The organism is Mesorhizobium sp. M0410, from assembly GCF_040321435.1.
Lineage (GTDB): Bacteria > Pseudomonadota > Alphaproteobacteria > Rhizobiales > Rhizobiaceae > Mesorhizobium.
Map to the genome: position 1 here is coordinate 163,962 of NZ_JAMYRN010000009.1, position 115,343 is coordinate 279,304.

Genomic DNA, 115,343 nt, shown 5'->3' on the forward strand with positions numbered 1-115,343 from the left:
GACTGCATCGGTATGGCCTTCGATCAGGAAGGTCTCGGCCGGGTTTTTCTTCAGCAGCTTCTCCATGGCGTTGGCAACACCCTCCAGCTTCTGGACCTCGGTGTCGGAAATCGAAGCCGAACCGAACTCGAAGTTGAGCGTATCGAGGTCGATCCGGCGGGCGATGTCACGCACTCGGGCCGAGCGCTTGACCTCGTCGACCGAATAGAGGCGCTGGACCCTCTCCACCGGCGGCCGTTCGAGGAAGGTGTAATAGTCGTCCGGATCCTCGACCTCTTCGGAATCCAAAATGTACTCCTCTTGCGGAATGGTAAGGCGCATCGGCGGCAGGTCGTCGCCCGGGTCGCGCCAGTCTGCATCATCGTCATAGTAGCGCTCGTCGACATAGCTCAGCACATATTCGCGCCCGTCAGGCGCGATGCGTGAACGCTGGATGACGTCGCCGTAGCGGTTGCGGATAGTGACGATCCGGACACCATTGTCACGCTCGACGATTTCCCGGGTGCGATCGCCCGACAGGTCCTCATAATAGACATTCCTGGCGCCGCGGTGCATGCGCGGGGCATCGCTGCTTTCCACGAAGGTCTGGTTGTTGAACTGCAGGATGACGCGGTCGCCGAATTCCCTGACGACGTTGGCGCCCTGCGGGCGCGGACGGCGGCGAACATCCTCGATGTCGGGCGCACGCTCGACGCGCTTGCCTTTTTCCTCGGTCACCGGAACGATCTTTTCAGGCTTGATCTCCTGCTGGGCTGCCTTGTCGTCGGTAGGTGGCGGTCCCTCCTCGATCGGAGCAGGCTTCGGGGCTTCCACCTGGTTCTCGCCCTGCTGGGCTGGCTGGTTGCCCTGCTGCTTACCGGCATTTTGGCCGCGCTCCTTGCCGCCCTTGCGCTTGCGCAAGACATCCTTCTGGCTGTCCAGTATGGGCGCCTCGTTCGGGTTGGCGGCGGCTTCGCCCTGAGCAGGGAGCCCACCCTCGGCGGGTGCTGCCTGTTCGCCCGTCGTCGTGGGCTGCTCACCGGTTGCGGGCTGCTGTTCGCCGGTCACCGGCTCTTCCACAACGGGCTTCTTGCCACGCTTTTTCGCCTGGTTCTCGGGCTGTTCGCCTTGAGCAGGAGCCGCTTGCTTCTCGGTTGGAAGTGGCTCGGCCTGTGGGAGAGGCTCACCGGCGGGGCGTTCCTTCTTGCGCGGCGCCTGTTCGGCCGGTGCCGCCTCGATCTGCTGGTCTTGCTTGTTCTTCCTCTTGCGCGGATTGACTTGCTCGTTGTTGTCGTTCGCGGGTGCAGCCTGCTCGGCCGGCTGTTCGGCAGGCGCGGCCTCCTGCTGTTGCTGGTCGCGCTTCTTTCTCCTCGGCTTGAGCTGCTGCTGATCGTCGTTCGCGGGTGCAGCTTGCTCGGCCGGCTGTTCGGCAGGCGCGGCCTCCTGCTGCTGCTGGTCGCGCTTCTTCCTGCGCGGTTTGAGTTGCTGCTGATCGTCGTTAGCAGGCGCGGCCTGCTGGTCAGCCGGAGCGGCTTCGATCTGCTGCTGGTCGCGCTTCTTCCTGCGCGGTTTGAGTTGCTGCTGATCGTCGTTAGCAGGCGCGGTCTGCTGGTCAGCCGGAGCGGCTTCGATCTGCTGCTGCCTCTTCTTCCTTCGTTGATTTCCTTGCTGCTCTTCGCCGGAAGGCGCGAGCTGTTCAGCAGGCGCGGATTCACTCTGTTTTTGCTGCTCGCGCTTGTTCCTGCGCGGCTTCTGCTCGGGCTCGCCCGATTGTTCGGCGGGCGCCGCTTCGGATTGTTTTTGCCGGTCGCGCCTCTTGCCGGGCTTCTGTTCCGGCTCCGACTTTCCGCCTTGAGCGCAGGCTTCGGCCGATTCGCCCTCGGCACAATTCGACTGCGCCGGGATAAACATTGCGCTGTTCCGGGCGGGGCCGAATGCAGCATTGCCTTGCAGCGGGAACGCGCCTAACGGCGCGGACGCCATCAACAGGCCAAGCGCCGTGCCTGCCAGAATCCGTGGTTGGCGTTTCATCATAAACACTCCTTGTGGCGTCCCATCCGTGCCCAAACTTTCAGCAACCATGTTTGGTTCCTGTTTGCAGGTCTTAGCGGTGGCACAGGGCGATTGACCGGCGTTTTGAAGGCGACTTCGTGTCATTCGTATGTTCCTGGCGTATCGTTCGGACGAGGCGCAAAGGTTGCCGTGCTTGACCTTGAGGCGTCCGAGGGCCACATGCCGACAATGGACAAGCCGTTCTGGAAGACCAAGACGCTCGAGGCGATGACCCCGGCCGAGTGGGAATCACTCTGCGACGGTTGTGGCAAGTGCTGCCTGTCCAAACTCGAAGACGAGGACACCGGAGAGATCTACTGGACCAGCGTCGGCTGCCGGTTGTTCGACGCTGGAAGCTGCCGCTGCTCCGACTATGCCAACCGGCTGGCGCGTGTTCCGGATTGTGTCGGGCTGACGCCGCAGAATGTGCGCACCATCAGCTGGCTGCCCAAGACCTGCGCTTACCGCCTGGTCGCCGAGGGCCGCGATCTCTATTGGTGGCACAGGCTGGTGTCTGGAAGCGACGAGACCGTGCACGAGGCAGGCATCTCGATGCGCGGCCGAGTCAGCGCCAGCGAGATCGACCTTGCCGAGCCGGACGACTATTTCGACCATATTCTCGCGGACGAGCCTTAGGATTTTATCGCAAAATCGAGAATCCGGAATCGACGGCAAAACGGACGTTGTCCATCCACCATGCTATCCACCCTATGTAGCACCGCCGTCCATAGCACCGCCTTCAGAAGCGAGAGACTGTTCCGGTCTGCCTCATGAACTGGAGATGAATGGCCGGTTCGCAAAAAATTCAGACAGGCGGGTGCATTCTCCTCCCATCGGTTCGACGAAACGGGTGGAAACCCTCAACAAGGAGAGAAGACAATGTTCAACACCATCAAGACGGCGGCTCTTTCGGCTCTTGTCGGCCTTGGCACGCTTGCTGCCATCCCCGCTCATGCTGACAGCATCTATCTCGGCTTCGGCAACAACCAGGACCCGCGCGTCGGCGTCTATGCCGGCGACGAAGATGATGGTTACTATCGCGAACACCGCCGTCATGGCGGCTGGCGCCGGTTCTGTTCGCCGGAGCGTGCCATCGACAAGGCCGAACGCATGGGCCTGCACCGCGCCCGCATCATCGACATCAACCGCCGCACGGTCAAGGTCGCCGGCCGCCAGTATGGCGACCGTGTCGTGATCGTATTCGCCAACGAGCGCGGCTGTCCGATCATCTATCGCTAAGGTCTTCGGGCGTGCGGCCGGTTGACTTGCAGCCGGTAGAGTAGCGGAGCCCTTTCCGCCAGGACGGAAAGCGCGGCTCAAAAACCCCGGAGGATCGATCCTCCGGGGTTTTGCATGCTGCAAGCGATGATCATTTCAATTCGAAAGTCACCGTCACCTGTGCGGTATAGGAATTCTCGCCGGCTTGCACCGGGACGGACGCGCCAGCGGCATCGAATGCCTTGGCGTTGATCGGCATCGGCGGTGGTGCGAAATTCTGGTCGGTGATTTCCAGGACCCGGCCGATGCCGACGCCGGCCGCTTCGGCCAGCGTCTTGGCCTTGGCCATGGCATTGGCGACGGCCTTCTTGCGCGCCTCGGTGACGGCTGCCGCCGGATCGTCGTTGGAGAAGGAGATGCCGCCGCCCTGGTTGACGCCGAGCGACACCGCCTTGTCGAGAATGTCGCCGGTCTTGTCGATGTCGCGGATGCGCACCGACAGCGTGTTGGTCACCTGATAGGCGACAAGCTCGGCCTCCTGGCTGCCGTCGGGCTTGTTGGTGTAGTTATAGCGCGGGTTGATCTGGATGCCCGCGGTCTGCAGGTCGCGCTCCTTGATGCCGGATGATTTCATTGCAGCGATCACCGCGGCCATGGCGTCGTTATTGGCATCGAGCGCTGCACGTGCCGTCTTGGCTTCGCGCATGACGCTGAGCGTCAGCAGAGCCAGATCGGGTGCTATCGCCGCCTCGCCTTCACCGGTGACGACGATACGCGGCGGCGGTGGTGAATCGGCGGCGGCCGCGATCGCCGGAAATGCGACTGCGGCGGCAATCGCCAGGGGCAAAATACGTCTGGTCATAAAATCTCCTCGATCTGCGATCCCAAGACAGCCGAGTAGGCGGTGTCCAATGGGCGACGTGCAATAGGTTATCAATATGGGCTGATTTGGGCGATCTCTGCCAGCTCCTTGGAACGCCTGCTCGGAAAGCCCTCGGAAAGCCTTGTGCGGTTCAGGGAAAAACACTAATCCAGCGCCGTGGGGCCTGTAGCTCAATGGTTAGAGCCGGCGGCTCATAACCGCTTGGTTGGGGGTTCGAGTCCCTCCGGGCCCACCATTGGCTATTGTGGCTGTTGATTTAATTGGATTTTTTGGCCATTTTTGTCCCACCTCTTTCAACCCCCTCAGAAAGTGGGACAATTTCGTTCTCGTTTCGAGCGAAAATCAGAAGTGTGCGGGCGGACTGCGCGACCTTCCGACGGCGCGCTTTCCGGATCTAATGGTCCGGGTGCTGGTAAGTAGTCCAGTCGTATATTGCCTTCAGCTGCTCGTGCGTCGCCGTTTTCTGCGGCAACAGTGGCGCCTGCCTTGCGGACCCCGTGGGCGCTGCAGCCCGGGAGCCCCGCTTCGTCGCACCATTGGCGCATCTTGTTACCAAGGCCGTTTTCCGAGAAAGGCCGACCATACTCGGTGACAAGGAATGTCAAGTTGCCGGCCGGGGCGAAGGAAAGCTCATCCTCGAGTTCTGGGAGCAGAGGCAGTTCGACGACAATCGCTTCCTTGCGCACCTTGCTCTTGTCGGTCTTGCCAGGCTTGATCCTGATCCACTTCTCCCATGTCCCGGTATCCTTGTTGCGAACTTGGGTAATGTGTTGTCTGCCGAAGATTGCTGCATCGGACAGTCGCAAACCTGTGAACATGAAAATCGCCAGCGCCATACGAGCCATGGTGCCGCGCGCATGCCGTTTCTCATACTGGACGATCTCCGACACTTCCCAGGTGTGGAAACCTTCGCCATTGCCCGAAGTCAGGCGCTTTATTCCGTTTGCCGGATTGACCTCGACCATCTCGGCATCCTTGGCCCAAGCGAACATTGCGCTAATGGCTTTTGTAATATTGTTGGCTGCCCCGGAGCGTCTGACCGGGTATCACGGAGCTCCTTGACGTGAGCCCGCTTCATGGCCGCGAATGGTAATGAACCCTTCGTCGAGAAGTCCGGATTGACTGGCCCGCTCAGCGGGTGAGGCAGTTTGCAAACGCCTTCGAGTATTGTTCGTCGTCGAAGCATCGTGCCTTCGCCGACTTCTGCGCCACCGCGCCGGAAATACTCCTGGCAAAGCCACATCAGACTGCCCCGCGAGGCCACTGGCCTCACTACAGGCCTGACCACATTCTGAGCCGAAGCATAAGGAACGCCATCTCGCGCGCAGCGCACTTCTTCGTGGAACTCGGCTGAACCTGGCTTTTCTCGCAGACGGATCTTTTTTCTACCCGGTGCGCGGAAGTACAGCCGGATATTGCCGTGCCGATCCCTGTCTTCGACAACGCCTTTCAGATTGAATTTCACCATGGTGCTCGCCACGTCCATCATCTGCGATCCCAAGGATTATCGCTAGAGGACACGCCGTCAAGTTTGCTGTTGCGGTGTGGTAGCCGCCCGAATGCCTCTGCCAGTTCCTCCACGTCCCAGACATAGCGCTCTTTGCTGGGCATCCGCGGTTGTGGCATACGGCCATCCGCGACCAACTGGTCGAACGTCGTTGGACTGACGCCGATAGCTACCGCTGCCTGTTCTCGATTAATGCCGAACAGCAGGAGCCCGCCAAGTGCGCGTTTCATTGCTTTTCTCGCTGCACATCGCCTCGCGGGCTGAGTTCCGCGACAGTGGAGCATTCACCTAAGAAGCAATCACGCTACCCTTTCCTTGCTATGCCTGGAATGGATCTGTCCGGCCAATGCGGCAAACGGCGGTAACGGCGTGAAAATAGGATAGCAGACCGCGGCTGCGGGGGTTCGAGTCGGGAGAGCGCTACCGCCTTTCCTCCGACTCAGCTCGACGCATTCTGCACTTCGTTGCCGCGCGTAGCACCCAATAGGTTTCAGGCAACGCTCGACATCCACGAGGTCCAGTCGGAATGTCGGACGCCGCGCACCCTGCAATCGTCGAGACGAATAGAATGGGGGCGGGGCCGACGCGCTAGGCTGTCGTGGCTCCCATGCCCCAGCTCCGCACAGGCCAAGAATCTCTTTGCTCCTCCACGGTGAAATGAAAATTCTTGAGCCGCCGCGCTTCGATGCGTGGAAGCATGTCCGAAAACTGCGCCCTGGTGACTTCGAGGGAGAGACTCAGCGACGGCAGGCGATCGGCCTGGAAGAGCGTGCCCGCGTCTGAACTCCGTCTTCATGGGCGTGGGCGCCATGATCATGACGACGCCCGGCCACCTAAACGCCGGGTCCGGCATGATGAGCGTGGCGGGGAGAATGATATAGGTGAATTCGACCGACTGGCGGGGCGGGCCTGGCTGAACCACTTGGCCGAAGTTGACGTTGGCTGAGCCTACGATTTCGCCGCGCCACTCGCCCGCCACGATCGGCGGCAACTCAAGATGGCCGCCCTTTTTGCGGACAGTCATTCCGAACGTGTGCGCCAGGAAGCGTGGCAATATCGATACCCGCTGCCTCTAGCCTGCGCCTCGCCGCCGCGACGACCTCCGCGCCAAACTGCGGCGCGTGCCGCACAACGATGGCTTCGCCGGTCAGCTCCGGCATGTTCCGCTCCAGCAGCATGACAAAGCCGTCGGTGCTTTTCGCGCTCATGGCCCAGTCTTGAAGGGTTTGGACCACTCCCGCCCTTGCGACTTTCTGCCTAGTGCGGGCGAGCCGGGTCGTCTTTCCTCGCTCTTCGGACAGGACATGCTCGAAGGCATGTATCGTCTGCCAGAAATCATGCTCCCCGGTCCGGGGTTTCTCTTTGGGTAGGACCGAAACCAGCTTGCGGAAAGCGGCGTCGGCCACGCCCGGCTCACCCTTGTCCCGGGCGTTCCTGATCCACGATTTCAGCTTTTCGGGATCGTTGCAGTTCTCGATCAGTCCCAGAACCTTCGCCACGTCGCTCATGCGGTCCTCCCTTTAGTCCCTGACCCGCAAGCCTGTCTTGCCCACCGCAGCGACTGCGAGGATTCGAGTAGCTTCCAAGACGAGGCCCAGCAAAATCAAGTGGCTCAGGTTACAATATGCGCGTTGGGCGTTCGGGCATACATGCTTACCGGAAAGCATGGGAATGCGGTATGCGGAAAGCAAGCCTAGCACTTGAAGCGTTCGTTGACGAAACGATCCAAAAAGGCCCGCGAGAAACGATACTTCCCGACAGTTTTCATAGCGATGCGTCATCAGCTATGCGTCCCCGCCATATGGTGCATAAGCCCTCGTTCTTGGCAGAACTTCGCGATCATGGTGAAGTTCCGGTCGGTGTAAAGGTCGTCGGGCAGCGCAACCTGGTGTGGTTAGTCGCAGTCGATGACCGATGGCGTTGGTGAGCCCCGACTGCGTTTGACCACTATTCGAAATGCATCGACTGGCCGCGCATCATCGCCAGGGTCAGTGCGACTGCGGGGTTTGCAGGCGGCTTCTCCATAAGCAGGGAGCCGTCGAAAATCGCGCCACGCCGCCATGCGCAATTCGTCACCGTCATCGACGGCTGCAGGGTCGAAAACGTGGGCATCGTAGGGATCCCGGTCAATCTCGATAGTCCAGTTCTTGAGCGCCTTGCGAGCCATTTCCTCCACCTGGGCAAGGTCGCTGGTGAAGAAGGGGATACGGTCGCCATCTTCCGAAAGGGGCTCAACCGCTCCAGCGTCGGCCGCTCGCACACCCAACCCAGAACGAAGGCAATATCGAAATCGATCTGGTGGTCCGGGCCAGCTGTAACCTCCAGCCGTTTGACGACGTCCGGATAGAGCTGCTTGCGCGCCGGCCACGTGTCCGGAAGCGCCTCGGCTTGCAATCTCGTTCGGGGAACGTCGATCAGTTCCATGATCTGATGGCGCGGAACTCTGTCCTCCGGCCAGCCCGCACAACATGCGGTCGTCGCAGCCTCGTCGGCCTCCATCCAAACCGAAGCAGCCCGGTCCTCGTCCTCGGTGGGCTTGTCGTCTTCCGGAAAGCCTTTGATGTCCCACCCTTCCAACGCGAACAAACCTTCCGCGCCCTGCAAAGCCGTAATGCCGGCCCGCGCGAAGACACCGCGTGCCAGTTCTTCGGGCGTTGCACCTTCAATGTTCAAGCGAAGTTCCATGGTTCGCCTCCTGTGCCAATCGCACCGACAGTGAACAAAATAAGAACATTGGAGTCAATAGGCTCTTGGCAACAGAGGAATTGGTTCCGTTTTTTCAACGGGATAGCCACCAGAGCGATGATCGGCGCTCCGTGTCGAATTCCAAGGCAACGGCTCCATTGCCGATCATGATGCGGACCGCTGCGGACGGGGACAGTCGGTCCCGCGTCCCGTCCTGCGGCCGGCGCTATGCTGACGCTCCTACGGCTGTCCTGTTAACCGTCCGCGGCGGGGGCGAATTTCCTCCGTCCCGCGCGCGACAATGTCCGCATTTGCGGACGCGCGCAGGACTGCGGCTTATGCGCCGTTTTTCCTTTGGGCGCCGGCAGTCGCCGGCGCGACGTCCAGCGGGGCATCGTGCCCTTCGACCGTATCGTCCTGTCGGCAAACGACTCTATCGGTGCCACCGAGTGAGCGGTCGCGCCAAACATTTCTTCCGCAGCGCCACCTCACCATGCCATTGACTCTTTACTAGGAAGAGAACAAATGAGGAACATACCATCAGCATTTCGCGTTCAGGGGACCAGATGAGTGCATCGGCGCCAAACGCTGCCATTTCCGATCTTCAAAATCGCATTGCGCGTCTCGAAGGCGGCAACACGCCCGAAAGAGCGGTGCTCCCTTTCGGCATTTCCTCTATCGACAGCCACCTGCCTGGGGGCGGTGTGGCACTTGGCGCGCTCCATGAAGTTGCCGGTGGTGGCAATGGAGCGATTGATGGCGCCGCCGCGTCGCTTTTTGCTGCAGGAATTGCGGCCAGGACGCAGGGCAAGGTGCTGTGGTGTGTGACGCGCCAGGATCTGTTTGCGCCGGCAATCGCCCAGGTCGGACTTCACCCGGACCGGGTGATCTATGTCGAAGCCGGTGACGACAAATCCCTGCTCGCCTGCTTCGAGGAAGGCCTGCGGCACATGGGGCTTGGGGCTGTGGTTGCCGAGGTTGCCCGGCTGTCGATGACGGCCTCGCGACGTTTGCAGCTTGCATCGGAAGGCTCCGGCGCCATGGGCATCGCCGTCCGCCGCTGGCGCCGACAGACCGAAGCCGCCGATTTTGGGCAGCCGACGGCGTCTGTCACCCGCTGGCGGGTTTCTGTGCTGCCGTCACGGCCGCTGCCTGTGCCAGGCGTTGGCCGGGCGCGATGGCAACTTGAACTGATCCGGTCTCGTGGAGGGGAAACGCTCGATATCGAAGTGGAGGCATGCGATGCCCAAGGTCGTCTCGCTCTTCCTTCCAAGCTGGTCGACCGACCGGCTCAGAAGGAAATTGGGCGACGTCTCGCCGCCACCGGATAGACCCTTGGTGCTGGTCGGGCGGCAAGGCAATCGTCGCTTGGTGATCGCGGCAGATCGCTCGGCTATGGAAGCGGGCCTACGCATCGGAATGCCGGCACGAAAGCGCAGGCCCTCATTCAGGGTCTGGTGGTTATGGACGCGGAGCCCGATGCCGACACGGAGGGATTGGAGCGGCTGGCGCTGTGGGCATTGCGGCGGTACGCGCCGATCGTAGCTGCGGATCCTCCGGACGGATTGGTCCTGGACACCACGGGCGCCGATCACCTTCATGGCGGCGAACAGATGATGCTGGTCGATATGGTCGAACGTCTCTACCAGGTCGGCTTTTCGGCGCGGGCAGCGATTGCGGATAGCTGGGGTGCCGCTCACGCCGTTGCGCGTTACATCCGGCAGACCGTCAGCGTGGTCGCTGGCAACGGAACCCTCGACGCCATTCGTCCTCTGCCCATCCCGTCTCTACGGTTGCCCGACGCAATCGTCAGCGGTTTGCGCGTTTTGGGCTTCGACAGGGTGGGGGACCTTCTGCAGCAGCCTCGCGCACCCTTGACCCTGCGCTTTGGGCCCGAATTGGGCCGCCGTCTTGACCAGGCCACTGGCCGCCTTGCCGAACCGATCGAGCCGGTGCGGCCAGTGGAGGTGGTCGAGGTAAAGCATGCCTTTGGCGAGCCCATTGGTGCGGCCGACACTATCGCGCGCTACATCGGCAAGCTTGTGCAAGCGCTATGCCTCGAGCTGGAGACCAGGGGGCTAGGCGCCCGACGGCTCGACCTGCTGCTCTACCGCGTCGACAACCGGATCGAAGCCATTCGCGTCGGCACCGCCTTGCCCATCCGCGATGTCAAGCGGCTGACGCGTCTGCTTTGCGACAAGATCGAGCGGGTCGATCCCGGTTTCGGCATCGAGCTGATGCGCTTGTCGGCGCCTCGAGCCGAACCGTTGACGCCCAGGCAGACGATCTCCTCACTCATCGAACAACAGGACGCTGACATTTCGGACCTGATCGACATACTGGGCAATCGTGCCGGCGAGGAGATGCTTTATCGGTTTGCCCCGGTGGCCAGCGACGTGCCCGAACGATCAGTTCGGCGTGTCGCCCCCGCGTCGGTGGAGACCGGCGATGCCTGGCCAGACCATTGGCCGCGTCCGGCTCGTCTGTTCGCAGTGCCTGAGCCGATCGAGGCGATAGCTCTATTGCCTAATCATCCGCCACCGAGCTTTACCTGGAGAGGCATCCGTCGAAGGGTGAAGCGGGCCGATGGCCCTGAGCGCGTTTTCGGCGAGTGGTGGAAGCGCGACGCCGAACTTGCCGCGGTGCGCGACTATTTCCAGGTCGAGGACGATGCCGGCGAGCGCTACTGGATCTATCGCGCTGGCGATGGCGAGGATGCCGCGACCGGCTCCCATCGCTGGTTCCTGCACGGCATTTTCGGATGATCGCACCGTACGTCGAACTGCAATGCACCTCGCATTTTTCCTTCTTGCGTGGCGCCAGTTCCTGCGAGGAATTGTTTGCGCAGGCCGCCATAATGGACATGCCCGCACTTGCCATCTGCGATCGCAACAGCCTGGCCGGGATCGTGCGCGCGCATGAGGCGGCAAAGGCGACCGGCGTCAGGCTGATCGTCGGCTGCCGGCTGGATCTGGCGGAAGAGATTTCCATCCTGGTCTATCCGACCGATCGCGCCGCCTACTCGCGGCTTTGCCGCTTGCTGTCTCTGGGCAAGAAGCGCGGTGGCAAGGCGAAATGCGTGCTGCATTGGGCCGACCTCGTCGGCTATGGCGACGGCCTTGTTGCGGTGTTCGTTCCCGATCAGGCCGACGACACATCCTCGATGTGGCTGCGGCGACTGTGCGAAGCGTTTGGCGACCGGGCTTACATGGCGCTGACGCTGCGCCGCCGTCCCAACGACGCTTTGCGGCTGCACGATCTTTCCAATCTTGCCGGACAGGCCGGCGTGCCAACGGTCGTTACCAACGATGTGCTCTTCCACGAGCCGTCACGGCCCATCCTGCAGGACGTCGTCACCTGCATCCGGCACAATGTCACGATCGACCACGCCGGGCTGCGGCGCGAACGACATGCCGACCGCTATCTGAAGCCGCCGATTGAGATGGCACGCCTGTTCGGCCGTTATCCCGAAGCGATCGCGCATACCCTCGAGATCGCCGAGCGCTGTCGATTCTCACTGGACGAGCTTGCCTATCAATATCCCGAGGAACGCATGGTGCCGGGTCTGACACCGCAGCAGGCGCTGGAGAAACTGGACCTGGGAAGGTGCCACGACGCGCTTTCCGGAAGGCGTGCCGGACAAGGTTGTTGGTACGCTCAAGCATGAATTGCAGCTCATCGAGAAAATGCAATACGCGCCGTATTTTCTGACCGTCAATTCGATCGTGCGCTTTGCCCGCAGTCAGGACATCCTCTGCCAAGGCAGGGGGTCTGCCGCCAACAGCGCTGTATGCTATGTCTTGGGCATCACCTCGATCGATCCCGACCGCAATGACCTGCTGTTCGAGCGCTTCGTCTCGGAAGAACGCCGCGAGCCGCCCGATATCGATGTCGATTTCGAACATGAGCGCCGAGAAATCGCCATGCAATGGATGTTCGATAACTATGGCCGTGAGCACGCAGCACTCTGCTCGACCCTCATCCGCTATCGTTCCAAAGGCGCCCTGCGTGATGTCGGCAAGGCTCTGGGTCTGCCCGAAGACCTAATCAAGATGCTGTCGTCGCAGGTGTGGGGCTGGTCGGACGAAGGCGTCCAACCAAAGCATGCGGAGGAACTGAACCTCAATCTCGGCGATCGCCGTCTGCGCCTGGCGCTTGACCTGGCCAGGCAGCTGATCGGCGCACCGCGTCATCTGTCGCAACACCCCGGTGGCTTCGTCCTGACTCGCGACAGGCTCGACGATCTGGTGCCGATCGAACCGGCCGCAATGAAGGATCGTCAGGTCATCGAATGGGACAAGGATGACATCGACGCGCTGAAGTTCATGAAGGTCGACGTGCTAGCGCTCGGCATGCTGTCCTGCATGAAGCGCGGCTTTGATCTCTTGTCACAGCACAAGGGGATCAATCTGGATCTCGCCACGATCCCGGCCGAGGATCCGCGCACCTATGCGATGATCCGCAAGGCCGATACGCTCGGCAACTTTCAGATCGAATCCCGAGCCGTGTCAATGCTGCCGCGCATCAAGCCACGGACCTTCTATGACCTGGTAATCGAGGTGGCGATCGTGCGGCCAGGACCGATCCAGGGCGACATGGTACACCCCTACCTGCGGCGGCGCGAAGGCAAGGAGGAGGTTGTCTATCCCAAGCCGGAGCTCGAAAAGGTGCTCGGAAAAACACTGGGCGTGCCGCTGTTCCAGGAACAGGCGATGCGCGTCGCGATCGAATGTGCCGGCTTCACGCCGGGCGAGGCCGATCAGCTTCGCCGCGCCATGGCAACCTTCAAGCACACTGGCGGTGTCTCCAGCTTCGGCGCCAAGCTGATCGGTGGCATGGTGAAGAACGGCTATGAGCGCGAATTCGCCGAAAAGACGTTCAAGCAATTGGAGGGCTTCGGCAGTTACGGTTTTCCCGAGAGCCATGCGGCAAGCTTTGCATTGATCGCCTACGCATCGTCTTGGCTGAAATGTCATCACCCCGATGTCTTAACAATGCCCAGCCGATGGGTTTCTACGCACCCGCGCAGATCGTTCGCGATGCCGGTGACCACGGTGTCGAGGTTCGCCCGGTGTGTGTGAACGCGTCGCGCTGGGATTGCACGCTCGAGCCCACCGAAAGTGAGGACCGGTTTGCCGTTCGGCTTGGCTTGCGGATGGTTCGTGGTCTGCAAACGCCGACGCCGCGACCATCGTCACCACACGCGCCGACCAATCCTTTGCGTCGGTTGACGACCTCTGGCATCGAGCCGGGGTTCCCGCGGCATCCTTGGTCGAGCTCGCCCAGGCCGACGCCTTTCAACCCTCATTGTCGCTGGCCAGGCGTGAGGCCCTGTGGGCGATCAAGGCGCTGCGCGACGAACCGCTGCCGCTGTTTGCCGCGGCCTCGGCTCGCGAGCAGCAAACGGTGCCGGAGATCCGCGAGCCCCTAGTCGCGCTACGCGCCATGACATCAGGCGGCGAGGTGGTCGAGGACTATGGACATGTCGGGCTGACCCTGCGCGATCATCCCGTCTCCTTCCTGCGCGCCGACCTGCGCCGCAAGCGCATCGTCTCTTGCCGCGAGGCCATGCAGGCGCGCGATGGGCAATGGCTGGAAGCAGCCGGGCTCGTTCTGGTCCGGCAACGGCCGGGCTCAGCCAAGGGCGTGATGTTCATCACGATCGAGGACGAGAGCGGCATCGCCAATCTGGTTGTATGGGTGAAGGTATTCGAAAAATTCCGCAGGGTTGTGCTTGGTGCTGGCATGATTGGCGTATACGGGCGCATCCAAAGGGAAGGCGAGGTGGTTCATCTCGTCGCGCACCGGCTGAGTGATCTCTCAGCTGAGCTGGCCAGCGTTGGCGATCGCGATGCTGCCTTCCCCCTGCCGCATGGGCGCGGCGACGAGTTTCATCACGGCAGCCCGACGCCGGACCCGCGTGGAATGCACAAAGGGCCGCGGCCGCGAGATATCATCGATCCTTATCTGCACATCGACCAGATCAAGGTGAAGACGCGGGATTTCAAATAGGTGTGCTGGAGCCCCAAGGCGGCAAATGCCATAGTGGGGCGATGCGTCACGCGGCGGTTCGGAGCGCCCCGGCTCGAGGCACCAGACAAGGATAGGTGGAGCACCATGCAGAACGCGCAGTCGCTGACGTCCGCTGAGATCGCTTCGATCAGGGAATTGCTCGATCAAGTCCCTTCGCCCTCGCGGTTGGCCAAGGTGACCGATACCGAGCTTCACGGTGCGATCAACGCGCTCGACGGCGTCGCCGATAGTCGTTGGCAGGAAGCTCCTCCCGAGATCGTCTCGCCTCGGCGCGAGGGATTTCTGGGAATGGTGCTGGCGCGCAAGCGCCGGCAACTCGCCTATTCTCTGAAGCTTTCCAACCTGGTGCGGGATCCTTTCGCTTTCATGCCGGCAATTGCACTGACCGCAACAGGGGCAAACGCTCTTCCTGCTCTGGTCGCAGCACCGCCGGCAACCTTTCCCAGCTTCCTGGTGGCCATCGCCCTTGCCTGGCTGCGAGCGTTTGCACAGCCCATCGGTTACGGTGAGGCGGCACTGCTTCACCACATGAACCAGATCGCAGCCATCAAGGGAAAAGTCTCAGACGAGGATCTTGCCGACGCAGGGCGCATCCTGGTCGACGCCTACGGCTACGTCAAAGGACAGAACAGCAACGAGGTTTCCGCGTTGCTGGCAGCGCTACTCGCCTGGAAGGCAATCGAGCATTTCGATGGGGGGTTTCGGGTCATTGAAAGTGTGCCTTTCGGTTTCGGCCCGGTGGAATACGCGCCATGAATCCTCAGAGCATGTCTACCGAGACCCAAAACGCTGTGAAGAGCTCGTCAAGCCCCCACCGCGCTTTGGCCGCCCCAGTCGCTGCGCGGCAGCGTACGTCAGCGGATGCGGGCTTGAAAAAAAGCCGGGTTGGACATCGGTCGATGCGTTCCAGAGCATCGCAAGGTAGGAGCCCTCAAGTGGCCAGATCATATGAGCTTAGCGACAGCCCGACAGAAGGTTGCGGGTATACCCGTCCAGAGCCCAATCCAGATCGATCATTGCCTCGGGTGCGAACCTTGTAAGGTCGAACTTGTCGTTCGGGAACAGATAGATCTCGCCCTCCGAGTCGAACATTGGAGGAACCACCCCTGAATAGGATTGAGCGTGCATCGGGCTAAACGACGGGTTGTTCGACCGTCCCCTCGCGACTCCGAGCCCTAGCTCAAGCATGTAGCGCTCGGCTTCGTCCCAGGGAGCTCCTTGTCCTCCGGGCTGGTGCATCGCCATCGCTTCTATCGCCTGCTCCATAATCGATCGCCGATCCGGCAGACCCGTCCGAACGAGCGCTGCATCGATCCACTTGGTCTCGTCCATACCAACTTGCCAGGGTTCGAGATTGGAACTGATCACCGCGAACGCAAACGCGCGGTCGCCCCTCTGCTTGAAGGATGGGAACAGGTTTGCCCACGGCTCCATGCTGTCGGGGAGCTGGACGCCCTCAAAATGGTCGTCGCCAAGGTTGAGACAAAGGTGCGCGATGGTGGCTGCGAGCCGATACGCCAAGGCAGCGTCCTTGATTTTCGCGTAGTGCGCAAACAGGTGGACCGGTGCGGAGTACAAGGTCAGACTCGGTGCGTACAGCCTGGCAAGACCGTCCTTCGTTATGTCGTCGGCCATTGCAGTCCGTTGGTTTTCCGGCACTTTGGCTTCGAGGTAGGTACGGACAACCGAATACTCGGACGCAACCGCCGTTGTTTCCAGGAGAGCGCCGACAGTCAGCGGCTGCCGTATGAGGCGGGCGCCGGTTTCGTGGTCTAGGAAGCGAACGAACAGGATAGGTCTGGACGGATCCAATCTGCCTGAGGGGTCGATCTCCTGGCCGGCAGAAAAGGCGATCTGCCAGGGACGCGCGGCACTGTGAGGCTCCTTGGGTTCTACTAGCGTCTGATAGTATCTCGGAAACGTCAGGCGGCGCGTCTCGTCGTAAAGGTCCACGAACCACGGGAAGTCTGCCTCCGAGGGCGGCTTGCCCGCTGTGGGAAGCAGCCTGAAGGCCTGATAGACGCGTTTCAAGTAAGCGCGTCCCCAAATTGTTCCCACGACGTCAGCCCAATGCGTGAGTTCATGACTTATGGTCGCCAGGATTTCCGCGGCCTTACCATGGTCGTTGGCCAAGAGCGCTTTGGGCAGGTCCCTCCGGCTGTATTGGTCCAAAGTAACCATCTGAGACTGAGGGGAGAAAAAGGCCATCGTCACAGTGTTGGGGAAGCGGCTTTCCCTGCGTTCGACCATCCACTCTTTCACGAAATCTGACACGCGTGCCTCCTTCCCCATACAGCACAAACCGGATACCAACCGCCTATGGTGCGGCTCGAGGGTGCTCAGTTGTGAGGCCAGCGTAGCTGATGGAAGTAGCGGCCACTAGGCAATCAGTGATCGGGAGGTGCACATGTTTCGCGTGGACGTATCGTTGCCAACCCTACGATCCCGGACGCGCCGAATTCAACCTGGCTTCCGCTATCCTCAATGCAGCTGCCAAGGTAAGGCAAACCTCGCAATAAAGGTCAGTCGCTCCCCTCCCGTACGGTTTTTACCACCAGCGACCCTGCCGGGAGTGCCTTCAACAGCTCTGCCTCGGGGTTTGTGAGATGTATCCATGCCGCCCAATCCTCCGGGCGCAGCACCACAATCTGGCGATTGTGGATAGGCGCCACATGCGGCCCGGGTTCAGTCGTCAGCATTGCGAATGTCGGCGGCTTGTTGCCTTCGCCGTCGCGCCACAGTCCGGCGATCGCCATGAAGGGGGCGCCGTTGAGGGTGAAGCGATGCTTCGCCTTTGGCGACTTCTTTCCGGTGAATTCGAAGAAAGGCGATGCCGGAATAAGGCAGCGCTTGCTGTTGGCGAAACTCCGCCCGTCCGAGCGAAAGTTGAAGATCGGCCCGCCTTTGGGGCCGGAGGGCAGAAAGGCAAAGGTCATACGCGTGAGTTCGATTGTGTCGCCGGCGGCGCGCATGATCGGGGCGGGGTCACCGATGCGGATGTCATCCGCCTGTGGCAAATCCAGTTCGGTTTGATGGGTTGGAACGTCGAGCGCCATCGATTGCATCATGCGGCAATATTCGGCCAAGCGATATGCTGCTCGTAGTCATTGCACATAGCTGCCCCACGCTTTCGGTCAGTTGCAGACTACCCGGATAGCGCGGTTTATATGCGGCGCCACCTCCCCGAAAATCTTGCTATGCCCCGAAATCTTACGCAACGCGCTCGAGCACCTTGCGCGGCTGGTCGGTGATAACATCGCAGTGGCTCACAATGATGCGCTCAAGGTCCGGTTCGTCAGACCATTTGCGGAAAGCCGCGCCCAGCGCCTTGCCGTGCTTCACAGAAAACCACCTGCCAATGCGCGGCATGCTCGACCGGTCGACACCTAAGCCAAGCACACGTGCCATGATGTGGGGACCGATCCCATGACCGATAGGGTTCTGGCAACGCAGTTATGGAAGTGGACCGCCAATTCGCTACGCTTACAACGAAACTTTGGTCGCCCAGTATGCCGTGACAACTGGTGTTGCGTCATGGAGATAGTCGCCAAGTTTGGAGGGTATCTTGGCGCCTGCGCTCTTGAGATCCCCTAACGTGAATGGGTCGACCCACTGAACCTCGAGGCCGCTGTCACCCATGAGCTGAATCTGACTTGAAACAGGCAATATCTCAGATGGCAGATAGAGAGCGTTCCCCGACCCAGTGAAGAAAAAGGCCGAGCCGGTTCGCTCGCCAGGCGCTGAATTTCGAAACGCCGTCGACCATTCCCATGAAGGCGTTGTAAAGAACACGCCGCCGCCATTCTTCAGGGCTCTATAGACTTCCGTCCAAACGGCCGAAGAATTGTAGGGGTCCCCCAGAAGCGCCACGACGAGGTCGACGCTTGACGATTCAACGGGCAGGTCACCGGCGTCACAAACGAGGAATTCTGCCCTTCCGTTGAAGGCTGACCGCGAATGATTGAGCATGTCGAGAGATATGTCGGAAATCAAAAGCTTGGCGCCGGTGGCCTTCGGCATGGCTCCCAGTAGTCCGGATCGTCCCGCGCCGATTTCGAAAATCGTTCCCTTGTCAGGAACCAATTCGAAGTGCCGCTTCATCAGTGCGCCACTAGCAACACCGAAACCGGCACAGGTAGGATGCAGTTGGGCGTCATAATACTCATTGGCGACGGCAGAATAACTATTTTGCATCCAAAGGCTCCAGTAGCGGAATCTGCAGACGGCTCGCGGCAAGGGAGGCATCCAGTTCGCCAATCGCGCCATCCATGCGCAACTCGTTTACTTTTTTCTGGATGAACATGATCAACCCAGCTTTATTGTTTTCGTTCGTGAACGCATTCTCCATTGTGGAGTCCATGTAAAAAACGCCGCAACGAGTAAGCGTATATTCGAACGGTACGCTAATATAAGATGGGTATTTCGCCGCATGCTCGGCTTCTAACTGGGTCATCCCCCAAATACGCGCGATGTATTTGTATTTGTCCTCAGGCTCCACGGTCGCTAGATCGTCCGGCAATACGCCCTCTATTTCTGGCAGGTGTGAGCGCCATACGCGGCCCACGATTCCTCGCCGGATAGAAAACGAACGGCCAGCAGCGAGACCAGGAAGAGGAGTTCCATCTCCCGAAACGTATTCCAAAAGCTGCATCAATTGTCCCGCGAAAATCGGATCCTCAATGTAGATAGTCGCGCGGCATTTTGCGCCATCGAAATTCGTGTTGCGGTCCTTGAGCTCACTACCCACATCGGAAACGAAACGCGCAAAGTTCTGAGGGATGTTCGCCTCGACGACCTTCACGCGCAGTTGCGCTTCGATCTTCGCGCGTACGCTCGACAGCGCCTTCGACAAATCATCGCGCTCCCGCGCGATTTCCGTAATCTGCTCGCTTAATTCCAGCTTGAAACCGAAAAGATTCAACGTCCTAACTCTGCCCATGGCAGACGGCAAGACAGCAGGAAGAACACCGCTGCGAAGCAGCAGGTAGACCATCACGACCGCAGCCACAGGCCAGGCAAGAACCTTGTCGAAATGCTGATTAAGAAAACCGGCACACGGGGCAACGATTTCGGACCATAAGAGACGAAAAGGATCGCGCAACAGCAGCGTCACTGTTCCCAGCTGGGAAACTGGCACGCTGATCGTATCCGGTAGCAGCGGGTGCAGGACAAGGAGTAAGACAATAGCTACAGCAAAAATCCATAGAGATATCCGCAGAGAAGCCCGCCCGACTACACCAATCCATAGCGATACCCGTCTGACTGCGTCCATTGCCGACTTCCCCCAAACCAAGTCAATCTCAATATTTTCTACCGGACGTACAGCTGCTCCGCCAGCGCATCCCGCGTAATGATCGCCTCATCATTGGGGGCAAAATTGGCTTCTGTGGACCTTCGCCACGACGTGTACAATGCTTCCAATACCACCTCGCGTTTTGAAAAGTCAGGAAATAGCGATTGCATGGCAAAGATAGGCAAGGAACCCAAGTCTCCAATTCTTTCGAAATGGCGCAAGTACAGAAGGGGGGCACCGCTGCGGCGGGCCCAATACGGGAGGGAGGGCATATGGAACTGGCGGAAGCCTCGCTTTTGACCGAGGCCGAAAAGGGGAGTGTCGATCCGGTGGCTGTGCTAAGGGCTAGCCCTCTTCGCATCGGGATCTCTACGCGCGCTCTTTTTGACCTGGAGGAGGAGCATCGCGTATTTGAGAAGTACGGCGTCAAGGCGTATGCGGCTATGCAACTCCAACGGGAGGACGTAATCCTCCGCAAGGGTGCAGGCTTTGAGGTAGTCGAGCGATTACTCGCGCTGAATGATCCTGACGCTGCTCCGTATGTTGAAGTGATCCTCTTGTCGCAGAACTCGCCCGACCTCTCCCTCCGAGCCTTCAGGTCGATCGATCATTACGAGCTTGTCGTCAAGACGGGCAGTTTTACTAGCGGACGATCGCTTGCGCCGTTTGTCCCGGCGTGGGGCATCGACCTGTTTCTCTCAAACGCGGACGCGGACGTAAAGGGAGCAGTGGACGGCGGAGCAGCGGCCGCACGGCTCGGCTTGGCACCCAAGGATCGTGCCGAAACGCCGCAGGGCGAGGTCCGGGTCGCGTTCGACGGCGATGCTGTCGTGTTTGGCCCCGAGTCCGACGCAATCTACAAAGAAAAGGGCCTGGACGCCTTCCTAGCTCATGAGACAGAGAACGCGACCAATCCAATGGCGCGTGGCCCGTTTGGCAATTTTCTTCATAAGCTATCGGCATTGCGCCGCGTTTTCCTCAATGACGGTAACGTGAGTAAGGTCCGCATCGCACTCGTCACAGCTCGGAACGCCCCTGCCCACGAGCGCGTCATTCGCACGCTGAGGGCATGGGGGACCCCGGCTGATGAGGCCCACTTCGTCGGCAGCCGCGAGAAGGCACCCATCCTGAAGGCACTCGGTGCCCACATTTTCTTCGACGACCAGGAGAAGCACGTCCTCGGCGCGTCTGCTGTGGTCCCTGCCGGCCATGTTCCCGGACCACACGATCCGGCTGCGCCAGTAATCCCGGCCGGCTGAGTCTGCGGGCCTAATCTCGTTGCGGTTTTGCTGCGCGAACGAATCTGACGGCAAGCGATCTGGGCATGATGGAACGCGGAATCGCGGCTTTGCGCCTCATGTCGGACGGAGAGCCGGCCGCAGCCAGTCACTAAGAGCGGTCATCTGGGCGAGCAGGTTCGTTTGCGCCTTATCTCGGCCATTCAGCCATGCGGCCGGCGTCTCCGGGGACACGGTCTAGAATCCCTTGTTGATATCAGGGTCAACATCCGGCAAGGTCCCAATCCATCCCCATGCTCGCTACCCCGCAGATGAAGAAGCCGACCCACCCACTGACGTATCGCGAAGCTTTAGACGGGCTGCTCAAGGCGATCGATGACGCTCCAACTGCGCCAGATCACCCGATCTTCAAGAAGTGGGACGACAAGGAATACTTCGAGACGCAATTGATGTTTTCGTTCCGGAAGCAGCAGGCGGCCGAACACCACATCGGCAACGTCAAGTCCATGTTGGGGACGGCCGAAGCTGCGGCAATTGCAGCGATGAAGAACAAAGGCAGGCCGGCCAAGAATGCTGTCGCCTCTACGGCATCGCTGGTCGTGAACAGCGGGCAGTCCACGGCTTACGTCCACGAGCTCTCTGCATTCTTGGCTGCCGTCCGGTCCGGACTGGACTTCCTTGGAGTCGCGGCGGCCCGAACGATGCCCGGCATCGTCGCGCATTCGATACATACCTTGGAGAAGATGGTCGACAAGGGGCAGCAGGGTGGGATCCTCGAGGTCGTCAAAACCCATCAGGCATGGCTGGCCGAGCTGCGGGATTACCGCGACGAGGTCGTCCACCGCCAAGTCGTTCAAGCGCCGGCCGAGGGCTGGCTGGTGTCTACGAAAGGCAAGACCTCAAAGGCAATCATGCCCATTGTGGTCCCCCGCCGGACGCCCAAACGCGCCTTCGATACCAGACAGTCGCGGATGATGGACAACGATGTCCCTTTAGGGCTCGACCGCATGGAATCTCACGGCGAAGTTACGTTCCCGGACGGGACAGTAAAGACCATTCAGCACAAGGTCACCTTCCGGCCATCCGCTTCGCATATACCGATCGTGGAGTTGATGACCCACCATCTTATGGAATACCGAAAGTTTTCAGCGGCGATGTTTGCCGTCATCACGAAGAGTGGCTTTGGTACTGTCAAATGAGCGCGTCTCCGCCAGCGCGCATGAGTACGAATGGGTGTCAAAAGAAGGAGATGGCTGATCTCGTGTTTACCAAAGCCGAGTGGGATGCCGCGTTGCCTGAATTCTCGCGGGCATGACCGAATACCTGAGGCAGTCCCGGACACCGATCTTCAGAGATCGCGCGACCATGGCGTAGGGCACGGCGGCGGGTGGTACTTGAAGCTCGGCGACCGCATCTTTCTCCTGACGAACGAGCATGTCGCGGTCGCGCGTGAGAGCGGAGATCGTCTCATCCACCAGTTCGCAGACTCCAACGATCTCCACGCTCTGCCATGAAAAACCTTCAGAAGTACACGTGCGTACCGGATGACAGACCCGGCCAGTGGTTGGAGAACGCAGCCGAGTCGGTGGAGTACCTCAAGCTCGTCCTGACAGGACAATGGACCCCAATCTATGTCAGCGCGCAGTGTTTCTATCTCTTTGCGGTTCTGATGAAAGCAGAGAAGGCTAACCCGGTTGATCACGCAAAACTCGGACCTGTCTTCATTGATCCCAGCTCCAGTTGGCGGCTCGAGCACGTTTGGGGCGGCGGGGAGCCGGAGCGGATGTATCTCGAAGCCGGAATTGGAGAGAGCGGCGGCTCGCCGCTCGCCGGAGGCCAGCAGTTGGTGTACCGGCGCCGGATGCACGGCCTCGATCCATATGTCGAGCTAGACCAACGACTGGTCCAGGCGCTGGACGTTCATTTCCTGAGAGAGCGAAACGCATACTGTCGCGTGAACCGGCGTGGTGATATTGAACCGATCATCAAGGTCGAGCAGCTTCCGGCTGACGAAGAAGGCCATAGTGGAACCTTGGTCACCGTTAAGACCGAGGATCTTGTGAAGTACATGGCGGTCACTCAGACGGTCCTCGCCGCAAAGTTCGACTTTACCCGGATCGATCACAAGAAGGTGGGTTTTGACGGTTGGCAGGACGCCGAGCGTGACAGCTTCGCAGCACCTGACCTAGCGTATCATTCGGGACGGGTTCCCGGCCGATCCAGCTTCGTGAATGGATGGATCATCGTCCGTCCAAACAAGACCCTGGCTGAGGTGATAGAGGACGAAAACACGGCGTCGGATCGGTTCAAGAGGCAACATGCCGACTTCATAATCCAGGATGCTCGGTACAGCCGGATAGCAACCTGTTCGGCCGTGCCAGGAGCCAGCACAAATTACTTCGATGCCGTCGAGGGCCTGCCGTTTGAGCTCTCCCCGGTTTTCTTCCGCGCAGACGTCATGTCGAAATACAAGGCCGACACGGATAAGTACCAGATCGACGGTCGCATGATCCGGTGTCGCGATGTCTGGGAGCTTCGTTCGTTCGACATCAACGAGGCCGGACAGGTCCACACCTACCTGCAGGACCTCTCCCATCTGCCCTACGAAGAGCAGCTGTACTGGAAATCATTCAACGAAGAGCCCAAGGCACCAATCTCGAAGCGCAGCTTCACCAGCGATTTTCTGGGGCAGTGGACAAATGACGCGGATCCCTTGGACGAACTCAAGCGAGATACGACTGCGCTGGATGGTTTGCGTCCGCCTTGGTGGATCCCTCGTGGGGAGGCGGTACGGCTGGCCGCCCAGTACCCGTCCCAGGATAACGCGGCCGAGTGGGGCCATGAAATCATGCATCTCGACCAGCTCGTCGTAGAGGGCTTCAAGGAAAGTGAACTGCGAAAAATCGCGACCAACCGTGAGGCGCAGGTCGAGACTAACTGGCGTTCGCTCCGGCTGATCGAGGCAATTCTGGTTGCCTCCGGCGTTCCTGCGGAAAAGGCTAAAGCTACGATTGCGCCATTGCAGCGCTTGCATGCACTCCGAAGCACGCTGACGGCCCACACTGGCGGAACGACCAAAGCGGAAGAGCAAAGGAAGGCCATAGCCGAGCGTCAGACCTATCGCGCCCACTTCGAGCATCTGGCCGGCGGTGTTCTTGACGGGTTGGCAGCCATCATCGCGGTCCTCAACGGTGATCCGGCCGCCAGTCCAGTGGAATAATGGGGAATCGATTTGCCGTCTCTGGTTATCGACAGCAGCATGCTGCAATCGCAGGAGTTGCGATCCCATCTTCAGGCGAGTCCACATAACTTCGCGGTGCTCGCCGACTATGCCTGGATCGAGATCTACAAACAGCGGTCGCTGGAAGCCATCAAGCACGGCCTGTCGGTCGTCGGCGACTTCCCCGATCAGTTGATCCTGCTGCGATCCAACGGCGAGATAATCCGGCTCGACCCGACCGAGCTGGACCTGCATGAGCGTATGCAGTTCAAGGGAATGGCAGGCATCATTTTTGAGATGGTTACCACGATCAGGCGCGCCACAGTTGATGATGCGCCCATCTTGGAGCAACTGCGCGATCATTGGAATTTTGCAGACAGCCTCCTCCCGGAGCTGATCGAAGGTGCGGTCGACATAGCGGTATCGCTGCCCGAAATGGAGGCGCAGATGTTCACCAAGGCCGAGATCCGCATCATCAGGACGAACAACCAATACTCGACCGCGATGATGGAAACCATTTACGGCGCCGCCATGCAGGTATGGGAAAATCTGGCACACGCCTACTGCCTGCCATGGCAGAACCTCGGAGACATCCGCATCGCTCGGACCTATCTCTTCCGATATGCGCTTGGACTCGTCATTGATCTGCTCTGGTGGATCAGACGCGGCAGTCAACCGGTCAAGCGAATGGACAGAATGCGCAACGACATGGTCGACTTGAGCTTCTGCGTCTATGCCTCGTACTTCGATGGCTTCATGACCGCTGATGAGAAAGCACGCTGGATCCATGCAAATCTAATCGCTGCCTTAGCGGCCGTGTCACGCCTGGATGGCACGACTTGACCGATCTCGTCGTAGACGCCGACTTCTCATTCCGTGGCGAGCCGCAATCCCATTGAATAGTAGCACGGAACGTGGGTTGTCTATGAGACGAGAACGACTGCTCAAGCAATCTCGTCCTGCAAGCTGACGGTCAACTCTCGGCCATTTGCGCTCATCGGTGAGAACTGGCGACGGATGACTGTTTTCGGCGTCTTGCTGCTTTTAGGATTAGGACCCGCGTCCTCCAAAGTATGGGAGAGATGGTCTTGGCCATCTCTCCCCCGCGAATGCCACCTGCGCAGAGCGAAGCCGCTCGCTCGCAAGGCGCGACATGACCATCATCGTTTGAACTGATCCGATCCGCCCCGCTCGACGCGCAGCCCAGCTCCGCTCGCCGGCATTCGCCCCCCTCTCTGCCGCGCGCTCACGCGCCCCCGGAAGGCATGCCGAGGGGCATGCCTTCGGCATGTAACGGGAAAGGACCAGAACCATGACGACCAATGAAACAAGTGCGAAGACCGCAAATGCCGGCGAAAGCGGCACCGAGGTCTTCATTCCGCTGAACAAGCTGAAGAAGTCGCCCCGCAATGCGCGCAAGACCCCGCACAGCGAGGCGATCATCGAAGCCTATGCGGCAAGTATCCCCGCCAAGGGCATCCTGCAAAACCTTGTGGTCGAGCCGGAGCTTGACGGGGAGGGTGCTGAGACCGACTTCTATTTCGTCAGCATCGGCGAAGGCCGCAGGTTGGCGCAATTGCTGCGCGTCAAGCGCAAGCAGATCAGGAAGACCGAACCGATCCGCTGCGTCATCGACACCGTGAACGATGCGCATGAAATGAAGCTGCAAGGCATCGCGGAAACCGTCAGGCAGACCGAAGGCTGGAAATGGGCAGATGTCCATATCGACTACCCGCACGCAAACGGATTGCGCCGCACCTACCCGCAACCGGTGGATTTGTCGGAGGAAGACAAAGCCGCCTACGCCACGGCATCCGACGAGTTCAACCGGCTCGCGGAGGAATGGGATAGCGCCTAGGAACTGCCCAACGATGTCGATCAGCGTTTCGGTAAGCTTGAAGCGGAGATCGAGCGCATCGACGCTCGCGCCACGCCTACGATCCTGATATTGTTTCGCATGGCGGCGTGTTTGTCGTGCTTTCCTATGACGGCGCGGCGCGCATCGAACGTGGCTTCATTCGCGCCGAGGATGAGCAGGCGGGACCGGAAGCGGAAACGCGGTCAGACGGCGAGGACTACGCCGTCAACGACAATGGCGAGATCATCGAAGACGGCAGCGGTTCGGATACCAATGGCGGCAGCGACGAAGAAGCGGAGGACGACGGCAAGCCGTTCTCGGACCTTCTCATTCGCGACTTGACCGCTCATCGGACGCTTGGGCTTCGCCTTGCGCTTGGCGAAAAGCCGGACATCGCCCTTGGTCGCGGTGACCCATACGCTTGCCGCGCAGACCTTCTATCAGGGTGCGGAAGCCCACTGCCTCGAAATCCGCCCGACCAGCATCTGTCTCGCCGGGCACGGGCTGACGGCGATCAGACGCGAGGCGTTGGAGAACGGCGCCTGATCGTAGGTCAGCTTGTAGGCGCCGCGCAGGGAGCCGCCGACGGTGACGCCGATGGCCTTGATGCGCTGGCTGGTCTCGGAGATGTCGCGGCCATTGCCCATCAGGATCAGGTCGGGCCGTGTCTCCAGATAGAATTTTACGACTGTGCCGTTGTAGCTGATCGTATCGGGGTAACAGACCGGGCTTGCCGGACAGGTGTAGCTGTAGGCGACGCTGTTGCCATTGGTGTCGGTGACCGAGGTCAACAGCCAGCGATAGCTTAGGGCCAGATCATAGGCCGGCGTGCCGGCAGTCGGCGTCAGGTTGGCAACGGCAGCGACCGAGCGGAAGGTCGAGACGGTGCCGTCGCGATCGGTCACCTTCCATTCGTTGGTGGTGCCGTTCAGCGCAATGCGGCGATAGGATTCATTCTCCGTCGCATGCGTGCCGCCGGTCGAACACGACGGCGACACCATGCCGGCGACACAGGCGACCAGTTGTTGGCCATCGAGCAGATAGATGTCGGTGCCATCGAAGGCCGGCATGCCATAGCCGGGGCTTGCCCGCTCGATGACGTCGAAACCGCCGAGACCCCAGGCATAGCCCAGCCAGCCCTGGTAGAGGGCACCTAGCTTGGTTCTGCGCGAAGACTCGTAGGTGAGCGCGATCGACGGCTCAATGCCGCGAAAGTCCGGGACGTCGATGCCGATGGCATAGCCCAGATTGCCATTGCCTGAACTCTTCGGCAGGTCCACCTTGGGCGTGCCGATCGCCTCGGGATCGCCGCTTGTCGTGGTCGTTGTCGCGGTGGCAGCCGCTGCGGCCGGCTCCTCGGGTGCAGCTTCCGTGTCGGTCGACTGATCTGTCGTGCCGACCGCGGCCGCTGCATCTGGGGTCTCGGTAGCAGGTGCACTGCCGGAAGCGGGCTCATCCCCCGCACTCGGCTGATCCGATGAGCCGCCGCTGCCCATAGCTGCCCCGCCATTGCCAAGGTCACCGCTTGCGGGCGCGCCAGGGTCGGACGAAGTTCCTTGCGCCTCCTGCGCAAAAGCCGCCATCCCTGCGGAGATTCTAATATAAGAAACGAAAGATGTATCCGCGCCGAAGACACCGGCGGCAAGCAATGCCGCGCCAACAAGCAACTTGTTCATGATTCCCCCGGGCCCAAGTTGCTTACTTCTACTCAGCCGCGACCAAACGAATACGACACCGCATCGTCATAGAGGGAATATCCACAGGGAAATTTTTAGGAGAGGTGAGCGTATGAGAGATTGTCTCTGAACAACCAAGGACGCCCTAAGCCGATCTGCGGGTGCCATCGGCCGCTGTTTGATTGATCAACCATAGCAACGCAGACTATTGCCCTTACGAACGTCGCTGACGCTCACGCGCAAGTTCCGAAAGAAACTGCGGAGGACCAGGGCCACGGCGCTCGTTTCGTCTAGACCGGCGCCCCAGGCATCCTCTCCGTTAGCGCCGGTTAGCGTATGGGCGATGCTCCAAGCTTCGAGATTGAGCCACTACGAGCTTAATATCGGCTCCGCATTGAGCGATACAGATTGAGATACAAACTGTGATACAATCCAGTACGAAAATCTCAGAAAAACGCTTTTTATCAACACGAGACCGGTGCGGCGAGTCTTCTCGACAGACTCGAACCTCAAATCGCCATCTGAAGGAAATGTCGGTATCAGCGGTTGCGCATCCCCGCAACAAGACAATGGATGTCGCACGAATCCATATCAGCGCTGCCGACTGGCCATCAAAAACGCCGTACTAATTGCCGTACTAATTTGCAAAAAAGTACGGCGGCAATTTGCTAAGCACCTGAAAATAATGGTGATCCCGACAGGAATCGAACCTGTGACCTACAGATTAGGAATCAGCATGGCTGAGACCGGAAAGGCCTCGCTATCCCTGTTGCGCGTGTCGGACGGATCCCCCGATCCTGAGGATCATGCCTCGCGTTGAACTGGCGCGCGCCTTTCGACGAGCGCTGATCACCCCAGCTTTTTGTCCGACGCTTGGTCGGCGTTCCGAGCGGCAGGCGCCAAGATCATCGGTGTGCCGGTCGACGCCCAGGGTATCGATGTGGCGAAGACGACTATGATCATGAGTACCGTTTCGACGGTCGCCCCGTGCTGCCGCTTGCCGCGCGGACGGATCCGGACCAAGCCATCGTCTATGTCGGTTCTCTCTCTAAATTGCTCGCGCCCGCGGTAAGGTTGGCTGCGTGGCCGCGCGGCCGGACATCCTTGCCCGCATGGCGGACCGGCGCGAAGCGATCGACCGCCAAGCGACCTGCCGCTCCAACCAAGCGCTGGCAGCGCCTATCGAGGACGGCGAACTGCGCAGGCACGCCCGCAAAGCGCGGCGGATCTATGCAGCGCGGCGCGACTTCCTGGCCTAGGAAATCGCCGGCTTCTGGGTGAAGACGTCACGTTCGACCTCCCAGCAGGAGGCTTGGCGCTGTGGCTACGATTGCGTGGAAGTAGAAGTGCGGAGACCTGGGCCAGTGCTGCAGCTCGGTCAGGCGTTGCCGTCACGCCGGGAAACCGGTTGACGCTGGACGCGGCAAACGCGCCCGAGGCGTTTCGGTTCGGCTTTGCCAGCCTCGACGAAGCGCAACTCCGGAAGGCGGTTACAGTGCTCGCACGCACTCGTTCCGCAGCCGGATGAGATCCCGCCCATGTCGGATGGCGGCGAGGCTCGCTCGGTTCACCTTGCCAGGTAGATTGCCCTTCGTTGCCGACCCTGAGACAGTTTCAGGGACTGATAGAACCGCGAGCGCATTCGCATCCTTCCTACGAACAAAACTGCTGCCAATTGCTGATCAGGTCCGACCGAGGAGGCGGCCTACCCAACCGGGCTTGGCAGGCGCTGGCGGTGTACTGTCTCCGGTGAAGAAGGAATCCATGACGGTCCCCAGTTCGGAATCCTCAATCTCCGAGAGGACCTGGATCTGATTCCGCAGTCTCAGCCGGATGATAGCTTCCCGCGTTACATCTTCCATAGCCGGACGGCCGAGCCGACCTGCCGCCCTGACCCAGGCCTCGGCGAACCCGCGCGCAAGTCGCGCGTCACTTCCGATGGATGGGCGCTCGGTGATCTGGACAAGAGCATCTTCCGTGAGCTCTGCCAGCAGCTCCCAGCGGCGGCCGGTCAGAGGACCTCTGTCGAGTATTCGCCCTCTCATCCACAGCCTCTGGAATGCATTGCGGATGCCTCCCTGAAATCGCTCGGCCGGCCTTCCGGCGAATCGCCATGCCACAAGGTCAGGCAGAACTACCGTCGCGAGGAACGCCCACACGTCATCCCGCAGTGCTTCTCCGCTTTCAAACTCAGGCACCTGTGCAAGGTGGATGGATGCAAGTTCGTCGAACCGAGCTCGCTCGATGGCGCTACCTCGGTCCGGAAATCCGCAGGCATGCCCGATCTCGAGCAGAGCCGATCGGAGTGTCCGGAGGAACTCGTCGGGCACCGGGCTTCCACCGCTCGCAGCATAAGTTGCCTCGACAGGAAAATGGGCAGACTCCAGCCCAGCATCGACGGTCACCATGAGACCCGCTGTAGACGAAAGGCACGCGTCGACTGCGATGCGGTCGAGTCTCGGCAGTAGTGCCACGCTCATGCGCGAGCCTCCTCGGTCGCGACGTCCGCAGCGGCGAGAACCGCTGCATGGAACGAGGATGGTCTTAGATCGAGCATGCTCCGAATCGTCTGGATGTCCTGGCCGGGAAAGGCCAGCCGGATCCAGAACTCGACTCTACCTGCTATGGAGTTGGAGTCGCTCTCAGCGACCGCTTGCTCGAAATCGGACTGTCGCAGCGATGTCGCGATGATCTGCGTCATGACATCGGCAAGCACCACCTGGAGGGTGGCACGATCGCCGGCGAGAAGACGCTCGGTGAAGTCGGGGCGATCGCTGTTGAGGAAAAGTCGCACAGCTCCGCCGAAGTCCCGGTGGAGGTTTCCTGGGGCCCAGTGCAGGTACCATGGCGCATAGGCTTCCGGCCTTCCAGCGAAGCGGCGGGAGAAACTCAGTGATTCCATCGGGAATCTGGGCTCCTCGCCCTCGAGACGCAGATCGATCCGGTCAGACCAGAGCCTCGATGCTGGTCGCGACGGAGACAGCGTGTGGGCGCCTGAACCGGGTTGGCCGAGGAGGATCATTGTCTCGGCAAGAAGGCGCTGGGAAAGGCCGTGTCCCGCCACTCGCTCCTCGAGAAGAATTTCTCCAGCGCGAATTTCGCGACGCGTCGCCGCAATGATCGTTCGGGGCATGTTGCCCGAACCCGTGCCGACGCGCATCAACAGCACCAAGGCGAGCTGCGCGATGTCGATCCGCAGCTGTGAGGCGGCGATATCAAGATCGACAGCAATCCGGCGCCTGAGGGTCACGTCGCGTCCGCTGTCCCAGTCCGCAATCCAGGGATCTTCTATCACGACTTCACGATCGTTCTCGACGAGTACCCATGGGCCGGCCTGCACGGCGTCGGTCCCTAGCGTCAGGAATGGAAAGGCGATACGGCTCATGTGTCGGCTGCCGCGGACAGTCGCGCACCGAGCGTCACGGCGCAATCGGATGGCATCGCAACAGCCACCTCGAACCTGCCGACTCGATCACCGATCTCGATCCGCGTCCCGCTGCCGAGCGATTCTCCGAGCTCATTGCGAGCGTCGAGCACACGAGGTTTGACGGTCGACGGCGCTTCGGCTGCGGTGCCGCCGTCCATCACAAGTGCAGGTTCAAGAAGCAGCGAGTTTGCCGCGCCGTCGCCCCTCACGACCATTTCGAAAACCGCGACAGGCCCGTCCTGGCCTTCCTCCAGTCTCAGGAACAAGGGCCGAGTGACGCCGGTGCCACCACGGCTTGCACCGCCACCACCGCCCCCGGGAGCTCGAGGACCTGCACCTTCGCCTTCACCCTCGAGTACCCGTCCAAACAGGCCGGCGACCGTCGCAAGCGACGGTCCATTATCGCCGCCGATCGGCGCCGCCGCCGGCGGATTTGCATATTCTGCCGCGGCAACCTTGATGCGGCGGACGGCGATCCGCACGATACTGCGCGCCTCCTTGTCGGCGAGCGCCTCGAATTGCCAATCATCGTGGGCGGGCGGCTCTGCTTCTGCGAAGGCAGCCTCGACGATCTGCTCATCTGACGCGATAAAGACACCAGCCCACTCGAAGCGATCATCGGGAAGCTGCACACCTTCGTAGTAGCGAACCACCAGTTCCACGGGCCGCATCACTGCGATCGCGGCGGATCGCTCCGGGAACAGGCTACCCTCACGACCTGCTGGCGAGATTCGATCTGCCCGGAGCCCTCGAACCATGCTCAAGCGACCAAGCACCCTGTTCGGCCGAAAGGAGCGTATCTCCTCGCCACTCGCCGGATCGGTCCGCAAGGCCTTCATTGCACGCGCGTAGAGATCCAGTGGAGGAAAGTCCTCAGGCCGCGGCAGTGGATATTCCGTATCCTCGATGAAAACGCGGAACTGCATCTTCCGGGTCTCGGGCGTGTCCTCGATGAGCCGGGGCCAGAAGAACCAGAGCAGTGCCTCCTGTACGAGGCTCATCGCATGCTCGCCATCGGCGCCGACAAACGCGGGGTCAAGAATCATGATCGATGTGCCTGATCGGGTAGCGTCGCGCGCAGGAAAGCCGATCGCGTCGGCAAGGTCCGCCGCCTCCCGGCCTTCGATCGGGTCGACGTACTCATCGCCGTCGGCGGGAATACCCCACCAGTGCCTTCCGGTGAACCTTCGTCTCACTCCGTGCGGGTCGTCCGCGTCGAATGCTGATCCAAGCTGGGCAGCGATGAGGCGGCGGACGGGATCGCCTGCAAGGGAGGTCTGACTGTCGATCACGATCGCCGAACAGCGGCTCGCCAGATAGAGAGAAGTCTTGCCATAGCCGTATGTGCCGCCGCCGTGCACGGTGTTGCGGCGTGACCCCACGTTCCTCAGGAAATCGACAAAGTCAGTTGGCTCGTCATCGGACGCCAGGTCAGCTCTAGTCGGTCCGGCGAGACCGGCTGTGCCGAAGTCACAGATCTCGAGCACTCGCAGAGTTTCGGAATGCAGGAAATCGTCGAGGCTGCCCGCCGCCTTGCCGTCGAGCGGTCGCTGGCTCAGGATGTCGAGACGCAGAATCGCGGCCTGTTCCGGATCAAGCGTACGCAACCGAAAATGGACCTCGGCTCCGCCGTCGGACAGGGCGGCATCGCAACTGTTCTGCACGGCCTCCCTCACCACCGTCTGGACAAGATCGATCGAGGGCGCACCGAGCAGCTTCAGATAGCCGTCGGCGGCCAGGTTGCCGGAAGCCGAATATGCCTCGGAGTGCAGTGTCAGGGGTGGTCGAGGCATGCGATCATCTCGCTGACATGAGCGTCGGCACGAACGGCAGCCAGACGGCTGGACTCGGCAGCGACAAGGTCGATTGAGTAGGAAAGGATGGTAACGCCTGTGGGCGGCGCCCCGGTCGCGAAGCTCTCCGGGATGATCCTGGGGAAGTCGTCGCCGACAACATAGTGGTGCTCGCCCTCAAGATGAAAGTTCGCCCTGTTCCACACCGGAGCGTTCGGGTCAGCGCAGCCGACAGCCGCAAGAAGATTCCGGACCCCAAGGGAGTCCGACGCCATCGACGTGGCTTCTGCGGCCAATCTCGACACGGAAAGGTCGCCGCCCGTCGACTGCTCGAGCTGATATAGCGCGAGATGCAGCACGCCTCCCGTTGGAGCGAGCAGCTGATCGATCGCTGAAATCTGGACCGAAAGTCCCGTCACCCTCGCGGAGGATTTGACCTCGAGTGCGAGTCTGCCAGCGCGAAAATCATGACGTTCCATCATGGGGCCGCGCCAGAGCTGCCAAGCGCGCGCATCAAGCCGAAGCATCCGTCGGAGCATCAGGAGCTCGCCGACGAGACCTCTCACTTCCTGGATTGTTACTCCAGAAGTCGGATCGGCGAGCAGCGATCTGAAGTCGTCGAGCGTCGACGCGCAGGCGTCGACTGGAGACAAGCCGGCCCTGATACGCTTCATCATCTCCGCGCTGACATCCGCAAAGACCCCGTCCAGGCCGGCTGCCAGGCAGACAATGTCAAGATAGCGTACGGAGACACCATTGAGAGAGTAAGTCGCGATGCCGATCCCAAGCGACGGACTGCTCGGGACCTGCGCGATCCGTTCGCTGTGTCTTATCGGGAGGAGCACGCGCAGCTCGCCCGCATTGCCCAGCGCAAGACGAACGCTTCCGAAGCCGGTCTCGATTCCCGTATCCACGCTGGGAATCCCGAGCTCGCTCGAAGCGTGACCACCACGGCGCAGCATGGACCACTCTTCGAGCGACGGCTCAGTGGACACGGCCGGCCTCGAGCTGTTCCGCGATCTCGTCTTCGATATCTTCGAGATCGTCGGCCGATGGTGGTTCCAGTCTCACGCTGTAATATCCGCCTGAGCCGTCTGCCGACCCGGGAAAGACAATCCCGAAGCCGACCAGATCCCCGACGGCTTCAAGGGCGACGCGCTGGCCCGACGGCCTTCTCGGTGTCGAGTTCCTGTCGATCGGATAGAGCAGCAGGAGCGGCACGTTGCCGACGACGCTTGCGCGCACGGCCTTCAGCCTGGTCCAATCTGTCTCTGCCGTGGCCTCTCCGCCATCGGCACAGTCGAACAGGACGTCTCTTCGCGACATCAGCGCCTTGATGTCGGCGAAATCATCCGGCCGCTCCAGTCGCGTTCTTGTCGAAAGCCGTACCGGGCCAAGTTCGCCCATCGGTGTTGCCGACGGCTCCCCGCTCCTCGGTTCGACGACTCCGACGTTCCATGTTCGCGCGCTGTCGCCAGATGCCTCGATGTATCCCAGCAGGAACTCGGCTGAGAGCTCCCTGTGGGACGCCTGCACCGAGTATGCCCGAAGAAACTGCACTATCAGGCGCCCGGGGACACCGCGAAACAGGATGCGCGTCGATTCCCGGTCGCGCAATCCGAGGTCGGTGGCCTGTGTCATCAGATGGGCGGCGGCGGTCCAGTTTCCCCGGACGATCTCAGGCCTGCGATGATCGAAGCGGATTGTCTGCACGTGCTTGCCGGCATAGCTCACGTCGGTAAGGATAGCCGCTCTCATCTTGCTTGCGGCAGTGATCGCCATCCCCGGGATCGACCTCACCCTTACCGCGAATTCCATAGGCGTCGTCTTGCGGACCGCGTACTCCGCCACATCCCCCCTGATCTCGGCCTCGATGAGGGCGAGCGAACGGAACGCCGTACTGAGCGAGTCGGTCATCCAAATGCGCGGCATGTCTTCGTATCCGGGCCGATAGCCGAACCACCGCCCCATCTGCAGCAGCGTGTCATACTGGCTGGATGTGCGCAGAAAATAGCTCACGCACAGGCCCTCGATAGTCAGGCCGCGAGCGAGGATCGAGCCGCCGACGACGATGTACGTCCGTGGAGGACCATCGTAGTCGATCCGATCTTCGCTGGTGCCATTCTCAACAGGAACTTCCAGCGCCTCGAGGACCGCTGGAATGAATGGCATCAGCTGATCTCCGGTGACATGGGGCAAGACGCACAGGTCATCAGGCACGCGCTGCTGCTCGGCCTCCCAGAGACCGAGCATCCGTGTCCCAAGAGCAGATCCGGGGTCCGTGATCTGGTCGGCGATCACCTCGAGCCATGCCTTCACCAAGGTGGCCAGTCGCTCATGCATGATCACATACGCTGATGTGTGGATCAGCATCGACATGTGGCTGTCTGCATCGCCTCGGAACCGTCGCGCTGCGCAAGACGCCAGGAAATACAGAACCGCATCTTCGAGCGATTCCGTCATGCGAGGCAGAAAATGATCCTTTTCTGCCCGGCTCGGAGGCTGAAGGAACGCCGTGTCGTCCTCCGGGATCTCCCGGATCATGTCGAGGCCCTCTTCTTCCGGCTGCGGGGAATCCGCGTCGACAGGCGGGCGGCCGAACAGACGCTCGGTCCCGAAATAACCTCCTGGTGTCGGCAACGCGGTTATGAAGTCCTTCGGGTAGAGGTCGTCGAGTTCCCTTCCTCCAGCAGGGAAGGGATTGATGAGCACGTTTGCGAACGGTGTCGCGGTATATCCTACGTAGGAATTTGCCGGGATCTTCTTGAGGATGAGGCGAATCTTCTCGTTTATGCGAGTCATATCGTACTCGCCCGAGGCTGTGTTCACACTCGCCTGATCGCATTCATCATCGATGACAAGGACCTTGAGACGGCGCAGAATCGCGGGCAGGGTGCGCTCCAATGTAAGAAGCAACTGTCCGAGCGGAGCAACATTCTTCTTCACGACTGCGAGCTGCGCTGCCCCTTCCACAGGCATCGGAAAGCCGCCATTGGGCGGCATCCTGAAATCACCCTGCTCGTCATCCCGAGTCTCGAGCTGCCACTGGTCTCTCAGCCGATCGACCAGATCCTTCTGCATGCGCCCCTGCGTCTGCTTGCGAAGCTTGTTCGTGAGGCCAGCCAGAATGATCACCAGATTGTAGCCGGCGTCGACCGCCTTTGCGATGACGGCGGTCATGTTGGCGGTCTTGCCGGACTGCACGTGTCCAATGACCAGACCACGACATGCAAAGCTCTCCTTCGAGGGATTTTCGAGCAGGGAGACGATCTCGTTCGACGCCTTGCCGATCCGGTCATCGACAGTGTCTGCGGACCAGCCCTTGGAGTCGACGAGATATGCCCGCAACGCGGGCCAGTGACGATCAGTCTCCGCCGGCCCGTGATACCAGTCCTGGCGGATTCGGAAGATCGAATTGACCCTGAGAATTTCGACGGGGCGAATGGATCCGCGAACCTGTTCGATGGCGGCGGCAAAATCCTGCTCGGTCTCGTCCGAGAAGCGGCCAAGAAACGGTTCGAGGTCCTGCCGGACGAGGCGAGCCGCATCATCCAGGCCGTCTGCCGATGACAGTCGCGCGCGCAACTGCCTGACAAACGCATCCATTTGTGTCGCTGATACCGACATCGCCCGCCCCGCTGTGAATAGACTCATCGCCCCGAATGGAGTTTGTACGCCGCAGGCCATCGGCTGCAAGCTGAAATGAAAAAACGCGAACGACTTCGTCACAAGAGCCGTACGCGAATATCCGCGTGATCTTGCAAACGGGCTTGGTCAGGCAACATACGACAGGTTCATTTCGTTTTCTGTTGCATCGCGTCTCTCGGCCGTCAGAATCACGAAAAGAGCTTCACCGATCCAGCGGGCAAGGAGAGGCGGCACCGCATTGCCAACCTGGATATACTGCTGGGTACGATTGCCTTGGAAGAGATAGTTGTCGGGGAAGGTTTGAAGACGCGCAGCCTCGCGCACCGAAAGGCTGCGACACTGCATTGGATCAGGATGGATAAAGTAGTGTCCATCCTTCGAGATGTGACTTGTAACCGTCGTTGAAGGACCGCCCGAGAGCTGCACCCTGAAGCGATCGGCAAACTTGCCGGAATTCCAGTTCTCGTGCTCCGGTGCCAGCTCCTCTGGAAAATCCGAAGCCTTCGGTGAGCGGCCGACGACTTCGGCGAAAACAGCTGCAAAGAAATAACGCGCAAGATCGCTCGCCATATGGCTACGAGTCGCATGATTTGGCAGCGTCTCCAGCCTGGGATCGATCAGCCAGTCACGAAGGTGGGAGGGGCAGTCCGGCGAGATGCCGACGCCTCGCGCCTCACGGCCGGGTATGTCGTTCAGACTCTCGAAGTTCGTACGATATTGATGAGCCGTCTGCGCAAAGGCTGCTTGCAGATCATCGGCCAGACCAGTGTCCACGTCGGCAACAAAGGCCATGGCGATGCTGACCATCTGTTTCCATTCCTCCCGGCTGTCGACGCCTCGGCTGAGACCGCTGCGCAGCTTCGGCATCCGATCCAGTACATTGCCGACGGTTGCAGTCAGGCTATGGCGAACCATCAGATCGGCGAGGGCCGAATCAGGCAAATCCGCAGCCAGGTCGGACCTGAGGCCGACGACGATCACCCGGTGGCGTGCTTGAGGAATTCCGAAATCCTCGGCACGAACTATGAAATCGGTGGCGCGTGGTTCAAACCTGCCAAAGCCAAGTTGTCCTCGGCTGCGCGGATCCAGCGCAATCAGCCGGTATTCCTCTCCATGGGGCCGGTCTCCACGCAGGTCACGAATTACCTGATCGAAAATCCGATTCTCGCCGTCGACCGACGAGGACAGCATGCCCTTGACGTTTTCCATGACAAAGGCCGCTGGCCGGAGTCGATCGAGGATGCGGATATATTCCCTGTACAGGAAGTGCTTATGATCCTCGCTGGCCACATATCCTTCCTTGCCCTGGTTGCGGGCACGGCCAACGAGGGAATAGGCTTGGCAGGGCGGGCCGCCGATAAGGATGACTTTGCCGTCGCTTTCGGTCCGGATGGCGTCGAGTCGATCGTTCAGTCGATCGTCGGGATCTTCCTTGCCAAGCTCGAGTTGCCAAGCTTCCTCTTCCGCAGCCGCCCATTCCTTTGGGTACTGTTTGGACCAGTCGGGTATGTCGCCCCCCTGATTGATCAGATCGTAGTAACTTTCAGGAAGGGAATTGCCGAACTGGCGGAGGAAGCTGCGCAGCTGCAGGGTTGAGTGCGCCGCCTTGTCCTTCTCGATCGACAGAGCAATTTTGAACGCGCGCTTTCCATCGGCGCCGGAAACGCTCGAAAACCCTTCTGCCAGTCCTCCAGGACCTGCAAATATGTCAACAACTGAATATGTTGGCAAGAATCATGCGCTTTCGACCCCGGGGAGCAAAAGTCCGATTAATATCACCTCTGCGGGGAAATGACAGGCTTGGATCGATGGCAGATGTAGTTGATCAGGCGACCCGTTCTCGGATGATGTCCGGCATTCGAGGGAAGAATACCAGGCCGGAAATGGCATTGCGAAAGGCGCTGTATCGGTCTGGCCTGCGATATCGGTTGCACGGGGCGCTTTTGCCTGGCCGACCAGATATAATTCTGTCTTCGCGACGGGCGGTGATCTTCGTCCACGGATGCTTCTGGCATCGTCACACGGGTTGTCACTGGTGCAGCAGACCAGCGTCAAGGTCGGAATTCTGGACTGCGAAGTTCGATCGGAACGTGACCCGAGACCGCGAGGTGGTCGATGCCTTGCACGCCGAAGGCTGGCGCGTCGCTATCGTCTGGGAATGTGGACTTCGGGCAGCGTATCTCGATGAGACGGTTGGACGGGTGCTGGCCTGGGTGTGGTCGGAAAGCGGTGATTTCGAAAGCGATCTTGTTCGCCCGCGCCGCTAGCCTCGCAGGGGGAGTGATGTCACATATCCTGGGTGTGTCGAAAACGAGACCCAGGATATGTGGCCTGGACCTGTGTCACATAACCTGGGTATGATGTGAAGGAGACCCAGGTTTTGTGACGCGCTTGCATGTCACATATCCTGGGTATGTTCGAGATGACACCTAGGATATGTGACGCCGCAGGTGTCCCGAAAGCTGGCCGACAGAAACGCTACCAAGGGTGTGCCACAAATGGATAGCCTGGAACTAACCCAGCGTGAACAACTCGCCACACTCTTGAACTCGACGCCGATCGTTCGCGCATATGAACTCCGCAAGGCCGGAATCGACGGCAAGACGATATCGCGCGCTGTCCAAAATGGCGAACTCATTCGCATTTCACGCGGCCTCTACCAACGCGCCGGTAGCGAGGTCGAGACTGAACAGGCACTCGCCGAAGCCGCGAAGCGGGTGCCGAAAGGCGTCATCGCGATGGTTTCCGCGCTGGCCTTTCACGGGCTGACGGATCAGATGCCTCGCAAGATATGGGTCGCAATCAGCGCGAGGGACTGGGCACCGGTTCCTTCATATCCCCCGATCCGCATCGTCGAGCTTCGGGACAAATATATGAACCAAGGAATCGAGCATCATCGAATTTCGGGGGTCGACGTTCCGATCTTCTCTGTCCCGAAAACCCTCGCCGATGTCTTCCGCAACCGAAAGCTGGTCGACCGCTCGGTCGCGGTCGAAGGCCTGAGGGCCGCGCTTGAACAGCGCAAGGCCACGCCCAGTAAAATAGCCGAAGTCGCAATCGCCGGCGACTCTTGGAGAATCATGCGCCCCTATCTTGAAGCGCTCACCTCGAATGGATAGAGACCCGAAAAATCGGGCCGCCTCGATCAAGCAGCGGTTGCTGAACCTCGCCCGCAAGGAAGCGCGGGTCTATGAAGTCGTGCTGGTGCGCTACGCGCTAGAACGGCTGCTCTACCGCCTGTCTGTCTCGGACCAGCGCGATCGTTTCATTCTGAAGGGAGGGATGCTCGTTACCCTATGGATCGACGGTGGCAATCGCGAGACGCGAGACGCTGACTTTCTTGGGCATGGCGATGCCAACCCGGAAAAGCTCAGAGCTACATTTGCCGAAATCATGGCAATCGCTACCGACGATGGGCTTGTATTCGATACCCAAGGCCTGACTGCAACCACGATCCGCGAAGAGATGGAATATGGCGGGGTTCGCCTACGCACAACAGCCTTTTTGGAGCGGTCTAGGATCCCAATTACGATCGACATAGGGTTTGGCGACGCTCTAGCTGCAGCGGCGCAACCGCTCGCCTATCCATCGTTGCTTGGCATGGAGACGCCGCAGATACGGACCTATCCCCCGGCAACAGTTATCGCTGAGAAATTTCAGGCCATGGTCGCGCTGGGCATCGCCAACGGTCGCATGAAAGATTACTACGATCTGTGGGCGATCCCCAAGGCAGTCCCTCTCGCAGATACGGATCTGGATGCTGCTATCCGAGCGACTTTCGAGCGGCGACATACTGACATTCCTGACGGTAGGCCACCTGGTCTTTCAACGACATTGCTGGACGATGGGACCAAGCAGCGCCAATGGCGTGCCTACGCACAATCAATCGACCACGACGGCCTGTCGCTGGTGGAGGTTGTGGATGCCGTCTGGGCGCTGGTGGGACCATCGTGCGCGCGCATCAGATCGTCTGACAATTAAATTGTGGCCCGTAACCCGGACGTATCTGCTGTAAATGGCACCCTGTCGGCAGCTCGCCAATCCGATTGACGCTGTGTTTCGATCGACAGCCTACAATGGTCGTTGAACCGGGATGCAAGCCAGAAACGGGAGCCGGTGGGGCTGGTACCTAGGATAAGGGATAAACAAGATGGAGGACGATGCCGGGGGCAATGCGCGAACGCTCGAGATCGATCTCGGCGAAGAGTTCGAAATGGATCTGGCGACGCTTGATCCACATGCTTACGATCGGATTTTCGTTTACGTGCCGCTCCCTTCATTCGGGTCAACCCAGTCCTATCGCGACATCTGCGGAGATCTTCTTGACGCCTCGTGGGCCATCGAACGGATGGCTGTACATGCGAAGTGTGTCAGGACCGAAAACCCACCCGGAGGCTACCGCTGCATCAGGGCCGTCCTCACTGGACCAAGGCCGGGACTATTCGGCGCCATCGCCGACTGTGCGCTTCTGCTCGGGGAACTCGAGGATTTCACAGACGATGCAGAACTGGAGGAACTGCAGAACCTTCGCGAACAGGTCTATGACTATGAGGACAAGCTAGAGACCCTGGTTCCCCGAGCGCCGGAGATTATCGACTGGTATTTCGCCAACCTTCACGCCGCGAACAGCGAGTTGCGATCCGAAGCGCCGGAGGCATGGAGCAGTCAGATGGAGGGCTTCCCAGAGCGGCGCCTCGGGTTCATCGCAGCGGCTTCAGCGGCATACTAGGCGGGAGCTGCTATGCTTCGCGGACCGGGTGGCTTGTGCCGGTGGCGATAGGCCCCGACCGATTCTTCGTCGAAACGGATCAGAAGTACCGTCTGAATGACTTCCTGCCAGCCGATTTCGTCATCGTCAACGGCGAGTCGTTCGTGCATCACGAGGGCCTCCTGGTCCGCTTCCCATCGGGTCGGTATTTCGAATCCCGGGTCTGCGCAGGGCTCGTGACCCAAGACGACGAGTATGGCGAACGCTGGTCATCCGACCCCTTCAACGCGCTCCGTTCGCCGAAAGCAGAGAAAACCGCTCCCATGGGCATCACGACTTGGGACACGGCAGAAGGCATGCCAACGCTCGCGGAGGGCTGCTACCTTCACGAGACTGGTACGCTTGCGTTCGTCAATGATGGCTATTTCCTCCATTTCCTCTACGACATCAGGCCGGCGCAGCTGCAGACGGCCAAGGCGCTCCGCGAGGCTTCGGCCCAAATGACCGAAGAGCTGTCCACCGCGACCGGCGCCGCGCCTTTCTTTCAGTGCGACTGGACGAGCTTGGACGACGAGGCCTTCGAAGAGCTTTGCTACCAGCTGATCTTTGACAACCCGAAGTTCAATTCCGATACCATTCGGAAGCTCGGCAAATCGAGATCGAGGGATGGCGGCCGCGATATCATCATCCATGAGGCAACAATTGGCCCTTGGGTGGAGCGTAAGAAATGGATTTTCCAGTGCAAGCTTGTCACCAACGGTTCGTCCCTCGGAGCCACACGCCTGACGGACGTCGGCGACATGCTCGAGCAATACGGCGCCCAAGGGTTCGGCGTGATCACCTCAGCTCAAAGGACGCCACACTCTACGACAAGCTCGACGCGATCTGCTCGAAACGCCGAGTCGACCAATACCACCTGTCGGTTCTGGAGCTAGAACGGGCGCTAGGGCGCAATCGCCGTGTCAGGCAGAAATTCTTCCCGGGATCATGATCTACCCCCTCAGCGGCCAACATGGAGACACGACCCGGGCGCAATAGACGACCAGAAAGCGGTAGCTTTTCAGCGTGGTCTTGATGACCGCGCATCTTTCATGCAGAATAGTTTCCTCTAATCCGGCGGATTTTTCTCGACCATCGTCCCTACAGCGCTCGCCCATCCCAGCGGTGAGCACGCGGTGGCCAGCTTCTTTTCGTTGTCAATCGACCAAAGTTGAAGGCTGATGGAAGGCGAATAACCAAAGTAGCCATTGCCGCTCTCGGCCTCTTTTTCAGGGTCTGGCTCATCAAAATCGACTTTCGATGATCTTGCCGAAATATCGAGGAAATGGGGACTGATCAGAGCATCGATCTGCTTCAGGCGCTGCCGGATCCAAGTCGCCATCGCGCTCATTCTGCCGACATCCTCAGGCGTCGTATTCTCGAGATGGGTCAGCACCGCGTTCAGCTTGTCCCGATGGGTCAGTTGTTCATGGATCGCATCCACAAATTCCATACGGCGCTTCTCGCGGCTATTGAACGCTTCCTCGCGTTGCCGCTGGGCTTCGGCGTCTCGTTGACGACGCTCTCGTTCCTCGCCTTCTCTCCTGCGTTCGCTGATGAACGCCGCGTGTCCAACGAAGCCTGCCAATATGTCCGGCAGCATGCTTTCCAAGGCTTGCGTCTTTCCGTCGGAATATATGCGGCGAAGGCCTGAATACGGGTTGGCGTGAATGACGATAGCGAGCCGGCCGGATGGAGACTGGTCGTACTTGGGCCAAGCGTCGTTGGTGCTGCCCCAACGCGTTCTTTCATCCCGCCGTTTCAATTCTGCCGGCGTCGGTTGATGCAGGGTCTTTTCGGGCTGCTCCTCCAGGCCGAACGCAACTGGTTCATTCTCGACAACGAGTACCAACCCGTTCTCGGTTGCCTTGGGCAAATGGCCTTGAGTTTCTGCAAGAGCGAACAACTGACTTAGGATGCGAATTCCCCTTTCAATGGAAGCCGCAGCAATCTTGAGAGGGACAACGCCCCTGGACCGAACGATCGCGAAGCCCTGATCGTCCGGACGCGCTTTTGAGATCGCGCGCCTTGTGACAGCGAGAGACGGGAGCTCAACGAAGCTGGGCGTAGACTCCGGCGTAGTGGCCACCATCGGATTGGCCGCAGCGTGCTTGTGGAGCCTATCTCGGGCTTTTTCTTTGGCTTCGCGGACGGATGGCGACAGGTGCTGCTCGGAACTTCCTGCGATCCTTACCAACGCCAAGTTTGGTTCGGCCGATGGAGGCAGCGCTTGCTTGTTGACGCGCTTGCCGTATTTCAGTTTTGCCCAGTATCCGCGTTCTGGTGTTGGAATGTGGTGGCGATCGCAGGTCTTCTTCAATGCCGTGCCCGTAACGCCGTAGTCCGCAGCAACCTCGGTCATCGGCTTGGACCAGATCTGCTCGTAAAGCTCGTCGCGAGAAACCGTCCTCACCGTCTCGACCTCTGTCTTCTTCCGCCCACGTGTACACGGCCCCAACTGCAGTGATCAATCGATCCAGAAATAGAGGTGGGCGTATCGATCTTGTCAATTTTGACGGTACTCCATCAAATTCTCGCTGCGTCATCAACGATCGACTGTGGGAAAAGACGTTGGTATGGGCAAAGCTCAACGGCGCCTAAACCGGCTCGACCGAAACAGGCGGCGAAACGCGCGCCTAATCGCTCCGATCAGTGAAGGTCGCTGTTGCGTGCCCGTGATTTGAACCTGCGGTTTTTGCCTGACAGCCGATCCGACTCACAGCTTTCCGAATCGCACGCCTTGCTATCCCTTTCTGCGACCGACTGATTTGACGGCTTCTCTCGTCCTCCGCATGAGAACATCTTGCGAGACATGGACCAAGATCGTGATCTCGGGAGGCCTGAAGAGGCCCAAACGCGCAGCGACATCCGGCACGCCGTAGCCGCGGTCAACGACCTGCTTGACTGCTTCTTCCTTGAATTCCGGGGTAAACCGCTGCGTACTCACAAACTGCCTCCTATGCTCAAAGGTTAGGCGGGGCCTGTCTATCGCGCCAGGGGCAGTCCAAACACCTTATCTCGGCGTCCACGAACCGGCAGCAGGCCAGAGATCTTGCTACGCATCCTCGCATTCTGTGACGCTTGGCCACTCCGGTCCATGCGGTAGCGCCGGTGCCGTTGAAAAAATCGTCCCTTGAGTACTGCCGACGAAGGGGAGATTTCCTTGGAGCCACCCGCCGGCGTCGCTTGCTGAGTTCGCTTCTGGACAAGATCGCCGAAAGGTGATGATCGGGAACAACCTCATCCGTATACGCTCGAATTCGAGCGCGTCAGGTAAATGGGGGGTCTGCTGATCTCGCCTATTGAAGCGGGATATCAAAAATCGCCATTTCTTGCTCTTCGTCCGCAACCCCACCCACCTTTCCGAGGGGGGTCGCATAGCCACTTGTTCCGCAGTACCAGGAAGGAAGAAACCGGCCGTAGGGACGTGATCCCACCGAATTGGCGCCGACAACGTAGGCCGATCCGAGATGTGCCGCCGCCTGCACTGCGAAGCCCGTCGCATTGAAGCCGGTCTTGCCGCACTCAGCGGCCGATCCCGCCGTAACGCCCCAAGGAATAATGACGAGTTCTGGCCTCAGCGATTTCAGGGCATCTAACGTCGACGTGTCGAAGGTATATGCATCGGCACATACTAGCATGCTTATGCGACCAAACGGGGTCTCGACGACTTCAACATCACTGAGCGGACCCGGCGATAACTGCATCCTTGCGATCCATACTTGACCGGACACTCACTGAACGCATTTTTGATGACGTTGTGCTGGCGGTAATGCAGGACTAACCGGCCCTCCGAATCTATTAGTATGCCGGAATCAAACACCTCGTAGATGGCCGGGTTGGAGGCTATCTGTGGGCCTCTCTCTGCCAGGCCCGTCGCAACCCAAACACCGGCTTGCTTCGCAATGGTCGCGAAGGCGGCCTGCGCCCGACCGGGAATTGGCTGCGCTTCATAGAACACCTTTGGATTGAGCCAGCCAAAAACCGCCTCTTCCGGATAGACTACGATCTCGGCCCCCCGGTTCCTTCGCAGCCTTCGCGTAACCTAACATCGCGCCGAAGTCTCCCACCTTGGAAGAGTTTAACTGAACCACGGCCACTCGCACCGGCGGGCGTGGTTCGTCGGCCCGAAGCTGGCTGCCCAAAAGGCAAAGATAGACAAGGAAGAAAAATGCAATTCGTGTCATCAGTTCCCCTCCAAGATAGCGTCCTTTTCTATTTCGTCTCCGAAGGTATCAAGGGAACGACCGCCTATCCAGTAGACTTGGCTGTGGGAGCGCGTAATGTCACAAGTAACAAAACTGTGTCAGTCTTACTCGTTCGATTCAGCTCTTGGGAGTGCCTGCCGCAGTGGCAGCGCCATCTAGAACGTGCCTCTATGTCATAGATGAGGACCGACAATCGGAGCGTACGGCTTGCTTGAGGTAAAAGGTAGGGAGTAGGAATAATGGTATCTGGGGGATAGCAAGGGCGTGGCGACATTTCTAGAAATGTCGAGGTTTGTGACCGGCTACTCCGATATCGGCGGGGAGCTTGAACAGGTCTACGCCACGATCATGTCCTCGAGGCCTGATTGGGCTTCCGAACTCGCCAGCCTCGCGATCGCCGTCGATAAAGCGAAGGCCAATGCCGATCCAGAGGCGGCCTTGATCGCCACGATGGAGCAACAGCCGGAGGTTGGCCATGCGGCACGACGGCTCGCACATCTCTGGTACGCCGGGCGACTTTCAGCCGAGAATGGTGTCGAAGCCGCATTCGTTAGTGAAGAGGCGTATTTCGGGGGACTGATCTGGCGCGCCGCGCGAGCCCATCCGCCGGGCCTTTCCGGCGGCTATTTTGGCCACTGGAGGTACGCTCCAGATGTCTGATGATCTTGACCGCTGCGACGTCGCCATTGTCGGTGCCGGTGTTGCTGGCGCCCTCATTGCCTACCGTTTGGCCGCCGCCAACTACCGCGTCGTGATGCTCGAGGCTGGGCCGACGGGCGGGAACCGGCAGGATCTCGTGGCGGACTATTCGCTTGCGGCAATCAAAACGCCACGTTCCCCATATGCCGACAACCAGCCTCCGTCTCCGGTCTGGAGCCCCGATTCCGAAAAGGACTACATCCAGTTGGGGCCTTCGCCTTTCAAAAGTACGTATCTGCGCCGGGTCGGTGGATCGACGTGGCACATGCTTGGAAACATGCCGCGCCATGTGCCGGCGGATTTCCGATTGGCGACCTCCTATGGGGTGGGCGTGGATTGGCCGATCGACTACGACGACCTGGAGCCGTGGTATTGTGAAGCCGAGACGGAGCTCGGCGTTGCCGGTGATCATGCGGAGCTCAATGGCCTGCACGGAGCACACCGTAGCCGTGCCTTCCCGATGAGCAAGATATGGCCGGCTTACGGCGATATCGTCGTTGCGAAAGCCGTCGAGGGGTTGACCTTCGATGGAGCCGATGTCCGCGTGTTAACCACGCCCCAGGCCCGAAACTCACGACCGTATGACGGCCGGCCGGCCTGCGCGGGAAATTCGTCCTGCGTTCCCATATGTCCAATTGGCGCAAAGTACGATGCCACTGTGCATGTCAGCAAGGCTACGACCGCTGGTGCGGTTCTGCGCACGCAGGCCGTCGTGACGCGGATCGAGCTTGATAGAATGACCAGGCGCGTCAGTGCTTTGCGCTATACCCGGTGGGATGAACAGGGGCGGAGGGGCGAGAGACGTCTCCAGGCCGACATTTACGTCATTGCAGCTCATGCAATCGAAACACCCCGCCTCCTGCTGATCTCTAGCGACGGTGACGCGGCGCCCACCGGCGTGGCAAACAGCAGCGGTCAGGTCGGCCGCAACCTAATGGATCACCTCCAGGGCCAGACCGCTGCTGTCGTTCCGCAACCGCTTTTCCCCTATCGCGGGCCACCCACCACGGTGGGCATCGATACCTTTCGCGACGGTACGTTTCGGGCGTCGCACGCCGCCTTCCGACTCTCGATCGGCAACGACGGCATGGGCCGGGTCGAGACTCCGTTTGCGGCTCTTGAACAAAAGCTTATGGACGGCTTGATCGGAGCTCGATTGAGGGTCGCGTTAGGTGATCGGCTGATCCGGCAGTTCCGAATAAGCTATTCCACCGAGATGCTGCCTTCCGCCGACAATCGCGTCACACTTGCTGACGCAGTACCCGATTCGTTTGGCATGCCACGCGCCCAGCTTTCCATGCACCTAGAGGATTACAACCGCCTGGCTTTCGAAAAGGCCGCGGCATTAATCTCGAGCATTTTCGATCGCCTCGAGATCCCAGATGCTGATCGCAAACCTCAACCAAAAGATACCTATTCAGGCGCAGGTCACATCATCGGAACAACGCGGATGGGAAGTGATGCAGGTAGCTCGGTCGTAAACCAGCACTGCCGCGCCCATGAACACGACAACCTCTTTATCGTTGGCGCTTCTACCTTTCCCACTGGTGGAACAGCCAACCCAACCTTGACCGTCGCAGCCTTGGCGCTGCGGGCAGCATCGAAGATTTCCTCGTTGCTGCAAAGAGGATCGTAGATTCATGCAGGCAAGCCGATCACGCCTCTTAAGCCTGCTCACAGAGGCATGCGAACTCGAACACGGCTTGGCATGCTCCTATCTGTTCGCCGCGTTCTCGATCAAGCAAGACCTCGATGAGGGTGGGTTGAGCTGGAAGCAGCTTCAGGCCGCAAGGCTCTGGGCCTCAGAAATTTACATGGTCGCAGCCGAAGAGATGCTCCATCTTGCTCAAGCTTGGAACATCCTCGCGGCCGTGGGCGGATCGCCGTACTATCTGCGACCGAATTTCCCTCAACGCCGTTCGTACTACGGCTTCGATCTGCCGCTTGCTCTGGAGCGCTTTGGTCCGTCCGCGCTCCGTCGCTTTGTGTCATACGAAACGCCGGCCGACCAACTCATCCTTCCTGTCGATACGCGAACCGACGATGACGCGCCGGCAGCCTATCGATCGGTCGGCCAGCTTTATGCGCTCATCCGCGAGCAGATTCTTAGCCTGCCGGAGGACCAGCTTTTCTTTCAAGGCGCCCAAGGCGAGATGGGGCCTGACATCACCCACTTCCCCAACATCGTTCCGATCAAAGACAGGGCCTCTGCCCTCGCCGCGATCGACATGATCACGGAGCAAGGTGAAGGGACCGACTATGACCGAGGAGACTCCCATTTTGCTGTCTTTCAACGGACATTGGCTTCGCTTGTAAGAGAGAAAGAGCGCGACCCCTCCTTCGAACCAGCGCGACCGGTCCTTGAAAATCCTGTGCCCCGAATCCGAGGCGACTGGAACGCCCATGGAAGGGTCAACCTGATCAGAGACCCGTTCGCGAGCCAACTCGGTGATCTGTTCGACGATGTTTACTCGCTGATGCTGCGATTACTGCAGCATGCCTTTGCGTCTGGCCCGGCGAGCAAGGTCGCGGAATTATTCTGCGATACTGCAATCAACGCGATGACGACGGTCATCAAGCCGCTTGGCGAGGCGCTCGCCAAGCTTCCATCGGGCCGAGGCGACGGCTCGAATGCAGGCGCCGCCTTTGGGCTGACGCGTCACGTCACGCTTCCCGCTCCCGAAAGTATTGCACTTGCCGTTGCGGCCGAGTGCGCTCACGACCTCGCCGAAACTGCGGCAGAGCTAGCCACCTCGGAACATGCGCCTGGCCAACTCGGGGTAGCCGAGGCAAGCCTGAAGCGGATTGCGGATGCCTTGGCATCAGCCAGATGATCACCCACGAACATGACTTAAGGATAAGGCGCCAGGAAGCTGTCAGGCAGAGGCCGCCGCTGATCGTCGACGATAGTGATCGGCCGGGCTTCGAAGACGACCTCGCCCGGCTTGTAGCGAAAGGCGCCGTCGCGGCCGATGAGAGAGCCCATCGAGAACTTTCGAGCTTGGGTCCAGTCGCCATTCGCGGCGGCGAAGTCGCTTAACAGCACCACCTCCTCGTCGTTGGCGCGCATGTAATCGAGCAATGTGCTGGCATCGTTGAGCGCTTCTCGTCGTCCGATCCAATCTACGCAGCGCCGAAAGAGCTTCGGATCAAAGCACTTCGAGCGGAAGGAATCCGTTCCTCGAATTGAGTTGGCACCGTTGTCGTCTAGATCGGTGTCACGCATGGATTTCGTCGTGCACAGCCCTGGCTCGAAGTCACGCAAATGGTTTGAAACATTGCTCCTCAACTGCGATCTTCGTGCACGGTCCGACCCGTGGGCGGCGAAAAGATCGGCGAGACGCTGCATCTCGTGCAATGTCATGCTCCCGTAGAAAGAGCAGAAAGCGAACCCCTCCGACAGGGCAACATCGTTCAAGACGACGTCCTGCCCGTTGTGCGAAATCGCAACATATCCAACAACCCTGCCGAAAAGATCTGCAGCACTGTTGATGCTGTCGGCAAGTACCCTGAGCTTTGCGGTGACCTTGACTTCAGGGTTCGCGGGGTCATACGGACCTATGCCGAGCTTCGAGCGCAATCCGTTAGCAAAGAAATCCGTACACAGCTTTCCGTACGGCTGCCGGTACGACATCTGCCGCGACATATGTTTGGCGATCCATTTGGCGTAGTCGCCATCGAACATGCCCTCGCGAAGGTTTGGGGCATAGTGGGTCTCCGGCGCATCGATGCCTTGCAGACGAACTGACAATGAACCTCCGCTGCTGCTGCGAAGAATTGCCTTGAACCGTTCTACGCCCGGCTCGTTGTCGTCCGGCTGGAAGCTGCCGCCGTGTTCGAAGTACGCGCCAACCTTAACGGGCGCGCTATCCGAAAGGTACGTCGCGGTTGTCAAATCCGGAATGAATTTCAAAGTGTCGACATCAGATACTCCATGAGGCCAATATTGAAAAACATCGACCTCACCTAATATCTCAACATAGCCCATTGCCGCCCCCACAAACACGAAAGGAGAGTGAGACCAATATGCTTGATTTTCAAGTCGTTTCTCCCAGAGTGCGAGTCTCAATTTCAAGACCGAGATTTTGGCAAGCGAAGGAAGGTCGCCGGTCTCACGTTGCTCGGCCACCGATCGGAAAAGCCCAACGTCCCACGGCTGAAATTAGCAATTGACGCTCGAGAGGGAATCTGCAGATGGCTGCTGGGCATTCAGAGAGCAGATAGCGGCGCTGGACGGCGTGATTGGCGTAGGTCTCGATGCCAGGATTCTCAAGTCCTCCTGCACGCTTCGATTGCCGCGTGTGTCGGCTGGCTTTCAGCGGCGGAAACGCCTACGCTTCCCGCCGTTGACAACTGGTGCCCAACCAATTGAGTGCAGATGCCGACTCCTAAAGCGGTAGTGGACGTGCATCGCGTGGAGCATCCGCCATCCTGGAGGGCGCAGCCATTCACTGTCGACTTTATTCTCCTCGGCAGTGACTATTGCGAGGCCGACCTGATCGACATCCATCGATGGGCTTGGCAACAGGGTCTGGCAAATTCTCGCTGCATTTCACCTCAGACGCTGTCCTGGTCATCCCTGTTTCAGCCTCGCTTTTTCGAGGCCGTGCATCCGCGCCCAGCCGCCGCCAGCATGAGAATGGCTTATCCCGGTTCAGATGGCCTGATCGCAGACACGGGCGAACAAACACGATTCTGGATTCAGTCAGTCCTGTTCCTGGCGTCCGTCACAATGTCGGCCGCCATTGTGCAAGATAGAGCGTCCGATGGAACGATCGGGAGCAAGTATGACAAGCTTTGGCAAGCTGGCCTGCTGCAGGCTCAGATGCCGCAACTGGCGGAAATTGGCCTTTGCGACGCTGTAGCAGCGTTGGCAGCCCGAACGGATCGTTCGAAGATCCAACGGCTGCTCGACCTGCGGCAATTGTTCGATCACGTGGTCGAGCGGCTTGGCGTTTCTATGACCGCCGAGCGAGCCAGCATCAAACAAATCGATACATCGGATCCGCGCACGAAACGTTTCGGCTTCCTCGATGACCTCCGAGACAGGGTGCAGGGACTGCAGGCGATCATCGTGTATGGCTCCAGCGTCTTGAGTGAGAGGTTTGCCGACTATGACGTGGTGCTGGTGGTTGACGACGAAACGGTGACCCTGCAAAAGATGGCCAACACGTGCCCGACTTGGGGCGGGAAGGAACTGAACGTCGGCGTCTACACCCCTCGGCAGCTGTGGAATATGCAACTTCTATCGGGCGACAATCTCGCCGATTATGGCCTTTGCCTGTTCGGCGAGGTGGAATTGCCGCAAAAGCAGACTCCGATGCTCCTGGCTCGCAATCTCAGCTTCGGCATGGTTCGCTTGCGCCAGCAGCTCGGCATGATCGGATATGCGCTGCAGGCAAATAATTCAGATGCCAACGATCGTCGAAATCTATATAGTTACTTTGTGAAAATTCCTGCCAATATTGCGAAGGGAACCTTTGGTGCAGCCGGGCGGTACTGGCCAAAAGAAAAAGTTCAGCAGTGGTTGGTTGAGCTTTGCGGCTTTGATACTGCTTATCACGAGCAGCGTGTTGTTGCGGAGGGACCGGCAAGCGCGCTGGCCGCCGCCGCAACTGCAACAGAACAGACGCTAAGGCGCCTTGACGAAGATTTTCGAATACTGCGCCCCAAGTGAGTGAGAACCAAACGTGGCAAGAGCCGCAACTTCGTTTCGATACGCGTCTGAGGTGCTCCTCGATCAGTGCGCCGATCTTGAACTCCCCGTCAGGTTTCTAGGCGGCCTGCCGGACGGATTCACCATCGAGGGGCCGTCTGGAGAAGTCATTTCTGTTCACCTCGTCGGCAGTGCCGATTCTATGCTCGAACAGGTCCTGCGCGGTCTTTCCGTGACGTTCGGCGAACTGAAACTTCTGGCGGTTGGAGAAAGCAAGGAGGTACGCCTTCTCACACCCAGAATTGCGCTCGCCAGGTTTTTGCCGTCGGTATATTCATTCACCAACAACCGGTACGGAATTGTCCCAGGGACCGAACGCGTGCGCACGATGTTCTGTGCCGAAGTTTTCCGTGCAATGACCCGACGACCTGGTCCCCGGCATTTGTCCAATGCGTTCCTTGGCTTGGTCGACAGTGACCAGGGGCTTCTTCTCGCGGAGCATGTCGTGACACCTGGCAATCTCGAGGTTCGCGTTAAGCGCTACCACATTGGATCCCCGGTGCATCGTTATCGCTACACCGAGGCCCATGAGACTGCTTTCGGTGGAACGCCGCTGGCGCGCTGGAGCCGTTTCGAGACGCCGCTCGTATGCTTCGACTGGCGCAATCCTCTTGCAGACGAAAATGGCAAGCGTCTGGCAGACGAGCCGCTGCCCGACGACTACGCCAGCATCTGGATCGACGATTGCGCGCGCGCCAAGCAACTGGCACGCGACACGTTCGGGTGGCTAGAAGAGTTGTTTGCCGAACGGGGGCTTCAGCTCATCGACATATGCTTTTTCGTCGATCGCACGGGCTCCGTCATTTTCGGGGAGATTAGTCCCGATTGCATGCGCGTGCGAAGTCGCGCCGCCGATGACAGTGAGGCGTTGGACAAAGACCAGTGGCGGTCGGGCGGTGAGCCAGCCGCCGTTCTGGATCAGTATGAGAAACTGTATCAGATCATGTTCGCATCATAGGTAGTCGCACAAGAGAGAGGAGGTCCTGATGCCCATAATGACCATTAAGAACCGGAGTTCGAAAATATCGCCCGGCGGAGTACTGACGCTTCCGCTCTCAGCGCGAAAAACTTTGCGGATGGAACCCGGCAAGGGAACGCGCGTGGCTGTGACCATGCAAAAAGATAGTGTTCTGCTCCGACCCGATCCCAGTAATTCGGGATCACGGGTATCACCAAAAGGGCAAATGGAACTTGTTGGCGAACCACGAGCGGTACTTGAGAAGGCCTCGCATCGACATTACTGGTTCGAGCTCGACGACGAGCAGCAGATCGTGCGCCTGTACCCCTATTAGGAGTGTCAGGTTGACGGATCGGATAATGGCGCTGGACGGGCATGATGGAGCCGGCAAAACGACGTTGGCGAAGCTGCTGGCGGACATGGTGGGTGCGCAATATTTGCGTCCTTTCGGCAATCCTCATGGCGGGGAGTTGATGCGTGCCTACGATAGCGGCGACCGCGAAGGCGTGATTAATGCAGGGTTGCGCGGCATCACCGAAGCACTGGAATGTGCAGCAGGCAGGCCGGCAGTGCTGGACCGAGGGTGGTTGACGATCGCGACGCTGCTACCAGCCGATTTCTTTAGGGCTCGCTGGCGACTCTGGATCCCAACGGCACTGCTCTGGTGCGACCTGCCGGCGACACTTTTACGCCTTGGTGAGCGCAAAGCCGAAAAACCTGAAACAACCGCTTGGCACGAGGATTTCCTGGCGCGTTACAAGGACCGGCGGCTTTTGTGCGAGGGACCGAGCATCCGAACGGATTTGAATGACCGCAATCAGTGCCTTAGCGAACTAGAGGCGTATTTCAACGGGATCGCCCGGAGAACTTAATACCCTTGAAGAGGTAATGACCATGCACACGTGGTGTTTTGTCGAGAGCGTCTATGCGACGCGCTAGTGAATGGGTAGGATTGACCAACCTATCTTCAAATGTGTCGAGATCGGCCTATAGAGAGAGTTCTGCCAAGATTTCTGCCACCGCACCCGCTTGATACGTGCGCGTAGCTCCCACGACATCGGCGCTGGACCCACCGAATGTCCAAATTCCTTCCTTCGGCCGGAATGCAACTCGATGCTCCAGTGCGGCTCTTGCAATTTCCTCAGCAAATGCCGAACTGCGCGGTGCGCTTGTCAAAAGATGAGAATTTTGAACCGGTCTATCCAGCAGGACAGCAAACACAGGATGAGTATGTAGCAACAGACCTGGCTTTTGTACCAGGGAGTGAAACTCCACAGCCATACTCCCGCTAGATGTCGGGGGGGCCAGTTCATCGCCGAACCATTCGATACGGTCTTGATTGGACCTTAGATAGCACAAAGGGGTCGAGAAACCAGGGATCTTCTCTCTATCCCTTGCTGTCGCAACAATCCAACCTTTGGCATCCAAGATGTATGCACTGATTACTATTCGCATCATCGAGCAGACGACACCGCCGAAAATAGACGGTATGCACGCCTCAACAGCCAGAACTGCGTCGTGGTAAGAGCGAACAAGTTCATCCGGGGCACTTCCAACGTATTCCAGTCGAAGGTCTACCTCTCTGCGCTGATCCTTGACTTTTGCGCTCTCCTCCGCAGTCTGTTGCTCGTAAGCTACCAGCCTTCGCCTGCGTGTGTCGTCAATTGAGGTGAGAGCACTGCGCTCGATCGCGCTACCTGCAGAACGAAACGGACCACAGACCATATCGTCTGTATTCTGGTCGGCCGGCATGTGCAAATAGAGAGTACTGTCAGCCTCGGGCAAAAGGGTCCATCGCGGATCTTCCGGAGACAACATACTATTGCAACTTAATGTGCCGCGATGTTGAGGCGGCGTGACTTGGCTCTGAGACACGGTTTGCCTTGCAGGCACAGGCAGCATCGTTCCCGCATGAACCCGAAGTGCGGTTACCGACGAAGTGTCGGTAGGTGTCCGAATGCATTATTTCGCCGATGGGTTGACGATTTATGTCGCCGCACCAATACCGACTATCTTCTCGCAGGAACGGGCAAGGTGTCACAACACCCTCTGCCGTAATAAAAACCGCCAATTCGCCACATTTGCATTCGAGACGCTCCACATAGGGATGAGAGCCTAGTTCGAATTCACCCTCGTCTGCGAAGCTTATTGGTACACGACGACTGTCGGCGCTCTTTTTGAGAGCCTCAATCGCAAGAAGCCTTCGCGCCTCATTCACCTCAGGTTCAAGATCAGCAACCCCATTAACTTCCACCAACGCCCTAATCTTGAAGGAAGTGGCGCCTGCTGTAGCGGTCAGTTCGTAGAGAGGCTGTAATTGGTCGACGTTGCTATTCATCAGTGTACATCGCACTGTAACCTGCATCCTGAGGTTAGACGATGTAGTAATAGCCGACAGCGCGTGTTCAAACGCCCCCTTGCGTCGGACAAAACGGTCAAATGCTTCTGGATCCGCGTGGCTCATGCTCACTTGCAATTCAGTCAGGCCACTTTGGTGAAGTCTCTCTTGCATCGGTCGGTCGGCAAACCACCCGTTTGTGTTCAATCGCACTCTCATTCCGTTAGCCTTCCCAGCACGAACAAGCGCCAGCGTTCTTTCTGGATCCAACAATGGTTCTCCGCCGGTCAGTGAGAGATCCGTCGCTCCCATTGATTTAGCTTGAGCAATCGCATCTTCCATAGTTGAAATAGGAGCAAGCGACCCCTTTTTGTCGGTGTAGCAATGAGCGCATGCTAGGTTACAGCGCTTGTTCACCTCGATTCGAACTTCGCGGAGCATCAGACGCCACCAACAACGACGTCAAGACCGACAGCTCTGGCATTCTGTACCAAAACCGGGTGTGACCGAGCCATGACGATCGTCGAGAGACCACGCCCTTGCAAAAATCTAAGCTGTTCAACGCTGGCAAGACCTGCGCAGGCGCCAAGACCGCCCGTAACGTCGGCGGTCTCGAACCCAGAACCCAGTACCATAATGAATGGCCCCTTATTCTCCGTGGCGGTAAGAAAGTCGTCGTCGAATAGTTCGGGATTCGCTGGCTCTGTGAGCGCGCGAAAATCGTCAGGCGTGACTACGCCATTGAAACCCGGTTCAACAACAAAGACGTTGCCGCCTGGCAGTGATTTCACCATATTTGTCATTTTTTGCTCCTATACATTTAATGACCGATGTAACCAGCAATCGCGGCTAGCCCAGCTGTTCGAGGGCTGACCAAATATATTTCCGCTTTGTTCGATCCCATCCGCCCAGCCGTATTGCGGCTGCCGGTTGCGACACAAATTTCTCCATCTGAAAGTATTCCTTGGTGTAGTCCCATGCAAGGGCCGCACCCTGGCGGATTTATTGTAGCTCCAAGCTCAATAAGCTTTGAAAGAAGACCACTTGAGCTGAGCCGTTTCAGCACCGTGCCGGATGTTGGAGTTACGATTACACGCACATGTGGAGCGATTCTATCGTTACCTAGAGCGTTACAGAAAGCCACAAAATCCTCAAACTGGCCGTTTGTGCAACTTCCTACGGCCACTACGTCAACTCTTGATCTTGTTCTCAGCTCACTGAGTGGAACGACATTGTGAATGCCGCCTGGACGAGCAACGAACGGAGGAATTTGTGCCAAATCGACCACAACCCGATCCGTATACTCGTCGAGTGAGCACTCCGTCTTATGTTCGTCCGAAATATTGTGAGAATCTACTATTACATTGTCGACCTCAAACAAGACGCTTCGAGCGTGGAGATCTGTGGAGAGGTTCGCCAGCGTTATTCGATCGGGCAGTTCAAGCGAGTTCAGACCGGGGCCACCCACTTCCAATAGAGCATCGGCAAAACGCCTAGGGCCGAGGCCCGCAAGGAACAATGCCACATCTTTACCTGTTGACGGGCGTTCGAGACTATTTAGGAGCTGTATCCGGATGATCTTTGGTCGGTAAAACTCTACAGTGCCCGACACCATGGCAGCGGCAACGCTCACGGGCGGCATCCGCAAACCAAGCGCACCGACTGCTCCCACGGTGCAAGTATGGCTGTCGACACCAACCGCAATGTCATTTGGGCGCACTGACGTCTCGAGCGCGAGTTGGTGCCCCACGCCGCTACCCTCGTCAAAGATGGGTGCCCCAAGTGCTTTGGCGACCGCTCTCTGTTGCGCATGCAGTGCTGCTGTCTCGGGCGTCGGTGCTGGACTATAGTGGTCCAAAAAGAACAGGACCTTTCTGCCTAGTTTCAGCTTTGAATACGCCTCAAGGCCCACACCAAGCAGATCGAGCTCATTAATAATCTTGAAAGCATTGCGATCGTGCGCGTAGAGGTAGCTCACCGGCAAAATTGCTGGCTCGTTGAACCTTGATGGCTCTACTCCATGCTTGAGAAGTAGTTGATCCAGCAAGTACATTTCAGTGTACCGCCCCTCTTGTGTAGACGTTACCAGTGAGTTTGGCAAAAGTAAATATGGGATCGTTCTCGTGGCACAGATTTCTTGTAGTGACGACGCGCCCGTCGATGACGTAGCCGCCGTCTTCAATGAGAAGCGAGGCTAGACTGGCCGTGCTTTCGTAGATGGGCTGCGAGCTTGAGGCGCTGTTCGCGGGATGATTGCGCGAGGTGAATGGTGAGACCGCGCCGGTAGTAACGGCCACCTTTCCGCGGAGTTTGCCCATGGCAATCCTCCCTTTGCACGGCTTCTGTCAGACACCCTCGTAGACCAGGGGGTGAAAAAGGCCGGGTCGATGACGAAGTTTCCGAACACGGCGTCGAAAGCGGCCGTGGGTTTGGCTGCGACAGTCTCGTCGCGCGTGCGGCCCTCGCGCTTAAGCTTGGCGACGTTGTCCCGGATGCCAACAAGCATATCGCGAGAAGCCTGCAACTCGGTGCTGTTGCTGACCGGCTGTCCGCGGCCGGGAATAATGATCGTCTAGTCGGTCGTCGCCGCGAGATTGGCATCCGAGGCCGCGATCATCCTTTCGATGCTCACCGGTCGAGTAGTCGATGAAGGAGTAGACGCCGTTCCAAAACGTGTCGGCGACATGCACGATGTCGGCTTCCCCAAAGGTGACGGAAATATCGCTGTCGGTGTCGGCCGGACCGTAGTGCTTGAGCGCGATGGACTGGCCGTTGAGCTCGACATCGTGGCTCTCGTCGCAAACGTCCGTCGGTAGGCCGTCGGCGGCCAGCGGCAGGAAATTGTAATCCCACTCCTCGACGCGCTGCACCTGCGACAGATATTTGCGGGTGTTGTCCTGCGCGATGATCCTTGCGCCCGCCGGCGCCAGCCAAGGCATTGCCGTCGGCATTGTCGAAATGCCAGTGGGTGTTGATCAGGTGGGGCACGGGGTCGGCGGAAATGGCCTGCAGCGACTTGGTCATCTGCTGTTTCGAAACGCCAAATCCCCGCATCCACGAGCATCTTGCCATCCGGCCCGGTCAGCACGGCGACGTTGCCGCCCGACCCCTCCAGCACGCCGACATTGTTGCGCAGCCTGTGGACCGTGATGGGCGACGTGGTGGCGCTGTCCTTGATCAAGCTGACAATGCCCCTGGCCTCCGCATAGGCAGCGCGGGGGCTGAGCCGTCCGCCACCTGCCGCGATGGCCGAGGCGCCGATGCAGCAGAGGCAGAAACCACGGCGGGTAAGGTGATGCTGGCGGGAAACGCCGTGGCGGCTGCGGCTTGTATGTGGCTGTTGGCGGACGGAACCTTTAGCCTGCTCCATGCAAAAAGCCGACAGTCCAAAATCGGCCCTATTCGAGTCGTCCGCAGTTATTTCTCCTACTGCCGCTTCTGGCGTTACCGCGACGCTCTCATATGATACAGCAAGGGGTTCTTCTTCGCCGTGCACGAACGTCAGTAGTCGAGCTGGCTGAAACAAACCCGTTGTGAGCGGGACAAAAACATCGAAAAACATTGGAAGAGATTTGAATACTTCGCGATCCCACTGATCCCTAACCGCTTGGCTTCCTTTCCAAGCATCCTCCGGGGCCCACCATTGGCTTTTGTGGCCGTTGATTTAATTGGATTTTTTGGCCATTTTTGTCCCACCTCTTTCAACCCCCTCAGAAACTGGGACAATTTTGTTCTCTTTTCGATCGATAACCAGCAGGTATTTCGCCGCTCTCGCTACCTTCCGGCGACGCGCTTTCTTGATGTAGTGGTCGGGCTGCTGGTACGTAGTCCACCCATATATCGCCTTCAGCTGCTCGTGCGTCGCGCCGTTCTCAGCGGCGATCGTCGCGCCGGCCTTGCGAATTCCATGAGCACTGCAGTGCGGCAGCTCAGCTTGATCACACCACTGGCGCATCTTGTTGCCCAGACCGTTCTCCGAGAACGGGCGACCATACTCATTGACCAGGAAGGTCATCTGGTCGGAGGGCGTGTGCTCAAGTTCCGCCTCTAGTTCGGGCAGAAGCGGGAGCTCCACCAACACCGCATCCTTGTTACGACTGGTCTTCCCAGGCTTAATTCTGATCCACTTCTCCCACTGCTCGGTCTCCTCGTTGTAGACGAGCGTGATGTGCTGTCGACCGAAGATCGCGACGTCGGACAACCGCAGGCCAGTAAACATGAAGATCGAGAGCGCACGTCTGGCTGCGGTACCCAGCGGATGCCGCTTCTCATATTGAACGATCTCCGACACGTCCCATGGGTGCCAGCCGTCGCCGCTCTTTAGCCGTCTGATGCCGCGGGCGGGATTGGAGTCGACGCCCGGAATCTCTGTGTCCTTTGCCCACTCAAACATCGCGCTGATGGCTTTTACGATATTGTTTGCCGCGCCAAGGGCGTCGAGCCTGGTGTCCCTGATCTCCTTAACATGAGACCGTTTCATACCGGCGAATGGCAGAGATCCCTTGGTGGGATACTGAGGATCCGGGTCACCTTCGAGGGGATGAGGTAATTCGCATACGCGCTCCAGAATTGCTCGTCGGCGCGCCATAGTGTCTTGGGTGATTTCCGTGCCGCCCCGACGGTAATACTCCTGGCAAAGCCACAGCAACGTGCCTTTCTTCGCTGGCTCAGAAGGCTTGGGGAGGCGCCGGCAAATCTCGGGAAGAGTGCCGGGCCGAACATAAGTGACCTCGGCGCGCGCGCACCGCAGTTCCTCGAGGAACTCGTCGCTGCCGGTCGGTTCACGGAGCCGGACCTTCTTCCGACCCGGTGCGCGAAAATAGTACCGATCATTGCCGTGGCGATCAGTGTCCTTCACTACGCCCTTAAGATCGACCTTCACGGGCTCATCCGTCATGTTCGTGGTTTTCGATCCCAAGGATTGTCTAGTGGCGGCGAATCTTCGTCAAGCTTTGGTGCTCCTCCGATTTGGCGGTGAGGGAGCTTTCGAAACGCCAATACAAGTTCCTCGACGTCCCAAACAATGCGCCCCTTGCTCGGCATTCGTGGCTGCGGCATCCGGCCGTCCTGGACCATTTCATCAAAGGTCGTTGAGCTTACGCCGATGAACGTCGCAGCCTGCTCGCGATTGATTCCTACCGGCGGGAGCGAGGGCGGCAAGACGCTCGGGGTGCGTAGCATCGGTTTAGCGCGTTGAAAGCGCGTTTTTGACGCCTGCCTGTCTTCCTATGTACCTGTCCGAATATTGCAGACGCTCAATCATGTCCTGGCCCTGTGCTTGCAGGCTCACCCTAGGTCTCCAGACCTCAGGATCGCTCAAGACACCGGACTCTTTTCCAGCCTTTGTGTACGATGATGGGTATCTTAATGCGCTCGAGGCCAAGAACTGAATGGTCGGCGACTTGGAAGGGCAAAATGACCGTGGAACCACGAATCTGAGTCAGAGGCGCAATCCAACTGAGGAAAGTATGGCTGTGTTTTCAGACGGTTATGACTCTCATGCATGCGTAACAACCAACAAGAATACAAACAAAATATTTCTGTGGATTACTTTCATTCCTCATGGAATGCGCGACTGATTTGGTCCGACAGCGGCTTCACAAAATAAGAAAGCGCCGTACGCTCGCCCGTCTGGATCATCGCTTCGGCCGGCATGCCGGGCACGAGCGTCAGGTCCTTGAGCTTCGTCAGTTCCGCATGCGGAACCGACAGACGCACCAGGTAATACGAAACGCCGTTTTTTTCGTCCGTCGCCAGATCGGCTGCGATCCGGCTGACATATCCGTTCAATACCGGCGTGGTCCTCAGATTGAAGGCTGACATCCGCAGCACGGCCTTGTGACCAAGCTGGATTTGGTCGATGTCCTTCGGGGTGATTCGTGCTTCAAGCACAAGATCGTCGCCTTCCGGCACGATTAGCATAATCGGATCGGCGGGCGTGATCACTCCTCCGACCGTATGAACTGCGAGTTGTTGAATGGCGCCTGACTGCGGCGCGACAATATCGATCCGTCGCAGCTCCTGTTCAGCCGCCACCTTGCGCTCAACATACTCCCCAACCTGCGCCTGAACCTCTCTGAGCTCCTGGCCGACTTCCGTCTTGAAATCCGGATCGATCTGCAGGATCTGCAGGCGCGTTTCGGCTATGCGGGCTGCCGTCTGTGCCTGATGTGCAATCTTCTCACCGCGTTCGCCGCCGAAAGTGGCAACCTGCGTCTTCAGGCTGTTCAAGCGTTGGTCCGAGACAATGCCTTGGTCGCGCAGCCCACTCAGGGCAGCAATTTCCTTTTGGAGGATCTCGGTGCTTTTCTCACAAGCGATTGCCTGCGCCTTGAGCCCCTCGATCTCATGCTCATATTGAGTGATGCGTTCCGCTAGCTGCGCCTGCCTTCCGTCGCGGGATTGTCTGCGGAATTCGAACAGCCGCGTCTCGCCATGTACTGCCGAAGCTACGTCCGGAACATCTCTGCGGGCGAGCAGCCAGTCCGGGAAGGCGATCTCCGCCAGATCGTCACGCTCAGCTTCGAGTCGTGCCAGGTTGGCGGCCAGCTCATCGAGCCGCTTGGTGACTACAGCGAGAGTGGCGCGCGTCTGGGTGGCGTCGAGCCGCATGAGGATGTCGCCGGCTTTTACTTTATCACCTTCGCTCACCAGGATTTCTCCCACCACCCCGCCGGTCGGGTGCTGCACCTTCTTCACATAGGAATCGACGACAAAGTGTCCGGACGCGACAACCGCGCCGGAGAGATTCGTGAAGGCCGCCCAGGCTCCGGCTCCTCCCACAAAGATCACGCTCGCCAGCAGGCCCGCCACCAGGTGCCGGCGAATGGACCTGGAAACGTCATTGTTCTGATGAATGCCGGACACCGGGATCCTCCATGTCAGCGCGCTCGTTATCCTGTGTAGACTCGATGGCCTTGACCCCAGCGCCTGATGCCATCGCTGCCCCCTTAAGGACTTTGGAAAGCGCCTCATCACGCGCACCGAATGCTCGCTGCCGTCCACCTTCCATCACCAACACCAAATCCACGGCGCGGATGGCGCTCGGCCGATGGGCAACGACAACCGCAATGCCCTTGCGCTCGCGCACGGAGGCGATCGCCTTGACAACCGCAGCCTCGCCTTCCGCATCGAGATTGGCATTGGGTTCATCCAGCACAACAAGGAAAGGGTCTCGATAAAGAGCACGGGCAAGACCGATACGCTGGCGCTGCCCGGCGGAAAGTGCCGATCCGGCCTCACCAATCGGAGTTTCGTAGCCGTGCTCAAATCGGAGGATCAGTTCGTGCGTGCCCGCTGCTTTCGCCGCGGTGACAATAGCCTCAGGGTCAGGATTATCTTCAAAACGAGCGATGTTTTCGCCAATGGTGCCGTCGAATAGTTCAACACCTTGCGGCAAATAGCCGATATGACGGCCTAGCGCTTCCCGGTCCCATTGATCGAGGCTTGCGCTGTCGATGCGAACCTTTCCGGCGACCGGCGCCCATGCGCCGACGATGGCGCGCGAGAGTGTCGACTTGCCCGAACCCGATGCACCGATGATCCCGAGTGCGCTTCCCGCCTGAACGGCAAACGCAAGGCCGGTCACGGTCGGCTTCCTTTCGCCGGGCGGAACGATTGTCACGCCTTCGAGGCGGAGTTCGCGTTCAGGTGCAGGCATTGGCATAACAGGAGCGGTTTCAGGAACCTTTCCCAGGAGGTCCTCCAGCCGCGCCCAACCCTGGCGCGCCATGAGGAAGGGTTTCCAGCTTGAAATGGCCAGATCGACCGGAGCCAGCGCACGCCCCATCGTGATCGAACTGGCAATCATGACCCCGGCCGTAGTCTCCTGCCTGATGACAAGGTACGCGCCGACGGCAAGAATGGCCGATTGCAGCAGCACGCGCAGCGACTTTGAAATGCCACCCAGCCCACCTGCCACGTCCCCGACTTTCCGGTTGGCGGCCAGATACTTGGCATTGGCCTTGTGCCATCGGGCAGCGATCCGCTTTGCGAGACCGAGAGCTTGCACGACCTCGGCATTGCGGCGCGCTGCTTCCAGTAGACCATTGCGTACCATGTTGTGGTCAATGGTATCGCGTATCGGCCCTTGCGAGAGAGTGTTGGTAAGGAGTGTCAGAGATGTGAGACCGATCGCCCCGACAAGTGCCGTCATGCCGATCCAGAAATGAAAGAGGAAGCAAATGCCAAGATAAAGCAGCATCCATGGCAGATCGAAGAACGCTGTCGGGCCGTTTCCACCTAAGAATCCGCGAACATTGTCGAGATCGCGTAGCGGCTGCAAGCCGTCGCCCGGCATGCGCGTTAAAAGCGGAAGGCGAACGATCGCATCGTGAACGCGTCCGGAAAACTGTTCATCGAAACGCTCGCCAATCCGCAGCAGCACGCGGGCGCGCAAAACGTCGAGCAGGCATTGGAACGCATAAAGCCCTGCAGCAAGCACGACGAGCCCCACTAGCGTCGATACGCTGCCACTTGCCAGAACGCGGTCGTAGACCTGAAGCATGAACAGCGGCGAGATCAGCGCAAGCACGTTGACCACGCCGCTGATCAACAGAATTCCCCAAATAGCGGAAGTCAGAGGGAAAGGTCTCAAAGCTGAATCCTTCAAGGAATGGTTACTCACGTAGGTCTCCGTGAGGATCTGGCGACCCAGCTCCCTATATTGCTCCCCGAGCGGCAACCGACTGCATCCGCTCGCTGATTCAGGATCAGTGCTCCCGCCGAATGTGTTTGGTTTGGCATCTAATGGAGCGGGTCAACAACAACACCGTCCGGCTGAAGGTTTGGAAGGGCAACGTCATCGTGGCCGGCCGCAAGGGCCCGAACAGGCTTCCGCCTCCACGCCTTCAGGGAGATTTCGGTGTACGACCAGCGCGACGTGCAGGGCTTCGTCAAGCTGTACACGCTGCGACTGCTCCCGGGCGCCCCGGCCCATCGCAAGTAGCGGAAACGGAAAGCGCCCGCCCAGGGGGCGGGGCGCTGTTCCGTATGGGTTTTCTGGATCAAACGAAGGTGAAGTCCGACGCGGTCAGGCCTAGGTCGGCCACGGTGACCACACCGCCCAGGTGGACGAATTCATGCGCGCTGTTGTCGGCGGTGACATAGGCCAGAGTTGCGACTCTGTCGGTGTAGCTGCTTTGGTAGACAATGATGTCGCCGGCGTGCTCGCCGGAGATCGCACTCGCGGCTTCAGAAGCAGAGTTGAAAGATTCGCCAGTGATTACCACGACGTGTTCGCCGTTCGCACCCGAGGCCGCACCACTGTAGAAGCTGCTCACCGGGTAGCCGGACTGTATGCTGGCGTTGTTGACGAAGTTCGCGCCAAAACCGTCGTTGTAGAGGCCCACCGCATCGAAGGCGAACTTGTCCTCCGCCGGGTTGAAATCGGTGATAGTGGTAATGTCCGGCTTCGACCCGACACTCGGGTCGACCCCAGGCACCGGATTGTGGAACTGGAACACGAACGTGTCATTGTCGGTGCCCCCGGTCAACCTATCCTGGCCGTCACCCACGTAGAGGACATCCTGGCCGGGACCGCCGCTGAGCCTGTCATTGTCCTCACCGGAGATGCGCGCGTTGAAGCGGCCGTTGTCGCCGGAGAGATCGTCCCAGCCATCTCCGCCGAGGATGCGGTCGTTACCCTTGCCGCCAATGGCTCGGTCACTGCCCTGGCCAGCCGAGATCTCGTCGTTGCCGGCACGACCGTCAATCCAGTCATTGCCCTGGAAACCCTCCATCCAATCTTCAAGCTCGGTGCCGAGGAGTGTTTCGGAATCCGGGCCACCCTCGATAATCTTTGCCATCAAAAATACTCCTAATGATGCACCCTGCCTGACGCGTTTCATATTCCTCATCGGATAATTAGAGAAATCGATTGCTTGGATAGACACACATTTACGAGATGGATGCACTCACGTTCACTTCGCCCTTCTGCTGAGCAGTTGCGGGCTCGCTGGCGGCCGGGAAGCTGGTCGCCCAAGCAATCGATCTGAAGATTCGACACTCAAACCGGACCAGGACAACACTTCGTAACGGGGCCGTCCTGGTTGGGCCCCAAACGTCTCTCTGTTTGCTCGACGCCGGCATACCCGCACCGTGAGCGCTGGACGAGGACAAGTTCCGCTGGCGGAGAACGGCGTGATCGGCTTGCCGCGCCGAAACTGATGGCGCTCGTCGAAGGCATGGACTGGACACGCGTTCGAGCCGAACGGCGACGGCGTCCGGCCGGAAGGCGGTGGCGAAGTGACTCAGGCGCAAAAGGCGGGCTTCAGGCCGTGCACAATAAGCTTCTGTCGGCGTCATGACGAGAAGCGCTTCGGCCCGTCCCCACGAAATCGATACGCTCAAGGCGATGTTCGTCGCCATGGCGGCGGAGAAGGCCGAACTGCAACAACTCCGGAGCGAAACACTCAAGGCCGAGATCGTCCGGATGGCGACACTCAACGAGCCTGCCCAGGAGCGGATCGCCGACCTTCATGGGATCGTCAAGCAGCTGGAGCGCGCCGCTTCGGTCGCAGCTCCGAGAAGCTCGAACGTGACCAGCAGGCCTTCGCCTTCGACGAAATCCAGACCGGGCTCGGCGCGATTGAGTCCGAGCTCGAGGCCGCAAGACCGACAGGCGAGCCGCGACGTGCTGCGCGACCGCGCAAGGCGTTCCCGGCGCATCTGGAGCGGGTCGAGATCGTCATCCAGCCCGAGCCATGGGGGAAGAAGCGCTCCCGCAGCCAATGGTCCAGTCCGTCAAACGCGGTCGGCCGCACAGGCTTGCGAAACGGAACAGTCCCGCCCTCGCTTAGATACCGAGGCACCGTGTTGCGCGCGCACCCGAATTCTTTCGCCCGTCGGTTCATTCCCCAGCCAAGCTCATGCAGCCGCAGCATCGCTGCCACCTCTTCATGCTGAAGGATCTGCTCTCCCTGCATCGTTCTCGACAATGCAGGAATCGCCCAATCCCAATCGCCATCCATGCCTCCTCTCATAACCGAGGGGGTCAGTTTCTCAATTCGACCGACAACTGAGACGTCCGGTGCTCTTAGGCGGGGTAATCATACGAGATGCCTCCTGCAACATCATTTCCCGCATCCATAGGCTTGCCGGATCATTATTGTGAAGCGCAGGCCATTGGACGGCCTCCGTGAATGCGGCAGGAAGTGGCGGCGGAAGTTCGACAATCCGCAGGGGTGTTAATTTTGCGAAATGCTGCGCCAGCCGTAAGGGCATTGTCCCGATGCGGTTGGTGCCTGATAGAAGGGGCGGGATCATGCTAAAGCCCTGTACGACGACCTCGATACGTCTCTCGAAACCGTTCTCGAGCAAATACCATTCCTCGATGGAGGGCTGCCGGGTGTCCCCGAATTTAAGCACAACCTGCCCCATCGACAAGTATCGGTCGAATGTAAGTGGCTCTGACAGCTGCTTGTTCGTGCCGCAGCCTACGCATACGAGCATATCTTCGAACAGGGCTGCGCGAGGATGTTTCGACATGAACACTTCCGGCATAATCAGAAAATCAACGTCGCCGCGCCGGAGAAGCTCCTCGGGGTCGTCGGAAATAAGCAGACATTCGAAGCGGACGGCGGGAGCTTCCCGCGCAGCACGCTTTACGATCTTCTTAAAAAATACGAGCGTGAGGTAATCGGAAAGGATGATGCGGAAGCGACGATCCGATCGGGCCGGGTTAAAGGCGTCCCAGGAAATAATCGACAGCTGGATGTGCAGCAATGCCTCCCGGACTGCTGTGGCGAGCCCCTCCGCGCGCGGTGTCAAAATGAGTTCGCGGCCGTTCATCGTAAATAGCTCATCGCTGAAATAGGCGCGTAACCGACCGACGGCGGCGCTCATGGCCGGCTGACTCAGGTTAATACTGCGGGCCGCGGCGGTGACTTTACGCTCCCTGATCAAAGCGTCCAGCACAACCAGGAGATTTAGATCGAGTCCCTTAAAACGCATGTATTGACCTATCCGACGCGTGGATGGGTATCGCCCAAAGAATCAATTTTACGAATGGTGAGTAGCGTCAACGCATCAGCCGACGACGAAATAGAGCAACCGATAGGAAGAACGGCAAAACCGTGTATATGCAAAGCGCGCCGATATGCAGGCCCATGCTGCCGGCCGGACGGCCAAGCATCGCCGGACGAATGAGGTCAATTGCATGTGCGAGCGGCAACAAGGAGGCGACGTCCTGAAAAGCGCCGGGCAATTGGTTGACCGGAAACATCGCGCCGCAAAGGAACAGCATGGGTGTTATAACAAGCGTATTATAAAATATGAAATATTCATAACTGGGCGCAAGCGCCGTGACGACCATCGCTAGACTCGCGAAGGCGAGGCCACTGAGAGCGATGACTGGCAGCAAGCAGAGGATGGATGGCCACGATGTGTAGCCGAGCGTGGTGGCAACAATAGTGATTGCTGTGCCCGCCATCAGGGCCTTGGTGGCTGCCCACGCCAATTCGCCGAGTAAGATATCACCGAGCGTCAGCTGAGTGCATAGCATTCCTTCCCAGGTGCGCTGGTTGTCCATGCGGCCGAAACTCCCGTAAACCGTTTCAGCAGTCGCCGATGCCATCGCGCTTGTGGCAACCATGCCAGCCGCGAGAAACGCAATGTACGAAGTGCCCTCAATAGGACCTATCATTGTTCCGATGCCAAAGCCGAGACCGAACAGATAGATCATCGGATCGGCGAGGTTGCCGAGAACCGATGCAAGCCCGATTTTCTTCCATCCAAGATAGTTGCGGCGCCAAACCGCGACCCAATTCCACGCATTGGCGGGCATGGCCGCCGCATAACGTTCGCCCATTGTTCAGTCCTCCATCTCGCGCCCGGTTAGCCGCAAGAACACATCCTCGAGATTGGGGGGGCGCTGCAGAAGGCGCAGACCCGCGCGCCCGCGTAGCTGCACCAGCACCTGCTCCGGATCGGGTGCATAGCAAAAAAGCGTCTCACCGCTCACCTCGATGCGCTGTGCGTACGGCCGGATCAGCGCACCCAGTTCATGCGGATTGCCGCCGTAGACCTCGACCACGTCACAGCCGATCTGCTCGTCAATGAGTGCGGACGGGCGGCCTTCGGCGATCTTGCGCCCCTCCTCCATAACGCACAGCCGATCGCACAGCCGCTCGGCCTCTTCCATGAAATGGGTAGTCAAAAGAATAGTCTTGCCCCGCGCCAGCAGCGATCGCAGCCGTTCCCAGATCAGGTGGCGGGCCTGCGGATCGAGGCCGGTGGTCGGCTCGTCCATCACCAGCAAGTGCGGGTCATTGATCAGCGCACGCGCGAGCGTCAGGCGCCGCTTCATGCCGCCGGACAGTTCGGCGACGCGCGCATCCGCTTTGTTCTCGAGGCGGGCGAACTCAAGCAGCGATGGTATGACCGCTTCGATCTGGCGTCTGCTCATCCGGAAGTAGCGCCCGAACACCAACAGGTTCTCGCGCACAGTGAACGCGGTATCAAGATTGTCGAACTGCGGGACCACGCCGATGCGCATACGTGCCAAACGGGCGCGCGCCGGCACTGGAGCGCCGAGCACAGTAATCTTCCCCGCATCAGGCGATGTCATGCCGAGGACCATACGCGCAATCGTGCTTTTGCCCGCACCGTTCGGTCCCAAGAGCCCGAAGCATTCCCCCGCCGCAACGCGGAACGACAGTCTGTCGACAACGAGCTTGTCATAAGTTTTGCTTACCTCAGTAAGATCGATCGCTACCGTGGACATGGGTTCATTTTACCTAGAGGGTCGCCTCGACCGGCGGTTGCTCGGTTGCCTGCCGGACCTGAAACTGTGACTCGTCTTCGCCATCCCAGCCGTCGATAAAGAACTGATCGACATCACAAGGATTTAGCCCCTGTTCCGCCAAAGCGGCGACAATTGCGTCGAGATTATCGATGGTTTGGTAACGCGGATTGTTGTGCCGCTTTTCCTGCTCAACGCAGGAGACGAGCCGTCCATCCTCGACAAGGGCGATCGCCCCATCATGGGTCAGCTTGGTACCACAGATGCGCATAGTGTCTCCACGTTAACGGCGATAGATTCGATTCATCAGGAAGCGGAAAGCGGGTTCCGGAAACGGACGAGCAAGCAGTCTTCGTTGACCGACTCGCCCCGACACTCAAGACGCTCTACCTCGATCAACGTTTCGTTCAGCATGGCGATGACCGGCTCAGCACCAGCGGCGTGACCCCAGCGACGGCAATTAGCATCCCTTGCCGATCCGAAGATCAGATGCCCGCCTGGCGCAAGCACCCGCACCAGGTTTTTGACGGCCGCGCGCATCTCGGCTATGTCTTCGAGGTAGTATAGGACCTCCGCCACAACGATCAGGTCAAACAACTCGTCGGTCGAAAACTGTTGAACATCGGAGACTATCCAGTTGATGCGCGACGGCTCCTTTATCCGTTGACGTGCTCGAGCAATCGCTTGCGCCACGACATCGATGACGGTGAGCCCTTGGCAGTAGGGAGCTAGCTTTTCCGTGAATGCGCCGGCAGCGCACCCGACTTCGAGGGCATTTGTAATGGAGCCTTGGGCAAGCGCCAGCTGGAGCATTTGCGTGTGGCGCTCCCGCTCGAACGGATTGCCGTCGAGGCGCCACGGATCGTCTGCGGCCAGTTCCCGATCGAGCAACTGATGATTCATGTTCTGGGTCAAACTCGTCCACCTCTCGTCCACCTAGGTAATTAGCGATCACTCGTCGCCGCAGATGTTGCTCGACAGCGCTAATCCCGAAGAATCCGCGCAAGATTGAGCCTGCGAAGCGGAGCCGCATGCGGTGAGAATTCTGCCCTGCTTGATCCAGTGATCGGAGTTTGGGTGGGGGCCTGTTTTCCCCCAGTGTTCGATGTAGCGACAGCAGAGCTTCGCGACAGCCAATCGCTATTGCTCAATGTACACAGCGCGTAGGCCTTCAAGGGAAGTAAGAGAAAGATGTTGATGAACGTGTGCAGGGAAAAGCCCAGAAATCGAAACTGTCGAGCACGAAATGCTACCACGCAGCATCGGAGCATGGTCATGGACACAATCATCAGTCCTGTCCACCAAGGCACAGTGCCTGTCAGTGCGAAATGTGCGAGGCCCGTTAGTACCGATAGGGCGAGGAGTAGCGGCCCGAGATTCTGTCCGACCACGTCCAACGTGAGATAGCTATTGAGGCCGGGCAGCAAGCGCAGCCCAAGCAGCGTGTCCCGGAATGTGCTTCGTGCCCAACGGAGTTGTTGGCGCAGATACGGTCCGAGTCTGTTCGGAACGACTGTGGCCGCGATGGCGCCCGGAACGTACTCGGTTCGAAAGCCTGCTTTCAGCATGAGGATAGTGAGATGGCGATCCTCCCCGAAGTCGCTTGGCTTGCCCCGAAAAAATTGCGACTCGTACTGGTCCAGTAACAAAAGGAGCGCAGACCGGCGGTACATGGCACATGGGCCGCAACAGCACATAACGGCACCGAAGCGAGCCTGTGCCGCGCGCTCCTCGTTGCAAGCCAGCCAGTACTCCATGTCTATCAGCCTTGTCAGCCAGCTCTCGCTCCGGTTACTGGCAATCAACTGACCCATGACTGCGCCGACCGCTGGATCTCGCATCTTCGGTACAAGCTTGGTGATGACGTCGGACGCGAGTATCGTGTCTGAATCAACGTTAAGCACCAAATCCCCGGATGAGCGGCGTATCGCGGCGATCTGCGCCTTGCGCTTTCCAACATTCTCGGGAAGCAAAATGATGTCGAACCTAGGGTCGCGCGCGTAGGTTTCGTGGACAGTTCCTACGGCTTCGCGATTTCCAGAACCGTCATCAACCACATAGACCCGAAGTCTTCCGGCGTATTCTTGGTCTGCAATGGACGCCAGGCACTCTGAAAGCGTGCGCGGATCCTCGTTGAAGCAGGGGACGATGACATCCACGCTGGGCAGTTGATCGGAGCCGACGAGATCCTCCAACGCCGATGAGTCGTTTGTCGGCAGAGCATAAATCCCCTGCATGCTCTTATAAGCAGTCGAGAGCAGTGCATAAAGCGAAATGGCCACAGTGCTGGTTGTACCAAGAAGAGTCATGGGATCTCGTTTGTTCAGTGATGTTGAGGAAGTGAGCGGATTACAAATCCGCGCTCATGAAGTGCTGGAATCAGCCGGGACAGCGCCGTGACCGTCTGGTCGCGCAGACCGGCGTGAGCGCCCTGGCTCAACTCGCCGGGAGGGCATCCGTCGTGCAAGAGTACGATTGCGCCCGGCCGGACAGAGGCGAGCACGGTATCGATAATCGCGTCGACCCCAGGGCGAGACCAATCTCGAGGGTCGACGGACCAATGGAGGGCCGTCAGCCCGGCGATCTGTGACGCTGTGAAGACTTCTTCGCTCCAGGCCCCGTAGGGCGCGCGAATATAGCGCACCGAGGCCTGAGGGCACGCCCTCATGATGGCGCCGTTCGCTTCAAAGATCTCACGTTGCACTTCGCCGAAGCCGCATTTGTACAGATCCGGATGAGTCATCGTGTGGTTGCCTAGCTCGTGCCCTTCTGCAAACATTCGTTGGATTAGATCCGGGTGCTCTAAGGCGTAGGCGCCGATGACGAAGAAAGTCGCCGGCACCCGCTGCTCTGCCAGCACATCCAGAATCTCCGGTGTGAAAAGTGGATTGGGACCGTCGTCAAACGTCAGATAAACGCTGCGACGGCCGGTGCCGTCAGAGCACTCACGGCGCACTTCGTACAAGCAATCGGGACGGCTCATAGCTCTGGTCCGTTCCGATCGATCATCGTGCCCGTGGGCCATTCGCTGATCGGCCGTCCAACTGGCAGAACAATGGTGAGTGCGTCATCGATGCGTGTGGGCGGCAGGTCGAGGCGCGCCTCTGGTCGGGTGGAGCGCACGCGAATTCCCGACAAAACGGCCAAAGGGCTGTATCGCCGCGCGAACCTCTCAACATGATTCCGCAGCGCGTCCCGGACGGTTCCGAAAGCGAATGGAACGCCAAGCTCCTGCAGTATTGGAAGCATGACATGGATTGAATGGGCGATTCCGAGACCCTCAAGATCCGGACGTACCCCGTACAGGCCCAGCTCAGCCACCAACAGATCGACCGCGTCAACCTTGATGAAACGGCGCAGTATGCCCATGTGAGCCGCTACACCGCTCGAATCATAGGCGATTGCGCGGAGTTCAGGCCTGGCTCCGGCCCAGCTTCGACTACCTTCGAACGGTTCTGCGTTGGACGCCCCAGTCGGCCCGTAGGTATTACGAAAGAACTGGGCGAGCTCGACGTGGTCCGAGAGCTGCAACTCGTTTTCCCAGCACAATTTCCACTGCACCTGAGGGCGCATTCAGGACCTCTCTTCAAAATGGTTTCTTGCGGGCCGCATTACCCGGCCAAAGCGGCGGCGTTGTTGGCTGCACTCAACCGTTGTCGTTAGCGACGGTGAGCCAGCCGGTGGGGGCTCGCCAATGAGCTCTCTCGATGTTCCCGCCCGTATGGCGGCGCCGTCGATTTGAGCTTGACGTCGGTCATTTACGTTCCTCTAATGCATGGTTCGTAAATTCGTAAAATTGATTGTTTAGATGATGCCCATCCACACGCTGGATAGATCAGGATATGCGGTTTAAGGGGCTGGATCTGAATCTCCTCGTTGTGCTGGACGCTCTGATCAGGGAGCGTAAAGTCACTGCCGCGGCCAACAGTATTAACCTGAGCCAGCCGGCCATGAGCGCCGCCGTCGCTCGGTTACGCGCCTACTTCAGCAATGAGCTATTTACGATGAACGGCCGCGAGCTCATTTTGACACCGCGCGCGGAGGGGCTTGCCCCAGCAGTCCGGGACGCATTGCTGCACATCCAGCTATCGATTATTTCCTCCGACGCCTTTAACCCAGCCCAATCGGATCGTCTCTTCCGAATCATGCTTTCCGATTACCTCACGCTCGTGCTTTTTAAGAGGATCGTAGAGCGTACTGCGCGGGAAGCTCCCGCCGTCCGCTTCGAATGTCTGCCTATTTGCGACGACCCCGAGGAGCTTCTCCGGCGCGGCGACGTTGATTTTCTGATTATGCCGGAAGTGTTCATGTCGAAACATCCTCGCGCAGCCCTGTTCGAAGATATGCTCGTATGCGTAGGCTGCGGCACGAACAAGCAGCTGTCAGAGCCACTTACATTCGAGCGATACTTGTCGATGGGGCATGTCGTGCTCAAATTCAGGCACACCCGGCAGCCCACCATGGAGGAGTGGTATTTGCTCGAGCACGGTTTCGAGAGACGTATCGAGGTCGTCGTACAGGGCTTTAGCCTGATCGCGCCCGTCCTATCAGGCACCAACCGCATCGGGACAATGCCCTTACGGCTGGCGCAGCATTTCGCAAAAACAACACCCCTGCGGATTGTCGGACTTCCGCCGCCACTTCCTCATCCCGCATTCACGGAGGCCGTCCAATGGCCCGCGCTTCACAATACTGATCCGGCAAGCCTGTGGATGCGGGAAATGATGTTGCAGGAGGCATCTCGCCTGGCGCCTTTGCTTGAAAGCTATTGAGTCTCGGGCTTCCTGGAGGCGGTCGCGATCGCGTAGGAGCGGTTGCCATTCGGGCGTCAGGCCTTTGGCTCGGCAGAGCGGCGCAGTTCCTTGCTGAGTACGAGGGCCAGGAACGAGCAGAACACATGCCCGGGTTGGTGCTGAGTTGACTGCCGCCTCCGATTTCGCGTGCGAAGTCCCAGAAGATGTCTAGCCCCACTCAAATGCCAACTTTGCCGGCCTTGCCGCGGCTTTTCACGCGCGGCCAGGCGAGGAGATGCCGGTCGACGAGGTCAATCCCAATGGACTGTGCCGGCCTCGCTCGGCTACTGGCGTGAGGCATTCTTGACGACACCGCCCTGCACCGACAACGTCGAGATGTTGGCAATGAAGCCGGTCGCGGTCGACGCTGCGGATGTAGGCAATTTACCTCGCGCTTCCGCCTGAACGCGTGGCCGATCCGTTCACCCAATCGGCGCTTCATCCTGGGCCGCGGCTGAGGCCTGTGGGGTGCGGCTACCCCGCGTGGATGGGATCATCAATCAACTTTCTCTCATTTATGAAAGGAAACTTCCCCGCTTACGATAGAAGCCATCAGTTTCATATATTTTCCGGCAGATGAATGTCGAACGGCAGAAATGTCTGTCCTGGTGTTTCAGCAGTGCCGGTCTCGATAGCCCGCGTCATCAGCGTTATCAGCTCCTGGGAAAGCCGGCGCATTGGCGTGGCGACCGCCATCGTGATGATGTTATCAGCGAGTGCCGCCCGAGATTCCGGCGTGATTTCATTCACGATCGCGACGAGATCGCGACTTTTACCCTCTTCCCGGACCGCGGAGATGGCGCCCTCCATGCCGCCCCCGGCGACATAGAAGCCGACGAGCTCGGGTTCCCGCTGCATGAGATCAAGCGTTGCCTCGTAGGTGACCTGCCGTTTCTCCAGGTTCACAAGCGGATCGAGCACCTCGAACGTCGGCGCGTTCTCACGGCAATAGGAGCGAAAGCCGACGTCACGGAGCTCGTGCCCCTGGAAACGATGGCTACCGACAAACACCGCCACCTTGCCGGGCCGTTTTGCGACCTTGGACACCATCCAAGCGGCCGTGCGCCCCACCTTGCGGTTGTTGAGGCCGATATAGCCCTGTCGCACGCCGGCGGCGAAGTCGGAAAGCAGCGAGAAAACCGGAATGCCTTTGGCCTTGAGGTCCTCAACCGCTGCTGTAATTTTTGGGTGGTCCGGTGCCACCATCGCGATCGCATGGCAGCGTGCGCCCAAATCCTTGAGCGGTGCGATTAGGTCGCTCGGCATATGTGACGGGGCGAATTGGATGAGCGGAATGCCGTGGAAGGACTGGGCCAAATTGACCGACGCTTCGACCTCGCGCGCAAAGTCTTGGTAAAAATGCTGGGCCGGTTTTCTCAAGATGAAGCCCAGACGGTAGCACGGTAGGTCTCGCCGCAAGCGCTGCTTGATGAGCCCGGCAGCATGATAGCCGATCGCGTGGGCGGCGTCGTGGACCCGCCGCGCGGTCTCCTCGCGCACCGGATGGCGGGCGTTCAGAACCCGATCGACCGTTGCTACGCTGACTCGGGCTTCGCGGGCGAGATCGGCAATTGTGGGGCGCTTGGTCATGGGTCCTATTCTGATTGGTTTTTGACGCAGGCTGGCTCTCTGTCACCTAGCGCGATTCGACAATGGTTTCGGGTGGGCAAAGTGAAGACGCCCGCATACTGAATGATCGACAGCGTATTGGACTACTCCAGACGTAGACCGGCCGGGTATAACGGAAGGTTCATTCGCTTAGGGCGGCGACGATTTGCACTCACACATTTAGCGCTTCTGATACATGGTCCGTGAGGCGCCGTTTAGAGCCTGCGAGTCGATCGTTCAGGTCATGTGACCAGCTTGGCGAAACCGGTCGCGGTGCGTCGCCCTTACTCGGCGGAGGATAGCCGGTTTGATGCCTCGGCAAGCTGATGACCGCAGAAGGCGGCTTTCATCTGCGCTCGGTCCAATTCTCCTTCCCAGCGGGCAACGACGAGGGATGCCACTGCGTTGCCGACGCAATTCGTCAGCGCCCGGCATTCGGACATGAAGCGGTCGATGCCGAGTATCAGTGCCATCCCAGCAACGGGAACACTCGGAACTACGGCGAGCGTAGCAGCCAAGGTGATGAAGCCCGCACCTGTTACACCTGCAGCGCCCTTGGAGGAAAGCATCGCAACGAGCAGCAGCAGCACCTGATCGCCGATTGACAGATCCGTGTTCGTCGCCTGCGCGATGAAGAGGGCCGCCAGCGTCATGTAGATATTCGTGCCGTCCAGATTGAACGAATATCCGGCCGGGATGACGAGACCCACAACCGAACGCCTGGCGCCCGCCTTCTCCATCTTCTGCATGAGCGAGGGGAGCGCGGCCTCCGAGGAGGACGTTGCGAGGACAAGCAGCAGCTCTTCCTTGATGTAGCGAATGAGAGAACAGATCGAAAAGCCGTTGTAGCGGCAGACCGCGCCGAGAACCCCGAACACGAAGAGGAAGGCGGTGAAATAGAACGTCGCGACCAGCATCGCGAGGTTGACGACCGAACCGATGCCATATCTGCCGATGGTAAAGGCCATTGCGCCGAAAGCGCCGATCGGCGCGGCTTTCATCAGAATGCCGACGAGCTTGAAGACAGGCGCGATGAGCGCCTGAAGGAAGGAAACGACAGGCTTGCCCGTCTCTCCGGCCATCGCGAGCGCCATGCCGAACAGAACCGAGAAGAACAGCACCTGCAGGATGTCGCCTTCCGCGAAGGCACCGACTATCGTTGGCGGGATGATGTTCATCAGGAAGCCGGTGACCGACTGCTCGTGGGCCTTTGCGGCATAGGTATTCACGGCCTGGACATCGAGCGAGGCCGGATCGATGTTGAGGCCGGCGCCAGGCTGGACGACATTGGCGACGATCAGGCCGACGATCAGCGCGAGCGTCGAGAAGGTGAGGAAATAGACCATTGCCTTGCCGGCGACCCGGCCGACCTTGTGAAGATCGTTCATGCCGGCAATGCCGGTCGCAATTGTCAGGAAGATGACAGGCGCGATGATCATCTTGACCAGCTTGATGAAGGCATCACCCAGCGGCTTCAGGCTCTCGCCGGTTCCCGGATAGAAATAGCCAATTGCGACGCCGAGGGCGATGGCGGCAAGCACCTGCGCGTAAAGCTTGGCATAGAAGGGTTTGCGGGGCGCGGGACTCGCGCCGCGGACTTGTGCAGCTGACACTGTTTCTCTCTCCCTGACCGGATCGAGGTGGCGTGACTTCTCCCGGGCTTCTCCCTATCGCGGCGCTCCGGTCGAACGCTGCACCAACGCCGCCGCAATACCCATGCCAAATGGATCCGCATGACCTGAACTGACGTTGGGCTCGCCAATGATGGGATGAATGCGGTGGCACAAGACGGGAATGACAAGGCCGCCGTCCAGCACGCGCTTGATGTTCTCCGGCAGATTGCCGGTCGATCTCTCTGGCTTGCGGTTTTGCTGCACATCGTGGTGGGCTCCTCGGTTTGCCGACTTTGGGAAGGGCCGCATCGCTGGCACCAGAGCGGAGAATTGCCGTGTTCTTTGCCGCGCTGCCGCTGCAGCGACAGCTTGAAAGCGACGTCGAGACGTAGGGATTGACGCCGCTGGTGCTGACCGCGACGATGCGGTTCAGAAGTTCCGAGCACCGCCGAGAAAGCCGCGCTCGACCGCCAGCTTCGCGCCTTCACACGCGACGCCGCCGCGTTATGGGCGTCATCAATATCGAGGAAATGGCGGTTGCCGCGACCGACCAGTGTCGTCGGCAGTGATTATCGCTCCCGCCCCTGGTTCGCAGGCGCTGGTGAATGGCACGGCCCGGCAATTTATACTCGGCGCGGTCAGCCGCTCGGGCACCGCATCGCCGGCGCCGTATTTCTGTCGTTCAACATCGCCGACAAAAAATTAGAACTGATGAATTCTATCATAGGCCGCGAGGTTTCCTTTCACGAATGAAAGAAAGCTCGATTGACTATCCCGCCTCGCTCCAGTCTTTTGAAAATCAACGTGTGGTTGCCCCCGTGCAAGCCGAGAACGTGGCCAAGCTTCGTGGAGGGAGAGCCAAGCGATGCGTCAGGGGTCGACCCGCTTTGCACTCGACCACACGGCGGTGGCACGAGTTCACGTCAGAGCATTTTCGCGCTTGCCCGCGACGTCGCGGGCGCACATGCCGCCGGCATGCATATCATGGCGCGAGATCGAGGATCATATGCACCACAACATTCCCAAATCAGAACAAAATGCCAGCGAGTGCCGCATTTCGCTTCCGGATGCGAAAAGGGCTTACCCAAACTCCGAGATGAACACCGCGGTCCCTTTTGTGCCATCGCACGAGCACGCGCTTACCGGCATCTTCGAAATATCGAAAGTACTCACCGACCCCGCCCGGCTCGAAGTCACGTTGGCCAAGGTCGTCGATCTCCTGCCCTCGTTTGTGCAGATGCGGCACGGCATCATCGCTCTCTTCGACGCTGAGGGCGTACTGGACATCACCGTAGTCACCGGCTGCGACGAGAACAGCGATGAGCGCTCCCGGATGCGCCTGCCGCGCAAGGCAATCGATCTGATTGTGACGACGGACACGCCGCTCGTCGCCGAGAACATAGCGGTGCATTCGGCCTTCACTGCCGCTGACATAGAGGTGCTTGGGGCCTCCGACACCGTGTCCTTCATCGGCGTTCCCATTCGTGTTGATGGGAACGCCGTAGGCACGCTGACTATCGACCGCGCCTTGGACAGCAGGTCAACGTATCGGCTCGATTATGATGTCCGGCTGCTCACCATGATAGCCAACATGGTGGGACAGACAGTCAAGTTGCACCGCTTCTCCGCGGGCGACCGCGAACGACCGACGGAGGTGGAAGATCGGCTGCAAACGCAATTCTCTGATGTCAAGCACCCTGCACCGCAGCGCAAGAAGGTTCACGTCAAGGGAATGATTGGCGATAGTCCGGCGCTAAGCGCGCTGCTCGAGAAGATCGCAGTTGTAGCTAAGGCAAAGACCACGGTTCTGTTGCGAGGCGAATCCGGTACCGGGAAGGAGCTGGTCGCCAAGGCAATTCACGAGTTGTCGCCGCGCGCCAAGCGGCCCTTCATCAAACTCAATTGTGCAGCGCTGCCAGAGACAGTCCTGGAATCCGAATTGTTCGGTCATGAGAAGGGTGCCTTCACAAGCGCGTTCAATTCCCGCAAGGGTCGCTTTGAGCTCGCCGACAAGGGGACGTTGTTTCTGGATGAGATCGGCGAGATCTCGGCCTCCTTCCAGGCAAAGCTACTGCGCGTGCTGCAGGAGCAGGAGTTTGAGCGCGTCGGCAGCAACCAGACCATCAAGGTCGACGTTCGCGTGATTGCCGCCACGAACAGGAACCTTGAAGAGGCGGTTGCAAGGAATGAGTTCCGCGCCGACCTATATTATCGCATCAACGTGGTTCCCTTGCTGGTGCCGGCATTACGCCAAAGGCGCAGCGATATTCCGCTCCTCGCAGCTGAGTTTCTCAAGAATTTCAACGATGAGAACGGCCGTACGCTGACCTTCGATGCGCGTGCGATTGAAGTACTGATGAAATGTGAATTTCCCGGCAACATTCGCGAGCTTGAAAATTGCGTGCACCGGACAGCGATCCTGGCGGAGGGACGATCAATCGGGAGAAACGACTTTGCGTGCTCCCACGACCAATGCTTTGCCGAGGCGCTGCGGAAGAGCAGATCGGGCAAGGCCGCGCTGCAACCAGCGCCGATCCTCCCAGAGGCAGTGAATCCGGCCACGCCGCCGGATGCGGCCGCTCGTTCGGCCGCCACCACAGTCCCGCCTGCCGGAGCAACCCACTCATTGGGCGCGAGGACCACCGACGCCGAGCGCGTCATTGCTGCCATGGAAAGATGTGGCTGGGTGCAGGCAAAGGCGGCGCGCCTGCTTGGACTGACCCCGCGCCAGATTGGCTACGTGCTGAGGAAATACGGCATCGAGGTCAAGCGTCTGTGAAAGCATGACTCAGGCCGATTAGCTGAGACCGCTTAGCGGCTTGGCCCGCGCAGGGATGCAGATCCGCGTCCGCGTCAAGTCGATCCGACCGAGGACAGCCTGGCCGAATTCCCGTGGCAGCCGGCGTTGCGACCATCTTGTGAAAGGCGACGCTGCCATCGTCAATCCGTCCGCCATGTTGCTCTCGTTGCGAGCTCATACGGATGCCCTGTGCGACTGAAACGGAGATAAAATATGTCCGATGCAAAACTGCAAGCTGTGCTTTCGTCTCTTCCGCAAGGGACGCGACAGTTAGATGCTCTGCCGTCCAACGGACCAGCGCCGGACAGAAGTTTTGTCAAGCTGAATACGAATGAGAACCCGTTTCCGTTGCCGCCAATCATAATGCAAAGTGCAGTGGCGGCCCTCAATCGCCAGTATCTGTATCCGGACGACGATAACATCAGCTTGAGGGAAGCAGCGTCCAATACCTATGGCGTATCCACGGATCAGGTCATCGCAGGCAACGGGTCGTCTGAACTGCTCGGACTCATCTACAGAGCTTTCCTCGCCCCTGGCGACAAGGTGGCGATGATATCGCCAGGGTTTTCGTTCAACCGCAAACTTGCCATGTTGCATGGTGCTGAGTTTCTCGAGATCGGATGTCAAACTCATTCGCTGCCAATGGAGCAATTGCTTTCCGGTCCGGCAAAAGACGCCAAGTTCATTCTGGTGGCCAATCCAAACAATCCGACCGGAACATTCCTCTCGATAAGCAATATCGAACGCCTCGTGGCACAATCGGATCGCCTGGTCGTCCTTGATGAGGCCTACGTCGACTTTGCACCCGATCACGGGCTGCGCCTCATCAACCGTTATTCGAACCTTCTGATCTTGAGAACATTTTCGAAGAGCTATGCCGCCGCCGGCATTCGCGTCGGTTTCGGTTTCGGTCACCCTGAGATTATTGGCAGGCTGCGCAACATCCAGAACGTCTTCAACATGAACGTGATCGGGCATGCGGTTGGTATCAGCGTGCTTGCGCATCGCGGCGCCTACGCAGAGAACCACAAGCACATCAGACATGAACGACAGCGAGTGACAGCCGCACTGTCGCAACTTGGATTTTCCGTAACGCCCTCCCACGCAAATTTCTTGCTAGCCCGTGTGCCAGCGGGACAGGACGGCTCATGGTGGCAAGCAGCCTTGGAAAGGCAAAAGATACTCGTTGCCTACTTTCCGGACAATGGTTTGGAACATTGCATCCGCGTCAGCATCGGCACAAAAGAGCAATTGGATGCATTTCTTGCTGCCGCTCGCGATATAGTTGGAAGCTTAAACATACCAAGCACCACGGGCAGCGGAGCGTCAGGCTCTGCTCGTTCGGTACGCTGACGCTAATCCGAGATCACACACTGCTATCTTTCGGCTTGCTTGGTCATCCCAGCAAGAGAACAGCCTGCTTTAAAATCGGGGACAATATCGAGTGACAAACGTCTTTCCTTCAAACCTAGCCTTCGGCATCTTCGATCATCTGGACGAGGACGGCCTCGATATCGCCCGGCAGTACGAAGATCGCCTGATATTAGCAGAGGCGTGCGATCAGCTAGGGTTCTATGCCTATCATCTCGCAGAGCACCACTGTACCCCCCATGGGAGAGGTCCGTCGCCGAATCTGTTCTTATCGAGCGTCGCCCAGCGCACCCGGCGCCTGCGTCTCGGACCCTTGGTGATGCTGCTTGCGCTTTATCATCCGCTGCGTGCGTTCGAAGAGATCTGTATGCTGGACCAGTTGAGCGGTGGCAGGCTCGAACTGGGCATAGGGCGCGGTGCTCTCCCGATCGAATTGGGTTACTTCGGGATTGGTGCGGACGCGGTGCCCGGCCGCTATGCGGAAGCCAGCGAAATTCTTGTTGAAATACTTGTTAATGCCATGAAGGTTGGCACGCTGTGCTATCAAGGCCGCCATTTTGAGCTCAATGACGTTCCTTTGACGCTAAGACCTCATCAGCGTCCACATCCGCCGACATGGGTCGCCGCCAATCGACCCGAGTCCGCAGCCTGGGCCGCTGCGAATGGAGCAAATATCGCGTGTGTAGGACGTTCCTCTTCTGTTCGCAAAACTACTGATGCGTTCCGCGCCTATCAAGAGGACAACACTGGCGCGGGCGATCGAGCGCCATTTATTGGATTGCTCCGCATGGTCGTGGTTGGGCGTTGTGACACACATGCCTATTCGCTCGCGGCACCTGCTTACGAACGATGGCTCAAGAGCTTCCAATTCCTTTACGAGCTTAACGCTATCCCCACTCCACCCAACCTGCCGCTGACCTTCGATGCGGCAGTCGAGAGTGAATTGTGCGTGGTAGGATCAGCAGCGTCTGTGCGAGAAGCTCTGCTCAGTCAGTTGGAAGAGGCAGGTGCTAACTACCTTCTTTGTCAACTGGCATTTGGGAATCTGCCGCTAGATGCTTCCCTATACACCGCGACGACCATTCAATCCGAAATCATGGCTCGACTTGGCTGACCATGAAATTCGCGGTCTGATCCGAAGGTAAATCGTTGTAACAGCGCTCCCTCACATTGCTCGAGCGTGCACGTGGTGGGGATTGGGAAATCGTGAGGGAGGCCAAACTGACGACGAGCCGGCGGCACAGATTACCAGGTTTGTGCGTTGGCCGGCATCTGGGCACGGTGTGAGACTGCACGATCCTAAGGAGATGATGGCCGAGCGCGTCACGATGCCGGCACGCATCTGCTCGTCGCGCTCGCGCTAGTCGTTGCCCATAGCCCGCCGCAAGAGGTTCTTCTCGACCGGGGCGGCGCCGGTGGCGGCTCCCGCATCCAGCTTCATCAGCGGCTCGGCGGTAGCAAAGCCGTCACTCGCTACGGCGCTGTTGAGGGCGCGCTCGCGAGCGGCTTGCTACGCCGAGCGACACCACCTGGAGCGAGTTCGCCCGATGTCGCGGCGTGCACCGCGGTCGGATAACGACGCTGGAGGAAATCGTTCGCAGCCGGTCTTCACGATCCGCGCGAGTGCTTTGCATGAATGCTGCCTGCTTCCTCGTCTGCGGCGGCCTGAGTGTCCGCCGGCACGCCCGAAGTCAATGTCAGTACCACAAGCCCGCCAAGACGTCAGGTCTGGGAGCCGGCTTGTACGGTCGTATCGTGTTCTGGAATATCGTCAAAGGAGGCGTAGTTGAGATTGTAGAGTTTGGAATACAGGCCCCCCATGGCTATTAGCTGATCGTGGTTGCCAGTCGCAATAACTTGGCCATTCTGAAGCACGATGATGCGGTCGGCACCCCGGATCGTGGCAAGACGGTGGGCGATGACGAGGCCAGTGCGCCCTTCAAGCAGCTTTATCAGAGCCTTCTGAATCTGCATTTCCGTGTAGCTGTCGATGTTGGCGGTAGCTTCGTCGAGCACGAGGATCTTGGCGTCGGCGACGAGGGCGCGGGCGAAACTGATAAGCTGGCGCTGGCCGAGAGATAAGTTGTCGCCGCGTTCGCCAAGTTGGGTTTCATACCCGTCGGCGAGGCTCATTATGAAGTCGTGGGCGCCGACCGCCTTGGCGGCCTCGATCACCTTGTCGCGCGTGGCTTCCGTCTTGTGGTATCGAATGTTCTCGAAGACCGTCCCGGTGAACAGGAACGGCTCCTGCAGCACCATGGCGACCTGGCGGCCGAGCGATTCCTGGGTGAGATCGCGCACATCATGTCCGCCGACCAGCACTTGGCCCTGTTGAACATCATAGAAGCGGTGGACCAGGGCCATCGCGCTCGATTTGCCAGAACCGCTCGGCCCTACCAGTGCGACCGTCTCGCCGGGATTGACCCGGAAGGAGACATTTTTCAGCACCGAACGGTTCGGATTGTAGCCGAAGGTGACGTCCCTGAACTCGACCGAGCCGTCCATTTCGGGCGAAAGCACCTCGGCATTGGGTTTGTCCTGAACATCGATCTTGACGTCGAGCACATCGGTCAGGCGCTTGCCTGAGGCCATGGCGCGCTGCATGACCGAATATTGCAGGGTGAGTGAGCGGATCGGGTCAAAGAAGCGCTGGATGTAAAATAGGTAGGCAACCAATACGCCCACATCTATGCGGCCATTCATGACCATCGAGCCGCCAACCACAATAACGGCGGCCATGGCGAGGCCGGTGAGGCCATCGACGATAGGCACCATGACCAGTGCATATTTGGCAGCGATCAGGTGGGTCCTGAGGTTGGCATGGGCCTTGTCGTCAAAAAGGATGAAATTCACCTGCTGGCGGTCCATTGACTGGACGGTGCGCACGCCGTGAATGGCTTCGGCCAGCGCGCCGTTGACGACGGAATTAGTCTCGTGTGCGGCCATGAAGGCGTCGCGGGCACGCGGCAGCCAGACAATGCGGACGATCACCAGGACCGGCAGAACCGAGAGCGTCAGGAGGCCGAGGCGGAAGTCGAGCCACAGCATTACGAAAACGATGCCGAAGAGAAGCGCAACATCGCCTACGGAATATACCGAGGTTTCGAGGAATTCCTGTATGGAGTTGACGTCGCCTTGCAGGCGCGACATGAGGCGTCCGACCTCGGTCTTGTCCATGAAGGAGAGCGAAACCTTCTGCAGATGGCCAAACATGGCGCGGCGGATGTCGAACAGGACAGTTTCGGCCACTTTCCCAACCACGGTTTCCTGCATGTAGCCGGCAGCGAAATTGACCAAAATCGCCAAAACGAACGCGCCGACGGCCGCGAGCTGGGCTGAGCGATCGGTCCTTGCCGGGTTCATGCCCTGGTCGAGCGCGTAGCGGATGATCAACGGGATGAGAAGCTGCGTCCCGGTGAAGATCAGCATTGCTGCAATCGTGATGACTACCCTGGCCCGATAGGGACGGACGAAAGCCCAGATGCGCCGGAGGATGCTCTTGTCGAAAGCCCGGCCGAACATCTCCTCCTCGATGCGGTGCGAGCCGACAACCGCGCGCGGAGGGCGTCTACCGTCGTCACGTTCGGCTTCGACTTCGCCGGCGCGGCCCTGCGCCATCAGCGGGCGCCCCCATACTGGTTCATATTGTCATCACCCGGGCGCGTCTGGAGATCGTAAAGGGCCCTGTAGCGTCCCCGCTTCGCCAAAAGCTCTTGATGCGTGCCGCGTTCTACGATTTCGCCGTTATCGACAAAAAGGATCTGATCGGCATGCACAAGCGCACTCAGCCGGTGCGCGATGATGATCGTCACCCGATCCTTGGCGAAGCGCCGCATCGCCGCGCGGATGCGCTGCTCGGTGCCGGCATCGATCGCGGCCGTTGAGTCGTCGAAAACGACGACGGAGGGGCGCAGCATCATGGTGCGAGCAATCGTGAGACGCTGGCGCTGGCCGCCAGAGAGAGAGACGCCGCGTTCGCCCACGACCGTCTCGTAGCCCGCTGGGAGCCCGAGGATGTAGTTGTGGAGCTGGGCGAATTCGCCAGCGCGTTCGATTCGCTGTCTCTTCGCCCAGGGATCGCCATAAGCGATGTTGTTCTCGATCGTGGTGGTGAATAGGAATGCATCCTGCTGTACGACGGCGACCGCCTTGCGAAGCGTCGCGAGGGTGACATTGCGGATGTCCTGGCTGTCCAGCGTGATGGCGCCACCGGTCACGTCATAAAAGCGGGGGACCAGATGAGCTATCGTCGATTTGCCCGAACCCGGCGGACCGACGATCGCGATCGTCTCGCCTCTACGGGCCTCAAAGCTGACGTTCTTCAGAATGGCGCGGTTTTCGGCGCTGGGGTACGCAAACGAGACATTGTGGAAGCGCAGAGTGCCGTCGCTTATCTCGAGCGGTCTGGCCTCGAGAGCATCCCTGATTGTGATCTCCTGGTCGAGGAGACCGAAAAGCCGCGAACCGCAGCTAGAAGCGCGGGCAAAGGCATTGACCATGAGGCCGATCTGGCGGACTGGCATTTGCAGGATTGTCATGAAGGTCAGGAAGGTCGCCACCGTTCCGACGCTTATCTCGCCAGCGACGAGCTTGCTGCCACCGATCCAGAGCACCAATCCCATTGCGAAAAAGAAGGACAAGGTCATCGCCGACGTGCTGGGCACGTAAATGTCGACGCGGTCGTTGGCGAGGTCGAGCGCGTTCTTGGAAGCGCCGTCGAACTTCAGCATCTCATAGGCTTGAGCCGCAAAAGCGCGGACCACGCGGATGCCTGCGAGATTTTCCTCCATCACGCGGCTTAGTACCGAAAGCCGCTCATGCAGGTCGAGCCAGGTGGCGCGCAGCCTAAGCTGTGTGGCCGATGAGCGCCAGGCGACAAAAGGCACGAAGCTCAGCGCGACCAGGCCGAGCATGGGATCGGTCGAGATCATCATGTAGGCGCCGATCCCGAGCAGCATGGTGAGCAGGACCACGCGAACGAGCGCGGTGGAAAAATACATCCGCACGCCTTGGAGATCGAGCATTCCGATGGTGATCAGATCGCCTGAATGGACCCGGTCGTGAAAGGAAAAGCTGAGACGCTGGATCTTGTCGTAGTAGGCGAGCCGCAGTTCGTACGCGACATGATGCCCGACGGCTTCGGCAAAATAGTTCTGCGCCATCGTGAAAAGGCCGCGTAGCGCGCTGACGGCGAGCAGCAGGAGAGCCGGGGTCCAGAGCGCTTGTCCTGCGGCGGCCCCCGCGACACCGCCCCCGATGGCTGTCTGGGTCTGGTCGACAGCCCGGCCGAGAAGCTGGGGAATGAGCAACTGGAGGATTGCCGCCATGATCGTCGAGCCCATGGCGAAGGCGACCTGCCAGGGATGCCGCAAATTCATACGCGTGATGCGCAACAGCGTACTCAAATCCCGGCCCCAGCGCGCCGCTTCCACATGGGTCAACGAATTCAGAGCGTTCGTTGCGCTGCCGATAGCATCACTGCTCACGGGTGTATTCCCGACTGCATTTTGCGTCTTCGAGGCAAGCCGAAGGACCAATCATCAAAGGGGCCCGCCATTGTTAATCCTGTCCACCACCTGCAGCAGTGCCCGTTCCTATAAGCCGAGCCGCGGTTTCACTTACTGGCATGTCGATCACCGTGATTCCGCTTGCCGCAAGGAAACGCGCTTCGTTTCTGGTCAGCGTTTCCGCGTCCATTACCGCGCAATGTGGACCTCGGGAGCGCTTCATGATCTGCCTGGCGTAGGTGCGCAGCATCTGATCGTTGAAGCGGCAGCCAACGAAGAAAAATCCACGGGTGATGCGCCGTTCCTTCACCACGTCTGGGATCGGTGTCTGGATATCGATTTCGGTCAGGACTTCGACATAGTCGGAATCTGCGACGAGAAAGTTTTGCGCCGGCCTAATACTCCCGTGAGGTGTATAGAGAACCGTCTTTGCCCCCGATCGGGGGTCGAGTTCCCTCCCGGACAAATCGTAGGTTTTCGTCCAAATGTTACCGATTTCGTTCGCCCGCGTGACGCCTTGTATCTCAACGACGTCCGTTCGGCCGGTCTCTACGAGAGCCGTGCGCATCGCGCCGTCGTACCAGCTGTCGACGATGAGGGAGAGCGGCAGCCTTGCGAGCCAGGCGTGGAGGAGGGTAGGCGCCACCGGCGCTGCGAATATGTCGGTCATCCAAGCTTGAAGCGTCCGGCGATGCCGGCGCTGTTCGATGAACTGCGCAACCGACCACATATTGGTGCGGATCCTGGAAGGGGCTGGCGCCCGTGCATTGAGTGCCGCGGCAACGACCTCGGGCGTATGCGGCACAGGCGGTTCCGCACAGTTGAACCCAAGAAGACCCGGACCGAGATAGGGGATCACCTGATCGGCGGCGAGCGCTTCCTTCGCCAGGTCAAGCAGCTTTTCGGCAAAACTGTCCCGCACGATGACGAGGTGGCCCGATGTCAGGATCGTGTTCATGCTCGTTCCTCGCGACGCACCTATCAAGGGGCAGCATCAGTCCTCTTCGGAAACCTTCCTTGCCTCGACGGTGATCGGCAGACGCGTATCCCGTGGAAGATCGGGTAGGAGGAGCCGCCACCCGTTCCTGAGCGTCACAGTTCCGCCCCACAACTCTTCCTTCTCGAGCTTGATGATCGGCTCTTCGAGGTCCTTCTTCGGGACATACGCCGACAAGCCAGCATCGGTCCTGCGGATCATGACTTTCATCTGGCCGTCCCTTCATTGGTATTGCTATCAGCACTGCAGGGCGCCTCGGCTTTGTCGAGGCTCATCAGTTCACGCGCTCGCATGCCGACGACGGTGCCACGGTCGATCCATTCGACCGCATAGATGAAGAACTGCTGGAGAAAGGTGCCAATGTCGCGCACATATCCCTCGTCGCCCTTCCGCACGAGATTTTCGCCGATCTCCCTGCCAGGATAGGTGCCGTCATTTTTTATATGGCGAGTGGCACGTACCCGCTCTCCCGGCATGAATCGTGGAGGCCTGCGGATTTCGACCTCCTCTTCGCGTCCGAGCGACATGTCCGTTCCCTGATTTCCCTTGAGGCTGCAGATTGTGAACAAGGCGTTCCAGGCGTCCTGCGCAGGCAGCCCCGAGCATGTCGGCAGCCCAATGTCCGTCACGCAGGAACGCAGGTCTTCGGCACCGGGCATACCGAGGCACATTGCTGCGCATCGAAGACCCCCTCGCACTCGGTGCACTTGTGGGGCTCGATCACGTAGCTCTCGCCTTTGAACTTGATCGCGCCGGAGGGACATTCGAATTCGCAGGCGCCGCATTGGGTGCATTGGGATGCGATGATCTTGAAAGCCATTTTAACTCCTGGTCCGAATGAATGAGACAGCTCAGGCCGTCGCCGCGAGTGCGGGGGTCCCACACGCGGCGGCGTAAATCGCGCTGATTGCGGTCTCGATATAGTCATGGGCATAAGTGTCGGTGGCTCGGATTCCAGCGTCCGCGAGCTGATCCTGCGGGCAGTTTCCGATCTTGGCGCACAGCACGATATCTATGCCTTCAAGCGCTGCGATGACGCCATCGAGGGCGGCTTCTCCGCCCCAGCCGCCGAGGCAATACTGCTCGACCTTCCGATGCCCGACAAAACTGATCCCTCTCGGCGAGGCTTGATAAACCTGGAATTCCTTCGCATGGCCGAAATGTTCATTGACGCGGCCGCCGCCCTTGGTCGCCACCGCGAAGAGAAGGGACTTGCCGGGGCTCGCTGCCTTGACCAATCCGATCGCTTCTCTCCTAGCCGCCATGTGATCACGGCGCTCCTCCGCGACCAGCTCCCGATAGGCCTTGCGATTGCTGGCATCGTAGGTGACCTCGCCGGGGATCCGCTCGAGTGTGAATTCCTGGCCACGATCCTCACCGAGCAGGCCGACGGCATCTGCCCGGCACTGCCGGCAGTGGCGCATCAACTGGGCGCCGCCTTCGACACGATCCTGAAGAGCCTTCATCTCCATTGCGTTTGGGCCGCGTTGCCCGCTCAGTCCGTAGTGCGTGCCGTGCGCCGGGTCCGAAATCAGCGGCATGAGGTTGTGGAGGAACGCGCCTCGCTCCTTGACCCATCTATTCACCTTGATCAGATGCTCATCGTTCACGCCGGGGATCATCACCGAATTGATTTTGGTGAGGATGCCGCGCGCCGTCAGCATCTCCAGACCCAACATCTGCCGCTCGTGCAGGATCCGGGCGGCTTCGATGCCGACGTAGCGGCGATGGTCGTAAAAGATCCAAGGATAGATCTTTGCACCGATCTCAGGGTCGACCATGTTGATGGTGATCGTCACGTGATCGACATTCATGTCGGCAAGCTCATCGACATGGTCCGGCAGCGCGAGCCCATTCGTGGAGATGCAAAACTTGATGTCTGGGATTTCCCTGGCGACTCGTTCGAACGTTGCCTTCGTCTTCTTCCAGTCGTAACAGGCATCGCCAGGTCCGGCGATGCCGAGCACGGAAAGCTGCGGCACCTCGTTGGCGACCGCGATCACCTTGCGTAGCGCCTGGTCGGGCGTCAGCTTTTCGGAGACCACCCCAGGCCGGCTTTCGTTGGCGCAGTTATATTTGCGATTGCAGTAGTTGCACTGGATATTGCAGCCGGGCGCGACCGCGACGTGCATGCGCGCGAAATAGTGATGCGCCTCTTCTGAAAAGCAGGGATGATCCTTGATCTTGTCCCAGACAGCCGGATCCATGTCGTCCGGCTTTATCGACGAGCCGCAGGACGAAGACGCGCAGCCACCGGCTTTCACGGTGGCAAGCAGCTGGTCATTGAATGTCGTGCTGAGGCTCTCAAGCGAAATTGCCGGTGCGGACATCGAACGGCTCCGTTGCTGGGTGAATGTCGCAGTTCAAACCGCAAGAGCTATGCCAGCTCAAAGAGCGGTTTTGGTTCACGAATTGGCTTTCGTGTCGGATTCCGTCGGATTGCTCCGACACACCTTTGTCGGGCTTCCGACAGTGGACAAGCAAATCGGATCGCGAAGGTTACCAGCCTTGGGCGCGCAGAGTGTGAGGGAGACTACTCCGGGCTTACGTTTGACGTCATCACGACGTCTAGAATTTCTTCACCTCGATACCATGCCGGCGCAGCGCGTAGCCGATTTGCCGCGGCGTGAGGCCGAGGATACGAGCCGCCCTGGCCTGAACCCAACCGGCCTTGTCCATCGCGTCGATCAGCCGGTCGCGTTCCGTCAGACGCGGGGGACAAGCGGGATCGTTCGGATCGCCGGCCGCAAGGGGAGATACGTTGCCTGCGGAGGCACCGATGCGACTGGCCGGCAGCCGCAATCCGACCGGCACTGCGTTGACCCGTGCGAGATCGTCGATGGTATTGCCGCCATTCGAGCGGTCGGCTCGCTTCCAGAGGAGCCAGGAAAGGCACTGGCTCTTCTTACAGGCGAAATCGGATGGCGTGATCGTCCTTGAACGCGCAAGTGTCGCCGTCCTTTGGACGCAGTTCTCCAGCTCGCGGACGTTACCAGGGAAGTAGCATTGCGAGATCAGGTCAAGCGCCGACGGCGCGAAGGCGAGTGCGCGATCGTTCTCCTTGTTGAATCGGTTGAGGAACGCGTTCGCAAGGCGTGGAATATCGCCGGGTCGCTCTCTGAGCGGAGGCAGGATAATTGGCACCACATTGATGCGGTAATAAAGGTCGGCCCTGAACTCCCCTTTTATGACGGCCGTCTCGAGGTCCTTGTTGGTGGCGCATATGAGGCGCACGTCGACCTGTAGCGTTTTGGTGCCGCCGACTCGCTCCAACTCGCCTTCCTGCAAGACACGCAACAACTTGGCTTGAAAGGCCGGCGAAATCTCGCCGATTTCATCAAGTAGCAGCGTTCCCTCATTTGCCAATTCAAAACGACCGGCGCGCTGGGAGATAGCACCCGTGAAAGCGCCCTTTTCATGCCCAAACAGTTCTGACTCCAGAACGCTTTCAGACAGTGCGGCGCAGTTCAATTTGACGAAAGACCTCTTCCTCCGACGTGAGAGCTTATGGATGGCTTGCGCAAAGAATTCCTTGCCGGTGCCGCTTTCACCCCGCAGAAGCACGGTGGAATTGGTCCCTGCTACGACCGAGACGGTTTCGAGCACCTGCTTGAGTGCGGGGCTTTCCCCGATGATCCCGTCGATTTTGACATCCGCACGCCGGGCAGGGTCGTAGGTCCTCCCCTCGTTGGGCGATTTCTCCGGTCTCTGCTCATGGACAGACCGCTGACGATCTGTACTCAGGATGCGATGGAGACGGATCGTCCGGCCGACAAGGTTGGCGACCATCGTCAGGAAGTATGTGTCCTCGTCGTCGCGAAAGTCGGTGGCGCCGTCTCCGGCGCGGTCGATCGACAATGTCCCAAGGATTTTATGATCAGCCTTTAGCGGGATACCGATAAAGGCAATTGGGATGGTGCCGCTGCTCGAAGATGTTTGAAGGTCAGCCTGAAATAGTTGGGACCTGCGGACGTCCGGTATGAAGAGCGGCGTCCCCGTAGCGACGATTTGATCTGTTATGGCCTGTGGTATGACGCGGCGAGTGCCTGATTGAGGTGCGTGGGTATCGCCGGCAGTTGCGGCAATCTCCGGCTCTCCTTCAGCGTCCAGGACGACGATTGCTCCGTGACGCATGTGCAGAAACGAAGGCAGGATGTTCACGACATTGGCGAGCGTAATCTCCAGCTCGCTGGGGGCGGTCAGCACCTTCGATATCTCGTAGAGTCCCCTGAGCGCGATATCTGCTTGGGGCATGCTTTTGATGGGCGGTTCAGGGCGGGTATCCCGAGGTGCTACCTCGTCGACCCGATCTTGCGGTACGTGAGCCATGGAAACACCTCAGCGGTTGTCGTCCAGAGTGCTCCTCCTTTTGTGTCTGAGTCTGAATTCTGAAAGCACAGTATTCACGAGCTTCTCTTCGTGGCGCGGCAATTCAAGCAAAGATAGACTTGGCGTTGGTCGCGACCTCAGGTGTACCAAGATTGACCCTCTTGATACGGTGCGTGCGTCCTCATCCGAATTTGAAGAGGACTCCGAAGCCGCCGCGTGGATAGTTCCACTCGATCTCGCCACTGGTCTCGCACAAAATCCGGCAGGTGCCGCACTCCATGCAGCCGTCGGCAGTGATCTCCACTTGACCTTTGTCGTTCAACTCATAACATTTCGCCGGGCAGACGTGGGTCAGCGCGAGCAAGTTCGCGCTTGGCCTCTCGTGCGGTAGCACTTTGATATGCGGACGGCCGGAATCCACCAAGTAGCGGTTCTGGTAAAGCTTGTCCTCGACACGTGACTTCGTCACTGCGATCGTCATTTCGTCTCCCCTCAGCGCCACGCCAATGCAAGGCGGACCGCGTCGCTGACCAGCCCCCAGCGCGAGCGCGCCTTGATGAAGGCCGCCGTGGTCGCCTTTTCCTTCTCGATCTTCGGTGTGCCGTCGACACGCATGAAGTTCTGCGCGGCTTGCGACATCAACCGCGGATAAGTCGTGAAGTAATTGCAGGAATTGGTGTGGAGCAAGGCCGGCATGTCTTTGTATTTCCTTAGGTCCTTGACCACGAAGGACTTGTCTAGCATGGCTTTGTAAAGAGCGAGATTCCGTTTGGTCATAGGACCGTTGCGGCTCTTGACCTCGATGATTGCCTCAGCCGCGATGCGGCCGGAGGTCATGGCGAGGTTCGAACCCTCGCGGTGAATGGCGTTGTTCAGTTGCGCGGCATCGCCGACCACGACCCAACCGTCGCCAAAGAGCTGCGGAATAGCCTTGTAGCCGCCTTCGGGAATGAGATGCGCGGAATATTCTTTCACTTCCGAGCCGGCAATCAGCGGCCGGATCGAAGGATGGGTTTTTAAGGCGTCGAGGAGGACGTAAGGGCTCTCGACCATCGCGGCGAAATCGGAGACGAGGCAGCCAATGCCCAGTGAGATCGACTCCTTGTTGGTGTAGAGGAAGCCGAGCCCGGCCATGCTGCGGGAGGTCGTGCCCACCGCCTCGATCACGCAGCCTTCATCGCCTTTGAGGCCGAACCGCTGCTCAATGACCTCTTCGGGCAGGAAATGCATTTCCTTGACGGCGAGCGCCACGGTTTGCGGCTTCGGCATCTCGCGCAGGCCGGCCCGCGTGCCAAGCAGTCCGCAGACACCTTCTGCGAGGACGACCACGTCCGCGTAGATGGCTCCGCCGGCCCGGTCTGTGCGGACGCCGATCACCCTGTCCTTGGCGTCACGGATGAGTTCCGTCACGGTCGTCTCGCACAGAACCGTCGCGCCGGCCTCGCGCACCTTACGCGAAAACCATTTATCGAACTGGGCACGGATGATCGTGTAGCGGTTGGGCTTCGCCTCATTGAAGTCGTCCGACCGATAGTGAATCCCGGTGTGGGACGTGTCGTCCATCACCCAAAGCCGCTGTTCAACCAAATGCCGCTCAAGAGGCGCATCGTCCCGGAAATCCGGGATGATCTTCTCCAGCATGTTCGCGTACATGATGGCACCCTGGACATTCTTGGACCCCGGATATTCACCCCGCTCCAACTGCAGCACCTTCAGGCCGTGGCTGGCCATGGTGTAAGCAGCTGCGTTTCCGGACATGCCGGCCCCAATAACAATGGCGTCGAATTGTTCCTCGATCATGTCCATCCCTTAGCTCGCAAGCTTGTCGCGACTGTGGGGCGACAGCCGCCGGGTGAAGGCTTCGGTCAGTGCGGGCAGGAAGCGGATCGCGTCGGTGACGATCCCGAGGTGAGCGAAATCGAAAATCGGCGCGTTCGGGTCGGTGTTGATGGCCACGATGAGATCCGCCCCCTCGACGCCAACCCGATGCTGGACGGCGCCGGAAATCCCGGCCGCTATGTAAAGCTTCGGCCGGATGGTCTTGCCAGTTTGGCCGATCTGCCGATCAGCTGGCATCCAGCTCTTCTGGACCAACGGGCGCGAACAGCCATGCTCGGCGCCGATTGCCCGCGCGAGATTCTTCACAAGCTGCAGGTTCTCCGCCGCGCCTAGACCGAGGCCTCCCGCAACCACGACGTCGGCATAGGCAAGATTTGCCTTTGCCGACTGACTATCCGGCAGGAAGCCGAGGATTTTGGTAACGATCTCGTCCTCGGCTACCGAGAGCTTGTGCCGGATGACACGCCCGACCGGTTTATCCGCCCGCTGCGGCATGGGCATGACCCTCGGTCGCACTGTCGCCATCTGGGGGCGGAAATTGAGCGTATAGATCGTGCACAACAAGGAACCGCCGAAAGTCGGACGAGTGGCGGCGAGCGAACCGTCGGTATCCACATCGAGTTCGGTGCAGTCGGCCGTGAGCCCTGTCTGCAAGGTCGTCGCCACGGAGCCGGCAAGATCCCTGCCGAGTGTGGTGGCGCCGAGAAGAAGGATCTCGGGTTTGTGGGTATCGACCAGATCCGTCATCGCCTTGGTGAATGGCTCGTTCCGATAGTCGGCGAGCAGCGGCGCCTCGACGATGTAGACAAGGTCGGCGCCATAAGCGAACGCTTCGGCAACGGCGTTCCCGATGGCCTCTCCCGGCGGTCCAAGCACGACGCCCGCAAGCTGGACCTGAAGCTTGTCTGCTAACTTGCGGCCTTCGCCGAGCAGTTCGAATGATACGGGATGGACCTGGCCGCGTTCGAGCTCGATGAAAACCCAAACGTGCCGGTAGTCTTTGAAATGCGCGGGCAGCTCCTTCTTTATGCCGGCACGGCCGGCTGCAGGGCGAGGGGTTTCTCGGTTCGCGTTCGACATCGTCTGATCCTTGCCCTCTCACGCGCCGCCGTTGAAGGCGAGCTCATGTTCCAATGCCGGCTGGCGGGTGAAGATTGCCGTGATGAGTTCGTCAGCGACATCGCGCAAAGCCATCTCGGCGGTGTCGATTTTTGCCGCCTTTTCCGCCCGCGCAGGAGGGGCGAAAACGCGCTTGACGACCGTCGGTGAACCGCGCAGGCCGCATTTGGTGAGATCCTCAATGCCGGCGTCGGCCGCACTCCATTTCAAGACCTGGCTGCGCGCGGCGCACAGGACGTCCTGGATCGAGCCCCGGCGGATCTCGTTTGTGCCTTCCAGCATGGTGATGAGGCAAGGGAGCCTGCTCTTCAGCATCTGTGTGCCGCCTTCGGAGCGGCGCTCGACCTTGATCTCGCGTGCAGCAAGGTCAATAGACGCGATCTTCGCGACATAGGTCAGTTGCAGGAGTCCGAGGCGCTTGGCGATGCCGGGCCCGACCTGGGCGGTGTCGCCATCGATCGTCTGCTTGCCGGTGAAGACGAGGTCTGGCGTGCCGAACGTCTCGCCAACCTTCGCGATTGCCTGGGAAAGGGCGAACGAGGTCGCCAGCGTGTCGGAGCCGGCAAAATAGCGGTCGGTCAAGAGCACCGCTCGGTCGGCGCCGTAACCGAGCGCCTTGCGCAGCGCGTCCTCTGCCATGGGCGGGCCCATAGTGAGCACGGTGACTTCGCCACCATAGGCGTCGCGCAGTCTGAGGGCTTCTTCGAGGGCGAACAGGTCGTAAGGGTTGATGATAGTCGGAACACCCTGGCGCATGATCGTGTTCGTCACCGGATGGACCCTTATCTGTGCCGAGTCCGGCACCTGCTTGATGCAGATTACGATGTGCATTGGCGGTTTCTCTAGGCTCCTGTCCGGATGCGGGCTTGCGGTTATCTCTTTGGTGCGCATCATTCGTGCCAACTGTTTTGCGCTGCCCCCTATTCCTAGAACTTCGCTTGGTTGCTTCTGGGGGCGCCGTGGTGATGACCGGATTTGTCGGCTTCTCGACATTGTCGCGTCGCAACCCGTGTCGCGGTCATTCCTGTCCGAACCGCTTCAGTACGGAGTCGAACGGGACAAAGGTGCGGCCCGGCGTGGCAGGTTTGTTCGGATCGTGGTCTTTGAGCACCTTGAAGACCCGATGCGTGAGCGGCGAGGAAATCGCGAAGTCCTCGTAAGCGCGTTCGAGCGTCGCGCGCACCCGCGCGGCAATCACCTGGTCGGGCAGACCGGAGAAATCTTCTTCGGCAAGGTATTGGCCCACGCGCTTCATGATATGGAGCCGCGAGACATTCAGCACTTTCGGGTCATAGGAGACGCCAAGGACTGCAAAGAACTCCTCCGCAGCCGACAGGCGCTTCAGTCGTGCGAGGATGTCGGTGACGTCGATGGGGCGGCTGTCAGCGGAACAATTCATTGCATTCTCCCTGGTCGGAAAACTGTGGTGTCGGTGCGCTCGCGCACGGCTGACCTGGACCCGCACAGCTCCGCGAGGGATGCCTCGCTGCACATTCCATCGTAGAGCTCGACCAGTTGAGTTGCAGTGACGGTCGATTTGGTCTCGGCCGCCTCGCGCCGGACGCGGGCCACCATCGCGGCTGCCAGATCCGGGTCGAGATCGCGACCGCTTTCGCTCAGCACATGGGCAATCGCAGTGGCGCCGGAATGCTTGCCGATGACGATACGCCGGCAGCGGCCGACGAGAGCCGGATCGAGCCCCTGATAAGTGCGCGAGTCCTTCAGCAGCCCTGCGACGTGAATGCCGGATTCGTGCGTGAAAACATCGGCGCCGACGACCGGTTTAATGGCCGCGGTCTGCCGGCGGGCGGCCCAAGCCACCTGGGCGGCGAGGTCGGGCAATGCGGTCAGCTCGATGCCGGTATCCGCGCCGTCGAGGACCGCCATCGCGGCGGCCACCTCTTCCAGCGCGGCATTGCCCGCACGCTCGCCGAGCCCCAGGACGGTGACGGAGGCATGGCGCGCGCCTGCGCGGATCGCGGCCAGCGTGTTGGCGGCAGCAAGTCCGAGATCGTTGTGCGCATGAAATTCAAGGTCGATTGGAGACTGCGCCACGAGCTGGGCGACAAGTTCGAAGGTCGAAAACGCATCGAGAACGCCGACTGTGTCGGCTAGCCTGACGCGGCTTGCGCCGGCGCGTGCAGCCGTCTCGATGACGCGGGCGAGATGATCCCGATTGGCCCGCGAGGCATCCTCGCAGCCCACCGCGACGAAGAAGCCGGCGGCGGCTGCGCGTCTGACCATATGTTCGATGACCTGGAGCGCTCCCGCCTTATCGAGGCCGAGCTTGGCGGCAAGTTGGATGTCCGAGGCAGGCAGCGATAGATTGACGGCGTGGACGCCGCTCTCGATCGCTGCATCGAGATCCAGCAACGTCATCCGGCACCAGGCCATGAGCCGAACCGGGAGACACCGCGCGACCACGGCGCGAATTGTTTCGATCTCGTCGGCGCCCATGACCGGCGTGCCGATCTCGATCTCTGTGACGCCGGCCGCCGCAAGAGACTCGGCGATCTCCAGCTTTTCCGTCGTGGTAAAGACGACGCCGGGCGCCTGCTCGCCATCGCGCAAGGTCGTATCGTTGAGAAAGACATGACGGGTCATGGACGGTAGCCTGTTCTGCCGCCGCTCAGGCATAGACCGGATTGAACGTCTTCGGAGCTTCGCTTACCCGGCCCAGAACTGGGAAAGCCACGCAGCTTCTCCACGATTGCCGGCATGACCTCGAGCACCCGGTCGACGTCCGCTTCGCCGTTGTCCCGCGCCAAGGAGAAGCGGACTGCCGCGTGTGGCGTTTTCATCGCGCTCAGGACATGGCTCGGTTCCAGAGAGCCGGAGGTGCAGGCGGAGCCGGAGGAACACGCGATGCCCACGCGGCTGAGGAGGAGTGGAATTCCATCACTTTCGAGATGTTCGAAGGAGATGTTTGCGGTGTTGGGCAACCGTTCCAGGGGATCACCAGTGACACAGGTGCTTGGGATGCGCTGGAGAATCCCGTCCTCTAAACGGTCGCGGAGCGACTTTACCCGTGTGGTCTCGTCGTCCATGAATTTCAAGGCGAGTTCGGCCGCCATGCCGAGCCCGACTATGCCGGGCGTATTCTCGGTGCCAGCACGCCGGTTGTGTTCTTGGTGGCCCCCCTTGATCAGCGAGTGGAAATTGACGCCACGTTTTACGAAAAGCGCGCCGATCCCTTTCGGCCCGTGCAGCTTGTGGCCGGAGAGCGACAGCATGTCGATTGCGGTCGACTTCAGGTCCATCGGAAGCTTGCCGACCGCCTGCACAGCATCGGTATGGAAAAGGGTGCCCACTTCCTTGGCCAACTCGGCAAGCCTGGCCACGGGGAAGATCACACCAGTCTCATTGTTCGCCCACATTATCGAGACGATTGCGACCTGTGGGGTGAGGGCGGCCATATAGGCGTCGAGGTCGAGCCGGCCACGGCAATCCACCGGGATCCTGTGCACCTTGACGCGGCGGGTCTTCTCAAGATGCGCGCAGAGCGTCAGCACGGCGGGATGCTCGACCGCGGACGTCACGATCTCGGTTCGGTTGGGCGCCGCCTCGAGCGCCGAAAGAAGCGCTGCATTGTCGCTTTCTGTCCCACCCGAGGTGAAGGTGATCTCATCGTCGAACTCCGCGCCGATCAGAGCTTGCAACTGCCTCCGCGCCTTTCTCACCGCCGCACTGACTGAGGCGCCAAGAGCGTGCGCCGACGAAGGGTTGCCGAATTGATCCCTAAAGAACGGCAACATCGCTTGCACGACCTCAGGATCGACCCGTGTGGTTGCGTTGTTGTCGAGGTAGACAGGTTTCATGTGCGATCCTCAGTTGACCGGAATGACGCGAGCGCGCGACCGCCTCATTGAGCCTCTGGCGTATGCCGTTGATGATGATGGGCCCGAACTGGCAGCCGGCGCAGACGCCCGAGAGTTTGACGTAGACCGGATCGGCGTCGACATGGACAAGTCCGCAGTCGCCGCCGTCAGCCCGCAGGTAAGGACGCCCGAACACGACAACGTTATCGATAAGCCGAATTTGGCGCAGCGGCGCGATTTGGCGGCCAGCAGCTTGGGTGCCACCAGGAACCGAACTGTTTCGGGAGGCGACGTTCTTTGCGTCCTACCTGAAGCGATTGCCGGTCCCAAGATCGGCTTCGACCTTGCCTTGTTCTTGAGGACAGGGACATCTGTTGTGCCGGCCATATAAGCCTCCTCTGCCGCAAATGAGTCCGTCCGCGGCAATCGCTTCATGGACCCGCACAGGCGCTTCGGGCGATCAACTGAAGGACTTGCCGCAGCCGCACTTCTCGCGCGCGTTGGGGTTATCGAAGACAAAGCCGGAAGATTCGAGCCCGGTGAGGAAGTCGACGGTCATGCCGGCAACATGCGGTTGGGAGCCCGCGTCCACGAACAGCTTGATCCCATCTGTCTCGGTGATCGCGTCGCCCTCGCGCGACACGCTCTCCAGGCCCATTAAGTATTTGAAGCCGGCGCAGCCGCCGGCCTGGACCATGATGCGAAAGCCTTCCGCCGGCTCTTGGGCGCGGGAAAGAGCAGTCTTGATGGCGGCAACAGCGTTGTCGGTGAGCGTAATCATGGCTCCATTCTCCTCAGTCCGGGACCTGCTTGCGCATCACGCTGCATGCACCGTGCCAAAGCGAAAACCGTTTCAACACAGCGCGGCATCTCTGACCCTGCGGTGATTCTTGTGAGTCCATTGCTGCGAAGGTGTCGGCCAACCGACACGTACTGTCGGGTTTGTCGGGTCCGCCACGCGGGATGTTGGGCCTGAGTTGTTGGCTGAACTCACATTAAACCAATGACCATTACAGAAGACTCCTTCTGAGCTTGCTTCGGCGCAATTGGCACGGTTTTTGAAGCTCCACTGGCGAGGTGGCAAGAGACTGCCGATCCACAATCGTGTCGTGGGTGCCCTCGCGATCGATGCGGCGAAGCAAGGGAGCAACATGTCAGGACTGGGTCAGACACGCTTTGTTTGGCGAAGCAGCGCCTCCCGTGGCATCCGAATGACCGATTGGCCGATTGCGACAACACCCACAATCGCTCACCACCGCCCGGTGGCCACCGACCGGCTCGATGAGATTCCATCGGCATGTGCCTGCTCGTGTCACTCGGGTCTCGCCGCTCCGATAGCACCCCCGGTTTTCGCGCGGGTGCGACGACGTGCGCACGCTGTCCAGCGACACTTTGTTCACGGGCCAGCAGCAGATCAGGGTCGAGCATTACGGCGCGCCCGATCGGCTGAAGATTCACCGGCAGGGCAGCTGATCCTCACACGTAGGTGGAAGCAGGGGTAAGACATGGACCAGCGCGAGAAACCGTCGCCGGACGAAATCCGGCGGGCGTGCGAAGACAATCCGAAAATCCGGGAGCATGATCTCGCCGCTCGATTGGGCATTTCGGAAGCCGAATTGGTCGCGGCGCATTGTGGTCACGGCGCGGTGCGCATCGAGCCGCGCGTCGATGATCTGCTGACCGGCCTCGAAGCGGTCGGCGAGGTGATGGCGGTCACCCGCAACCAAAGTGCCGTGCACCAAAAGATCGGCGTCTACGACAAAGTGGTCACCGGCAACCCGCATGCCATGGTGCTCGGCGACGAGATCGACCTGCGCATCTTCCCGAAAGCGTGGGCGTATGGCTTCGCCGTCGAGAAGCGCGAGGGAGCCGAGATCCGCCGCAGCCTGCAATTCTTTGATGCCACCGGCGAGGCGATGCACAAAGTACATCTCAGGCCCGCCTCGAACCTGCACGCCTATCAGAATCTGGCGGCAGAGCTTGTATCCTCCGACCAGGAGCCGATCATATCGGTCGAGGCGAGCGGGGCGCTCGATAATGCAGTGAGTCCAGACCAAGCCGCCACGGTCGACGACCTACGCGAGCACTGGAGCCGGCTGAGCGACGTGCATCAGTTCTACCATATGTTGAAGACCCTGAAGCTCAGCCGCTGCCAGGCGATGCGTATGGCCGACGAGGATTACGCCTGGCTGCTCGACAATGATGCCGTTGGCGCCCTGTTCCAACAGGCGGCCGAAGACGAGATGCCGATCATGTGCTTTGTCGGCAATCGTGGTTGCATCCAGATCCATTCCGGCCCGATCAAGTCGGTCAAGCAGATCGGGCCGCGGATCAATGTGCTCGACGAGAACTTCCATCTCCATCTTAGGACTCATCACATCCGCGAGGTCTGGGCCGTGCGCAAGCCGACGAGGGACGGTCACGTCACGTCCGTTGAAGCCTATGGCGCCGACGGCAAGATGATCGTCCAGTTCTTCGGCACGCGCAAGGAAGGCGAACGCGAGCGCAGCGACTGGCGGTTTCTGGCCGAGAGTCTGCCACGCGTTCCCGGTCCGACCGACCGGGATGTGTAGAGTGCCGACAGGCCCTCGGATTGAACCGGCCGCCATAGGACTCGGCACCACGTTCCGACAGCGGCTCGCGAGGAAATATAGGTCCATGTGCGATAGAGCTTGCCGTGTTAGCGCATACGCACGGTCAGGTGTGCACGCCGGAATTGACCGCATCGATACAGTCAGGCTCGTCGCCGGCCGGATCGCTGCGCACGAGTGCATCGCTCGTCTGACCGGAAATCCTTGCAGCGGCTACAACAACGCATATGCCATCAGCGCCGAACCGAAGCGGAAGCGCGGCCGGGTCTTGTCGGACCGCACCCGAACCTTGCGCTGGATCGCGTCGTTGCTCAATCCGGGCCGTGCGAGCGATCTCCTCGCTCGTCGACCGGAAGGCTGTGCAGCAGCAGCCAAGCCGAACAGCCCGATGTCGCGGACTCGACAAAACCGACCACGGATGTCGGTTGTCGGACGTTGTCCTAAGAATGATGGACAGGTGATCATCAGCGGCGGGCCTAGTGCAGGCTGGCATTGCTTGGTGCAGCGCCATGGGTACGCTTATCCGGCACGCGACTTGCTTCGACAATTTGATCAGCAGGGCATCAGCAGTGCGTCACGGAGCTCAGAGGTGATTGACCAGCTTCTCAACCCTAACGGGGATAAGCGGCGGCTTTGCTTCATGACCGCAGCGCGGCGGAGATGCCCCTTCTGATCGACTTCGCAACCGATCTCATCCGCGCTGGTGCAGGTGGGCTGTATCAGGCGACAGAATCTAGAAGGCGCCCGACAAGAGACGTGCCCATGCTGGAAATCGACTTTATGAACAGCGGTGCAATCTCAATCGAGCCATGAACGCCAATGTAGAGAAAACAAAATGGCGACCAACCCCGTTCCAGATCATGTCCCGCCCGAAATGGTGAGGGACTTCAGCCTGTTTACATCGCCAGGGATGCCACCAACACCCAACGGGGATCCACACGCAGCTGTCGCTTGCGTACATGACGGGCCTCCGATCTTTTACTCCCGCTACAACACGCAAGATGGCCGGGGTACCTGGGTCATCACCCGTGCCGCGGACCAGCGGAAGGTGCTGCAGGACGCAGAGACTTTTTCCAGCCATCGCAGCATCTTCTCCTCCATACTGGGTGAAAACTGGCCGACGATCCCGCTTGAGCTCGATCCACCGGCCCATGGCGTCTTTCGCTCACTGCTCAATCCGCTGCTTTCGCCAAAGCGGGTGTTGGCTTTGGAACCGGCTGTCCGCGAACGGGCGGTCGAGCTGATCGAAAGGATCGCCGCGTCGGGCACAAGCTGCGACGTGATGAAGGATTTTGCCTTTCCTTTCGCGGTGAGCACCTTTCTTCGCTTTCTGGGGTTGCCCGATGACCGACTCGATACATTCGTCGGCTGGGGGAAAGATCTGCTCCACGGCGACGATAAGGAACGACCTGTGGCTGCCCGGACGATCGTGGCATTCATCGACGAACTTGCAGCCATGCGCCGCCAGGAGGCGGTTGACGATTTCATGACCTTTATCGTGCAGGCACAGGTCGAGGGCCGCCGGCTGACGGACACCCAAGTCCGCGGCATCGGCGTGCTTGTCTTCGTCGCTGGGCTCGACACGGTCGCAGCAGCTATAGGCTTTGACTTGGCGTACCTCGCGCGGAACCTCAAAGATCAGCAATTGCTGCGGAGCGAACCGGACCGCATCCCGCTTGCAACCGAAGAATTGCTGCGGGCCTATCCGCCCATTCAGTTGATCCGCGTGGCTACGAAAGATATCGACTTCGAAGGCGCGCCGATCCGGAAGGGGGACTATGTTTCCTGCGCCACGATGATTGCCAATCGTGACCCGGCGGAATTCGAATGCCCCAACACGATCGATTTGGAGCGAGAGGACAACCGCCACGCAGCGTTTGGCTATGGTCCCCACCGTTGCCTTGGCTCACACCTTGCCCGGCGGGAGATTGTCATTGGCCTGGAGGAGTGGCTGGCGCGCATCCCACCTTTCAGGATCAAGCAGGGTACGGCACCGATAACCTCTGGGGGCCATGTGTTCGGGATCGAAAATTTGATCCTGGACTGGTCTTAGGCCCGCCCCGAGCCGGGGCACAGACAATGAGGCACCGCCATGCGCATCATCGTCCAAAAGGCCAAATGCCAGGGTCACGCGCGATGCGCGGCGCAAGCGCCGGACATCTTCAAGCTTGATGACGAGGGGTACATCCTGCCTGGTGACATTGAAGTTGCGGAAGGGGAGGAACTGCCTGCATCGCGGGGCGCGCGATCCTGTCCTGAACGTGCGCTGGAACTCACCCGCTGCCCGCTGTGAGGACTCATTCAACCGAGAGTCTGGCGGGCTTGAATGGGGCCGACCATGTGGCCGCACTCAGCACGCGACGTTTGTCCTGCACGGTCCACCTCCAACTCTGCGGGGGCATTTCCGGCGCCAGTGTTCCCCATGAGGCGCAAACGGCAGGGCGGGGGCTCGCGAAACGCCTCTTCCAATCACAGAATTTGCGACAGAGCCGATGGACCAGACGAAAATTGCCGAACTACTCGACCGCGAGGCGATCCGCGACTGCGTATACCCGAAGAACTGCCCGACCCATGTTGCGGCAGGCCGGATCTCTGCATGATTTGATAGGACAAACCAGGAGAACGCACCATATTTGCCCAACATTATGCCCGGCTCAGCACCGGCCAATGGCCGCAGATCGAGCTGGAGAGGAGGTTCGACCAGCATGTGCTTGCCTGTGTGCTTTCACGTGCGCTCGAGGAGATCGAGGCCGGCGAGGCGACTGCGACGGAGGCAACCGGACTTTCGCGCGCCGAGCTGCGCGATGTCCTGTCCCGCTGTTTCCCTGCTATTCCTATCAACGCGTTTGCCTTGAAAGAGGTGAGCGAGCCCGAGCCGGATCTGGAGGAAGAACTTCTGCATGGACTGCTGTTGGCGCATGCCCGACCTGGCGACCCGACGAGCGCCCGCTTCGCCAGGATCATCGCCCGGCGTGCCATGCGCAATGACCACCTCTGGCAGGAGCTTGGCCTTTTTAATCGGACCGAGCTCGGCCGCCTGCTCGCCTCGCATTTTCCGACGCTGGCGGCCGGCAACACCCAAAATATGAAATGGAAGAAGTACTTTTACCGCAAGCTCTGCGAGGCCGAAGGTTTTTCGCTCTGCAGCGCGCCCAGTTGCCTGGAATGCAATGATTTCGAAAGCTGCTTCGGCCCGGAGGAAGGCGAAAGCCGCCTCACACGGATCAAGGACGGCATCGCCTCGGATTGAGAGCCGCTTCGTAGGTTGTACAGCGCCAGCGCTCGCGCCGCGCCATGTGTCTCTTGTCGAATGTCGACGGACACCTTCGAGGATTTGAACGCTGTGCGCTCGCGATGCCGGCGACCCCGAAGGTCGAGCCGATCAGCATTGCCGAGTAATCCGGTGACCGGTGGTGGCAAGGGCAACGGCGGCGGCACTAAGGTGAAAGGCCCCGACGATTTCGAACGCGAGATCGCCCAGACGCAGGATTGCTGCTTTGCGGGCAGTGACGGCGGCCCAGTCCGGCGTCAATCCGCTGGTGGATGACTTCGGCCGTGCCGTCGAGACAGCTTGCATCCGGCAAGAGCTTCTGACAGCCGCCCAGAAGGCCGGCGTAGCGACCACGCCCGACGAATCAGCGAAGACCGATGCGCTCGCCCAGAGCTACGCGGACGCCAGTGTCGCCACCCGGCAGCTTGCCGAGCAGCAAGACGTGCCAGAGTGCCGAAGAGTACGTTGGCCTGGGCAAGGACGTGCTTGGCGGCTTCATTTCTAATTTGCGCTCAGGCAAGTCGGCGGCGGAAGCCTGGCGAACGCCTTGAACAAGGTCGCCGACAAGCTGCTCGACATGGCGCTGAATAGCTTGTTCAGCACAGCCCGTGCCGGTGGCATCTTCGGCGCGATCGGCGCCCTATTCGGGTTCAGCAGCGGCGGGGCCGGCTATCAACGAGGACCGCGGTTTTCGTTTTTCCGGCTATGTCGAGTTCGCCTTCAACGACGCCGACAAGATCGCCGACGCGGCCGACTATTTCCCTGTCTTCTTCCACTTCGATAGGGCCTTGCACGTCGACAAATTCGCCGAGCAGGTGCGGTTCGATTGGGAATTGAAGCCAGCCAATTTTGTTGAGGCGGACACCGGCGGCTACACCATGACCATCATCATCAACACCGCTTTTCACAAGACGGAGGCTACGGCGCGCGTAGCCTGGAACACGGCGTTGGATTGGTTGGCGGACTTTCTGTCGTCAGTACCACCTGAATCGGATGACAGTCGCCGACTATATCCACGCCGCGTGGTCACCGCCGCTTAAAACAGCCTCAGGCTCGTCGCGTCTCGTGCCGCCGCCTGACATTTTGGAAAGCTTTACCGGCGCTCGAACGTCGGCTTCCAGTCGAGATTGCGAGCCCTCTTAACGCCTTCATAGTCAGCTTAAAATGGCCCCCAAGAATCGGAGTTGAAAGTGAACGAAATCAACCCGTCTTTGCGAGTGGTGAGCACGTTGCGTGTCTCGTTCCGGAAGGGTCCGCTTTTGGTGAATCGCCGATAAAACGGGATCGTCTTTTGTGTGTCGTACATGTAGCCCTTGTCGGAAATGACGACATAGTACGGCTTGCAATACTCGAAGATCTCCTCGCAGCAACCGTTTTCGCGCCCGTGGTGCGACGCAACCAACACGTTGGTGTCTCGGAGAGCTTGGCGAAAATCTTCCAGCTCAAGAAGCTTCAACCAGCCGGCACGCTCCAAGTCCCCAGGGAACATGATCCCTTTTCCGTTGCAGGTGAGATGAACGACCATGCTTAGATTGTTTTCGTCGTCGAACGCTGGATAGTCGTTATAAAAAACCTTCTTAGTCATCCCAGCAAACGAAGGCCCAGGTGATGCCACACCGCCCGTGCCGCCGGTAAAGATGTTATCGATAGCGTCGACCAATTTGGCGATTCCGGCTCCCATCCCGTCTTCGCTCTTTAGTGCTTGGATTGTCTTTGACGAAACGGATTTGTTTCTCAGAAGCCAGTTGATGTTGATTTTGCGATCATACATATTTGGCAGGCCGGCAACGTGATCCTCATCGTAGTTGGTGACCGCCAGCATATCGAGGGTCATGATCCCTCGATCGTATAGATAGTTGCCCGGCCGCCAGCCGGTAAGGCCGTTCTGGCCGCAGTCCAGCATCAGCCTGGTCTGATCGTCACAAGTGGCAATCGCGCAAGCGCCGTGTTCAACGTCGAATATTTCTACTAACATTTTGATGAACCGCCATTCTTCCTATTCAGCTGTTGCTGAAACAGCCAGAAAGGCAAGAGGCGTCCCGGCAGCGTCCGAGTTTTCCCACCGAGTTATTTTAGGTCGCGTCCGCCTCGACAGCCGCAAATGCGACGAAGACTTCAATGCTGTATAGCCGGTAGAATTTCAGATACCGCTTGAAGAGTTGAAAAGAGATGAGGGCGAAGCCTGCCGCCACCATGACTTCGTGGGCGGCGCTGCCGAACGTATCCAGCCGCGGCGCGACCAAAGCCTGCACCAGCAGCAGCTCGGCGGTGACGGCCGCGATGAACGACAGGTTGCGGCAAAAGCCATAGACATTCAAAAAATTCTCAAGCCTCGGCTTTGCATGGTCGTCTCGCTTTGCCACGGTGTAGGCTACCCAATAGGCTTCGTCGCCATGGAGGCAGGTTCCGGCTTTCGCCAGCGCGGCCTGGACGCGGGCGCGCGTCGGCCGTGACAGAGGGGTGAAATAGGCCGGCAGCAGAGACCGCAACAACCAAGAGGCCCTCTGCTCGGGCGACAGGAGGTGAACCGATGGCGGCTTCAGCATGTCGTGAACAATGCCGGCCTCGAGGATCCGGGATGCAGGCCCCGCCACCAGATGGCCTGCCGCGTATGAAAGAAACAGGACAAACACGCCGGTGGGCACGTCCCAGCTGGCGTGAATGACGAAGCTGGTCCCGAAAAAAAAGTCGAAAGCCGCCAGCACGAAAAAGCCTTGCGGCAGGTAGGCGAACACGTCGTAATCGCTAAGACGGCCGAAAATATCCATTTGCCGTTCAAACCCCCAAAGCCCCAGGGAAGTGTTTCATGGGAAGAGCATTGAAACAAGGTCGCGCCGGGTGTGCGGGGGCGTCTTGAACCGCGTAGGTTTTTGGCGTCTCATTGCCGGCTTGGAACGGAGGAGGGACAAGTGTCAGCAATACCAAAAAGCGTTCTGGAGGTGCTCGGACACGAGTGGAAAGTTGACGAAGGTTATTCTGCTTTCGATGCCGTGTTTAATGACCGAGAAGACCAGGGTCGGCGATCCAGTCCGTCTTTTTATCACATTGCGACCGGCAAGGAGGTGGAAACGGATTTCGACATTTTCTCTCACAAGGAAGCCAAGAAATTAGCCGCAGAGCATGTTTTCGGCTCAATGGCCGCTGTGAGAGACAGCGGCGTTACCATTAACGAGCACGCTCAACATGCATTCGAAGACTTCTGCCACGAAGTCTACGGCGCGTGGGCAAAGTATCGGGAGAAACTCGACCAGGTCGAGCGTTTCAGCAAGCGGCCGGCATGATCGTTGGCATCGGCCTCTCGTGCTTCGCAATGGCCTTCGTGCTGTTTGCCGCCGATCCTTTTGACTACCACCCAGATCCTTTCCTACAGGCGCTGGTCTGGGTGGGCTTTGGCGTTTGGTGCCTCGCTACAGCTTGGCAGCAGCGCAACTGGCGCCCGCCGCCTCACGAGAGCTAATACGGGCGGCGTTGATACGCCCTGACGCCGCGTGTGCACGGTGACGCACAGCTTGGCGCTGGTCGATGATCCTGCCCGATTATGTCGTTCGCGCAAGGTTGGGGCGCATTTCGGTCTTACGCCGCCGCGCAGATACAGCTCGGGTGAAATTGATCTGTCGGGGAGGATCAGCAAAATGGGCGATCGCCACATGCTCTACCTGGCTGCTCAGATCACCTTCGACGAGACCGAGGACTTGGTCGTAGATGAAGGCAAGGGCAATGAAGATTGCGAAGAACCGCGGCCTCGCGAAGGCGCGCGTCGCCCTTTCACGCCGCGTTGCAGCCACCCTGCACAAGATGTGGCTGACGGGCGAGCCGTTCCGGTGGCAGAAAACGGCGCTTGCCAACGTCTAGTCGAGGATGTTGAACAACCGTATCCGCTGCGGCGAAAGTCCCGGCAAGGGACGGGTGAGGGTGAGAGCGACTGTCCGTTTGGTGTGCAGTCGGCCGACGAAGGGACGCCGTGAACAAGATGGCGGTTCACGTGTCGGGCGGCGAAGGTCGCCATGGCCCGGAGGTGAAGCCGGCGAGGCGCTTCCGCTGGTCCATGCAAGCGGAGGATCGCGCCGCGCCGTGCATGCGATTGCATCTCTCGTCCCGCTGCGCTGCTGAGACCTCTCTCCTGTCAGGCGGTCTAGGTTTCGCGCTTCGGGCCGAGCAGGAACACTGTCAGGGCGGCGAGGAACGTGGCAACAGCACTGTAGGCAATGGCACTGGTAACCCCGGCATTGTCCACCAATAGTCCGCCGAAAATCGCGCCGGCTGCGATTGCCACTTGGAATGCTACGACCATCAGCACACCGGCGCTTTCGGCCTGCTCGGGAACGGCCCGCCGCACCATCCACGTCTGTAATCCCACCGGCACCGCGCCGAAGGCAAAGCCCCATGCGGCAACCGCAATCGCCGAGGCGAAGGCCGATGCTCCCGCCGTCAGCAGCGAAACAGCGGCTATCGCTATGAGCAGCGGTGCAAGGGCCGCGACTGCCTTGAGACTGTACTCGGCCAGAAGCCCGCCGGCCAAATTGCCGAAGAATCCGGCGATGCCAAAAGCAAGCAACACAAGCGAGATCGTCTCGACGTCCAGCGCGGGAATCTTCTCGAGGAAGGCGCGGATATAAGTGATTCCGGCGAAGTGGCCGGAAGCGACAAGCAGGACGACCACAAGCGCGACCTTGACCATCGGAATCTTAGCCACATCCAGCAGGCTGCGGAAGCTAGCCACTCCAATCGGAGGCAGTCTCGGAATGGTTATGAGTTGCACCAGCAGTGTAGCGGCGCCGCCGACTGCGGCGAGCATGAAGGCGCTTCGCCATCCCCAGATATCGCCGACATAAGCGCCGATTGGAGCTGCGCAAACGGTAGCCACGGAAACGCCGGTGAGGATGACCGACATGGCGCGCGGCAGGAGGTGGCTTGGAACGAGCCGCATCGCCAGTGCTGCCGACATCGACCAGAAGCCGCCGAGCGCTATGCCGAGCACAACGCGTGCAGTGAGGAGAACCGCCAGTGACCACGCGCCGGCCGCCAGAACGTCCGACAGTATCAGCAGCAGCGTCATCGTCCACATGACGATCCTGCGGTCCAGGCGCTTTGTGATGATGGCCACCGTCGGCGCCGAAATGGCCGCGACGATAGCGGTCGCCGTCATCGCCTGTCCAGCCGCTCCCTCGGTGATACCGAGATCATGCGCGAGCGGCGTGAGCAGGCTGACAGGAAGAAACTCTGCCGTCACCAGCCCGAAGGTACCCAAGGAAAGCGAAATGACCGCACCCCATGCGGGACCAGACGGTGGGGCGGGCTTTTCTGAGTCGTGCAGAACAGCGTCCACGACGCCTGCCGCGGATTGGGTCATGAACGAAGTCTCCACTTTGATGCAATGCAACGTGATGTTGGCTGCCTTGACCCAAATTTAAAAACACAAGCGCATTTCCCGGCGGCGTTGCACGGAGGAGGGGATGTTCATTGCTTCGCGATATTTTGTGACGGTGCGGCGTGCAACATCCATGCCGGTTTCCTTCAGCCGGGCAGCGATGTCCTCATCGGAAAGCACGTCGCCGGGAGATTCTGCGGCAATGATCGCTTTGATCCGATGCCGGACAGCTTCGGCGGAGTGCGCATCGCCGCCTTGGCAGGACGCGATCGCGACGGTGAAAAAATACTTCAGTTCAAAGACTCCGCGCGGGGTAAGCATGTACTTGTTCGAGGTCACCCGGCTTACCGTCGACTCGTGCACGCCGATCGCGTCAGCGACGGTTCTAAGATTGAGAGGCCGCAGGTGGGCGACGCCATGTTCCAAAAAGGCATCCTGCTGACGCACGATTTCAGCCGCAACCTTAACAATGGTCTTGGCGCGCTGATCGAGGCTGCGGATTAGCCAGGTCGCGTTTTGCAAGCATTCGTCGAGAAATGCTTTATCTTTCGAATTTTGGGGAGTTTGACGCGAGACTTCGGCATAGTAGCTTTGGTTGATCAGCAGCTTTGGCAGCGTGGCAGGATCAAGTTCGATCTGCCACCCGCCTTGCGGCGAGGGCGTGACCCAGACGTCGGGTATGATTGATTCAGACGCACCGGATTGGAATCGGTTCCCAGGCTTGGGATCGAGCGCCCGAATCTCATGCATCATGTCGAGAAGGTCTTCTTCATCGACGCCGCAATGCTGCTTCAGTGCCTCAAAATCCCGTCGCGCAAGCATTTCAAGATTGGCAACCAAGGATGCCATTGCCGGGTCGAGCCGATTTCGCTGGCGCAACTGAATCTCGAGGCTTTCTCTGAGACTTCGCGCAAAAACTCCCGGTGGATCAAATTGCTGCAAGGTTCCGAGAACCCGTTCCACAACAGCCTCATGGACATTCAGGCTCTCGGCCAGCTCCAAAAGGTTTGCCCGAAGATAGCCAGTATCTTCCAGATCGGCGGCAAGCTGGCCAGCGATCAGCCGCTCCTGTGGTGTGAACGCAGTGAGGGCGATCTGACGAGCGACATGGTCGTGCAATGTTTCGGCGAGGGTGGCAAACTCATCGAGAGAAGGGCCATTGCCCGGCGGGTTGTTGGTCGTGTTGCGAAGTGATTTCCATTGCCCGAGCCGTTCAGGCGACCCTGCCCCGGTCGGTCCTTCAACGGCGTTTGCGCCAGGGCCGATAGGTTGATCCGCTCCCGAAATCGAAACATCGCCAAAAGGCCCGCCATCGTTTGACGCAGATTCCAAGAGCGGGTTCTTCTCGATTTCCCGCTCCACGAACTGATTTAGTTCAGTATGCGCCAGTTGCAGCAAGCGAATCGACTCAATGAGTTGAGGCGATGCGACCATGGATTGCTTCTGGCGCTGAAGCAGGCTTGCTGAGGATTGCATGGTGAGGGCGATAATCCTGTCGAGGAGCCTCTTGGGGTGGGTAATGGCACCAGTGAGACGTTTTCTAGGTCATGCGGCGGCCTTCAGCGTTTTGAGAACGTTTTGCGGGGATGAGACGCCATAGGGGTCGGCCTCGCAGTTGTCGGAGAAACCTTCCTCCTCGAACCACTGCTCCACCACGCCATTGTTGATCAGGGCGGCGTAGCGCCAGGAGCGCATCCCGAAGCCGAGATTGTCCTTGGCGACCAGCATGCCCATTTTGCGTGTGAACTCGCCTGAGCCATCGGGGATGAGCTCGACCTTCTGCAGGCCCAAGGACTTCCCCCAGGCATTCATGACGAACGCATCGTTGACGGAGACGCAGTAGATCGCGTCAATTCCCTCCTTCTCAAACTCATCATAGAGCTCTTCGAAATTGGGCAGTTGGTAGGTCGAGCAAGTCGGAGTGAAGGCGCCAGGCAGCGAGAACAGGATGACGCGCTTGCCGGCAAAGTAGTCGTCAGATGTCTTTTGTTCCCAGCGATATGGATTTGGGCCCTGGACTGACTCATCGCGAACACGCGTGAGAAAGGTGACGAAGGGAACCTTCTTTTGAACGGTCATCAACTTGCTCCTCAGGAAAAAAACTGGCGCGCTGGATTCTGGCAGAGGCTGGCGCAATACCGAGCAAAGGCTCGTATGCCGGGCATGAAATGAGGCCTCGCGGCTCGCACCCTCCTTTTTCCATCCCGATGTATGGGAACGTCTTGGCTGCTGGTCTTCGCCACCCGAACGCCATCGATCTGAGCGAGCTGGAGGCCGTCGAGCCGCTTGGGCAATCTTTCCACGGCTATGGCGCCGGAAGCGGGATCGATCACTCGCGCTCGTGCCCGGGGAAAAGTGATAGCGGCCGGAAGTAACCAATATCGGAAGCATGTGGAGGCCTCAAATGTGACTTCACGCAATAGACCCGCGTCACTGAACTGGTTCAGCGTGTTGTCGATATTTGCCAGTGACCCGCCGACCTTGGCTTGGGTGACCCTTTGATGGGGCTCTTGGGCACTCACACGCTGAACAGAACCGGTAAACGGCAATTGCGCGAGCGCCACGTGTTGGCGTGCCGGCATCGGACCAGCTATGCGCAAAGCGGCTGCCGAGCACGGACCTCCGGAGGAGACGATGTACCGATGTTCAGCGGGAACGGGCACCGTCTCCTCAGGCCACGGTCTAGAGCTTCGCGTGTCGGGCATGGCGCAAGTCGCTTTCATCGTGTTTTGATGGGCTCTGACCAGGAGCAGCAAGCGGCGTGCCATTTCAAATAGAGATGCTTTTGGACCGCCCCCTTTTTCTCGGAGGCCGTGTCTTCGCCGAGATCGGGCGCGCGCTATAACGGCCTGCTCACCACGCGCAACAACGGTGCTGTATGGTGCGGATATTCGGCGCTTCCGCCCCGGCTGGGCAAAGACGAACCGGAAGCCGAGCCGATGCACTCCCTCACACCGGCGGGCACTGCAGCGATTGCGTAGCGTCTGCCCGCTAGCGTGTTCTTGCGTGCGGAGGCACGGTTATCGCGAACACGCGCCTGTCGCAGCAACCATGAGCGCGCGCGCTTCGGCAGGCGCCCTGTTCCGAGAGGATCGCATTCCCCAAGCGTGTCTATTTGCAACCGTCTTATGTTCGAAACTGGACCAGAATGTCGCAAGCCCGACCGAAAGGTCCCCCAGGCGCGTACTATCCGACACTGTTCTGTCGCCTTTGTTGGTCCGCGACACCAGCCATTTCGCCGAGCTCTTGTCCGGCCTCAGGCTAAGCCGCTGCAAAGCAATCATAATTCGTTTTCTTCTGCTGGGTCGGCCAAATTGGCACGAGTTTTGAAGCCTCTTCGTTGCTGGCCGGGAGCCGCCGACCGACCTTCATTTCGTGGATGACACCGCGATCGATGGAACGAAGAAAGAAAAGCAAATTGTCAAATCCGCATCAGATAGCCTTCTATGGGAAGGGGTCCCTCGGCGAAACCGCCCCTACCAAACAGCTCGCCGCCCTTGTCGACCCTTGCGCAGGAAATGTTGATGGCCGGCTGCGACTCAAAGGCCCACCACACCCAGCTTATCCTGAACTCGAAGGCGCTGGATAAAGTTCTGCATCTCGCCGCGCGGTATGCCTAGACAGTTACACGTTGGCCGATCTTGATAATCGGGTCGGCCTTCGGAGGACGTCGTCTACATGCCGTCCTGGTCATTCGCTGCCCGCAGCGCCTGCCGGTCACCTTCCGCCCTTCCATCGCTTAGAGATCAAGTGCCACCATGTCCGAACAACCCCTGCCGACGCTGCCGATGTGGCGCGTCGATCACATCGAGCCCTCGCCCGAGATGTTGGCGCAACGCGCCAACGGTCCGATCCACCGCGTGCGCTTCCCGTCCGGGCACGAAGGCTGGTGGGTGACAGGCTACGATGAAGCCAAGGCCGTGCTGTCCGACGCGGCGTTCCGGCCCTCGGGAATGCCGCCCGTGACATTCACCCCGGATTCGGTGATTCTCGGATCGCCGGGGTGGTTGGTCTCGCACGAGGGGGGCGAGCATGCCCGGTTACGCACGATCGTGGCGCCGGCCTTCAGCAACCGCAGGGTGAAGCTGCTCGCGCAGCAGGTCGAGGTGATCGCCAAGCAGTTGTTCGAGACACTGGCGGCCCAGCCCCAGCCCGCCGACCTGCGGCGCCACCTCTCCTTTCCACTTCCGGCCATGGTCATCAGCGCGCTGATGGGCGTGCTCTACGAGGATCACGCCTTTTTCGCCGGGCTGTCCGACGAGGTGATGACGCACCAGCATGAAAGCGGCCCGCGCAGCGCGTCGCGCTTGGCCTGGGAAGAACTGCGCGCCTACATTCGCGGCAAGATGCGGGACAAGCGCCAGGATCCTGGCGACAACCTGCTGACGGATCTGCTCGCGGCGGTCGACCAGGGCAAGGCGACCGAGGAAGAGGCGATCGGCCTGGCGACGGGCATGCTGGTGGCGGGGCACGAGAGCACCGTCGCGCAGATCGAATTCGGCCTGCTGGCCATGTTCCGCCATCCGCAACAGCGCGAACGCCTGGTCGGCGATCCATCCCTGGTGGACAAGGCGGTGGAGGAAATCCTGCGCATGTACCCGCCGGGCGCGGGCTGGGACGGCATCATGCGCTATCCGAGGACCGACGTGACCATCGCGGGCGTGAATATTCCTGCGGAGAGCAAGGTGCTTGTCGGCCTGCCGGCGACGTCGTTCGATCCGCGCCATTTCGACGACCCGGAAATCTTCGACATCGGACGTGACGAAAACCCGCACCTGGCGTTCTCCTACGGGCCGCACTACTGCATCGGCGCGGCGCTGGCCAGGCTGGAACTCAAGGTGGTGTTCGGTTCGATCTTCCAGCGCTTTCCCGCGCTGCGCCTGGCCGTGGCGCCCGAAGAACTGAAGTTGCGCAAGGAGATCATCACTGGCGGCTTCGAGGAGTTCCCGGTGCTCTGGTGATGCGCGGACGCCGCCGGGAATCGCGATCTTCTCCGCAATTTGCCGGCGCGCCTGGCGCGCCGGTCAGATCAGCCAGCCAACAGGTAACCAATATGGACGTGCAAGAAACCACGGCAACATGCCGGGACGCCTTCGCCGAACTGGCGTCGCCAGCCTGCATCCACGACCCGTATCCATTCATGCGGTGGTTGCGCGAGCACGATCCGGTGCATCGCGCGGCGTCGGGCCTCTTTCTGTTGAGCCGCCACGCCGACATCTACTGGGCGCTCAAGGCCACGGGCGATGCTTTTCGGGGACCGGCGCCGGGCGAACTGGCGCGCTATTTCCCGCGGGCGGCGACCAGCCTGTCACTCAGTCTGCTGGCGTCCACGCTAGCGATGAAGGAACCACCGACTCATACGCGTCTGCGCCGGCTGATCTCGCGCGATTTCACCATCGGCC

At 59.6% G+C, this 115,343-nt stretch carries 100 protein-coding genes, 2 tRNA genes and 9 pseudogenes (2 of these 111 cut by a window edge); 43 read left to right on the forward strand and 68 right to left on the reverse strand.

Features of this window, described 5'->3' with window-relative positions; all coding sequences use genetic code 11:
- On the reverse strand, window positions 1-2,010 hold the 5' portion of the coding sequence (locus NKI63_RS30725; protein WP_352704279.1) for an OmpA family protein. 219 nt of this gene lie to the left of the window's left edge; 2,010 of the gene's 2,229 nt are visible here — the first part of the coding sequence; it begins with the start codon at window positions 2,008-2,010; its stop codon lies beyond the left edge, outside the window.
- 210 nt (window positions 2,011-2,220) lie between these two features.
- On the opposite strand from NKI63_RS30725, the gene NKI63_RS15710 reads away from it, so the two are divergent.
- The gene (locus NKI63_RS15710) at window positions 2,221-2,667 is read left to right on the forward strand and encodes a YcgN family cysteine cluster protein (protein ID WP_352704281.1); all 447 of its coding nucleotides are present in this window, start codon (window positions 2,221-2,223) and stop codon (window positions 2,665-2,667) included.
- 243 nt (window positions 2,668-2,910) lie between these two features.
- Complete coding sequence (locus NKI63_RS15715) at window positions 2,911-3,270, forward strand: hypothetical protein (RefSeq protein WP_352704237.1); 360 nt, start codon at window positions 2,911-2,913, stop codon at window positions 3,268-3,270.
- A 130-nt stretch (window positions 3,271-3,400) separates the two neighbouring features.
- Here the strand turns inward: NKI63_RS15715 and NKI63_RS15720 are convergent, their stop codons facing one another.
- On the reverse strand, window positions 3,401-4,111 hold the full coding sequence (locus NKI63_RS15720) for an SIMPL domain-containing protein (protein ID WP_352506781.1): 711 nt from the start codon (window positions 4,109-4,111) through the stop codon (window positions 3,401-3,403).
- A 180-nt stretch (window positions 4,112-4,291) separates the two neighbouring features.
- On the opposite strand from NKI63_RS15720, the gene NKI63_RS15725 reads away from it, so the two are divergent.
- Window positions 4,292-4,367, forward strand: a tRNA-Ile gene (locus NKI63_RS15725).
- Window positions 4,368-4,434: 67 nt separating this feature from the next.
- On the opposite strand, the gene NKI63_RS15730 is transcribed toward NKI63_RS15725, so the two are convergent.
- The 4 genes from NKI63_RS15730 to NKI63_RS15745 all read right to left on the reverse strand — a co-directional run bounded on the left by NKI63_RS15730 (window position 4,435) and on the right by NKI63_RS15745 (window position 8,324).
- Window positions 4,435-5,097, reverse strand: coding sequence for a site-specific integrase (locus NKI63_RS15730; RefSeq protein ID WP_352822177.1), 663 nt, complete (start codon window positions 5,095-5,097; stop codon window positions 4,435-4,437).
- Between the two features lie 520 nt (window positions 5,098-5,617).
- On the reverse strand, window positions 5,618-5,869 hold the full coding sequence (locus NKI63_RS15735; protein ID WP_352570985.1) for a helix-turn-helix transcriptional regulator: 252 nt from the start codon (window positions 5,867-5,869) through the stop codon (window positions 5,618-5,620).
- Window positions 5,870-6,631: 762 nt separating this feature from the next.
- The gene (locus NKI63_RS15740; protein WP_352822180.1) at window positions 6,632-7,147 is read right to left on the reverse strand and encodes a hypothetical protein; all 516 of its coding nucleotides are present in this window, start codon (window positions 7,145-7,147) and stop codon (window positions 6,632-6,634) included.
- 439 nt (window positions 7,148-7,586) lie between these two features.
- Window positions 7,587-8,324, reverse strand: coding sequence for a hypothetical protein (locus tag NKI63_RS15745; protein ID WP_352570987.1), 738 nt, complete (start codon window positions 8,322-8,324; stop codon window positions 7,587-7,589).
- 566 nt (window positions 8,325-8,890) lie between these two features.
- Here NKI63_RS15745 and NKI63_RS15750 point away from each other — a divergent pair.
- The 4 genes and pseudogenes from NKI63_RS15750 to NKI63_RS15765 all read left to right on the forward strand — a co-directional run bounded on the left by NKI63_RS15750 (window position 8,891) and on the right by NKI63_RS15765 (window position 15,113).
- Window positions 8,891-9,655 carry an ImuA family protein gene (locus tag NKI63_RS15750; RefSeq protein WP_352570988.1) on the forward strand — a complete coding sequence of 255 codons (765 nt, stop codon included), beginning with the start codon at window positions 8,891-8,893 and terminating at the stop codon, window positions 9,653-9,655.
- A pseudogene (locus NKI63_RS15755) lies at window positions 9,567-11,089 on the forward strand (DUF6504 family protein). Before NKI63_RS15750 ends, NKI63_RS15755 begins: the two are co-directional and overlap by 89 nt.
- Window positions 11,086-14,336 (forward strand): annotated as a pseudogene (locus tag NKI63_RS15760) (error-prone DNA polymerase). Before NKI63_RS15755 ends, NKI63_RS15760 begins: the two co-directional pseudogenes overlap by 4 nt.
- A 105-nt stretch (window positions 14,337-14,441) precedes the next feature.
- Window positions 14,442-15,113: a hypothetical protein gene (locus NKI63_RS15765; protein WP_352570989.1), complete on the forward strand. Its 672-nt coding sequence runs from the start codon at window positions 14,442-14,444 to the stop codon at window positions 15,111-15,113.
- Window positions 15,114-15,311: 198 nt separating this feature from the next.
- On the opposite strand, the gene NKI63_RS15770 is transcribed toward NKI63_RS15765, so the two are convergent.
- The 5 genes and pseudogenes from NKI63_RS15770 to NKI63_RS15790 form a co-directional block, all read right to left on the reverse strand.
- The gene (locus NKI63_RS15770) at window positions 15,312-16,631 is read right to left on the reverse strand and encodes a hypothetical protein (protein WP_352822184.1); all 1,320 of its coding nucleotides are present in this window, start codon (window positions 16,629-16,631) and stop codon (window positions 15,312-15,314) included.
- A gap of 248 nt (window positions 16,632-16,879) precedes the next feature.
- A pseudogene (locus NKI63_RS15775) lies at window positions 16,880-17,472 on the reverse strand (SOS response-associated peptidase).
- 95 nt (window positions 17,473-17,567) lie between these two features.
- Window positions 17,568-17,699, reverse strand: coding sequence for a hypothetical protein (locus tag NKI63_RS15780; protein WP_352570991.1), 132 nt, complete (start codon window positions 17,697-17,699; stop codon window positions 17,568-17,570).
- A gap of 141 nt (window positions 17,700-17,840) precedes the next feature.
- Window positions 17,841-18,551, reverse strand: a complete 711-nt coding sequence (locus NKI63_RS15785) for a class I SAM-dependent methyltransferase (protein ID WP_352570992.1) — start codon at window positions 18,549-18,551, stop codon at window positions 17,841-17,843.
- Window positions 18,541-19,629: a hypothetical protein gene (locus tag NKI63_RS15790; protein WP_352570993.1), complete on the reverse strand. Its 1,089-nt coding sequence runs from the start codon at window positions 19,627-19,629 to the stop codon at window positions 18,541-18,543. The genes NKI63_RS15785 and NKI63_RS15790 overlap by 11 nt, the downstream gene beginning before the upstream one ends.
- A gap of 293 nt (window positions 19,630-19,922) precedes the next feature.
- Between NKI63_RS15790 and NKI63_RS15795 the strand changes: the two genes are divergently transcribed.
- The 5 genes and pseudogenes from NKI63_RS15795 to NKI63_RS15815 all read left to right on the forward strand — a co-directional run.
- Window positions 19,923-20,909 (forward strand): 5'-nucleotidase, encoded by a 987-nt coding sequence (locus NKI63_RS15795; RefSeq protein WP_352570995.1) that lies wholly within the window; start codon window positions 19,923-19,925, stop codon window positions 20,907-20,909.
- Between the two features lie 290 nt (window positions 20,910-21,199).
- On the forward strand, window positions 21,200-22,087 hold the full coding sequence (locus NKI63_RS15800; RefSeq protein WP_352570997.1) for a hypothetical protein: 888 nt from the start codon (window positions 21,200-21,202) through the stop codon (window positions 22,085-22,087).
- 311 nt (window positions 22,088-22,398) lie between these two features.
- Window positions 22,399-24,108: a hypothetical protein gene (locus NKI63_RS15805; protein ID WP_352822189.1), complete on the forward strand. Its 1,710-nt coding sequence runs from the start codon at window positions 22,399-22,401 to the stop codon at window positions 24,106-24,108.
- 39 nt (window positions 24,109-24,147) lie between these two features.
- Window positions 24,148-24,951, forward strand: coding sequence for a hypothetical protein (locus NKI63_RS15810; protein ID WP_352822191.1), 804 nt, complete (start codon window positions 24,148-24,150; stop codon window positions 24,949-24,951).
- Between the two features lie 469 nt (window positions 24,952-25,420).
- Window positions 25,421-26,467 (forward strand): annotated as a pseudogene (locus NKI63_RS15815) (ParB/Srx family N-terminal domain-containing protein); the annotation flags it as partial.
- Here NKI63_RS15815 and NKI63_RS30730 read toward each other — a convergent pair.
- Window positions 26,407-27,642: a SpvB/TcaC N-terminal domain-containing protein gene (locus NKI63_RS30730; protein WP_502900475.1), complete on the reverse strand. Its 1,236-nt coding sequence runs from the start codon at window positions 27,640-27,642 to the stop codon at window positions 26,407-26,409. The pseudogene NKI63_RS15815 and the gene NKI63_RS30730 sit on opposite strands and share 61 nt — an antisense overlap.
- A gap of 686 nt (window positions 27,643-28,328) precedes the next feature.
- Window positions 28,329-28,400: transfer RNA gene (locus NKI63_RS15820), tRNA-Arg, on the reverse strand.
- Window positions 28,401-28,724: 324 nt separating this feature from the next.
- On the opposite strand from NKI63_RS15820, the gene NKI63_RS15825 reads away from it, so the two are divergent.
- Both NKI63_RS15825 and NKI63_RS15830 read left to right on the forward strand, forming a co-directional pair.
- Window positions 28,725-28,901, forward strand: a complete 177-nt coding sequence (locus tag NKI63_RS15825) for a hypothetical protein (protein WP_352571003.1) — start codon at window positions 28,725-28,727, stop codon at window positions 28,899-28,901.
- A gap of 53 nt (window positions 28,902-28,954) precedes the next feature.
- The gene (locus NKI63_RS15830; RefSeq protein ID WP_352822194.1) at window positions 28,955-29,170 is read left to right on the forward strand and encodes an aminotransferase class I/II-fold pyridoxal phosphate-dependent enzyme; all 216 of its coding nucleotides are present in this window, start codon (window positions 28,955-28,957) and stop codon (window positions 29,168-29,170) included.
- A 154-nt stretch (window positions 29,171-29,324) separates the two neighbouring features.
- Here the strand turns inward: NKI63_RS15830 and NKI63_RS15835 are convergent, their stop codons facing one another.
- The 6 genes from NKI63_RS15835 to NKI63_RS15860 form a co-directional block, all read right to left on the reverse strand.
- Window positions 29,325-30,122, reverse strand: coding sequence for a DUF6339 family protein (locus tag NKI63_RS15835; protein WP_352571005.1), 798 nt, complete (start codon window positions 30,120-30,122; stop codon window positions 29,325-29,327).
- The gene (locus NKI63_RS15840) at window positions 30,119-31,027 is read right to left on the reverse strand and encodes a hypothetical protein (RefSeq protein WP_352571007.1); all 909 of its coding nucleotides are present in this window, start codon (window positions 31,025-31,027) and stop codon (window positions 30,119-30,121) included. Before NKI63_RS15840 ends, NKI63_RS15835 begins: the two co-directional genes overlap by 4 nt.
- Entirely contained in the window at window positions 31,024-32,733 is a 1,710-nt protein-coding gene (locus tag NKI63_RS15845; protein ID WP_352822198.1) for a hypothetical protein, read from the reverse strand. The genes NKI63_RS15840 and NKI63_RS15845 overlap by 4 nt, the downstream gene beginning before the upstream one ends.
- Before the next feature lie 110 nt (window positions 32,734-32,843).
- Entirely contained in the window at window positions 32,844-33,824 is a 981-nt protein-coding gene (locus tag NKI63_RS15850; RefSeq protein WP_352571011.1) for a PD-(D/E)XK motif protein, read from the reverse strand.
- Window positions 33,825-33,846: 22 nt separating this feature from the next.
- Window positions 33,847-36,468, reverse strand: coding sequence for a Z1 domain-containing protein (locus NKI63_RS15855; protein ID WP_352822201.1), 2,622 nt, complete (start codon window positions 36,466-36,468; stop codon window positions 33,847-33,849).
- A 168-nt stretch (window positions 36,469-36,636) separates the two neighbouring features.
- On the reverse strand, window positions 36,637-38,241 hold the full coding sequence (locus NKI63_RS15860) for a DNA cytosine methyltransferase (RefSeq protein WP_352571015.1): 1,605 nt from the start codon (window positions 38,239-38,241) through the stop codon (window positions 36,637-36,639).
- A 77-nt stretch (window positions 38,242-38,318) separates the two neighbouring features.
- On the opposite strand from NKI63_RS15860, the gene NKI63_RS15865 reads away from it, so the two are divergent.
- From NKI63_RS15865 to NKI63_RS15885, 5 genes are all read left to right on the forward strand, one after another.
- Window positions 38,319-38,777 (forward strand): very short patch repair endonuclease, encoded by a 459-nt coding sequence (locus NKI63_RS15865; protein WP_502900477.1) that lies wholly within the window; start codon window positions 38,319-38,321, stop codon window positions 38,775-38,777.
- 231 nt (window positions 38,778-39,008) lie between these two features.
- Window positions 39,009-39,629 (forward strand): type IV toxin-antitoxin system AbiEi family antitoxin domain-containing protein, encoded by a 621-nt coding sequence (locus NKI63_RS15870; protein WP_352571124.1) that lies wholly within the window; start codon window positions 39,009-39,011, stop codon window positions 39,627-39,629.
- Window positions 39,622-40,491, forward strand: a complete 870-nt coding sequence (locus tag NKI63_RS15875; RefSeq protein ID WP_352822204.1) for a nucleotidyl transferase AbiEii/AbiGii toxin family protein — start codon at window positions 39,622-39,624, stop codon at window positions 40,489-40,491. The genes NKI63_RS15870 and NKI63_RS15875 overlap by 8 nt, the downstream gene beginning before the upstream one ends.
- Before the next feature lie 169 nt (window positions 40,492-40,660).
- The gene (locus NKI63_RS15880; RefSeq protein WP_352571019.1) at window positions 40,661-41,239 is read left to right on the forward strand and encodes a hypothetical protein; all 579 of its coding nucleotides are present in this window, start codon (window positions 40,661-40,663) and stop codon (window positions 41,237-41,239) included.
- A gap of 41 nt (window positions 41,240-41,280) precedes the next feature.
- On the forward strand, window positions 41,281-42,153 hold the full coding sequence (locus NKI63_RS15885; RefSeq protein ID WP_352571021.1) for a restriction endonuclease: 873 nt from the start codon (window positions 41,281-41,283) through the stop codon (window positions 42,151-42,153).
- Window positions 42,154-42,326: 173 nt separating this feature from the next.
- Here the strand turns inward: NKI63_RS15885 and NKI63_RS15890 are convergent, their stop codons facing one another.
- From NKI63_RS15890 to NKI63_RS15905, 4 genes and pseudogenes are all read right to left on the reverse strand, one after another.
- Window positions 42,327-43,670: a hypothetical protein gene (locus NKI63_RS15890; RefSeq protein WP_352822207.1), complete on the reverse strand. Its 1,344-nt coding sequence runs from the start codon at window positions 43,668-43,670 to the stop codon at window positions 42,327-42,329.
- A 432-nt stretch (window positions 43,671-44,102) separates the two neighbouring features.
- Window positions 44,103-44,204, reverse strand: a pseudogene (locus NKI63_RS15895) (transposase); the annotation flags it as partial.
- A gap of 352 nt (window positions 44,205-44,556) precedes the next feature.
- Window positions 44,557-44,964, reverse strand: a complete 408-nt coding sequence (locus NKI63_RS15900; protein WP_352822210.1) for a nitrilase-related carbon-nitrogen hydrolase — start codon at window positions 44,962-44,964, stop codon at window positions 44,557-44,559.
- Window positions 44,901-45,290 (reverse strand): nitrilase-related carbon-nitrogen hydrolase, encoded by a 390-nt coding sequence (locus NKI63_RS15905; protein ID WP_352822336.1) that lies wholly within the window; start codon window positions 45,288-45,290, stop codon window positions 44,901-44,903. The genes NKI63_RS15900 and NKI63_RS15905 overlap by 64 nt, the downstream gene beginning before the upstream one ends.
- A 439-nt stretch (window positions 45,291-45,729) precedes the next feature.
- Here NKI63_RS15905 and NKI63_RS15910 point away from each other — a divergent pair, with 439 nt between their 5' ends.
- Genes NKI63_RS15910 through NKI63_RS15920 form a run of 3 tightly spaced genes read left to right on the forward strand, consistent with a single transcriptional unit; the run spans window position 45,730 to window position 48,998 of the window.
- Window positions 45,730-46,125, forward strand: coding sequence for a sugar dehydrogenase complex small subunit (locus NKI63_RS15910; protein WP_352571027.1), 396 nt, complete (start codon window positions 45,730-45,732; stop codon window positions 46,123-46,125).
- Window positions 46,118-47,800: a GMC family oxidoreductase gene (locus tag NKI63_RS15915; RefSeq protein WP_352571028.1), complete on the forward strand. Its 1,683-nt coding sequence runs from the start codon at window positions 46,118-46,120 to the stop codon at window positions 47,798-47,800. The genes NKI63_RS15910 and NKI63_RS15915 overlap by 8 nt, the downstream gene beginning before the upstream one ends.
- Window positions 47,801-47,804: 4 nt before the next feature.
- Entirely contained in the window at window positions 47,805-48,998 is a 1,194-nt protein-coding gene (locus NKI63_RS15920) for a ferritin-like domain-containing protein (protein WP_352822214.1), read from the forward strand.
- A 17-nt stretch (window positions 48,999-49,015) separates the two neighbouring features.
- Here NKI63_RS15920 and NKI63_RS15925 read toward each other — a convergent pair whose 3' ends face one another.
- Window positions 49,016-50,293 (reverse strand): hypothetical protein, encoded by a 1,278-nt coding sequence (locus NKI63_RS15925; RefSeq protein ID WP_352822217.1) that lies wholly within the window; start codon window positions 50,291-50,293, stop codon window positions 49,016-49,018.
- A 249-nt stretch (window positions 50,294-50,542) separates the two neighbouring features.
- Here NKI63_RS15925 and NKI63_RS15930 point away from each other — a divergent pair, with 249 nt between their 5' ends.
- From NKI63_RS15930 to NKI63_RS15950, 5 genes are all read left to right on the forward strand, one after another.
- Entirely contained in the window at window positions 50,543-51,841 is a 1,299-nt protein-coding gene (locus tag NKI63_RS15930; RefSeq protein ID WP_352571032.1) for a hypothetical protein, read from the forward strand.
- 13 nt (window positions 51,842-51,854) lie between these two features.
- The gene (locus NKI63_RS15935) at window positions 51,855-52,838 is read left to right on the forward strand and encodes a phosphoribosylaminoimidazolesuccinocarboxamide synthase (RefSeq protein WP_352571033.1); all 984 of its coding nucleotides are present in this window, start codon (window positions 51,855-51,857) and stop codon (window positions 52,836-52,838) included.
- A gap of 28 nt (window positions 52,839-52,866) precedes the next feature.
- Window positions 52,867-53,172 carry a hypothetical protein gene (locus tag NKI63_RS15940; protein ID WP_352571034.1) on the forward strand — a complete coding sequence of 102 codons (306 nt, stop codon included), beginning with the start codon at window positions 52,867-52,869 and terminating at the stop codon, window positions 53,170-53,172.
- A gap of 25 nt (window positions 53,173-53,197) precedes the next feature.
- The gene (locus tag NKI63_RS15945) at window positions 53,198-53,710 is read left to right on the forward strand and encodes a P-loop nucleotide/nucleoside kinase family protein (protein ID WP_352571035.1); all 513 of its coding nucleotides are present in this window, start codon (window positions 53,198-53,200) and stop codon (window positions 53,708-53,710) included.
- 204 nt (window positions 53,711-53,914) lie between these two features.
- Window positions 53,915-54,130: a hypothetical protein gene (locus NKI63_RS15950; RefSeq protein WP_352571036.1), complete on the forward strand. Its 216-nt coding sequence runs from the start codon at window positions 53,915-53,917 to the stop codon at window positions 54,128-54,130.
- Between the two features lie 527 nt (window positions 54,131-54,657).
- On the opposite strand, the gene NKI63_RS15955 is transcribed toward NKI63_RS15950, so the two are convergent.
- From NKI63_RS15955 to NKI63_RS15995, 9 genes and pseudogenes are all read right to left on the reverse strand, one after another.
- Window positions 54,658-55,617 (reverse strand): radical SAM protein, encoded by a 960-nt coding sequence (locus NKI63_RS15955; RefSeq protein ID WP_352571038.1) that lies wholly within the window; start codon window positions 55,615-55,617, stop codon window positions 54,658-54,660.
- A complete protein-coding gene (locus NKI63_RS15960; protein WP_352571039.1) occupies window positions 55,617-55,979 on the reverse strand; it encodes a hypothetical protein in 363 nt (120 codons plus the stop codon). Before NKI63_RS15960 ends, NKI63_RS15955 begins: the two co-directional genes overlap by 1 nt.
- 17 nt (window positions 55,980-55,996) lie before the next feature.
- Window positions 55,997-57,229 (reverse strand): aconitase family protein, encoded by a 1,233-nt coding sequence (locus NKI63_RS15965; protein WP_352571040.1) that lies wholly within the window; start codon window positions 57,227-57,229, stop codon window positions 55,997-55,999.
- A gap of 1 nt (window position 57,230) precedes the next feature.
- Window positions 57,231-57,494, reverse strand: a complete 264-nt coding sequence (locus NKI63_RS15970; protein WP_352571041.1) for a hypothetical protein — start codon at window positions 57,492-57,494, stop codon at window positions 57,231-57,233.
- A gap of 27 nt (window positions 57,495-57,521) precedes the next feature.
- Window positions 57,522-58,546: pseudogene (locus tag NKI63_RS15975) on the reverse strand (MBL fold metallo-hydrolase).
- A 294-nt stretch (window positions 58,547-58,840) separates the two neighbouring features.
- A complete protein-coding gene (locus tag NKI63_RS15980) occupies window positions 58,841-60,058 on the reverse strand; it encodes a tyrosine-type recombinase/integrase (RefSeq protein ID WP_352571042.1) in 1,218 nt (405 codons plus the stop codon).
- Between the two features lie 671 nt (window positions 60,059-60,729).
- Window positions 60,730-62,043: an HlyD family type I secretion periplasmic adaptor subunit gene (locus tag NKI63_RS15985; RefSeq protein ID WP_352571044.1), complete on the reverse strand. Its 1,314-nt coding sequence runs from the start codon at window positions 62,041-62,043 to the stop codon at window positions 60,730-60,732.
- Complete coding sequence (locus NKI63_RS15990; RefSeq protein WP_352822339.1) at window positions 62,018-63,787, reverse strand: type I secretion system permease/ATPase; 1,770 nt, start codon at window positions 63,785-63,787, stop codon at window positions 62,018-62,020. The genes NKI63_RS15985 and NKI63_RS15990 overlap by 26 nt, the downstream gene beginning before the upstream one ends.
- A gap of 394 nt (window positions 63,788-64,181) precedes the next feature.
- Entirely contained in the window at window positions 64,182-64,982 is an 801-nt protein-coding gene (locus NKI63_RS15995) for a M10 family metallopeptidase C-terminal domain-containing protein (RefSeq protein WP_352822226.1), read from the reverse strand.
- Between the two features lie 439 nt (window positions 64,983-65,421).
- Here NKI63_RS15995 and NKI63_RS16000 point away from each other — a divergent pair.
- Window positions 65,422-65,802 (forward strand): annotated as a pseudogene (locus tag NKI63_RS16000) (transposase domain-containing protein); the annotation flags it as partial.
- A 77-nt stretch (window positions 65,803-65,879) separates the two neighbouring features.
- Here NKI63_RS16000 and NKI63_RS16005 read toward each other — a convergent pair.
- The 9 genes and pseudogenes from NKI63_RS16005 to NKI63_RS16045 form a co-directional block, all read right to left on the reverse strand.
- Window positions 65,880-66,146: pseudogene (locus NKI63_RS16005) on the reverse strand (hypothetical protein); the annotation flags it as partial.
- Between the two features lie 31 nt (window positions 66,147-66,177).
- A complete protein-coding gene (locus tag NKI63_RS16010; RefSeq protein WP_352548199.1) occupies window positions 66,178-67,128 on the reverse strand; it encodes a LysR family transcriptional regulator in 951 nt (316 codons plus the stop codon).
- A 67-nt stretch (window positions 67,129-67,195) separates the two neighbouring features.
- Window positions 67,196-67,984: an ABC transporter permease gene (locus tag NKI63_RS16015; protein ID WP_352457038.1), complete on the reverse strand. Its 789-nt coding sequence runs from the start codon at window positions 67,982-67,984 to the stop codon at window positions 67,196-67,198.
- Window positions 67,985-67,987: 3 nt separating this feature from the next.
- Window positions 67,988-68,899: a nodulation factor ABC transporter ATP-binding protein NodI gene (nodI, locus tag NKI63_RS16020; protein ID WP_352457037.1), complete on the reverse strand. Its 912-nt coding sequence runs from the start codon at window positions 68,897-68,899 to the stop codon at window positions 67,988-67,990.
- A 55-nt stretch (window positions 68,900-68,954) separates the two neighbouring features.
- Window positions 68,955-69,188 (reverse strand): annotated as a pseudogene (locus NKI63_RS16025) (carbamoyltransferase N-terminal domain-containing protein); the annotation flags it as partial.
- 35 nt (window positions 69,189-69,223) lie between these two features.
- Complete coding sequence (gene nodS / locus NKI63_RS16030; RefSeq protein WP_352450799.1) at window positions 69,224-69,820, reverse strand: nodulation methyltransferase NodS; 597 nt, start codon at window positions 69,818-69,820, stop codon at window positions 69,224-69,226.
- Between the two features lie 80 nt (window positions 69,821-69,900).
- Window positions 69,901-71,226 carry a chitooligosaccharide synthase NodC gene (gene nodC / locus NKI63_RS16035; protein ID WP_352457036.1) on the reverse strand — a complete coding sequence of 442 codons (1,326 nt, stop codon included), beginning with the start codon at window positions 71,224-71,226 and terminating at the stop codon, window positions 69,901-69,903.
- Window positions 71,227-71,240: 14 nt separating this feature from the next.
- Complete coding sequence (gene nodB / locus NKI63_RS16040; RefSeq protein ID WP_352457035.1) at window positions 71,241-71,900, reverse strand: chitooligosaccharide deacetylase NodB; 660 nt, start codon at window positions 71,898-71,900, stop codon at window positions 71,241-71,243.
- On the reverse strand, window positions 71,897-72,490 hold the full coding sequence (locus NKI63_RS16045; RefSeq protein ID WP_352457034.1) for a NodA family N-acyltransferase: 594 nt from the start codon (window positions 72,488-72,490) through the stop codon (window positions 71,897-71,899). Before NKI63_RS16045 ends, nodB begins: the two co-directional genes overlap by 4 nt.
- Before the next feature lie 269 nt (window positions 72,491-72,759).
- Between NKI63_RS16045 and NKI63_RS16050 the strand changes: the two genes are divergently transcribed.
- Entirely contained in the window at window positions 72,760-73,689 is a 930-nt protein-coding gene (locus NKI63_RS16050; protein WP_352457033.1) for a LysR family transcriptional regulator, read from the forward strand.
- A 579-nt stretch (window positions 73,690-74,268) separates the two neighbouring features.
- Here the strand turns inward: NKI63_RS16050 and NKI63_RS16055 are convergent.
- The 3 genes from NKI63_RS16055 to NKI63_RS16065 form a co-directional block, all read right to left on the reverse strand.
- The gene (locus NKI63_RS16055; RefSeq protein ID WP_023678260.1) at window positions 74,269-75,300 is read right to left on the reverse strand and encodes a LacI family DNA-binding transcriptional regulator; all 1,032 of its coding nucleotides are present in this window, start codon (window positions 75,298-75,300) and stop codon (window positions 74,269-74,271) included.
- A gap of 302 nt (window positions 75,301-75,602) precedes the next feature.
- Window positions 75,603-76,931 carry a dicarboxylate/amino acid:cation symporter gene (locus tag NKI63_RS16060; protein ID WP_023678259.1) on the reverse strand — a complete coding sequence of 443 codons (1,329 nt, stop codon included), beginning with the start codon at window positions 76,929-76,931 and terminating at the stop codon, window positions 75,603-75,605.
- 54 nt (window positions 76,932-76,985) lie between these two features.
- Entirely contained in the window at window positions 76,986-77,195 is a 210-nt protein-coding gene (locus NKI63_RS16065; RefSeq protein ID WP_156937379.1) for a hypothetical protein, read from the reverse strand.
- 273 nt (window positions 77,196-77,468) lie between these two features.
- Here NKI63_RS16065 and NKI63_RS16070 point away from each other — a divergent pair, with 273 nt between their 5' ends.
- The 4 genes from NKI63_RS16070 (at window position 77,469) to NKI63_RS16085 (ending at window position 82,216) form a co-directional block, all read left to right on the forward strand.
- Window positions 77,469-77,684, forward strand: a complete 216-nt coding sequence (locus NKI63_RS16070; RefSeq protein WP_352457032.1) for a hypothetical protein — start codon at window positions 77,469-77,471, stop codon at window positions 77,682-77,684.
- A gap of 253 nt (window positions 77,685-77,937) precedes the next feature.
- On the forward strand, window positions 77,938-79,710 hold the full coding sequence (gene nifA, locus NKI63_RS16075; protein ID WP_352457031.1) for a nif-specific transcriptional activator NifA: 1,773 nt from the start codon (window positions 77,938-77,940) through the stop codon (window positions 79,708-79,710).
- Between the two features lie 234 nt (window positions 79,711-79,944).
- Window positions 79,945-81,084, forward strand: a complete 1,140-nt coding sequence (gene hisC, locus NKI63_RS16080; RefSeq protein ID WP_352822231.1) for a histidinol-phosphate transaminase — start codon at window positions 79,945-79,947, stop codon at window positions 81,082-81,084.
- A gap of 91 nt (window positions 81,085-81,175) precedes the next feature.
- Window positions 81,176-82,216 carry an LLM class flavin-dependent oxidoreductase gene (locus tag NKI63_RS16085; RefSeq protein WP_352822234.1) on the forward strand — a complete coding sequence of 347 codons (1,041 nt, stop codon included), beginning with the start codon at window positions 81,176-81,178 and terminating at the stop codon, window positions 82,214-82,216.
- 608 nt (window positions 82,217-82,824) lie between these two features.
- On the opposite strand, the gene NKI63_RS16090 is transcribed toward NKI63_RS16085, so the two are convergent.
- From NKI63_RS16090 to NKI63_RS16170, 17 genes are all read right to left on the reverse strand, one after another.
- Window positions 82,825-84,720 carry an ABC transporter ATP-binding protein gene (locus NKI63_RS16090; protein WP_352720351.1) on the reverse strand — a complete coding sequence of 632 codons (1,896 nt, stop codon included), beginning with the start codon at window positions 84,718-84,720 and terminating at the stop codon, window positions 82,825-82,827.
- A complete protein-coding gene (locus NKI63_RS16095; RefSeq protein ID WP_352822237.1) occupies window positions 84,720-86,588 on the reverse strand; it encodes an ABC transporter ATP-binding protein in 1,869 nt (622 codons plus the stop codon). Before NKI63_RS16095 ends, NKI63_RS16090 begins: the two co-directional genes overlap by 1 nt.
- Before the next feature lie 73 nt (window positions 86,589-86,661).
- Window positions 86,662-87,567, reverse strand: coding sequence for an SIR2 family NAD-dependent protein deacylase (locus tag NKI63_RS16100; RefSeq protein ID WP_352822240.1), 906 nt, complete (start codon window positions 87,565-87,567; stop codon window positions 86,662-86,664).
- Window positions 87,568-87,603: 36 nt separating this feature from the next.
- Window positions 87,604-87,816, reverse strand: coding sequence for a putative nitrogen fixation protein NifT (nifT, locus tag NKI63_RS16105; protein ID WP_023678250.1), 213 nt, complete (start codon window positions 87,814-87,816; stop codon window positions 87,604-87,606).
- Entirely contained in the window at window positions 87,813-88,133 is a 321-nt protein-coding gene (locus NKI63_RS16110) for a nitrogen fixation protein NifZ (protein WP_352516056.1), read from the reverse strand. The genes nifT and NKI63_RS16110 overlap by 4 nt, the downstream gene beginning before the upstream one ends.
- 98 nt (window positions 88,134-88,231) lie before the next feature.
- On the reverse strand, window positions 88,232-88,426 hold the full coding sequence (locus NKI63_RS16115) for a 4Fe-4S dicluster domain-containing protein (protein WP_352457023.1): 195 nt from the start codon (window positions 88,424-88,426) through the stop codon (window positions 88,232-88,234).
- Between the two features lie 31 nt (window positions 88,427-88,457).
- A complete protein-coding gene (nifB, locus tag NKI63_RS16120; RefSeq protein ID WP_352566029.1) occupies window positions 88,458-89,936 on the reverse strand; it encodes a nitrogenase cofactor biosynthesis protein NifB in 1,479 nt (492 codons plus the stop codon).
- A 238-nt stretch (window positions 89,937-90,174) separates the two neighbouring features.
- Window positions 90,175-91,935 (reverse strand): nif-specific transcriptional activator NifA, encoded by a 1,761-nt coding sequence (gene nifA / locus NKI63_RS16125; protein WP_352822243.1) that lies wholly within the window; start codon window positions 91,933-91,935, stop codon window positions 90,175-90,177.
- 181 nt (window positions 91,936-92,116) lie between these two features.
- Window positions 92,117-92,416: a ferredoxin family protein gene (locus tag NKI63_RS16130; RefSeq protein ID WP_352480510.1), complete on the reverse strand. Its 300-nt coding sequence runs from the start codon at window positions 92,414-92,416 to the stop codon at window positions 92,117-92,119.
- Window positions 92,417-92,427: 11 nt separating this feature from the next.
- Complete coding sequence (locus tag NKI63_RS16135; RefSeq protein WP_352450801.1) at window positions 92,428-93,735, reverse strand: FAD-binding protein; 1,308 nt, start codon at window positions 93,733-93,735, stop codon at window positions 92,428-92,430.
- 9 nt (window positions 93,736-93,744) lie between these two features.
- Complete coding sequence (locus tag NKI63_RS16140; protein ID WP_352591384.1) at window positions 93,745-94,854, reverse strand: electron transfer flavoprotein subunit alpha/FixB family protein; 1,110 nt, start codon at window positions 94,852-94,854, stop codon at window positions 93,745-93,747.
- 18 nt (window positions 94,855-94,872) lie between these two features.
- The gene (locus tag NKI63_RS16145) at window positions 94,873-95,724 is read right to left on the reverse strand and encodes an electron transfer flavoprotein subunit beta/FixA family protein (protein WP_352822246.1); all 852 of its coding nucleotides are present in this window, start codon (window positions 95,722-95,724) and stop codon (window positions 94,873-94,875) included.
- Window positions 95,725-95,911: 187 nt separating this feature from the next.
- Window positions 95,912-96,292: a nitrogenase stabilizing/protective protein NifW gene (gene nifW / locus NKI63_RS16150; RefSeq protein ID WP_352491471.1), complete on the reverse strand. Its 381-nt coding sequence runs from the start codon at window positions 96,290-96,292 to the stop codon at window positions 95,912-95,914.
- Entirely contained in the window at window positions 96,289-97,497 is a 1,209-nt protein-coding gene (gene nifV / locus NKI63_RS16155; protein ID WP_352822249.1) for a homocitrate synthase, read from the reverse strand. Before nifV ends, nifW begins: the two co-directional genes overlap by 4 nt.
- Complete coding sequence (gene nifS, locus NKI63_RS16160) at window positions 97,494-98,711, reverse strand: cysteine desulfurase NifS (protein ID WP_352822251.1); 1,218 nt, start codon at window positions 98,709-98,711, stop codon at window positions 97,494-97,496. Before nifS ends, nifV begins: the two co-directional genes overlap by 4 nt.
- Entirely contained in the window at window positions 98,662-98,907 is a 246-nt protein-coding gene (locus tag NKI63_RS16165; protein ID WP_352472419.1) for a NifU family protein, read from the reverse strand. Before NKI63_RS16165 ends, nifS begins: the two co-directional genes overlap by 50 nt.
- Before the next feature lie 264 nt (window positions 98,908-99,171).
- A complete protein-coding gene (locus NKI63_RS16170; RefSeq protein WP_352506805.1) occupies window positions 99,172-99,492 on the reverse strand; it encodes a HesB/IscA family protein in 321 nt (106 codons plus the stop codon).
- 724 nt (window positions 99,493-100,216) lie between these two features.
- Here NKI63_RS16170 and NKI63_RS16175 point away from each other — a divergent pair.
- From NKI63_RS16175 to NKI63_RS16190, 4 genes are all read left to right on the forward strand, one after another.
- Window positions 100,217-101,284: a hemin-degrading factor gene (locus NKI63_RS16175; RefSeq protein ID WP_352494970.1), complete on the forward strand. Its 1,068-nt coding sequence runs from the start codon at window positions 100,217-100,219 to the stop codon at window positions 101,282-101,284.
- A gap of 853 nt (window positions 101,285-102,137) precedes the next feature.
- Entirely contained in the window at window positions 102,138-103,355 is a 1,218-nt protein-coding gene (locus NKI63_RS16180; RefSeq protein ID WP_352822254.1) for a cytochrome P450, read from the forward strand.
- 39 nt (window positions 103,356-103,394) lie between these two features.
- Window positions 103,395-103,595: a ferredoxin gene (locus tag NKI63_RS16185; protein WP_352822256.1), complete on the forward strand. Its 201-nt coding sequence runs from the start codon at window positions 103,395-103,397 to the stop codon at window positions 103,593-103,595.
- A 336-nt stretch (window positions 103,596-103,931) separates the two neighbouring features.
- Window positions 103,932-104,552 carry a nitrogen fixation protein NifQ gene (locus tag NKI63_RS16190; protein WP_502900478.1) on the forward strand — a complete coding sequence of 207 codons (621 nt, stop codon included), beginning with the start codon at window positions 103,932-103,934 and terminating at the stop codon, window positions 104,550-104,552.
- 132 nt (window positions 104,553-104,684) lie between these two features.
- Here NKI63_RS16190 and NKI63_RS16195 read toward each other — a convergent pair whose 3' ends face one another.
- Complete coding sequence (locus NKI63_RS16195; protein ID WP_352822259.1) at window positions 104,685-104,879, reverse strand: hypothetical protein; 195 nt, start codon at window positions 104,877-104,879, stop codon at window positions 104,685-104,687.
- Window positions 104,880-105,181: 302 nt separating this feature from the next.
- Here NKI63_RS16195 and NKI63_RS16200 point away from each other — a divergent pair, with 302 nt between their 5' ends.
- The gene (locus NKI63_RS16200) at window positions 105,182-105,613 is read left to right on the forward strand and encodes a hypothetical protein (protein WP_352739012.1); all 432 of its coding nucleotides are present in this window, start codon (window positions 105,182-105,184) and stop codon (window positions 105,611-105,613) included.
- A 119-nt stretch (window positions 105,614-105,732) separates the two neighbouring features.
- Here NKI63_RS16200 and NKI63_RS16205 read toward each other — a convergent pair whose 3' ends face one another.
- On the reverse strand, window positions 105,733-106,548 hold the full coding sequence (locus NKI63_RS16205; protein WP_352822262.1) for a ComEC/Rec2 family competence protein: 816 nt from the start codon (window positions 106,546-106,548) through the stop codon (window positions 105,733-105,735).
- 97 nt (window positions 106,549-106,645) lie between these two features.
- On the reverse strand, window positions 106,646-107,341 hold the full coding sequence (locus NKI63_RS16210) for a hypothetical protein (RefSeq protein ID WP_352822263.1): 696 nt from the start codon (window positions 107,339-107,341) through the stop codon (window positions 106,646-106,648).
- A gap of 141 nt (window positions 107,342-107,482) precedes the next feature.
- Here NKI63_RS16210 and NKI63_RS16215 point away from each other — a divergent pair, with 141 nt between their 5' ends.
- The 3 genes from NKI63_RS16215 to NKI63_RS16225 are packed head-to-tail and all read left to right on the forward strand — an operon-like array spanning window position 107,483 to window position 108,538.
- Window positions 107,483-107,854 (forward strand): hypothetical protein, encoded by a 372-nt coding sequence (locus tag NKI63_RS16215; protein ID WP_352822266.1) that lies wholly within the window; start codon window positions 107,483-107,485, stop codon window positions 107,852-107,854.
- Window positions 107,851-108,030: a hypothetical protein gene (locus NKI63_RS16220; protein ID WP_352822269.1), complete on the forward strand. Its 180-nt coding sequence runs from the start codon at window positions 107,851-107,853 to the stop codon at window positions 108,028-108,030. The genes NKI63_RS16215 and NKI63_RS16220 overlap by 4 nt, the downstream gene beginning before the upstream one ends.
- 52 nt (window positions 108,031-108,082) lie before the next feature.
- Window positions 108,083-108,538, forward strand: coding sequence for a transposase (locus tag NKI63_RS16225; protein ID WP_502900476.1), 456 nt, complete (start codon window positions 108,083-108,085; stop codon window positions 108,536-108,538).
- A 167-nt stretch (window positions 108,539-108,705) separates the two neighbouring features.
- On the opposite strand, the gene NKI63_RS16230 is transcribed toward NKI63_RS16225, so the two are convergent.
- The 3 genes from NKI63_RS16230 to NKI63_RS16240 all read right to left on the reverse strand — a co-directional run bounded on the left by NKI63_RS16230 (window position 108,706) and on the right by NKI63_RS16240 (window position 112,020).
- Window positions 108,706-109,923, reverse strand: coding sequence for an MFS transporter (locus tag NKI63_RS16230; RefSeq protein WP_352822275.1), 1,218 nt, complete (start codon window positions 109,921-109,923; stop codon window positions 108,706-108,708).
- Window positions 109,924-109,980: 57 nt separating this feature from the next.
- Complete coding sequence (gene rpoN / locus NKI63_RS16235) at window positions 109,981-111,417, reverse strand: RNA polymerase factor sigma-54 (protein WP_352822277.1); 1,437 nt, start codon at window positions 111,415-111,417, stop codon at window positions 109,981-109,983.
- Between the two features lie 69 nt (window positions 111,418-111,486).
- Window positions 111,487-112,020 carry a peroxiredoxin gene (locus tag NKI63_RS16240; RefSeq protein WP_352822279.1) on the reverse strand — a complete coding sequence of 178 codons (534 nt, stop codon included), beginning with the start codon at window positions 112,018-112,020 and terminating at the stop codon, window positions 111,487-111,489.
- Between the two features lie 1,679 nt (window positions 112,021-113,699).
- On the opposite strand from NKI63_RS16240, the gene NKI63_RS16250 reads away from it, so the two are divergent.
- Both NKI63_RS16250 and NKI63_RS16255 read left to right on the forward strand, forming a co-directional pair.
- Window positions 113,700-114,902 (forward strand): cytochrome P450, encoded by a 1,203-nt coding sequence (locus tag NKI63_RS16250; RefSeq protein ID WP_352822282.1) that lies wholly within the window; start codon window positions 113,700-113,702, stop codon window positions 114,900-114,902.
- Window positions 114,903-114,994: 92 nt separating this feature from the next.
- Window positions 114,995-115,343: the 5' portion of a cytochrome P450 gene (locus NKI63_RS16255; protein ID WP_352822284.1), read on the forward strand. It continues 941 nt past the right edge of the window; only the first 349 of its 1,290 coding nucleotides appear in the window; it begins with the start codon at window positions 114,995-114,997; its stop codon lies off the right edge, out of view.

Coding starts and splice junctions, on each gene's coding strand:
- NKI63_RS16135 (WP_352450801.1), bottom strand. CDS start 93,735: ATGATCGAGGAACAATTCGACGCCATTGTTATTGGGGCCGGCATGTCC.
- NKI63_RS15800 (WP_352570997.1), top strand. CDS start 21,200: ATGAAGAAGCCGACCCACCCACTGACGTATCGCGAAGCTTTAGACGGG.
- NKI63_RS16110 (WP_352516056.1), bottom strand. CDS start 88,133: ATGTCGCTCGGACGCGAAGAGGAGGTCGAAATCCGCAGGCCTCCACGA.
- NKI63_RS15790 (WP_352570993.1), bottom strand. CDS start 19,629: ATGGACGCAGTCAGACGGGTATCGCTATGGATTGGTGTAGTCGGGCGG.
- NKI63_RS16115 (WP_352457023.1), bottom strand. CDS start 88,426: ATGGCTTTCAAGATCATCGCATCCCAATGCACCCAATGCGGCGCCTGC.
- NKI63_RS15715 (WP_352704237.1), top strand. CDS start 2,911: ATGTTCAACACCATCAAGACGGCGGCTCTTTCGGCTCTTGTCGGCCTT.
- NKI63_RS16050 (WP_352457033.1), top strand. CDS start 72,760: ATGCGGTTTAAGGGGCTGGATCTGAATCTCCTCGTTGTGCTGGACGCT.
- nifB (WP_352566029.1), bottom strand. CDS start 89,936: ATGTCCGCACCGGCAATTTCGCTTGAGAGCCTCAGCACGACATTCAAT.
- NKI63_RS15710 (WP_352704281.1), top strand. CDS start 2,221: ATGGACAAGCCGTTCTGGAAGACCAAGACGCTCGAGGCGATGACCCCG.
- NKI63_RS15930 (WP_352571032.1), top strand. CDS start 50,543: ATGCCGACTCCTAAAGCGGTAGTGGACGTGCATCGCGTGGAGCATCCG.
- NKI63_RS15730 (WP_352822177.1), bottom strand. CDS start 5,097: ATGGTCGAGGTCAATCCGGCAAACGGAATAAAGCGCCTGACTTCGGGC.
- nifA (WP_352457031.1), top strand. CDS start 77,938: ATGCACCACAACATTCCCAAATCAGAACAAAATGCCAGCGAGTGCCGC.
- nifT (WP_023678250.1), bottom strand. CDS start 87,816: ATGAAAGTCATGATCCGCAGGACCGATGCTGGCTTGTCGGCGTATGTC.
- NKI63_RS15875 (WP_352822204.1), top strand. CDS start 39,622: ATGGATAGAGACCCGAAAAATCGGGCCGCCTCGATCAAGCAGCGGTTG.
- NKI63_RS15840 (WP_352571007.1), bottom strand. CDS start 31,027: ATGAGCCGTATCGCCTTTCCATTCCTGACGCTAGGGACCGACGCCGTG.
- NKI63_RS16100 (WP_352822240.1), bottom strand. CDS start 87,567: ATGAACACGATCCTGACATCGGGCCACCTCGTCATCGTGCGGGACAGT.
- NKI63_RS16140 (WP_352591384.1), bottom strand. CDS start 94,854: ATGTCGAACGCGAACCGAGAAACCCCTCGCCCTGCAGCCGGCCGTGCC.
- nodB (WP_352457035.1), bottom strand. CDS start 71,900: ATGAGCCGTCCCGATTGCTTGTACGAAGTGCGCCGTGAGTGCTCTGAC.
- NKI63_RS16175 (WP_352494970.1), top strand. CDS start 100,217: ATGGACCAGCGCGAGAAACCGTCGCCGGACGAAATCCGGCGGGCGTGC.
- NKI63_RS15750 (WP_352570988.1), top strand. CDS start 8,891: ATGAGTGCATCGGCGCCAAACGCTGCCATTTCCGATCTTCAAAATCGC.
- NKI63_RS16010 (WP_352548199.1), bottom strand. CDS start 67,128: ATGCGTTTTAAGGGACTCGATCTAAATCTCCTGGTTGTGCTGGACGCT.
- NKI63_RS15720 (WP_352506781.1), bottom strand. CDS start 4,111: ATGACCAGACGTATTTTGCCCCTGGCGATTGCCGCCGCAGTCGCATTT.
- NKI63_RS15855 (WP_352822201.1), bottom strand. CDS start 36,468: ATGGATGCGTTTGTCAGGCAGTTGCGCGCGCGACTGTCATCGGCAGAC.
- NKI63_RS15795 (WP_352570995.1), top strand. CDS start 19,923: ATGGAACTGGCGGAAGCCTCGCTTTTGACCGAGGCCGAAAAGGGGAGT.
- NKI63_RS15955 (WP_352571038.1), bottom strand. CDS start 55,617: ATGCTCCGCGAAGTTCGAATCGAGGTGAACAAGCGCTGTAACCTAGCA.
- NKI63_RS15735 (WP_352570985.1), bottom strand. CDS start 5,869: ATGAAACGCGCACTTGGCGGGCTCCTGCTGTTCGGCATTAATCGAGAA.
- NKI63_RS15965 (WP_352571040.1), bottom strand. CDS start 57,229: ATGTACTTGCTGGATCAACTACTTCTCAAGCATGGAGTAGAGCCATCA.
- NKI63_RS16130 (WP_352480510.1), bottom strand. CDS start 92,416: ATGACGATCGCAGTGACGAAGTCACGTGTCGAGGACAAGCTTTACCAG.
- NKI63_RS15850 (WP_352571011.1), bottom strand. CDS start 33,824: ATGCTGCGCCGTGGTGGTCACGCTTCGAGCGAGCTCGGGATTCCCAGC.
- NKI63_RS15865 (WP_502900477.1), top strand. CDS start 38,319: ATGGCAGATGTAGTTGATCAGGCGACCCGTTCTCGGATGATGTCCGGC.
- NKI63_RS16185 (WP_352822256.1), top strand. CDS start 103,395: ATGCGCATCATCGTCCAAAAGGCCAAATGCCAGGGTCACGCGCGATGC.
- nifS (WP_352822251.1), bottom strand. CDS start 98,711: ATGAAACCTGTCTACCTCGACAACAACGCAACCACACGGGTCGATCCT.
- NKI63_RS16170 (WP_352506805.1), bottom strand. CDS start 99,492: ATGATTACGCTCACCGACAACGCTGTTGCCGCCATCAAGACTGCTCTT.
- NKI63_RS15765 (WP_352570989.1), top strand. CDS start 14,442: ATGCAGAACGCGCAGTCGCTGACGTCCGCTGAGATCGCTTCGATCAGG.
- NKI63_RS16090 (WP_352720351.1), bottom strand. CDS start 84,720: ATGGCGCAGGGCCGCGCCGGCGAAGTCGAAGCCGAACGTGACGACGGT.
- hisC (WP_352822231.1), top strand. CDS start 79,945: ATGTCCGATGCAAAACTGCAAGCTGTGCTTTCGTCTCTTCCGCAAGGG.
- nifW (WP_352491471.1), bottom strand. CDS start 96,292: ATGAATTGTTCCGCTGACAGCCGCCCCATCGACGTCACCGACATCCTC.
- NKI63_RS16220 (WP_352822269.1), top strand. CDS start 107,851: ATGATCGTTGGCATCGGCCTCTCGTGCTTCGCAATGGCCTTCGTGCTG.
- NKI63_RS16210 (WP_352822263.1), bottom strand. CDS start 107,341: ATGGATATTTTCGGCCGTCTTAGCGATTACGACGTGTTCGCCTACCTG.
- nifA (WP_352822243.1), bottom strand. CDS start 91,935: ATGGCTCACGTACCGCAAGATCGGGTCGACGAGGTAGCACCTCGGGAT.
- NKI63_RS30730 (WP_502900475.1), bottom strand. CDS start 27,642: ATGAACAAGTTGCTTGTTGGCGCGGCATTGCTTGCCGCCGGTGTCTTC.
- NKI63_RS15970 (WP_352571041.1), bottom strand. CDS start 57,494: ATGGGCAAACTCCGCGGAAAGGTGGCCGTTACTACCGGCGCGGTCTCA.
- NKI63_RS16250 (WP_352822282.1), top strand. CDS start 113,700: ATGTCCGAACAACCCCTGCCGACGCTGCCGATGTGGCGCGTCGATCAC.
- NKI63_RS15745 (WP_352570987.1), bottom strand. CDS start 8,324: ATGGAACTTCGCTTGAACATTGAAGGTGCAACGCCCGAAGAACTGGCA.
- NKI63_RS15805 (WP_352822189.1), top strand. CDS start 22,399: ATGAAAAACCTTCAGAAGTACACGTGCGTACCGGATGACAGACCCGGC.
- nodC (WP_352457036.1), bottom strand. CDS start 71,226: ATGACTCTTCTTGGTACAACCAGCACTGTGGCCATTTCGCTTTATGCA.
- NKI63_RS16045 (WP_352457034.1), bottom strand. CDS start 72,490: ATGCGCCCTCAGGTGCAGTGGAAATTGTGCTGGGAAAACGAGTTGCAG.
- NKI63_RS15785 (WP_352570992.1), bottom strand. CDS start 18,551: ATGCAAAATAGTTATTCTGCCGTCGCCAATGAGTATTATGACGCCCAA.
- NKI63_RS16055 (WP_023678260.1), bottom strand. CDS start 75,300: ATGACCAAGCGCCCCACAATTGCCGATCTCGCCCGCGAAGCCCGAGTC.
- NKI63_RS16205 (WP_352822262.1), bottom strand. CDS start 106,548: ATGTTAGTAGAAATATTCGACGTTGAACACGGCGCTTGCGCGATTGCC.
- NKI63_RS15940 (WP_352571034.1), top strand. CDS start 52,867: ATGCCCATAATGACCATTAAGAACCGGAGTTCGAAAATATCGCCCGGC.
- NKI63_RS16195 (WP_352822259.1), bottom strand. CDS start 104,879: ATGCAAGCTGTCTCGACGGCACGGCCGAAGTCATCCACCAGCGGATTG.
- NKI63_RS15740 (WP_352822180.1), bottom strand. CDS start 7,147: ATGAGCGACGTGGCGAAGGTTCTGGGACTGATCGAGAACTGCAACGAT.
- nodS (WP_352450799.1), bottom strand. CDS start 69,820: ATGAATCATCAGTTGCTCGATCGGGAACTGGCCGCAGACGATCCGTGG.
- NKI63_RS16240 (WP_352822279.1), bottom strand. CDS start 112,020: ATGACCGTTCAAAAGAAGGTTCCCTTCGTCACCTTTCTCACGCGTGTT.
- NKI63_RS15900 (WP_352822210.1), bottom strand. CDS start 44,964: ATGCAGTTATCGCCGGGTCCGCTCAGTGATGTTGAAGTCGTCGAGACC.
- NKI63_RS15835 (WP_352571005.1), bottom strand. CDS start 30,122: ATGAGCGTGGCACTACTGCCGAGACTCGACCGCATCGCAGTCGACGCG.
- NKI63_RS15915 (WP_352571028.1), top strand. CDS start 46,118: ATGTCTGATGATCTTGACCGCTGCGACGTCGCCATTGTCGGTGCCGGT.
- nifV (WP_352822249.1), bottom strand. CDS start 97,497: ATGACCCGTCATGTCTTTCTCAACGATACGACCTTGCGCGATGGCGAG.
- NKI63_RS15950 (WP_352571036.1), top strand. CDS start 53,915: ATGTCCAAATTCCTTCCTTCGGCCGGAATGCAACTCGATGCTCCAGTG.
- NKI63_RS15880 (WP_352571019.1), top strand. CDS start 40,661: ATGGAGGACGATGCCGGGGGCAATGCGCGAACGCTCGAGATCGATCTC.
- NKI63_RS15810 (WP_352822191.1), top strand. CDS start 24,148: ATGCTGCAATCGCAGGAGTTGCGATCCCATCTTCAGGCGAGTCCACAT.
- NKI63_RS15920 (WP_352822214.1), top strand. CDS start 47,805: ATGCAGGCAAGCCGATCACGCCTCTTAAGCCTGCTCACAGAGGCATGC.
- NKI63_RS15945 (WP_352571035.1), top strand. CDS start 53,198: ATGGCGCTGGACGGGCATGATGGAGCCGGCAAAACGACGTTGGCGAAG.
- NKI63_RS16015 (WP_352457038.1), bottom strand. CDS start 67,984: ATGGGCGAACGTTATGCGGCGGCCATGCCCGCCAATGCGTGGAATTGG.
- NKI63_RS16230 (WP_352822275.1), bottom strand. CDS start 109,923: ATGACCCAATCCGCGGCAGGCGTCGTGGACGCTGTTCTGCACGACTCA.
- NKI63_RS16180 (WP_352822254.1), top strand. CDS start 102,138: ATGGCGACCAACCCCGTTCCAGATCATGTCCCGCCCGAAATGGTGAGG.
- NKI63_RS15870 (WP_352571124.1), top strand. CDS start 39,009: ATGGATAGCCTGGAACTAACCCAGCGTGAACAACTCGCCACACTCTTG.
- NKI63_RS16145 (WP_352822246.1), bottom strand. CDS start 95,724: ATGCACATCGTAATCTGCATCAAGCAGGTGCCGGACTCGGCACAGATA.
- rpoN (WP_352822277.1), bottom strand. CDS start 111,417: ATGCAATCCTCAGCAAGCCTGCTTCAGCGCCAGAAGCAATCCATGGTC.
- NKI63_RS15960 (WP_352571039.1), bottom strand. CDS start 55,979: ATGACAAATATGGTGAAATCACTGCCAGGCGGCAACGTCTTTGTTGTT.
- nodI (WP_352457037.1), bottom strand. CDS start 68,899: ATGTCCACGGTAGCGATCGATCTTACTGAGGTAAGCAAAACTTATGAC.
- NKI63_RS15995 (WP_352822226.1), bottom strand. CDS start 64,982: ATGGCAAAGATTATCGAGGGTGGCCCGGATTCCGAAACACTCCTCGGC.